General features: G+C 59.0%; 99 protein-coding genes, 1 tRNA gene and 1 other RNA gene. 62 read left to right on the top strand and 39 right to left on the bottom strand.

Features of this window, described 5'->3' with window-relative positions:
• Positions 1–523 precede the first annotated feature (523 nt).
• Positions 524–889, bottom strand: coding sequence for a YijD family membrane protein (locus G5287_RS15190; protein ID WP_139442142.1), 366 nt, complete (start codon positions 887–889; stop codon positions 524–526).
• A gap of 19 nt (positions 890–908) precedes the next feature.
• The gene (gene fabR / locus G5287_RS15185) at positions 909–1,529 is read right to left on the bottom strand and encodes an HTH-type transcriptional repressor FabR (RefSeq protein WP_005339921.1); all 621 of its coding nucleotides are present in this window, start codon (positions 1,527–1,529) and stop codon (positions 909–911) included.
• 147 nt (positions 1,530–1,676) lie between these two features.
• On the opposite strand from fabR, the gene G5287_RS15180 reads away from it, so the two are divergent.
• Positions 1,677–2,795, top strand: a complete 1,119-nt coding sequence (locus G5287_RS15180; protein WP_421231512.1) for a fatty acid desaturase — start codon at positions 1,677–1,679, stop codon at positions 2,793–2,795.
• Between the two features lie 210 nt (positions 2,796–3,005).
• On the opposite strand, the gene G5287_RS15175 is transcribed toward G5287_RS15180, so the two are convergent.
• Entirely contained in the window at positions 3,006–3,161 is a 156-nt protein-coding gene (locus G5287_RS15175) for a hypothetical protein (protein WP_155397466.1), read from the bottom strand.
• Between the two features lie 175 nt (positions 3,162–3,336).
• Here G5287_RS15175 and G5287_RS15170 point away from each other — a divergent pair, with 175 nt between their 5' ends.
• Complete coding sequence (locus G5287_RS15170) at positions 3,337–3,963, top strand: lysoplasmalogenase (protein WP_005348507.1); 627 nt, start codon at positions 3,337–3,339, stop codon at positions 3,961–3,963.
• Positions 3,964–4,041: 78 nt separating this feature from the next.
• Here G5287_RS15170 and G5287_RS15165 read toward each other — a convergent pair whose 3' ends face one another.
• A complete protein-coding gene (locus G5287_RS15165; protein WP_201937527.1) occupies positions 4,042–5,595 on the bottom strand; it encodes a DHA2 family efflux MFS transporter permease subunit in 1,554 nt (517 codons plus the stop codon).
• Positions 5,595–6,647 carry an HlyD family secretion protein gene (locus tag G5287_RS15160; RefSeq protein ID WP_005348510.1) on the bottom strand — a complete coding sequence of 351 codons (1,053 nt, stop codon included), beginning with the start codon at positions 6,645–6,647 and terminating at the stop codon, positions 5,595–5,597. Before G5287_RS15160 ends, G5287_RS15165 begins: the two co-directional genes overlap by 1 nt.
• Positions 6,648–6,743: 96 nt before the next feature.
• On the opposite strand from G5287_RS15160, the gene G5287_RS15155 reads away from it, so the two are divergent.
• Both G5287_RS15155 and G5287_RS15150 read left to right on the top strand, forming a co-directional pair.
• The gene (locus G5287_RS15155) at positions 6,744–7,646 is read left to right on the top strand and encodes a LysR family transcriptional regulator (RefSeq protein WP_047434586.1); all 903 of its coding nucleotides are present in this window, start codon (positions 6,744–6,746) and stop codon (positions 7,644–7,646) included.
• 9 nt (positions 7,647–7,655) lie between these two features.
• Complete coding sequence (locus tag G5287_RS15150; protein WP_005339933.1) at positions 7,656–7,970, top strand: DUF2007 domain-containing protein; 315 nt, start codon at positions 7,656–7,658, stop codon at positions 7,968–7,970.
• A gap of 11 nt (positions 7,971–7,981) precedes the next feature.
• Here G5287_RS15150 and G5287_RS15145 read toward each other — a convergent pair whose 3' ends face one another.
• Positions 7,982–9,265 (bottom strand): dicarboxylate/amino acid:cation symporter, encoded by a 1,284-nt coding sequence (locus G5287_RS15145; RefSeq protein ID WP_203119382.1) that lies wholly within the window; start codon positions 9,263–9,265, stop codon positions 7,982–7,984.
• A 209-nt stretch (positions 9,266–9,474) separates the two neighbouring features.
• Here G5287_RS15145 and G5287_RS15140 point away from each other — a divergent pair, with 209 nt between their 5' ends.
• Together G5287_RS15140 and G5287_RS15135 are read left to right on the top strand one after the other, a co-directional pair.
• Complete coding sequence (locus tag G5287_RS15140) at positions 9,475–9,720, top strand: YecH family metal-binding protein (RefSeq protein WP_005357633.1); 246 nt, start codon at positions 9,475–9,477, stop codon at positions 9,718–9,720.
• A 99-nt stretch (positions 9,721–9,819) separates the two neighbouring features.
• On the top strand, positions 9,820–10,419 hold the full coding sequence (locus G5287_RS15135; RefSeq protein ID WP_013724175.1) for a YhgN family NAAT transporter: 600 nt from the start codon (positions 9,820–9,822) through the stop codon (positions 10,417–10,419).
• Positions 10,420–10,495: 76 nt separating this feature from the next.
• On the opposite strand, the gene G5287_RS15130 is transcribed toward G5287_RS15135, so the two are convergent.
• Entirely contained in the window at positions 10,496–11,464 is a 969-nt protein-coding gene (locus G5287_RS15130) for a LysR family transcriptional regulator (protein WP_005357635.1), read from the bottom strand.
• A gap of 276 nt (positions 11,465–11,740) precedes the next feature.
• On the opposite strand from G5287_RS15130, the gene tatA reads away from it, so the two are divergent.
• The 3 genes from tatA (at position 11,741) to G5287_RS15115 (ending at position 13,871) form a co-directional block, all read left to right on the top strand.
• Positions 11,741–11,902 (top strand): twin-arginine translocase TatA/TatE family subunit, encoded by a 162-nt coding sequence (tatA, locus tag G5287_RS15125; protein ID WP_005339944.1) that lies wholly within the window; start codon positions 11,741–11,743, stop codon positions 11,900–11,902.
• Between the two features lie 16 nt (positions 11,903–11,918).
• Positions 11,919–12,221: a YfcZ/YiiS family protein gene (locus tag G5287_RS15120; protein ID WP_101531245.1), complete on the top strand. Its 303-nt coding sequence runs from the start codon at positions 11,919–11,921 to the stop codon at positions 12,219–12,221.
• 228 nt (positions 12,222–12,449) lie between these two features.
• Positions 12,450–13,871: a transglycosylase SLT domain-containing protein gene (locus G5287_RS15115; RefSeq protein ID WP_227341810.1), complete on the top strand. Its 1,422-nt coding sequence runs from the start codon at positions 12,450–12,452 to the stop codon at positions 13,869–13,871.
• Here the strand turns inward: G5287_RS15115 and G5287_RS15110 are convergent.
• Positions 13,849–14,025 (bottom strand): hypothetical protein, encoded by a 177-nt coding sequence (locus G5287_RS15110; protein ID WP_005339947.1) that lies wholly within the window; start codon positions 14,023–14,025, stop codon positions 13,849–13,851. The genes G5287_RS15115 and G5287_RS15110 overlap by 23 nt on opposite strands.
• Positions 14,026–14,098: 73 nt before the next feature.
• On the opposite strand from G5287_RS15110, the gene G5287_RS15105 reads away from it, so the two are divergent.
• Positions 14,099–15,352: a phospholipase D-like domain-containing protein gene (locus tag G5287_RS15105; protein WP_421231511.1), complete on the top strand. Its 1,254-nt coding sequence runs from the start codon at positions 14,099–14,101 to the stop codon at positions 15,350–15,352.
• 578 nt (positions 15,353–15,930) lie between these two features.
• Here G5287_RS15105 and murA read toward each other — a convergent pair.
• The 7 genes from murA to mlaF are packed head-to-tail and all read right to left on the bottom strand — an operon-like array spanning position 15,931 to position 20,451.
• Positions 15,931–17,187 (bottom strand): UDP-N-acetylglucosamine 1-carboxyvinyltransferase, encoded by a 1,257-nt coding sequence (gene murA, locus G5287_RS15100; protein WP_005336355.1) that lies wholly within the window; start codon positions 17,185–17,187, stop codon positions 15,931–15,933.
• 18 nt (positions 17,188–17,205) lie between these two features.
• Positions 17,206–17,463 (bottom strand): BolA family iron metabolism protein IbaG, encoded by a 258-nt coding sequence (gene ibaG, locus G5287_RS15095; RefSeq protein WP_005306001.1) that lies wholly within the window; start codon positions 17,461–17,463, stop codon positions 17,206–17,208.
• The gene (locus G5287_RS15090; RefSeq protein ID WP_005336352.1) at positions 17,463–17,735 is read right to left on the bottom strand and encodes an STAS domain-containing protein; all 273 of its coding nucleotides are present in this window, start codon (positions 17,733–17,735) and stop codon (positions 17,463–17,465) included. The genes ibaG and G5287_RS15090 overlap by 1 nt, the downstream gene beginning before the upstream one ends.
• Positions 17,732–18,364 (bottom strand): MlaC/ttg2D family ABC transporter substrate-binding protein, encoded by a 633-nt coding sequence (locus G5287_RS15085; protein WP_005336350.1) that lies wholly within the window; start codon positions 18,362–18,364, stop codon positions 17,732–17,734. The genes G5287_RS15090 and G5287_RS15085 overlap by 4 nt, the downstream gene beginning before the upstream one ends.
• Positions 18,365–18,366: 2 nt before the next feature.
• On the bottom strand, positions 18,367–18,864 hold the full coding sequence (gene mlaD, locus G5287_RS15080; protein ID WP_421172519.1) for an outer membrane lipid asymmetry maintenance protein MlaD: 498 nt from the start codon (positions 18,862–18,864) through the stop codon (positions 18,367–18,369).
• A gap of 7 nt (positions 18,865–18,871) precedes the next feature.
• Entirely contained in the window at positions 18,872–19,651 is a 780-nt protein-coding gene (gene mlaE, locus G5287_RS15075) for a lipid asymmetry maintenance ABC transporter permease subunit MlaE (protein ID WP_005336345.1), read from the bottom strand.
• Positions 19,651–20,451 carry a phospholipid ABC transporter ATP-binding protein MlaF gene (gene mlaF, locus G5287_RS15070; protein ID WP_005336343.1) on the bottom strand — a complete coding sequence of 267 codons (801 nt, stop codon included), beginning with the start codon at positions 20,449–20,451 and terminating at the stop codon, positions 19,651–19,653. Before mlaF ends, mlaE begins: the two co-directional genes overlap by 1 nt.
• A 207-nt stretch (positions 20,452–20,658) precedes the next feature.
• On the opposite strand from mlaF, the gene G5287_RS15065 reads away from it, so the two are divergent.
• From G5287_RS15065 to npr, 10 genes are all read left to right on the top strand, one after another.
• Positions 20,659–21,654 (top strand): KpsF/GutQ family sugar-phosphate isomerase, encoded by a 996-nt coding sequence (locus G5287_RS15065; RefSeq protein WP_421231510.1) that lies wholly within the window; start codon positions 20,659–20,661, stop codon positions 21,652–21,654.
• Positions 21,654–22,208: a 3-deoxy-manno-octulosonate-8-phosphatase KdsC gene (gene kdsC / locus G5287_RS15060; RefSeq protein ID WP_047438734.1), complete on the top strand. Its 555-nt coding sequence runs from the start codon at positions 21,654–21,656 to the stop codon at positions 22,206–22,208. Before G5287_RS15065 ends, kdsC begins: the two co-directional genes overlap by 1 nt.
• A complete protein-coding gene (lptC, locus tag G5287_RS15055; protein ID WP_021231837.1) occupies positions 22,205–22,765 on the top strand; it encodes an LPS export ABC transporter periplasmic protein LptC in 561 nt (186 codons plus the stop codon). The genes kdsC and lptC overlap by 4 nt, the downstream gene beginning before the upstream one ends.
• On the top strand, positions 22,752–23,279 hold the full coding sequence (lptA, locus tag G5287_RS15050) for a lipopolysaccharide transport periplasmic protein LptA (protein WP_040068817.1): 528 nt from the start codon (positions 22,752–22,754) through the stop codon (positions 23,277–23,279). The genes lptC and lptA overlap by 14 nt, the downstream gene beginning before the upstream one ends.
• Positions 23,280–23,282: 3 nt before the next feature.
• On the top strand, positions 23,283–24,008 hold the full coding sequence (gene lptB, locus G5287_RS15045; protein ID WP_005336333.1) for an LPS export ABC transporter ATP-binding protein: 726 nt from the start codon (positions 23,283–23,285) through the stop codon (positions 24,006–24,008).
• Positions 24,009–24,073: 65 nt separating this feature from the next.
• The gene (locus tag G5287_RS15040; RefSeq protein WP_005336331.1) at positions 24,074–25,513 is read left to right on the top strand and encodes an RNA polymerase factor sigma-54; all 1,440 of its coding nucleotides are present in this window, start codon (positions 24,074–24,076) and stop codon (positions 25,511–25,513) included.
• 20 nt (positions 25,514–25,533) lie between these two features.
• Entirely contained in the window at positions 25,534–25,821 is a 288-nt protein-coding gene (gene hpf, locus G5287_RS15035; protein WP_005336323.1) for a ribosome hibernation promoting factor, read from the top strand.
• A gap of 2 nt (positions 25,822–25,823) precedes the next feature.
• Positions 25,824–26,270, top strand: coding sequence for a PTS IIA-like nitrogen regulatory protein PtsN (ptsN, locus tag G5287_RS15030; protein ID WP_005336322.1), 447 nt, complete (start codon positions 25,824–25,826; stop codon positions 26,268–26,270).
• 45 nt (positions 26,271–26,315) lie between these two features.
• Entirely contained in the window at positions 26,316–27,182 is an 867-nt protein-coding gene (gene rapZ, locus G5287_RS15025; RefSeq protein ID WP_040068818.1) for an RNase adapter RapZ, read from the top strand.
• A gap of 20 nt (positions 27,183–27,202) precedes the next feature.
• Positions 27,203–27,475: a PTS phosphocarrier protein NPr gene (npr, locus tag G5287_RS15020; RefSeq protein WP_005336318.1), complete on the top strand. Its 273-nt coding sequence runs from the start codon at positions 27,203–27,205 to the stop codon at positions 27,473–27,475.
• Between the two features lie 146 nt (positions 27,476–27,621).
• On the opposite strand, the gene degS is transcribed toward npr, so the two are convergent.
• The 3 genes from degS to G5287_RS15005 all read right to left on the bottom strand — a co-directional run bounded on the left by degS (position 27,622) and on the right by G5287_RS15005 (position 30,679).
• Positions 27,622–28,746, bottom strand: a complete 1,125-nt coding sequence (gene degS, locus G5287_RS15015) for an outer membrane-stress sensor serine endopeptidase DegS (protein WP_266134915.1) — start codon at positions 28,744–28,746, stop codon at positions 27,622–27,624.
• Between the two features lie 109 nt (positions 28,747–28,855).
• Positions 28,856–30,217 carry a Do family serine endopeptidase gene (locus G5287_RS15010; RefSeq protein WP_216952220.1) on the bottom strand — a complete coding sequence of 454 codons (1,362 nt, stop codon included), beginning with the start codon at positions 30,215–30,217 and terminating at the stop codon, positions 28,856–28,858.
• Between the two features lie 81 nt (positions 30,218–30,298).
• Positions 30,299–30,679: a YhcB family protein gene (locus G5287_RS15005; RefSeq protein ID WP_216952219.1), complete on the bottom strand. Its 381-nt coding sequence runs from the start codon at positions 30,677–30,679 to the stop codon at positions 30,299–30,301.
• A 140-nt stretch (positions 30,680–30,819) separates the two neighbouring features.
• Here G5287_RS15005 and zapE point away from each other — a divergent pair, with 140 nt between their 5' ends.
• The 8 genes from zapE (at position 30,820) to G5287_RS14965 (ending at position 36,993) form a co-directional block, all read left to right on the top strand.
• Positions 30,820–31,914, top strand: a complete 1,095-nt coding sequence (gene zapE / locus G5287_RS15000; protein ID WP_421209466.1) for a cell division protein ZapE — start codon at positions 30,820–30,822, stop codon at positions 31,912–31,914.
• Between the two features lie 266 nt (positions 31,915–32,180).
• Positions 32,181–32,609 carry a 50S ribosomal protein L13 gene (gene rplM / locus G5287_RS14995; protein ID WP_005341737.1) on the top strand — a complete coding sequence of 143 codons (429 nt, stop codon included), beginning with the start codon at positions 32,181–32,183 and terminating at the stop codon, positions 32,607–32,609.
• Positions 32,610–32,624: 15 nt separating this feature from the next.
• Positions 32,625–33,017, top strand: a complete 393-nt coding sequence (gene rpsI, locus G5287_RS14990; protein WP_005336286.1) for a 30S ribosomal protein S9 — start codon at positions 32,625–32,627, stop codon at positions 33,015–33,017.
• Positions 33,018–33,312: 295 nt separating this feature from the next.
• The gene (gene petA / locus G5287_RS14985; RefSeq protein WP_216952217.1) at positions 33,313–33,903 is read left to right on the top strand and encodes a ubiquinol-cytochrome c reductase iron-sulfur subunit; all 591 of its coding nucleotides are present in this window, start codon (positions 33,313–33,315) and stop codon (positions 33,901–33,903) included.
• A 2-nt stretch (positions 33,904–33,905) separates the two neighbouring features.
• Entirely contained in the window at positions 33,906–35,123 is a 1,218-nt protein-coding gene (locus G5287_RS14980; RefSeq protein ID WP_421231509.1) for a cytochrome b, read from the top strand.
• A complete protein-coding gene (locus tag G5287_RS14975) occupies positions 35,120–35,854 on the top strand; it encodes a cytochrome c1 (RefSeq protein ID WP_201938939.1) in 735 nt (244 codons plus the stop codon). The genes G5287_RS14980 and G5287_RS14975 overlap by 4 nt, the downstream gene beginning before the upstream one ends.
• A gap of 87 nt (positions 35,855–35,941) precedes the next feature.
• Entirely contained in the window at positions 35,942–36,571 is a 630-nt protein-coding gene (gene sspA, locus G5287_RS14970; protein WP_005336279.1) for a stringent starvation protein SspA, read from the top strand.
• Positions 36,568–36,993, top strand: coding sequence for a ClpXP protease specificity-enhancing factor (locus G5287_RS14965; protein ID WP_041234002.1), 426 nt, complete (start codon positions 36,568–36,570; stop codon positions 36,991–36,993). Before sspA ends, G5287_RS14965 begins: the two co-directional genes overlap by 4 nt.
• Before the next feature lie 42 nt (positions 36,994–37,035).
• Here G5287_RS14965 and dolP read toward each other — a convergent pair whose 3' ends face one another.
• From dolP to G5287_RS14945, 4 genes are read right to left on the bottom strand one after another with little or no spacing between them, the layout of a single operon-like run.
• Positions 37,036–37,614: a division/outer membrane stress-associated lipid-binding lipoprotein gene (gene dolP, locus G5287_RS14960; RefSeq protein WP_227341815.1), complete on the bottom strand. Its 579-nt coding sequence runs from the start codon at positions 37,612–37,614 to the stop codon at positions 37,036–37,038.
• 4 nt (positions 37,615–37,618) lie between these two features.
• On the bottom strand, positions 37,619–38,209 hold the full coding sequence (locus G5287_RS14955; protein ID WP_005341724.1) for a D-sedoheptulose-7-phosphate isomerase: 591 nt from the start codon (positions 38,207–38,209) through the stop codon (positions 37,619–37,621).
• A 9-nt stretch (positions 38,210–38,218) separates the two neighbouring features.
• Complete coding sequence (locus tag G5287_RS14950) at positions 38,219–38,590, bottom strand: YraN family protein (RefSeq protein ID WP_322112865.1); 372 nt, start codon at positions 38,588–38,590, stop codon at positions 38,219–38,221.
• On the bottom strand, positions 38,532–40,319 hold the full coding sequence (locus G5287_RS14945; protein ID WP_421231508.1) for a penicillin-binding protein activator: 1,788 nt from the start codon (positions 40,317–40,319) through the stop codon (positions 38,532–38,534). The genes G5287_RS14950 and G5287_RS14945 overlap by 59 nt, the downstream gene beginning before the upstream one ends.
• A gap of 199 nt (positions 40,320–40,518) precedes the next feature.
• Here G5287_RS14945 and rsmI point away from each other — a divergent pair, with 199 nt between their 5' ends.
• From rsmI to mutT, 20 genes are all read left to right on the top strand, one after another.
• A complete protein-coding gene (gene rsmI, locus G5287_RS14940; protein ID WP_047438714.1) occupies positions 40,519–41,352 on the top strand; it encodes a 16S rRNA (cytidine(1402)-2'-O)-methyltransferase in 834 nt (277 codons plus the stop codon).
• Positions 41,353–41,507: 155 nt separating this feature from the next.
• Positions 41,508–41,894, top strand: an RNA gene (gene rnpB / locus G5287_RS14935) — RNase P RNA component class A.
• A 442-nt stretch (positions 41,895–42,336) separates the two neighbouring features.
• The gene (mraZ, locus tag G5287_RS14930; RefSeq protein ID WP_013723406.1) at positions 42,337–42,795 is read left to right on the top strand and encodes a division/cell wall cluster transcriptional repressor MraZ; all 459 of its coding nucleotides are present in this window, start codon (positions 42,337–42,339) and stop codon (positions 42,793–42,795) included.
• On the top strand, positions 42,796–43,734 hold the full coding sequence (gene rsmH, locus G5287_RS14925) for a 16S rRNA (cytosine(1402)-N(4))-methyltransferase RsmH (RefSeq protein WP_421223119.1): 939 nt from the start codon (positions 42,796–42,798) through the stop codon (positions 43,732–43,734).
• Between the two features lie 3 nt (positions 43,735–43,737).
• Positions 43,738–44,052: a cell division protein FtsL gene (gene ftsL / locus G5287_RS14920; RefSeq protein WP_216952213.1), complete on the top strand. Its 315-nt coding sequence runs from the start codon at positions 43,738–43,740 to the stop codon at positions 44,050–44,052.
• Positions 44,049–45,803, top strand: coding sequence for a penicillin-binding transpeptidase domain-containing protein (locus G5287_RS14915; protein WP_216952212.1), 1,755 nt, complete (start codon positions 44,049–44,051; stop codon positions 45,801–45,803). The genes ftsL and G5287_RS14915 overlap by 4 nt, the downstream gene beginning before the upstream one ends.
• The gene (gene murE / locus G5287_RS14910; protein ID WP_421231507.1) at positions 45,736–47,268 is read left to right on the top strand and encodes a UDP-N-acetylmuramoyl-L-alanyl-D-glutamate--2,6-diaminopimelate ligase; all 1,533 of its coding nucleotides are present in this window, start codon (positions 45,736–45,738) and stop codon (positions 47,266–47,268) included. The genes G5287_RS14915 and murE overlap by 68 nt, the downstream gene beginning before the upstream one ends.
• Positions 47,265–48,620, top strand: a complete 1,356-nt coding sequence (locus G5287_RS14905) for a UDP-N-acetylmuramoyl-tripeptide--D-alanyl-D-alanine ligase (RefSeq protein ID WP_421172511.1) — start codon at positions 47,265–47,267, stop codon at positions 48,618–48,620. The genes murE and G5287_RS14905 overlap by 4 nt, the downstream gene beginning before the upstream one ends.
• Entirely contained in the window at positions 48,614–49,696 is a 1,083-nt protein-coding gene (gene mraY, locus G5287_RS14900; RefSeq protein WP_005341701.1) for a phospho-N-acetylmuramoyl-pentapeptide-transferase, read from the top strand. The genes G5287_RS14905 and mraY overlap by 7 nt, the downstream gene beginning before the upstream one ends.
• Positions 49,697–49,700: 4 nt before the next feature.
• Positions 49,701–50,984: a UDP-N-acetylmuramoyl-L-alanine--D-glutamate ligase gene (murD, locus tag G5287_RS14895; protein WP_421172510.1), complete on the top strand. Its 1,284-nt coding sequence runs from the start codon at positions 49,701–49,703 to the stop codon at positions 50,982–50,984.
• Entirely contained in the window at positions 50,981–52,162 is a 1,182-nt protein-coding gene (ftsW, locus tag G5287_RS14890) for a cell division protein FtsW (protein ID WP_421172509.1), read from the top strand. Before murD ends, ftsW begins: the two co-directional genes overlap by 4 nt.
• A complete protein-coding gene (gene murG / locus G5287_RS14885; RefSeq protein ID WP_421172508.1) occupies positions 52,162–53,244 on the top strand; it encodes an undecaprenyldiphospho-muramoylpentapeptide beta-N-acetylglucosaminyltransferase in 1,083 nt (360 codons plus the stop codon). The genes ftsW and murG overlap by 1 nt, the downstream gene beginning before the upstream one ends.
• A 111-nt stretch (positions 53,245–53,355) precedes the next feature.
• Positions 53,356–54,810, top strand: coding sequence for a UDP-N-acetylmuramate--L-alanine ligase (gene murC, locus G5287_RS14880; RefSeq protein ID WP_005336150.1), 1,455 nt, complete (start codon positions 53,356–53,358; stop codon positions 54,808–54,810).
• A 97-nt stretch (positions 54,811–54,907) separates the two neighbouring features.
• Entirely contained in the window at positions 54,908–55,660 is a 753-nt protein-coding gene (locus G5287_RS14875) for a cell division protein FtsQ/DivIB (protein WP_421172507.1), read from the top strand.
• Positions 55,641–56,900, top strand: a complete 1,260-nt coding sequence (gene ftsA, locus G5287_RS14870) for a cell division protein FtsA (protein WP_005336148.1) — start codon at positions 55,641–55,643, stop codon at positions 56,898–56,900. Before G5287_RS14875 ends, ftsA begins: the two co-directional genes overlap by 20 nt.
• 39 nt (positions 56,901–56,939) lie before the next feature.
• Positions 56,940–58,091, top strand: coding sequence for a cell division protein FtsZ (ftsZ, locus tag G5287_RS14865; protein WP_005336147.1), 1,152 nt, complete (start codon positions 56,940–56,942; stop codon positions 58,089–58,091).
• A gap of 99 nt (positions 58,092–58,190) precedes the next feature.
• The gene (gene lpxC / locus G5287_RS14860; protein ID WP_005336146.1) at positions 58,191–59,114 is read left to right on the top strand and encodes a UDP-3-O-acyl-N-acetylglucosamine deacetylase; all 924 of its coding nucleotides are present in this window, start codon (positions 58,191–58,193) and stop codon (positions 59,112–59,114) included.
• A 140-nt stretch (positions 59,115–59,254) separates the two neighbouring features.
• Positions 59,255–60,160, top strand: coding sequence for a peptidoglycan DD-metalloendopeptidase family protein (locus tag G5287_RS14855; RefSeq protein WP_421231506.1), 906 nt, complete (start codon positions 59,255–59,257; stop codon positions 60,158–60,160).
• Between the two features lie 59 nt (positions 60,161–60,219).
• Positions 60,220–62,940, top strand: a complete 2,721-nt coding sequence (gene secA / locus G5287_RS14850; RefSeq protein WP_204482309.1) for a preprotein translocase subunit SecA — start codon at positions 60,220–60,222, stop codon at positions 62,938–62,940.
• Positions 62,941–63,014: 74 nt separating this feature from the next.
• Positions 63,015–63,419, top strand: a complete 405-nt coding sequence (gene mutT / locus G5287_RS14845; RefSeq protein ID WP_227341823.1) for an 8-oxo-dGTP diphosphatase MutT — start codon at positions 63,015–63,017, stop codon at positions 63,417–63,419.
• Between the two features lie 75 nt (positions 63,420–63,494).
• On the opposite strand, the gene yacG is transcribed toward mutT, so the two are convergent.
• The 9 genes from yacG to G5287_RS14800 form a co-directional block, all read right to left on the bottom strand.
• Positions 63,495–63,689: a DNA gyrase inhibitor YacG gene (gene yacG, locus G5287_RS14840; protein ID WP_216952204.1), complete on the bottom strand. Its 195-nt coding sequence runs from the start codon at positions 63,687–63,689 to the stop codon at positions 63,495–63,497.
• Positions 63,690–63,698: 9 nt separating this feature from the next.
• Entirely contained in the window at positions 63,699–64,421 is a 723-nt protein-coding gene (zapD, locus tag G5287_RS14835; protein ID WP_227341824.1) for a cell division protein ZapD, read from the bottom strand.
• Positions 64,422–64,458: 37 nt separating this feature from the next.
• Positions 64,459–65,073: a dephospho-CoA kinase gene (gene coaE, locus G5287_RS14830; RefSeq protein ID WP_227341825.1), complete on the bottom strand. Its 615-nt coding sequence runs from the start codon at positions 65,071–65,073 to the stop codon at positions 64,459–64,461.
• A gap of 14 nt (positions 65,074–65,087) precedes the next feature.
• Positions 65,088–65,960 carry a prepilin peptidase gene (locus G5287_RS14825; protein WP_227341826.1) on the bottom strand — a complete coding sequence of 291 codons (873 nt, stop codon included), beginning with the start codon at positions 65,958–65,960 and terminating at the stop codon, positions 65,088–65,090.
• A 60-nt stretch (positions 65,961–66,020) separates the two neighbouring features.
• Positions 66,021–67,262, bottom strand: a complete 1,242-nt coding sequence (locus G5287_RS14820; protein WP_227341827.1) for a type II secretion system F family protein — start codon at positions 67,260–67,262, stop codon at positions 66,021–66,023.
• Between the two features lie 129 nt (positions 67,263–67,391).
• Positions 67,392–69,098, bottom strand: a complete 1,707-nt coding sequence (gene tapB, locus G5287_RS14815; RefSeq protein WP_216952199.1) for a PilB family type IVa pilus assembly ATPase TapB — start codon at positions 69,096–69,098, stop codon at positions 67,392–67,394.
• A gap of 3 nt (positions 69,099–69,101) precedes the next feature.
• Complete coding sequence (locus G5287_RS14810; RefSeq protein WP_288728883.1) at positions 69,102–69,542, bottom strand: pilin; 441 nt, start codon at positions 69,540–69,542, stop codon at positions 69,102–69,104.
• 326 nt (positions 69,543–69,868) lie between these two features.
• A complete protein-coding gene (nadC, locus tag G5287_RS14805) occupies positions 69,869–70,744 on the bottom strand; it encodes a carboxylating nicotinate-nucleotide diphosphorylase (protein WP_421231505.1) in 876 nt (291 codons plus the stop codon).
• A 3-nt stretch (positions 70,745–70,747) separates the two neighbouring features.
• Positions 70,748–71,218: a retropepsin-like aspartic protease family protein gene (locus G5287_RS14800; RefSeq protein ID WP_421231504.1), complete on the bottom strand. Its 471-nt coding sequence runs from the start codon at positions 71,216–71,218 to the stop codon at positions 70,748–70,750.
• A gap of 130 nt (positions 71,219–71,348) precedes the next feature.
• Between G5287_RS14800 and ampD the strand changes: the two genes are divergently transcribed.
• From ampD to lpdA, 5 genes are all read left to right on the top strand, one after another.
• Entirely contained in the window at positions 71,349–71,924 is a 576-nt protein-coding gene (ampD, locus tag G5287_RS14795; RefSeq protein ID WP_421231503.1) for a 1,6-anhydro-N-acetylmuramyl-L-alanine amidase AmpD, read from the top strand.
• Between the two features lie 278 nt (positions 71,925–72,202).
• On the top strand, positions 72,203–72,967 hold the full coding sequence (pdhR, locus tag G5287_RS14790; RefSeq protein WP_005336127.1) for a pyruvate dehydrogenase complex transcriptional repressor PdhR: 765 nt from the start codon (positions 72,203–72,205) through the stop codon (positions 72,965–72,967).
• Positions 72,968–73,046: 79 nt separating this feature from the next.
• Entirely contained in the window at positions 73,047–75,707 is a 2,661-nt protein-coding gene (gene aceE / locus G5287_RS14785; RefSeq protein ID WP_335843623.1) for a pyruvate dehydrogenase (acetyl-transferring), homodimeric type, read from the top strand.
• 119 nt (positions 75,708–75,826) lie between these two features.
• Complete coding sequence (gene aceF / locus G5287_RS14780; RefSeq protein ID WP_216952196.1) at positions 75,827–77,716, top strand: pyruvate dehydrogenase complex dihydrolipoyllysine-residue acetyltransferase; 1,890 nt, start codon at positions 75,827–75,829, stop codon at positions 77,714–77,716.
• 148 nt (positions 77,717–77,864) lie between these two features.
• A complete protein-coding gene (lpdA, locus tag G5287_RS14775) occupies positions 77,865–79,292 on the top strand; it encodes a dihydrolipoyl dehydrogenase (RefSeq protein WP_005341659.1) in 1,428 nt (475 codons plus the stop codon).
• Positions 79,293–79,361: 69 nt separating this feature from the next.
• Here the strand turns inward: lpdA and G5287_RS14770 are convergent, their stop codons facing one another.
• Both G5287_RS14770 and G5287_RS14765 read right to left on the bottom strand, forming a co-directional pair.
• Positions 79,362–79,544 (bottom strand): hypothetical protein, encoded by a 183-nt coding sequence (locus tag G5287_RS14770; protein WP_216952195.1) that lies wholly within the window; start codon positions 79,542–79,544, stop codon positions 79,362–79,364.
• 143 nt (positions 79,545–79,687) lie between these two features.
• The gene (locus G5287_RS14765) at positions 79,688–81,598 is read right to left on the bottom strand and encodes a methyl-accepting chemotaxis protein (RefSeq protein WP_227341831.1); all 1,911 of its coding nucleotides are present in this window, start codon (positions 81,596–81,598) and stop codon (positions 79,688–79,690) included.
• 234 nt (positions 81,599–81,832) lie between these two features.
• On the opposite strand from G5287_RS14765, the gene G5287_RS14760 reads away from it, so the two are divergent.
• Complete coding sequence (locus G5287_RS14760; protein WP_227342969.1) at positions 81,833–84,088, top strand: patatin-like phospholipase family protein; 2,256 nt, start codon at positions 81,833–81,835, stop codon at positions 84,086–84,088.
• Positions 84,089–84,317: 229 nt separating this feature from the next.
• The gene (gene acnB / locus G5287_RS14755) at positions 84,318–86,915 is read left to right on the top strand and encodes a bifunctional aconitate hydratase 2/2-methylisocitrate dehydratase (RefSeq protein WP_005355080.1); all 2,598 of its coding nucleotides are present in this window, start codon (positions 84,318–84,320) and stop codon (positions 86,913–86,915) included.
• Between the two features lie 107 nt (positions 86,916–87,022).
• On the opposite strand, the gene G5287_RS14750 is transcribed toward acnB, so the two are convergent.
• Entirely contained in the window at positions 87,023–89,440 is a 2,418-nt protein-coding gene (locus tag G5287_RS14750; protein ID WP_216954456.1) for a GH92 family glycosyl hydrolase, read from the bottom strand.
• A gap of 577 nt (positions 89,441–90,017) precedes the next feature.
• Between G5287_RS14750 and G5287_RS14745 the strand changes: the two genes are divergently transcribed.
• From G5287_RS14745 to G5287_RS14735, 3 genes are all read left to right on the top strand, one after another.
• Entirely contained in the window at positions 90,018–91,604 is a 1,587-nt protein-coding gene (locus G5287_RS14745; RefSeq protein WP_005355079.1) for an EAL domain-containing protein, read from the top strand.
• A 162-nt stretch (positions 91,605–91,766) separates the two neighbouring features.
• Positions 91,767–93,173, top strand: coding sequence for a D-arabinono-1,4-lactone oxidase (locus G5287_RS14740; RefSeq protein WP_421231502.1), 1,407 nt, complete (start codon positions 91,767–91,769; stop codon positions 93,171–93,173).
• 9 nt (positions 93,174–93,182) lie between these two features.
• Positions 93,183–94,310 (top strand): CobW family GTP-binding protein, encoded by a 1,128-nt coding sequence (locus G5287_RS14735; RefSeq protein WP_180342834.1) that lies wholly within the window; start codon positions 93,183–93,185, stop codon positions 94,308–94,310.
• On the opposite strand, the gene G5287_RS14730 is transcribed toward G5287_RS14735, so the two are convergent.
• Positions 94,295–97,402: an efflux RND transporter permease subunit gene (locus G5287_RS14730; RefSeq protein ID WP_139405172.1), complete on the bottom strand. Its 3,108-nt coding sequence runs from the start codon at positions 97,400–97,402 to the stop codon at positions 94,295–94,297. The two genes, G5287_RS14735 and G5287_RS14730, sit on opposite strands and share 16 nt — an antisense overlap.
• Positions 97,399–98,499: an efflux RND transporter periplasmic adaptor subunit gene (locus G5287_RS14725; protein WP_103252349.1), complete on the bottom strand. Its 1,101-nt coding sequence runs from the start codon at positions 98,497–98,499 to the stop codon at positions 97,399–97,401. Before G5287_RS14725 ends, G5287_RS14730 begins: the two co-directional genes overlap by 4 nt.
• Positions 98,500–98,589: 90 nt before the next feature.
• On the opposite strand from G5287_RS14725, the gene G5287_RS14720 reads away from it, so the two are divergent.
• Positions 98,590–99,198: a TetR/AcrR family transcriptional regulator gene (locus G5287_RS14720; RefSeq protein WP_042053556.1), complete on the top strand. Its 609-nt coding sequence runs from the start codon at positions 98,590–98,592 to the stop codon at positions 99,196–99,198.
• An 11-nt stretch (positions 99,199–99,209) separates the two neighbouring features.
• A complete protein-coding gene (gene mdtD / locus G5287_RS14715; RefSeq protein ID WP_139740549.1) occupies positions 99,210–100,625 on the top strand; it encodes a multidrug transporter subunit MdtD in 1,416 nt (471 codons plus the stop codon).
• On the opposite strand, the gene G5287_RS14710 is transcribed toward mdtD, so the two are convergent.
• The 3 genes from G5287_RS14710 to folB all read right to left on the bottom strand — a co-directional run bounded on the left by G5287_RS14710 (position 100,597) and on the right by folB (position 102,092).
• On the bottom strand, positions 100,597–101,085 hold the full coding sequence (locus G5287_RS14710) for a YbaK/EbsC family protein (RefSeq protein ID WP_021231262.1): 489 nt from the start codon (positions 101,083–101,085) through the stop codon (positions 100,597–100,599). The two genes, mdtD and G5287_RS14710, sit on opposite strands and share 29 nt — an antisense overlap.
• Before the next feature lie 126 nt (positions 101,086–101,211).
• Positions 101,212–101,721, bottom strand: a complete 510-nt coding sequence (folK, locus tag G5287_RS14705; RefSeq protein ID WP_107684303.1) for a 2-amino-4-hydroxy-6-hydroxymethyldihydropteridine diphosphokinase — start codon at positions 101,719–101,721, stop codon at positions 101,212–101,214.
• On the bottom strand, positions 101,721–102,092 hold the full coding sequence (folB, locus tag G5287_RS14700; protein ID WP_042053564.1) for a dihydroneopterin aldolase: 372 nt from the start codon (positions 102,090–102,092) through the stop codon (positions 101,721–101,723). The genes folK and folB overlap by 1 nt, the downstream gene beginning before the upstream one ends.
• 157 nt (positions 102,093–102,249) lie before the next feature.
• On the opposite strand from folB, the gene plsY reads away from it, so the two are divergent.
• On the top strand, positions 102,250–102,912 hold the full coding sequence (gene plsY, locus G5287_RS14695; protein ID WP_421172493.1) for a glycerol-3-phosphate 1-O-acyltransferase PlsY: 663 nt from the start codon (positions 102,250–102,252) through the stop codon (positions 102,910–102,912).
• A 47-nt stretch (positions 102,913–102,959) separates the two neighbouring features.
• A tRNA-Phe gene (locus tag G5287_RS14690) sits at positions 102,960–103,035 on the top strand.
• Position 103,036 lies beyond the last annotated feature (1 nt).

Genomic DNA, 103,036 nt, shown 5'->3' with positions numbered 1-103,036 from the left:
TTAGAATACCGGCCTGTCACGCCGGGGGTCGCGGGTTCGAGTCCCGTCCGCTCCGCCACTAATTTGAAGGCCTTCCCTGATGGGAAGGCCTTTTTGCTATGGGCGATTTTGTCCATAAGACCCACAGATTTGCACACCAGAATCAACACAAAGCCCGGCTTCACGACCGGGCCTTGGTGTTTTTAGCGTGTTAAACAGCCAACGTTTGGTTTTTACCTGCCAAGAGAGGGCCAGATAGCCGGTTATTCCCGCCATTTTCGGGCTATATCCGGGCCTTATCAGCCATTTGAACGAGTCTACAAGGGGTCAAATCAGGCTTCTGCCGCTTGCTGACTAAAGGGCAGTCCCATATTTACCACCTCCGCTTCCATCTGCACATCGATCTTGAAGCCAAGCCGTTTGGCTAGGTTGGGAATACCGAGATTGCCGGATTCATCAGGTACAGTTCAAGCAAAGAGACCTTCCCGACGGGAAGGCCTCTTTGCTTTATCTATCAACTGATTACCATCACTCGGTTGATTTATCAGGGCTTCTCTTTGTTGCCAATGCTCAGGCCGAGCTTGATGGAGAGGGCCGCCAGTAACAGCAGCATCATGATCAGGGAAAAGAAGTTGCTGCCAAGCTCCGGGTATTGCACCTTGAGCAGCGCGGAGTGACCGAAGACACCGATAAAGAAGCAGAGCAGGGTACAGATGGGGGTGTTGCCCACCATGGGTTCATGGCGATAGTGCTGGAACAGCTGATAGGCCGCCAGCCAGAGGGCAATCAGCGGGAAGAAGGAGAAAGGCACGACCGAGTTGGTCAGCACGGCCAGAGAGGCATCGCCACAGATACCAATCAGCATGGCCATGGCAAGCGGTTTTTTCGGGATCATAAGCTGTTCAGGCATGTCGTTCTCCATCCTGTGGTCATGGGTGAGGTTCACGGCGCTTCTGGTTTTGTACCTCGGCGCCCATGGCGATCATCCGCAGTTGGCGAATTGTTCGGTCGGAGAGTGCACGGCACTCTTCGCTGGTCATGTCGAGTGCATCGGCACCGGCACTGAAGACGATGGTGACCATGGCTTCTGCCTGGATGTAGGCATCTTCCCGTGGTGCTTCTGTGGTGGCTTCCAGATAATCGGTCAGCTCTGCGATAAAGTGCTGGATTTCGCGAGCTACCGCCTGGCGAAAGGCGGCCGAGGTGCCGGAGCGTTCCCGCAGCAGCAGCCGAAAGATGTTGGGGTTGTTCTCGACAAACTCCATAAAGGTCTGCACCGAGGTGCTGATGACACTGCCACCACCGGCAATGCGCTGGCGTGCCTGGCGCATCAGTTGGCGCAGGGTGAGACCTCCTTCGTCAACCAAGGTCAGGCCCAGTTCCTCCATATCGCGAAAGTGGCGATAGAAAGAGGTGGGCGCGATACCCGCTTCGCGAGCGACTTCCCGCAGGCTGAGATTGGAGAAACTTCGGTTGGCGCACAGTTGGCTGAATGCAGCATCAATCAATGTACGCCGGGTTTTTTCTTTTTGTTGAGCGCGAATACCCACGAAATCAGTCACCTTCAGCTTATTGAGGCCAAATGATAACCCGAAGGCGCCTCAGGATCAGGTTTGTATCCTACTTTTTTACCATTGACCGTGAGGAAATCACCATAGAAAATGGCTAACAGCTGTTCGCTGAAAGGATGCAATGAGATGGCCAGACCCCCCATTATTTTCACCAATACCCTGCTGTTCTCCCTCTCCGGGATAGTGGCGTTGATTGTCGTACCCTGGTACGGCATGAGCCACGGTTACGATTTCTGGCAGTGGGCCAGTTTCCTGTTGTTGTTCTGCCTGAGTGGTCTCTCCATCACCGCGGGTTATCACCGGCTCTGGTCGCACAAGGCTTACAAGGCGCACCCCGTTTTGCAGTGGTTATTTGCCATCGGCGGTGCGTTGGCGCTGCAGAATTCTGCCCTGCACTGGTCGGCCGATCACCGCCGTCACCATCGTCATGTGGATGACAACGATAAAGACCCCTACAGCGCGGGGCGCGGCTTCTGGTATTCCCACATCGGCTGGATGCTGCGGGAACATCAGGGGGATCGCTATGGTGATTACAGCAATGTGCGTGATCTGCAGAACAACCCGGTGGTCGCGTTTCAGCACCGTCACTATCTGACACTGGTGCTGGCGACCAATCTGGGCCTGCCGCTGCTGTTTGGTCTGATCCACGGAGATCTGCTCGGCATGTTGTTGCTGGCAGGTGTCTTGCGGATGGTGATGACGCACCACACCACTTTTTTTATCAACTCGCTGGCCCACATCTGGGGCAGTCAGCCCTATACCGACCGCAATACCGCTCGCGATAACGGCATCCTGGCTTTTTTCACCTTTGGCGAGGGGTACCACAACTTTCACCACCTGTTCGAGAATGACTACCGCAACGGCATTCACTGGTGGCAGTTCGATCCGACCAAGTGGTTGATTCGGCTCGCCTCCTGGTGCGGTCTGGCGGGGGATCTCAGATCCTCGCCGGAGGAGCGTATCGAACAAGCCCGGCTGCAGATGCAGCTGAAACGGGCACAAGCCAAGTTGCGCAAGCAGGAAGATCGCGAACTGTGGCAGGCGCTGCTGCAGGAGGAGTACGACAAGCTGAGCCAGCAGTTGCAACACTATTACGCCAGTCGCAAGCGGCTGCTGGAGCTGCGCAAGCGCAAGGCGCTGGCGCGCTATGACCGCCTCAAGCTGCAACTGGAGTACCGGGCCCTGCGTGACGGCTTCATCGCTGGTAAACGCAACTGGAGTCGTTTGCTGGCTGGTATTGCATGATGCCGTCCGGTTATCACAGAGACTAAAAGAGAAGACCGCCTGCTGGCGGTCTTCTCTTTTATGATTCAACTCAAGCTAGTTGGCTTGGCTCTGCTGTTGCTGCAACTGATCCAGTGCCTGTTGTTCCTGCTGGCTGAGACCCAGTTGTTCGCAGGCCAGCTCAAAGCTGATCCCCAGATGGCGCATCATGATATCCAATAACGGGAGGGCTTAGTTGGCTTGGCTCTGCTGTTGCTGCAGCAGATCCAGTGCCTGTTGCTCCTGCTGGCTAAGACCCAGTTGTTCACAGGCCTGCTCAAAGCTGATCCCCAGATGGCACATCATGATATCGATGGCGGGCAGATAGTTCTTCATAGCTTCTTCCATGGTGATCCTCCAGACCCGTCACTTATGCCCTGAACCACTCGGGGCGGCAATTAGACTTTAGGCTTAGTCCGTCCATTTGATAAGCACCCCTGCCACTGGGGGAGGGAATTTGTTACCCTGCACCATGATAAAAACGGTTGCCGTATGACTGCGAGCAACAGGTGAGGAGCAGGGCATGTTATTGAGTTTCTTGATCATCGCTTCAGGTTGGTGGCATATTCGTGCTGCCTACGGTTCAGACAGCCGCCAGTTCTATATCAGCAAGCCGCTGACCATGCTACTTATCATCGCGTTGGCGTTCGGCTACCAGAGTTATGACCACGATGGTTCACACGCCTGGATCCTGCTCGGCCTTTGTCTCTCGCTGGCGGGCGATGTGCTGCTGATGCTGCCAAGTGATCGCTTCATTCAGGGGTTGGCGGCATTTCTTGTCGCGCATCTCTGCTATATCGTCGGTTTTGCCCAAGGACCATTGCTGCTCAATCTGGTGGATGGTTTGCTGCTGTTGCTGATCGCCGGCATGGTATTCGGCCTGCTGTGGGGCAAGCTGGGGGAGATGCGGATCCCGGTCTTCTGCTACATGCTGGTGATCATCGGCATGGCCTGGGTGGCCGCCGGTGCCTGGCACGCTTCTCTCACTGCCGGTTCTGCCGCCGCTCTGGTGGGGGCACTGATGTTCCTCTTCTCCGACAGCATGCTGGCGCTCGATCGCTTCCGCCGCCCCTTTCCTCATGCCCGCGCCTGGGTCATGAGCAGCTACTTTGCGGCGCAATTCCTGATCGCGGGGTCGCTGGCGGGATAACACCATGCGGTTGAGTACAGGCAACAGATAACGAAAAACGGGCGCTTGCCCGTTTTTCGTTTTATGCCTGGCGGTTTTTCACGCCTCTAGCGGTTCGGCATCCGCTGCCCGTGGGGTGGGGGATTTGAGCAACAGCATCAGGCCGCTGGCGATCAGCAGGAAGATCCCCATGATGTAGAACACCTGATTGTAGGCCATGATGGCCGCTTCCCGGTTGATGGTATTGGCCAGCATGGCGTGGGCTTGCTGCTGGGCAATCTCGGGACCTGAACCCTGCGCCATCATGCTCTGGGCCAGCTGCAGCAGATAGTTTTGCCCCTCGATACTGCTGGCGGCCAGAGTGCTGCCAATCTGCAGCACATGGGTGCGGGTATCGTTGTCGAGCAGGGTCGCGATGATGGCGATACCGAAGGCGCCGCCGAGGTTGCGCAGCACGTTGAGCAGGGTCGAGGAGGAGGGGATCTCGTCGTGGCTCAGGCTGGCGGTGGCGACCAGGGAGAGCGGCACCATGATGAAGGGCTGCCCCAGCGCTCGCACGATGAGTGACTGGATCAGCTGCGGCCCGGCGTAGTTGGCACTCATGTTGACGTTCATAAAGCAGCTGACGGCGAAGATCAGGAAGCCGAAGCTCACCAGATAGCGCGGGTCTATCTTGTGGGTCAGTTTGGGCACCAGCGGTAGCACCAGCAGTTGCGGCAGCCCCATCCACATCAGGACTTCGCCGATCTCCAGCGCGTTGTAGTTGTGGATCTGGGTCATGTAGAGCGGCAGCACATAGATGGAGCCCATCAACGCCATGCCGAGGATCAGATAGGCGAAGCAGGCCAGCGCGAAGCGCGGGTTGTGCAGCAGCCGCAGATTGACCAGCGGGTGACGGCGGATCAGCTGGCTGATGACGAAGAACACCAGCGCCACCGCCGAAATGACTGCCAGTCGCACGATGAAGCTTGAGCCGAACCAGTCTTCCCGGTTGCCCTCTTCCAGTACCACCTCCAGCAGGCCGAGGCCAAGCGCCATGGTGACAATCCCGATGAGGTCTACCCGCTTGATCACCTCCCAGTCCACCGGTTTTTTATCAAGCCCGTGGGCCAGCATGGCCATCACCAGCAGTCCCGGCGGCACGTTGAGATAGAAGATGTAGTGCCACGACATCTGCTCGGTGAGCCAGCCACCGAGGGTTGGGCCGATGGCGGGGGCGAAGGTGGCGCAGAGGCCAAAAAGCGCCATGCCGGTGGCCCGCTTCTGTAACGGCAACAGGGTGACGATGAGGGAAAAGGCCATCGGGATCAGCGCCCCGCCAGTGAAGCCTTGCAGCGCCCGGAAGACGATCATGCTGGTGAGGTTCCAGCTGAACGAGCAGAGCACGGAGGCAGCGATAAAGGCGCCGGTGGTCCAGAGCAGGTAGCGGCGCACACTCAGCCCCCGGCTTAACCAGCCGCTCAGGGGGATGGCGATCATCTCCGCCACCAGATAGGAGGTGGAGATCCAGGAGCTTTCGCTCAGGGTGGCCGACAGGGCCCCCTGAATATCCTTCAGAGAGGCATTGGTGATCTGGATATCGAGGATGGCCATAAAGGCGCCGATAAGGCCCCCCATGACCGCGATCCAGTTGCGACGTGGAATGGGTTCCATCAGTTGGCAGCCACCACGGGATCAGGAGTGCGGGTATCCACGATCACTTCGGTGGAGAGACCCGGCAGCAGCTTGCCTGCCAGCGGGCCCGGCTCGGGGATGCGGATCTTCACCGGTACCCGCTGCACGATTTTGGTGAAGTTGCCGGTGGCATTCTCCGGTGGCAGCAGGGCGAACTTGGCGCCGGTCGCCGGGGCCAGGCTGTCGATGATCCCCTCGACCGGTTGATCCGGGTAGGCATCGAGTACCACTTCGACCTTCTGGCCCGGCTGCATATGGGCGAGCTGGGTCTCCTTGAAGTTGGCCTCGACCCATACCTGTTGCAGCGGCACCAAGCTGGCGACCTGCATACCGGACTGGACGTAGAGCCCTTCCCGCAGGCTGCGCTTGCCGATGATGCCGTCGGCCGGTGCCCGCAGTTCGGTGTAGCCGAGCTCCAGCTTGGCCTGCTCCAGTTGCGCTTCACTCAATGCCAGCTTGGCCAGATTCTGTTTGCGTTCGGCATCCAGTACCAGCAGTCGCTCACGGGCCGCCTGCAGGGCGGCTTGGGCCTCCCGGGCTTGTGCCTGATTGACCTGCAGGCCGGCACGTACCTCGTCCAGACTGTCTTGCGAGCTGTAGTGGCGCTGGTTGAGCTGACTGATCCGGTTGACTTGCTGGCTGGCGCGCAGCTGTTCGGCATTGGCGGAGGCGACCTTGGCCTCGGCCTGCTGGATCAGGCTCAGTTGTTGGGTGCGGGTGGCGGCCAGATTTTCGGCCGTCGCCTGATTGAGGCGCAGGTCGGCTTCGGCCTCCGCGACCCTGGTTTTGTATTCGCGATCATCGAGACGAGCGATCAGTTGGCCCGCTTTGACCGGCTGGTTGTCGGTGACCAGCACTTCGCGGATATAACCGGGCAGCTTGGAGCTGATCCCGGTCACTTCACTCTGCAGGTAGGCGTTGTCGGTGCTTTCAAAATAGCGGCCGTGAAGATACCAGTAACCGGCGAACAGCAGACCGAGCAGCGCCAATATCATGGCTGCCAGCAGGGGAATTTTTTTGTGTTGACTCATTTTTGTGATTCCTGAACTTAAGGGGCGCAGGCTAACACTGGTCAACTGTTTCGATTAGTATTGGTTCACGAGATATACAGTTTCACTGGTGCAACAATGGATCTCAATGCCGCGTTAATTCTGGTGCGTATCGTCGACAAGGGCTCGTTTACGGGGGCTGCCCGCGAGCTGGGGATGACCAAGGCGATGGTCAGCCGCCGCATCGCCGAACTGGAACAGCGGCTCGGAGTGCGTCTGCTCTATCGCTCCACTCGTCAGCTCACGTTGACCGAGGAGGGGGAGAAGTACTACCTGCACTGCAGCAAGGCGGTCGATGCCCTGACCGAAGCCGAGCTGATGCTGAGCGCCAGCCAGCAGGAGGTGACCGGCACCCTCAAACTGGCGGTGCCTATCGAGACGGGGCAACTGGTGGTCGGGCGCTTGGTCGCCAAGTTTTTGCAGGCCTATCCCGCCCTGCAGGTGGAGCTGGAGCTGACCAACCGGGTGGTGGACCCCATCAGTGAAGGGTTGGATGCGGTGGTGCGGATTGGCGACATGAGCGACTCCAATCTGGCTGCACGCCGACTCTGGAGCACCGGGCGGTTGCTCTGTGCCAGCCCGGACTATCTGGCCCGCAGCCCGGTCATCGAGCGGCCGGAGGATCTGGCCAACCACGAGCGGGTGACGGTGAGCAGCGGGTTTCTCGCCTCTCACTGGTGCTTCGAGCTGGATGGCAAAGAGGTGCTGGTTGACCCCCCATCCCGTTTTCGGGTGAATAATATTACCTGTGCCCGGGAGGCTGCGAAGGCGGGGCTGGGGTTGGCCTCGTTACCCGCTATGCTCTGTCAGGATGAGCTGGCCAGCGGCGAATTGGTGATCCTGCTGCCAGAGTGGCAGCAACCCAGGGTGCCGATTTATTTGCTGTTTCCGGAGCGGCAACTGATGCCGCGCAAGTTGCGGGCATTCATCGATTTCATGATTGAGAACGGCGCCGAGTTTGGCATCGACAAGTTGTTGTAAGGGGGAGCTATGGATAACTGGATCAATCTCTATCGCGCCTCACACACCCTGGAGGCACACGCGTTGAAAGGGGCGCTGGAGGCGGAAGGGGTGCTGGTGCGCCTCAATGGCGAGGGGCTGTCTGGCGCCCTTGGCGAACTGCCGGTCGACATGTTGCAGGTGACTCTGATGGTGCGGGCCGAGGATCGCAGCAAGGCAGGAAGGGTCATCGAGCGTTACCAGCAGCGCCAAGGTAACGGCTGGCTGTGCGGCCAGTGCGGGGAGGAGAACGGCGCCAACTTCGACGTCTGCTGGCGCTGTCACCACGATCCCCACGACAGCTGATCTCTCTTCCGCTAGCGCGGCGGGAACTCGATATCTTCCCCTGCGCTGGCATCGTGATAGGTCGCCAGATCCAGCTCGTTTTCGCTGCGGGCGATCAGCACCGACACCAGAATATCCCCCGATACGTTGACCGTGGTGCGCGCCATGTCGAGGATCCGGTCAATGCCTGCAATCAGTGCCACCCCTTCCAGCGGCAAGCCCACCGCCGTCAGGGTCAGGGTCAGCAGCATCAACCCGGTACCCGGGGTACCTGCCGTACCGATACTGGCCAGGGTGGCGATGCTGATGATGGTCAGATAATCGACCATGTGCAGATCCACACCGAATGCTTGAGCCACGAACAGCGCAGTCACTCCCTGATAGAGGGCGGTGCCATCCATGTTGATGGTGGCGCCGATGGGCAGCACCTTGGCGGTGATGGCGGGAGAGACTCCCAGGCGCTTCTCGGCGCAGGCCAGACTGATGGGCAGGGTGGAGTTGCTGGAGCTGCTGGTAAACGCAACCGCCTGGGCATCAACGATGCTCTTGAAGTAGTGCAGCGGATTGAGCCGTGCCAGCAGGAGCAGCAGGGTGCTGTAGACCCCGAGCACGTGCAGCAGGCAGCCGAGGTAGACGGCGCCGATCACCTTGAGCAGGGGCAGCAGCAGGTCGAGACCGTACTTGCCGGTCATCCAGGCCATCAGGGCGCAGACACCGTAAGGCGCGAGCGCCATCACCATCTGGGTCAGCTTGAACATCCCCTCTGCCAGCGAGGTGAAGAAGAGAATGGCGGGACGGCCACGGCGACCGCTGGCATTGAGGGCGACCGCCAGCGCCACCGCAAAGACGATCACTTGCAGGATCTTGCCATCCACCATCGCCTGTACCGGGTTGCTCGGCACCAGATGGCTCAGCACGCTGGCCAGGGTGGGTGGTTCCGACATACCGACCCGCTCATAGGGGCCCATGTCGGCACCCATGCCGGGCTCCAGCAGCCAGCCCATCATCAGGCCGATGCAGATGGCGATGGCGGTCGAACAGAAGTAGAGGCAGATCGCCTTGCTGCCGATGCGATCGAGGGCTTTGCCCTTGAGCAGCGAGGTGAGACCGGCGATGACCGAGCAGAAAATGAGGGGCACCATCAGCATCTGGATGGTGTTGACGAACAGGACGCCAAGGGGCTTGAGCAGCAGGGCTTGCTCTTCAAAGCTGACGCCCAGACCCACCCCTGTCAGCATGCCGATCAGGGTCTTGAGCCAGAGTGGTCGGCGGGTCCAGATCTGCCAGGGCTTGAGAGCCTCTCCATGGAACAGCATGACGCCAATATCCTTATACATTGTCTGCGATGGCCAAAAAGGGGCGCCAGTGTAGCGATCCCTGACGCGGGTTGCCACATTATCGACAAAGCGGTGGCGGTGACCACTCCCCTGACCAGGTAATGCGCAATTTATTGGCCTATATCAAGATCCCTCCGGGCGGGGAGATATTTAATTGGCATTAAATATGTTCATTATTGAGGTGAGAGATGTCGCAATCGGTTCATGGTCATGAGGTGATGGAAATGATGTTGGCGCAAGGGGGGCAATTTACCCGTGCCAGCCTGAAACAGGCGATGGCCGAGCGGTTCGGTGCCGAGGCACGTTTTCATACCTGTAGCGCCAGCGAGATGGATGCGGAAGCGCTGATCGACTTTCTGGCCGCCCGCGGCAAATTCATCGACTCGGCTGAGGGTTTCCAGACCCGCGCCGACAAGATCTGCAACCACGGTTAATCCCGCTGCGAGCGCATCATGGCGCTCGCTCAATTCTTCACCCTTTGCTATATTTCGCCCCCTCTCTTTTCCCTATTCAGGGCGTAGCCCGGGCGTTGTATGGATACTTTTTCTGCCGCAGTCATGCTGTTTCTGATCATGGACCCGCTGGGCAACCTGCCGGTCTTCCTCTCTATCCTGCGTCATATCGATCCCAAGCGACGTCGCAAGGTGATGGTGCGCGAGCTGCTCTTCTCGCTGGCCATCATGATGCTGTTCCTGTTCGTCGGTCAGCAGATCCTCGGTTTCCTCAACCTGCGGCAGGAGGCGGTCAGCATTGCGGGGGGCATTATCCTGTTCCTGATCGCCATCAAGATGATCTTCCCGAGTGAGGGGGGCGTGACCGGGCTGGCGGCGGGCGAGGAGCCCTTCCTGGTGCCGATGGCGATCCCGATGATCGCCGGTCCCTCGATCCTCGCCTCTTTGATGCTGCTGGCCAATCAGGAGCCGACCCGGATGGTGGACTGGTCGCTGGCACTCTTTCTGGCCTGGGCTGCCAGTGCGGTGATCCTGATGTTCTACGAGGTATTCAACAAGCTGCTGGGTGAGCGGGGACTCACTGCGGTGGAGCGGCTGATGGGTATGCTGCTGGTGATGATCTCGGTCCAGATGTTGCTGGACGGGGTTCATCACTATCTGGCGGTGACCGGTCAGGGCTGAGCGGTTTACATGTTGAAGTGAATAAAACGGGGCTACGCAGAGCCCCGTTCTTTTTTGCTGTCGAGAGGGCGTGCCGTCACCCGTGAGTGGTCGCAGCGGGTTCCAGTTTGCTCATGATGAGGGAGAGTAGCAGCTCCCGCAGCCAGCGGTGGCCCGGATCCTCGCTGTGACGCTGATGCCAGATGAGCAGATGGGAGATGCTGTCCAACCCGATGGGCAGCGGCAGCTGCAACAGCGGATAGACCTGGGTAGCGTGGCGAGCGTAGAGCCTGGAGAGGGTCACTATCATGTCGGAGTGCATCCCCATCCGCAACGCCGCCTCGAAGGAGGGCACGGTTGCCTCGATACGCCGGTAGAGATCCTGCTCCGCCAGCTTGTGATCCAGCATCCAGCGGTCCCGCCCCTCGCAGTAAGTCTGTACATGGGGATAGCTGAGGTAGTGCTCCAGATTCCAGTTGGGCTCCCGCAGCGCGGGGTGGTGCTGCTGCACCAGACAGGTGAGATCATCGACCGCCAGCACTCGCTGACAGATGCTGTCGGGCAGGGTATCGAGCCGATAATCGGAGCTGATGCAGTTCTCTCGCACCGCGAAGGCGATGTCCACCTGTCCCTGACTCATCTCGGTCAGACTGTTCTCGGTCCACTCCTCGTAACGCAAGCGGATCCTTGGTGCCTGCCGCTTCAGCTCGCTCAGGTAGAGCGGGGCAAACAGGGTAAAGGCGCTGTCCATGCTGGCGATGACGAACTCTCGCTCCGAGCTGGCGGGGTCGAACTCGGGCGGCTGGATCAGGTTATCCAGCGACAGCAGGATGGGTTGCAACTGCTGCTGCAGTGCAAGGGCACGGCCGGTGGGTTCCAGCCCGTAGGCAGATCGGATGAAGAGGGGATCATTGAAGGTATCGCGCAGACGGCCGAGGGCTTTACTGACCGCGGACTGGCTCAGATGAAGGCGGCGTGCCGCCTTGCTGCCGTTGCGCTCTTCCAGCAATACCTGCAGGATAATCAGCAAATTGAGGTCGATGCGACCCAGTTGTTCCAGCAGCATGATATGAATCCTCTTCAATTCTAAGATGAATTTATACCATTTGTTTTCATATCTTGGCGATCTTATCCTCGAATGGTCTCAGGTTCGCATGAACCACTGGTACAGGATGTAGCGGTTGAGGGGACATGTAGCACAATCAATATGGCGACCTCAGGGTCGCCCTATTTTTTGGCTATGATTTATTTGCTCACTTGCACCTGCCTTGATTTTGCCCAACAATCCCTGCGCTCTATTTTGATACAAGTAACAGATATCTCTTTGTGAGGGAGTATCCCTATGGGACTCGGTGGAATTCATATCTGGCATATGCTGATCCTCTTGCTGGTCGTTGTGCTGGTCTTCGGCAGCAAGCGTCTTGCCAGTGCAGGTGAGGATCTGGGGACCGCCATCAAAGATTTTCGCAAGGCGATGCGTGACGACGCAAATCATCCGAAATAAGCAGTAGGAGTAGAAAATGTCTGTAGACGAGAAAGTTGAACTGAACGAAACCTGTGACAGCTGCGGCTGTTTTGCCGAGATCGGCACCATCATCGGCGAAGGCGACGATGTGATGGAGCTGGTTATTGAAGCCGCGGCCGAGGCGGATGCCCGCGCCAAGCTGGCTGCCTATGAAGCACTTGCCAAACAGGTCACCGCCGAAGCTCAAGTGAGCAGCGAACTGACCCAGGGCGCCAACGGCGTGATCCTGAAAGCCCGCCTGCAATTCACCTGCACCGCCGAAAAACTGATTTTCGAAATGCGGGCCCGCTCTATCTGAGTTGTCTGATAACGCGGCAGGTTTGCCTGCCGTGTTGACCCTTCTGCTGTGGGTCGGCGTTCTATAGTTACTCTATCCCACAGACGTTTTGCCCGGCGCGAGTCGGCCAACAGAAGGCGTAAATATCATGACGCAGCGATGGATCTCTGCCCCCAATCCCACCCTCTATCGTGATCCGTGCTGCCAACAGGCAGCAGGCGTGACCTCAGCACAGGGGCAGCCATCGTGATGCGACGCTGGATTTGGGCTCTGCTGGCCCTCTGCTGTTTTTCCCTGCTGGCGGCTGAGCTCAAGCCGGTGCGTTTGCCCCAACCCGGGGACCTCGAAAGCATTCTGCAAAAGCGCGAACTCAGGGCTCTGGTGGTCTATGAGCGCGGTTTCTATTTTCTCGATCGCGGCACCCAGTACGGCATTCTGGTCAATCAGCTGCAAGGATTCGAGCGCTGGCTGAACAACACCTATCTCGCTAAAGAGAAGGTCAAACTCAAGGTGGTCTACATCCCGGTGCGGCAGGACAAGCTGCTGGACTATCTGACCGAGGGGCGTGGGGATCTGGTGGCGGCGACCATGACGGTGACCCCGACCCGGCGTGAACAGGTGGCCTTCTCCCGGCCGCTCATCTCTTCCATCGAGGAGTGGGTGGTTAGCCAGAACAGCCTGCCCGCCTTCAGCCGCATTACCCAGCTCTCCGGCAGGCGGGTCTGGGTACGGGCCAGCTCCAGCTACTACGAGAGCTTGCGCCAGCTCAACTGGTTGTTTCGCGAGTTGGGGCTGCCCCCCGTCTATATCGAGACGGTGCCCGAATATCTACAGGATGGCGATCTGCTGGAGATGGTGGCCGCCGGCATTATTCCCCTGACGGTGACCGACAGCTACAAGGGGCGGATCTGGCTGAGTGGCATGATCTCCGGTCTCAAGGCTCACAAGTTGATCCCCCTGCGCAGCAACGGCACCAGTGGCTGGGCGCTGCGCAAGAACAGCCCCGAGCTGCTGAAAGCGGTCAATGGCTATCTGGCGAGCGTCAGCCGCAACAGCCTCTACAGCGACATGACCCTGCGCCGCTTGCTGGTTCGCAGCGATCAGATGAGCAATATCCTGGCGCCGGATCCTATGGGGCGCCTCGCGACCATTCGCAAGGTGCTGGAGAAGTACGCCAATCAATACGATCTCGACTGGCTGATGCTGGCGGCGCTTGGCTACAAGGAGTCCGGCCTCAATCCCAAGGCGCGCTCGCCCAAGGGGGCCGTGGGCCTCATGCAGTTGCTGCCCAGTACGGGGCGGGAAGTCGGCATCAACGGCGCCAGACTCACCACGCTGGAGGGAAATGTGGAGGCCGCCTGCCGCTACATGCGGTTGATCCTCGATACCTACTTCAATGATCCCAAGCTGGATCGGCTCAACCGCCACCTGTTTGCCCTCGCCGCCTACAACGCTGGGCCGAACCGGGTGCAGGCGCTGCGAGGCAAGGCGGAGAAACTGGGACTCGATCCCAACGTCTGGTTCGGTAACGTGGATCAGCTGGTGGCCAACGAAGTCGGACAGGGGCCGATCAACTATGTCGGCACCATCTACAAGTACTACGTGGCCTATCGTTTCAGCCTGCCCCAGATCGAGGGCAAGGCTGCCGCTATCGAAGCGGCTCAGCCCTGAGCCGGTTGACCGGCAGGGTCGCCTGCACGGTCGGCAATTGCCAGCCACCGTCCCTGTGTTGCAAAAACCAGTGAGCAGGGCCGGTGGCCGGGATGAGATCTGGCTGGCTGAGCTGGCCCAGATAGCGCAACATCGGGGTATCATGCAGTTCCATCAGCAACTCCTTTTGAATATGTGAAGAGGCTCGCCAGCGTTATGACACCCGGCCATGACAGCAGGATGACACCATGATCCCCGGATCCTTTGCCCTGATCGACGATCCCCAGCTGGCGCTCAAGGTGCGTTGTCACTGGATCCGCCATGCCCGCGAGCGGATCCAGGCGCAGTACTACAGCTGGGAGGAGGACAGCAGCGGCAAGCTGCTGCTGAGCGAGCTGCTTCACGCCGCCCGGCGTGGCGTCAAGGTACAGCTGCTGGTGGATGATCTCTATGCCGGTGACAACCGCTTTCTGGAGATGGTGGCTCACTACCCCGGGATCGAAGTGCGGCTGTTCAACCCCTTCTGGCTGCGGGGCTGGCGCCCGCTGGCACTGCTGCTGGAGGGGCTGCTCAGCTTTCGCCGCATCAACCACCGGATGCACAACAAGCTGCTGCTGGTGGATGGCAAGCTGGCGCTGATCGGCGGGCGCAACATCGGTGATCGCTACTTCGGTCTGGATCCGCAAGCCCCCTTCGTGGATCTCGATCTCGCCTGTCAGGGGGGGCTGTGCCAGCAGATGGCGCAGGGGTTCGAGCAGTTCTGGCACAGCCGCTGGAGTCACCCCATCCGCCATCTGCTGCGCCGCGAGCTGCTGCCCGCCGAAATAGAGGTGGTCAACGACTTCCTGTTCACCATGACGGATCCGGCGGTGGCGACGGTCTATGATCTGCCCGCGGCGCTGTTTGACGAGAGCGATGTGCCGCTGCAATGGCATGAGGGGCGGGCCGAGGTGTGGTTCGACCGTCCCGGCAAGGGGCTCATCTCCCGTCCCACCACCGCCCGTCAGCTCTGGCGCCAGCTGGCTGACAATCCCGGCTCGCTGGGGTTGGTGACCCCTTACCTCATCCTTACTCGCGGGTTTCGGCACCGTCTGGCGCGGCTACGCCAGCAGGGGGTCGCCATCGACATTCTCACCAACTCGCTGGCCAGCACCGATGTGCCGCTGGTCTATGGCGCCTATCAGCGCTATCTCGGCTGGTTGCTGCGCCGCGGGATCCGGGTCGCCGAGTTTGATCATGGTCACGGCAGCCTGCACGCCAAGCTGATCCTGCTGGGGAAGGAGCGGGCGCTGTTTGGCAGCCTTAATCTCGATCCCCGCTCGCTGTTTCTCAATACCGAACTGATGCTGCATCTGCACTGCCTGCCGATCTGCGAGGCGCTGCGAACGTGGCTGGCTCGCTGGCAGGAGCAGGCCGGTGGATTGCCGCGCAAACCCGAGGGGTGGCCAAGGCGACTGATAGCTCGCCTGAGTGACTGGTTGCCCCTGCGCCGTTGGCTGTAAGGCAGCCATTTTTTGTGCGAGATCTCGCAAAGCCTTGTAAGCCATTGCTGATGCCCTTTGCGGGTGAATAACCATGCATGAATCTATCTTTCTGTTTTATAACAATTTAGTGGTGATGATAAGGCTGTTTTTTGTACTCTGATGTGAATGGAATTAGCATAAAAACGTTTTTTATTTTGTTTTTATGCGTAATATTTCAGTTGCAAGGACAAACACGGCGGCTTGTCTGCCGTGTGGACGAAGGTTGTAACGGGTAGCTGGCCGGTTGCATTGCTGCAATTGGCGCGCACTTAAGATGGGTCGCGAACTATCGGAAAGTGAAACAGAGACCTGGCGTGGCCGGACTCCAATATGGAACATGCTATTTGCGAGGGGGTGACATGGACATGTCACCCCACTTTTTTGGTTCTTTGGCGAGTCTCGAGCCAATGAACGTTGGCCGCCAGGGGGCTGGTAAATAGCCTGACACGATATGGACCACTCTCGACCGCATTGAATCTCGGCAGCCCAGATGAATGTAAAAAGGCCCCCTTGCATTAGCGAGGGGGCCTTTTTATCGGCCTGCGATCAGTGGGCTATCAGCCCTTGATGCGCTCGATGCGGCCGCCCAGACCCTGCAGCTTCTGCTCGATGTCTTCGTAGCCACGGTCGATGTGATAGATACGGTCGACGATGGTGGAGCCTTCGGCCACGAAGCCGGCCAGCACCAGACTGGCGGAGGCGCGCAGATCGGTCGCCATCACCTGGGCACCCTTGAGCTGCTCGGTGTCACGGCAGATCGCCACATTGCCCTGCAGTTCGATGTCTGCACCCATCCGTACCAGTTCGGGAACGTGCATGAAGCGGTTCTCGAAGATGGTCTCGGTGACCATGCCGGTGCCTTTGGCAACGGCGTTCAGCACGGTGAACTGTGCCTGCATGTCGGTCGGGAAGGCCGGGTAGGGGGCAGTCTTGATGGTGACCGGCTTGAGGGTGCGGCCAGTCATGTCGAGGGTGATCCAGTCTTCACCCTTCTCAATCAGTGCACCAGCCTCTTCCAGCTTGACCAGTACCGCTTCCAGCAGGGTCGGATCGGTCTTGCGGCAGGTGATCTTGCCGCCGGTGACCGCTGCGCCCACCAGGAAGGTACCGGTTTCGATGCGGTCAGGCTGCACGCTGTAGTTGCCGCCGTGCAGACGCTCGACACCGTCGATGGTCAGGGTGTCGGTGCCCGCACCCTGAATCTTGGCACCCAGGGTATTGAGGAAGTTAGCCAGATCGACCACTTCCGGCTCGCGCGCGGCGTTTTCAATCACGGTGCGGCCATCTGCCAGGGTCGCAGCCATCATCAGGTTTTCGGTACCGGTCACGGAGACCATGTCCATCAGGATGTGGGCGCCTTTCAGGCGACCATCGACACGGGCCTTGATGTAACCATCTTCGATGGTGATCTTGGCACCCATCAGCTCCAGGCCGTGGACGTGCAGGTTGACCGGACGGGCACCGATAGCGCAACCGCCTGGCAGGGAGACGTCAGCTGCGCCGAAACGGGCAGCCAGCGGGCCCAGCGCCAGAATGGAGGCGCGCATGGTCTTCACCAGCTCGTAGGGGGCGACATGGTTGTTCACCGCACCGGTCAGCACGGTGACGTTGCCGTTGACCTTGGTGGTCGCGCCCAGCATCTCCAGCAGCTTGATGGTGGTGCCCACATCTTTCAGGCGCGGCACGTTGGAGAGGTGAACCTCTTCATCACAGAGCAGGGTCGCGAACAGGATCGGCAGCGCGGCGTTTTTGGCGCCGGAGATGGTCACTTCGCCGTTGAGAGTACAACGACCATCGATTTTGAATTTGTCCATTTTTACTTCGTTACCAAATCAGGAGGGCAATAGGAATTTACGTTCGCGTTTCCACTCGGCGTCGGTGAACGCCTTGATGGAGAGGGCGTGAATGGCGTTGCTGGCGATCTTGTCCATCAGCGGGGCATAGATGGCCTGCTGCTTCTTGACCCGGCTCATGCCGTCAAACATGTCACCGACGGCGATCACTTGGTAGTGACTACCGTCCCCTTTGACATGGACTTCGGACAATGGCAGAGCCTCAAGGAGTATCGCTTCAATTTCAGAGACTTGCATTATGCGTCCTCAGTTGTGAGCGGGGTTGACTGAAACAGCCCGGCCACCCCGTAGAGGTTGGCCAGGGTATAGAAATCACTGGAGGCGCCCACCAGTTGCGGTGTGGCGCCTCGCGCTAATACGGCTTTGGCCCATTTGACCAGCAGGGCCAGTCCGGCAGAGTCGAGGGTGGTGACGCCGCCGAGCTCAAGCTGGTCGTCCTGCCACCATTCAGCGCGGCGTTGCCACAGGTCATTGACCTGTGGCGCCTGCAGCTCACCGCTGAGGGTCATGGTTTGAGTACCAGCGGCTTGGCGTTGTGCTCGCGCAACTGGGCGATCACCGCATCGATGCCGTTCTGGCGGATCAAACCGCCCAGCTCGCTCTGCTTGGCGGAGAGCAGGCTGATCCCCTCTGCCACCATGTCGAAGGCTTTCCACTCGCCGGTCTTGTTGTTCTTGCGCAGCTTGAACTCGAGGAAGATGTCCGGCTTGCCGGCCTCTTTCACGCTGACGTTGACGGCGGTGATATTGCCGCTGGGGGCTTTGCCCGGCTCGACCTTGACGGTCTGCTTGTCAAAATGGGCCAGCGCATCGGCGTAGGAGCTCACCATGTACTCGGTGAACACCTCGACGAAGGCATTGCGCTGCGCTTCGGTGGTCTCTTTAATCTGGTTGCCAAGCACCTTGTAGGCGGCGAAGCGGTTGTCCACATAGGGCAGCAGCTCTTCGCGGATGATCACCCGCAGGTGATCCGGATTGCTTTTCACCTGGGCCTGATCGGCCTTCAGGCGGGCAAAGGTCTGCTTGGCAGCCTGATCCACCAGTGCGTTGGGGTCGGTGGCATCGACTGCGGCCTGGGCAGACAGGGAAAAGAGCATGCTGGTCATCAGACCCAGCAGCAGAGCGATTTTCTTGAACATGGTTACTCCTTCTTGCTGTCTGATTTGCTGTCGGAGGATTGGCTGTAGAGGAACTTGCCAATCAGATCTTCCAGCACGATGGCGGATTTGGTGTCTTCAATCAGGTCGCCATCCTTGAGCATCTCGGTGCCCATCTCCTCGTCGGTAAAGCCGGGGGCCAGACCGATGTACTGCTCGCCGAGCAGACCGGAGGTGAGGATGGAGAGGGAGCTGGTATCGGCAAACTCGCCAGCGCTCTTTTGCATCATCAGGGTGACTTCGGGCACCTGGGTTTTCGGGTCCAGTACGATGTCGCTGACCCGACCAACCACCACGCCGCCGACCTTGACCGGCGACCGGACTTTCAGGCCGCCGATATTATCGAAATGCGCGCGCAGGGTATAGGTTTCTCCTTCCGGTTTGAAGCTCAAACCGGCCACTTGCAGGGCCAGTGCCAGAATGGCACCGATGCCAGCCAGCATGAAGGTGCCGACCAGGAATTCTACTTTGCTGAACTTCATCTTTACCTTATCCAAACATGACTGCAGTGAGTATAAAATCCAGGCCGAGCACGGCGAGGGATGAGTGGACCACGGTTCGGGTCGTGGCCTGACTGATCCCGGCCGAGGTCGGCTTGGCATCATAGCCGTTAAAGAGCGCAATCCAGGTGACCACCAGGGCGAAAATCAGGCTCTTGATGGCGCCCTGCATGATGTCTTCATGCCAGTCGACGGAGGCCTGCATGGCAGACCAGAAGCCCCCTTCGTCCACGCCGAGCCAGTCCACACCAACCAGCTTGCCGCCGAAGATGCCGATCAGGCTGAACATAAAGGCCAGCAGCGGCATGCTGATGACGCCAGCCCAGAAGCGGGGGGCAACCACCCGGCGCAGCGGGTCGACCGCCATCATCTCGAGGCTTGAAAGCTGCTCGGTGGCCTTCATCAGGCCGATTTCAGCGGTCAGGGCCGAACCGGCACGGCCGGCAAACAGTAGCGCCGTGACTACAGGACCCAGCTCCCGCAGCAGGGAGAGGGAGACCAGCGGTCCCAGACTCTGCTCGGCGCCGAAATCCTTCAATACGTTGTAACCCTGCAGCGAGAGCACCATGCCGATGAACAGGCCGGAGACCAGAATGATGGCCACCGACTGCACACCCACCACATAGAGCTGCTGGACAAGCAGCGGGAAGTGCTTGCGCGGCTCGGGTTTGCCCGCCAGCGCATGGAACAACATGATGGTGGCGCGACCGACGGAGCTGATAAACCGCACTCCGACCCGCCCCAGCTTGCTTATTTGACTTATCAACATCACAGATCCTGTAGCAGATCGCCTGCCGGAAAATGAAACGGAACAGGACCATCGGGCAATCCTTTGAGGAATTGCTCGACTTCGGGATTGTGCTCCTCGCGCAGTTGGTCCGGCGTGCCGTGTGCCACCACCTTGCGATTGGCAATGATGTAGGCGTAATCGGCGATGCTCAGCACCTCTTTCACGTCGTGGGTGACGATGACGGAGGTGATACCGAGGGCATCGTTCAGCTCCTTGATCAGCTTGACCAGCACCGCCATGGTGATGGGGTCCTGCCCGACGAATGGCTCGTCATACATGATGAGGTCAGGATCGAGCGCAATTGCCCGTGCCAGCGCCGCCCGGCGCGCCATGCCGCCGGAGAGCTCGGAGGGCATCAGTTTCGCCGCGCCGCGCAAGCCCACCGCCTGCAGCTTCATCATGACGATGGTGTGGATCAGCTCCTCCGGCAGGCCGGAGTGCTCTCGCAGCGGGAAGGCCACGTTGTCGTAGACCGTCATGCCGGTAAACAGGGCGCCGCTCTGGAACAGCATGCTCATCCGCTTGCGCACTTCATAGAGGCGCGAACGGGAGAGGGTGGGGATGTCTTCCCCGTCAAACAGAATGTGACCGGACTCCGGCTTGAGCTGGCCACCGATCAGCCGCAGCAGGGTGGTTTTACCGATGCCGCTCGGGCCCATGACGGCGGTCACCTTGCCACGAGGAATGGTCAGGTTGATCCCGTCATACAACAGCCGATCTCCGTGACTGAAGGTCAGGTCGGAGATGGTGATCAGGTCATTGTTCAAACAATTGTCCATCCGGTGTAAATGAGGTGCGAATTTTATGGGGTAGTCTAGGTCTAAGCAACAGCAAGGAACAACTATTGAACAGGCTGCAAGCCCATTTGCACGACAGTTTTCTGTAACAAAGTGCGTCATCGAGAGCGGGACTTGCCATCCGATTCGCTTATCCGGGCAGACTTTTTTATAATCCCGCAGCTAATTTCGGCCCGGAGCTGTGTCTTTATGTCTGTAAAGCCTGAGAAAGTGTCTGAACTGTTCGATTTTCGTCGCAGTGCCCGCGCGGTGCTGGACACAGAAAAGCAAGCCATTGATGGACTCTATCAGTATCTGAACGACGCCTTCGACAAGGCGTGCGAAATGGTGCTGCGCTGCGGTGGCAAGATAGTGGTCACCGGCATGGGCAAATCGGGCCATATCGGCAGCAAGATCGCCGCCACCCTCGCCAGCACCGGCACACCGGCCTTCTTCCTTCATCCGGGAGAAGCGAGTCACGGCGATCTGGGGATGATCTCCAGTGGCGACCTTATCATCGCTATCTCCAACTCCGGCGAGAGCGACGAAATCCTGGCTCTGCTGCCTGTGCTCAAGCGCCGCGGCATTCCGCTCATCTGTATGACCGGTAATCCCGCCTCTACCATGGCCAAAGAGGCCAATGTGCACCTGTGCATCAAGGTGGAGAAAGAGGCCTGCCCGCTGGGTCTGGCGCCCACCTCCAGCACCACGGCAACCCTGGTGATGGGCGATGCCCTGGCGGTCGCCCTGCTGGAAGCGCGCGGTTTTACCGCCGATGACTTCGCGCTTTCGCACCCGGGCGGTTCCCTTGGCAAGCGTCTGTTGCTGCGGGTTGGCGACCTGATGCACAGCGGTGAGCTGTTGCCCCGGGTAGGGATAGATGCCACCATCAGCCAGGCGCTGCTGGAAGTGAGCCGCAAGGGGCTCGGTATGACGGCGGTGGTCGATGGCAATGGCCTGCTGGCCGGGCTCTTTACCGATGGCGACCTGCGCCGCATTCTTGACCAGCAGATCGATATCCATCACACCCCCATCAGCCGTGTGATGACGGCCAACTGTGTTACCGTAGGTTCAGATATGATGGCTGCAGAAGCCGTCAAGCTGATGGAAACGAGAAAAATCAACGGATTACTGGTCGTGGATGAAGAGAAACGCCTGCTCGGCGCCTTCAACATGCACGACCTGCTGAAAGCCGGAGTAATTTGATGCAAAACGTACCGACCCTCTATGGTCCGGTGACGCGCAGCCAGTTCGACAAGGCGGCGCAAATCCGCCTGCTGGTGTGCGATGTGGACGGGGTGCTCTCCAACGGCCTCATCTACATGGGAAACAACGGCGAAGAGCTGAAAACCTTCTGTACCCGCGATGGTGCGGGCATGCGAGCGTTGCTCAATGCCGGGATCGAGATCGCCATCATCACAGGGCGCAACTCCCGTATCGTTAGCGATCGGATGAAAAGCCTGGGGGTGGCTCATGTGGTGCAGGGGGCTGATAAAAAGCTGCCTCACTTCGAAGCGCTGCTGGCCAAGCTGGGGCTGACTGCTGAACAGGCCGCCTATATGGGCGATGACACCATCGATCTGCCGGTGATGGCCGCTTGCGGCCTGGGTATCGCGGTGGCCGATGCCCATCCGCTGGTGCTGAGTCGTGCCGATATGGTGACCCGGCTTGGCGGTGGCATGGGCGCGGTGCGCGAGGTGTGTGACCTCATTTTGCAGGCGCAGGGCCACGACGATTATCAGCCCGAGGCCTCGGTATGAGCAGACAGACCCTGTTGTTTGCCCTGCTGTTTCTGGTCGCGCTGGTTGCCTGGCAGTTGGGCAAGGTTGAGCTGGTGCCTGAGAGCGCCGTCAAAATCGAAAACTATCAGCCGGATTTTGTCGCCAAAGATCTGGTGACCACCCGTTTTGATATCAATGGCAAGCGCACCGAGCGGTTGGAGTCGACCTACGCCGAGTATTATCAAATCCTCGAGCAGGCCACCTTCGACAAGCCGGTGGTCTACATGTATGACAATCAGGGTGCCGCCGAGTGGAAGGTGACCGCCGAAACCGGCGTGCTCAACACCGGCGACAACGTCATCCTGCGGGACAAGGTGCATCTGGATGGTCTGCTGCCCACCTCTTTCATTTCCACACTGGATACTCCCTATCTGGAGCTGGATCTGGTGACACAGGATGTGCGCAGCAACCGGGAAGTGAACATTCTGGGTCGGGATTTCCAGACCCAAGGGGTTGGCCTCAAGGGCCATCTGGACCGCAAATATTTTGAGTTACTGGATCAAGGCCATGCCATCTATTTCAATGAAAAACGCTAATCTGGCCCTCGCAGCCCTGTTGTTGTGTGGTGCGGTGACCGCCAAAGAGTCCGACTTTGCCGAGAAGGTTTACGTCGATGCCGTCAAACAGGTGGCCGAGATGCAAGACAACCGCATCACCTTCGAAGAGGATGTGACCATCAATCAGGGCACCATCCGGATCAAGGCTGACAAGGTGGTAGTGACCCGTTCCGGCGAGAAAGGGGCCGAGGTGATGACTGCCTACGGCAAGCCCGCCACCTTCTTCCAGATCCTGGATAACGGCAAGCCGGTCAATGCCCACGGCAATACCATCCGCTACGAGCTGAAGAACCGTCTGGTGACCATCACCGGCAACGGTCAGCTCAAGCAGGAAGATAGCCAGGTCAATGGCGATCTGATCCGCTACGACATCGTCAAACAGAAGATGATTGCCGAGAGCAAGAGCCCGAGCCAGCGGGTCAAAACCGTGTTCCTGCCGGATCAGGTAGAGAATTTCGACAAGCCCGCCGACCAGAAGAAGCAGGGAAAATAAGCCATGGCAGTGTTAAAAGCAGTGGGCCTGCAGAAGAGCTACAAGCGCCGCATGGTGGTGAGTGATGTCAGTCTTGAAGTGGGCACCGGCCAGATTGTCGGCCTGCTCGGCCCCAACGGGGCGGGCAAGACCACCTCCTTCTACATGATCGTGGGGTTGGTACAGCGCGATGCCGGTCTCATCACCATCGACGATCAGGACATCAGCTTGCAGCCCATGCATGTGCGAGCGCGTAATGGCATCGGTTACCTGCCGCAGGAGGCCTCCATCTTCCGTCGCCTGTCGGTGTTCGACAACCTGATGGGCGTGATGCAGACCCGCAAGGGGTTGAGCCGTGAAGAGCGTGAAGACAAGGTTCAGCAACTGCTGGAAGAGTTCAATATCACCCACATTCGCGACAACCTGGGGCAGAGCCTCTCCGGCGGTGAGCGCCGTCGGGTCGAGATCGCCCGTGCGCTGGCGGCCGAGCCGCGTTTTATTCTGCTGGATGAACCCTTTGCAGGGGTTGACCCGATTTCTGTGATAGACATCAAGAAGATCATTCAGCATCTGAAAGATAGAGGCCTTGGCGTCTTGATTACCGACCACAACGTCAGAGAGACTCTGGACGTATGTGAGAAGGCCTATATCGTCAGCCACGGCAAGATGATTGCCGAAGGTGCACCGGCTGACATCCTTGCCGATGAGCAGGTCAAGCGCGTCTATTTGGGCGATCAATTCAGTCTATAGTAAGGGGGCATGCCTTCATTTCCTTTGACGAGTGCCTCGCTGAACATAAGGATATCCCGACGTAGATGAAGCCGACATTACAGTTGCGTCTCGGTCAGTCCCTGACCATGACGCCGCAATTACAACAAGCGATTCGTCTGCTCCAGCTCTCCACTCTGGAACTTCAGCAGGAAATTCAGCAAGCGCTCGAAAACAACCCTCTGCTGGAGCAGGAAGAGAGCGAGGCGCAAGAGACCAGTCCGGAAGCGCCGGTCGATGCCAGCCAGCTGGATTCCAGCGATGCCATGGCTCAGGAGCAGATGCCGGATGAGTTGCCGGTGGATACCACCTGGGACGAGGTTTACTCTGCCGGCACCGCCCAGAGCGCGGGCCCCATCCACGATGGGGAAGATAGCGTCTATCAGGGTGAAACCACCGAAAACCTGCAGGATTATCTGCTGTGGCAGATGCGACTCACACCGTTTAGCGATGTGGATGCCGCCATCGCGCTCGCCATCATCGATGCCATCGACGAATCAGGTTATCTGACCGTTGCGCTGGAGGATATCCAGGCTGCCGTCACCAGCGATGACGTAGAGGTGGAGCTCGATGAGGTCGAGGCGGTACTCAAGCGGGTGCAGCACTTCGATCCGGTCGGTATTGCTGCCCGTTCTGTGCAGGAGTGTTTGCTGATCCAGCTGGATCAGTATGACCCGCAGACCCCCTGGCTCAACGAGGCCAAGGAGGTGATCCTCGAGCACATGGAGCTGCTCGGCAACCGGGATTACCGCACCCTCGCCCGCAAGACAAAACTCAAGGAGAGCGACCTCAAGGAGGTGCTGGATTTGATCCAGCTGCTGGAGCCGCGCCCCGGCAATGGCATCATCCAGAGCGACTCCCAGTACGTGATCCCCGACGTCTCCGTGGTCAAGAAGGGCAGCAAGTGGGTGGTCGAGCTCAATCCCGACTCTGCCCCCCGCATCCGGGTCAACGAGACCTATGCCGCCATGGCCCGCAACGCCCGCAGCAGCACCGACACCCAGTTTATCCGCTCCCATTTGCAGGAAGCCAAGTGGTTCATCAAGAGCCTGGAAAGTCGCAATGACACCCTGCTGAAAGTGGCCAGTTGCATTGTCGAGCAGCAACAGGGCTTTTTCGAGTATGGTGAAGAGGCGATGAAGCCGATGGTGCTCAATGACATCGCCGAAGCGGTAGAGATGCATGAGTCGACCATCTCCCGGGTGACGACCCAGAAGTACATGCATACCCCCCGTGGTATCTTCGAATTGAAGTTTTTTTTCTCCAGCCATGTGAACACCGAAGGAGGAGGAGAGTGCTCATCGACCGCAATTCGCGCGCTCATCAAGAAGCTGGTCACGGCAGAGAATCCTGCCAAGCCGTTAAGTGATAGCAAGATCGCGGATTTGCTGGCCGAACAGGGTATTATGGTGGCGAGACGCACGATCGCTAAGTATCGCGAATCCTTGTTTATCCCACCTTCCAATCAGCGCAAACGCCTGGTTTAGGCAAACAAAAGGATGATGTTATGCAAATTAACCTGACCGGACACCATGTCGAGATCACCGAAGCTCTGCGTGATTATGTGAATAACAAATTTGCCAAACTCGAGCGTCACTTCGACCACATCAACAATGTTCATGTGGTGCTTAGCGTGGAAAAACTGAACCAGATAGCGGAAGCCAAATTGCACGTCAGCGGTGGCGAAGTGTTTGCCAACTCTGAACATGCCGATATGTATGCTGCGATAGACACCTTGCTCGACAAGCTGGACAGGCAGATCATCAAGCACAAAGATAAGTTAAACAAAAAATAACCATGCAACTTGAACACATACTGAGTCGGGACTGCACCAAGAGTGCAGTCCCTTGTACCAGCAAGAAACGCGCCCTCGAAATCATCAGCGAGCTGGCCGCCGAACGCCTTGGCACCTCCCGTCAGGCGCTGTTTGAATGCTTGCTGGCCCGCGAAAAAATGGGTAGTACCGGGATCGGTGCCGGTATTGCGATCCCCCACGGTCGCATTGACGATGAGTTCCCGCCAACCGCGATCCTGATGACCTTTGCCGACCCTATTCCTTTCGACTCCATCGACAATCAACCGGTTGACCTGCTGTTTGCCTTGCTGGTGCCGGAAAGCGAGTGCAAACAGCATCTCAAGACCCTTTCTCTGATGGCTTCCAAGCTGGGTGACAAGGCGGTTTGCCGCCAGTTGCGTCAGGCAACCAGCGACGAAGAGCTCTATCAGATCATGACCTCGGCCTGACAGCAGGCCAAGGATGAGACACCCGTTTTGGCGTGAGGGAACAAGATGCAGTTAATCGTGGTAAGTGGACGTTCGGGCTCCGGTAAAACGGTAGCCCTGCGAGTGCTGGAAGATCTGGGTTACTACTGTGTGGATAACCTGCCGGTCAATTTGCTGCCCCAGCTGATTGTCTCGGTGGAGAGCCAGTACGACAAGCTGGCGGTCAGTATCGATGTGCGCAACCTGCCGAGCGATCCGGAGAAACTGGAAAATCTGCTGGCTCAGGTGCGCAATGAGGGGCGGGTTGAGTTCTCCAGCTTCTTCTTCGACGCCGACAACGGCACCCTGCTCAAGCGCTATGGCGAGAGCCGCCGTTTGCACCCCCTCTCACGCAACAAGCTGTCGCTGGATGAGGCGATTCGGGAGGAGACCCACCTGCTGGCGCCACTCTCCTCGACCGCTGACCTGCGCATCGACACCACCACCCTCAGCATTCATGACCTGAGCGAGCTCATCAAGACCCGGGTACTCGGCAAGAAAGAGAACGAGCTGGTGCTGGTGTTCGAGTCGTTCGGCTTCAAGTACGGCATTCCCAAGGATGCTGACTTCGTGTTCGATGCCCGCTTCCTGCCCAATCCGCACTGGATCCCCGAGCTCAAGCCGTTCACTGGTAAGGATGAGCCGGTCGCCAACTACCTCTCGGCGCAGGCTGACGTAATGCTGTTTACCCAGCAGATCGAGAACATGCTGGTGACCTGGTTGCCCCATCTGGAGCGCAACAATCGCAGCTACCTCACGGTCGGCATCGGTTGCACCGGCGGTCAGCACCGCTCGGTCTTTATTGCAGAACGGCTGGCCAGTGCATTCCGTTTGCTTGGCAAGAACGTGCAGATCCGCCACCGCACTCTTGACAAGAGTGCCCCCCAATCCTGACGGACCAATAGGACGACCCGATGACTGTTTCCGCCTCGGTTGAAGTGAAAAACAAGCTGGGTATTCATGCCAGACCTGCCATGATGCTGTTCGAGTTGGTGCAGGGTTTCGATGCTCACGTGCTGCTGCGCAATGAAGATGGTGTGGAGGCCGATGCTGACAGCATCATCGGCCTGCTGATGCTGGATTCCGCGCAAGGGCGGCAGGTGGAAGTACAGGTTGAGGGCCCCGAAGAGGTCGAGGCCCTGGCCGCCGTGGTGGAGCTGTTCACCTCTGGCTTTAATGAGGAGTAGTCACTCCTCGTTCTTCTTCTATTCCTTTCACTTGTATTCGGTCGCGCTATTGCGGCATGACATGGCTGACTATGTAGTTCCATGGAGAAATGAGAGTTAGGCGCAGCCTAACAGGCTGCAGGCTGATGCAATAGACCTTTGCCGCGTTAGCTGGCCGATGAGACATTGCTGACTCCAGCCCGGTTCTGATAGCGCACATCCTCTTCAATGGTGACCACCACTTCCAGCGGCTTGCCGGAGCGTAACACCGATATGGTCAGCTTGGTGCCGGGGCGGCTCTCGGCGATCTTGTCCAAGGCGGCTCTGGGACCGCTGATGGCTTCGCCGTTGATCTTGAGCAGCACATCCCCTCGTTGCAGACCGCCTTTGGCTGCTGGACCGTAGGGATCCAGACTCTTCACTACCAGACCACGCAGATCGCCGAGATTCATCATCCGCGCGATTATCGGGTTGATCTCGACGCTGGATATCCCAAGGTAGCCGCGAATGACCCTGCCATTGGTGATCAGCTCATCCATGATCCGCTTCGCCAGCCGGTAGGGGATGGCAAAGCTGATGCCGTAGCTCTCCTGATTGCCGTTGAGGTGATAAGTGGCGGTGTTGATGCCCACCAGATCGCCACGGCCGTTGACCAGCGCGCCACCCGAGTTGCCCTCGTTGATGGCGGCATCGGTCTGCAGCAGATCCTGCCGGCCATTGCTGTCCGGCCCCATGCTGGAGAGACCGGTGCGGCCAGTCGCGCTGATGATGCCCTGGGTGATGGTCTGGCCGACGTTGTAGGGATTGCCGATGGCGAGTACTACATCGCCCACTTCTGGCAACCGCTCCGGATCTTGCGGGATTACCGGCAGGTTATCTGACTCGATATAGAGCACGGCAAGGTCGGTAAGCGGGTCTGTGCCGACCAGCTCGGCACTGAAAACCCGGCCATCCTGCAGGGCTACGATGATCTGGTCGGCGTCAGCGATGACGTGGTAGTTGGTCAGCACGTAGCCGCGCTGGGTCATGATGACGCCGGAGCCCAGTCCTTGTGGACGCAGTTCCCCCTGATTGCCCTGGTTGGGAGCAAAGCTGCGGGTGTAGATGTTGACGACGGCGGGGCCGGCCCGATGAGCGGCATAGGAGAAACTCAGTTCTCGGGCATTGGTGATGAGCCCCGGGAGTTGGGCGCCACCGCGAAAATTGGGAAACAGCAGCAACAGCAGCACCGCGACGGTCAAACCGAAACCGACAGACTTGCCCAAGTAACTGACTAAAGGGGAAATTTTCATGTCATTCTCATCCGTACAGGCTGCGGGCAGAGAATAACACTATCGATGGATAAAAATCACCCGCGGCGAAGGCCGCGGGTGATAGAGAGGTTGTTGAACCATCAGGGGGTTAGCGGATCACCAGATAGAGCGAGGAGTCGCCGCGCTGGATATTGAGCGCCAGTACGTCAGGCTTGTTCTTGAGCGCCTTGCTCAGCTCGCCCAAGGTGTTGATGCGCAGACGGTTGACCCCGATGATGATGTCCCCCTTCTGCAGGCCGGAAGCGGCTGCCGGAGAACGGGGATCAATGTCGGCCACGGCGACGCCGGAGACCGGATCGGTAGTGGTGCTCAGCTTGGCCCCTTCCAGTGCCGGATGCAGCGCGCTGGCGCGCACTTCGCTGTCATCGGCCTGCTTCAGGGTCACTTTGGCCGTTTGTGACTTGCCATCGCGGATCAGTCCCAGCTCGACCTGCTTGCCAGCGCCCATGGTGGCGATCTTGGCACGTAGCTCGCCGAAGGAGCGAACCGGCTTGCCATCGATGCTGACGATGATATCGCCCGCCTTGATGCCCGCCTTGTCTGCGGCGGAGTCAGGCATGACCTGGTTGACGAAGGCGCCATCCTTCTTGTTGTAGCCGAAGGTCTTGGCGATGTCTGAGGTGAGTTCGGTACCGGTAATGCCCAGCTGACCGCGACGCACTTCACCGTACTTGACGATCTGCTCGGTCAGATCCCGCACCATGTTGGAGGGGATGGCAAAGCCGATGCCGATGTTGCCGCCGTTCGGGCCCAGAATCGCGGTGTTGATACCGATCAGCTCGCCACGCAGATTGAGCAGGGCACCGCCCGAGTTACCTGAGTTGATGGCCGCATCGGTCTGGATGAAGTTTTCCAGATTCTCGATGTTGAGGCCGCTGCGACCGAGCGCGCTGACGATACCTGAGGTAACGGTCTGACCCAGACCAAACGGGTTGCCGATTGCCAACGCATAGTCACCCACCCGCAGCTCGTCGGAGTCGGCGAACTTGATCTGCACCAGATCCTCGGCCTTGATTTGCAGCAGGGCGATGTCGGACTGCTTATCTTCACCGATCTTCTTGGCCGCATATTCACGACCATCCTTCAGAGTGACCTTGATCTCGTCCGCCTCGTGAACCACGTGGGCGTTGGTGATCACGTAACCCTTCTTGGCATCGACGATGACACCGGAGCCGAGTGCCTGGAACGGCTGCTCGCTCACCTGTTCATCGGGCATATTGGGACCGAAGAAGAAACGGAATTGTTCCGGCAGACGCTGGCGGGTGATCTTCTTGCCGGAGACAGAGATATTAACTACGGCAGGAGTGACCTGTTCGAGAACGGGGGCCAGACTTGGCATCTCCTGATTAGAGCCTAACAGGGAAGGCAGTGCGGCCTGAGCAGGGGCCGCAGACATGGCGATACCGACGCTGAGGGCTAGCACACTGAGCATGGAAAGAGGTTTACGCATATGAAAAACAGCTCCCAGAAAAAGTTGCATTGCAATCGTCAAGGTCAGACCACAGGGCTGGCCAATTAGTTCCGCGAGGAACTAATTTGGTTGTTTGAGCAGTCCGGAAGAGGCGCCGGCATAGTCGCGAGGCGGTACGCCCGGCTCATCTGCTTCTTTGGTTGGGGCTTCTTCTACCAATGATTCACGGAACAGCGGTTCCTGTGCCTTGGCCAGGAATTTGCTCTGCTCGGCCATGTGGCGATAGAGGGTCTGATACTGCTCGGCCAGTTGCTCCATCAGCGCGGCGCTGTCGGCGAAGTGGGTATTGATTTGGCCCTGATAGCTTTCAAGCTCCTTGTGGGCCTTTTTCAGTTCCTGTTCCAGACGGCCGGCATCGCGGCTGCGTACCGAAAAACGGCCGAGAACGATACCGATAATCAAGGCCGCGACAGCCAGCAGGATCCCAGTTAACAGACTCATAGATGCTCCTTGTTACAGCTAAAACAGAGTGGGTTTATGCGGTCGTCATAACCGCCATGCCTTGATGGCACTATACCGTGCGTCCTGAGGCCGTGATACCATTTTGTCCTCGATTCAGGGACTTGGAGAGGCGCTCAAGGATGACACCGCAGCAAAAATACCAGCAGGATCTGCTGCGCCCCGGCTTTGTGGCCGACCCCGCGCAGGGGATGGCCATTAGCAGGCTGGAGCGACTGTATCAGGATTTGCTACGGCGCCCGACTCCGACCAGATCTCGAGGGTTGCTGGGTTGGCTGCAAAAGCCCAAGCAGCCGGAGCCCGTCCTCGGTATCTATATGTGGGGCGGAGTGGGCCGAGGCAAGACCTGGCTGATGGATACCTTTTTTGACAGCCTGCCGGGGACGCGCAAGATGCGCAGCCATTTCCACCGTTTCATGCACCGCATTCACGATGAATTGCAGGGGTTGAGCGGGCAGTCCGATCCCCTCAAACTGGTGGCCAGCAAGCTTGCCAGCGAGACAGACATCATCTGTTTCGACGAATTTTTTGTCTCCGACATCACCGATGCCATGTTGCTGGGCACGCTGTTTCAGGAGCTGTTTGGTCACGGTGTTGTGCTGGTCGCCACTTCAAATATTCCGCCGCAGGATCTTTATCGCAACGGGCTGCAGCGAGCCCGTTTTCTGCCAGCTATCGAGCTGATCGAGCGTCATTGCGAGGTACTTAACGTAGATGGCGGTATCGACTATCGCCTGCGTACGCTGGAACAAGCGGAGATTTATCACTGCCCGCTGGACTTGCAGGCAAAAGCCAATCTTGACCGCTATTTTCAGCAATTAACCGGTGGGCACACGGCTTGCGAGGGGACGTTCGAGGTCAATCATCGTCAGCTGACGTCGCTCGGAATGGGGGAAGGGGTGCTCTATATGGAATTTGAGCAACTTTGCTGTACTCCCCGCTCCCAGAACGACTATATCGAGCTGGCCAGACTGTTCCATACTGTTCTGCTGGCCAATGTGCAGCCAATGGGCACAGGCACGGATGACGCGGCTCGCCGCTTCATTGCCATGGTCGATGAGTTTTATGAACGGCACGTCAAGCTCATCATGTCGGCGGCGGTTCCCATGGCAGAACTCTACGGTGAAGGGCTGCTGAATTTCGAATTCCAACGCTGTCTTTCACGGCTTCAGGAAATGCAATCGCACGAATACCTTGCCAGAGTGCACCTTCCTTAGTCACAATACCGCGCCTGCCAGTCGGATGGGCATCTGCGGCAGGTAGGGCCGGGCGACATTTGCTGGTTTCATGGCAGTGAAATTAGCAGGTGATATTTAAGGCAACTTCACTTATAATCGCCCGGCCCACGTTACAGCTGTCGATAAGACAGCAACACTTTAAGCTTTACTTGTATTCGAAGGGGTACAGGTAGGCCATCGTTTGTTGTTTGTGGGAGAGCCCCCATAAACAATTGGGTCTGTAACAGGTAATTGGGTTTAACTTAATGAAAACTTTCGTTGCCAAGCCAGAAACCGTAAAACGTGACTGGTACATTGTGGACGCAGAAGGTAAAACTCTGGGTCGTATCGCAACCGAGATCGCTGCTCGTCTGCGTGGTAAGCACAAAGCTGAATACACTCCGCACGTTGACACCGGTGATTACATCATCGTTGTAAACGCTGAGAAGGTACGTGTTACCGGTAAGAAAACTACCGACAAAATGTACCACGCTCACTCCGGTTTCCCGGGTGGTATCAAGTCAATCAGCTTCGACAAGCTGATTCAGCGTAAACCGGAAATGGTAATCGAAGCTGCTGTTAAAGGCATGCTGCCGAAAGGTCCTCTGGGCCGTGCCATGTTCCGTAAACTGAAAGTTTACGCAGGCGCCGAGCACGCTCACGCTGCTCAGCAACCTCAAGTACTGGATATCTAATCGGGAACTGGCAACATGGCAGAAAATCAATACTACGGTACCGGCCGTCGCAAAAGCTCCACTGCTCGCGTATTTATCAAAGCGGGTAGCGGTAAGATCGTAATCAACCAGCGCTCCCTGGAGCAGTACTTCGGTCGTCCGACTGCCCGCATGGTAGTTCGTCAGCCGCTGGAACTGGTTGAGATGACCGAGAAACTGGATCTGTACATCACCGTTAACGGTGGTGGCATCTCCGGTCAAGCTGGTGCGATCCGCCACGGTATCACTCGTGCTCTGATGCAGTACGATGAAACCCTGCGTTCCGAACTGCGTAAAGCAGGCTTTGTTACTCGCGATGCCCGTAAGGTTGAGCGTAAGAAAGTCGGTCTGCACAAAGCTCGTAAGCGTCCGCAGTACTCCAAGCGTTAATTCGCTTTCGGTGCTCACTCTTTCGAGTGTCAAAAAAGCCTGGCAACCGCCAGGCTTTTTTTATTAGTAATATTACCGACATCAATGCTAACCACGCGTCACAAAAGACAAAAAATTGTTTCTTTATTGTTTTTATTGCTCACCGCTCTTTCTTGTCAAGTTGTTATCTTTTCTTTAAAATTTCCCCTGTTTTCTGTGGCAATTGTAAATCCAGCTTCCGCCGCTGTTGTCACGGGAAAAATGGGGAACAGGGACACTATAAGAATGTGCGGAGTCCACATGGGAGAGTTTTTGGATGAGCAATGCGCCAGTTGATACCGGTCGCCGCAGATTTCTTACCTGGTCAACGGTTGCCGTTGGTGGGGTAGGAGCTGCGTTTACCGCAGTGCCGTTTATAAAGTCATGGAATCCGAGTGCCAAGGCCAAAGCAGCCGGTGCACCGGTTGAAGTCGATATCAGCAAGTTGGAACCGGGTCAGCTCATCCGTGTCGAGTGGCGTGGCAAACCCGTCTGGGTGGTGAAACGCACCAAGCAGACGCTGGATGCCCTGGCAGCACATGATGACAAGTTGCGGGATCCCTCATCAGAAGAGCCGCAGCAGCCTGACTATGCCCATAACGGGTACAGATCGATCAAGCCCGAAATTTTTGTCGCGGTCGGTATCTGCACCCATCTCGGGTGTTCACCTTCTTATCTGCCTGACAGTTTTGGTGAGCAGGTGCAGGGGGTTGCGTCCGGCTTCTTCTGCCCGTGTCATGGCTCCAAGTTCGATATGGCTGGCCGTGTGTTCCAGGGGGTGCCTGCACCACTGAACCTGGTTATTCCGCCGTATCAATTCATTAACGACACCACCATTCTGGTCGGTGCCGATGGCAAGGAGGCCTGATCATGTTGAGCAAACTGATGGGCTGGATTGACGATCGCTTTCCGCTTACGGCAATGTACAACGACCACATGGCCAAGTATCCGGCTCCGAAGAACCTGAACTTCTGGTATTTCTTCGGTTCGCTGGCCATGTTGGTGCTGGTTAACCAGATCATCACCGGCATCTGGCTGACCATGAACTACAACCCCTCTGCGGAAGGTGCGTTTGCCTCCGTCGAGTACATCATGCGGGATGTGGAGTATGGCTGGCTGCTACGTTACATGCACTCTACCGGTGCCTCTGCCTTCTTCGTGGTGGTCTACCTGCACATGTTCCGAGGTATGATTTACGGCTCTTACCAGAAGCCGCGCGAGCTGCTGTGGATTTTCGGCATGCTGATCTTCCTGGTGCTGATGGCGGAAGCCTTTATGGGCTACTTGCTGCCCTGGGGACAGATGTCATTCTGGGGGGCCCAGGTCATCATCTCGCTGTTTGGTGCCATTCCGGTCATCGGTGACGATCTTACCCTGTGGATCCGTGGTGACTACGTTATCTCTGGTGCGACCCTGAACCGCTTCTTCGCGCTGCACGTCATCGCGTTGCCGCTGGTTTTGGTGATGCTGGTTGCCATGCATATCCTGGCGCTGCACGAAGTCGGCTCCAACAACCCGGATGGCATCGATATCAAGAAGCACAAGGACGAGAACGGCTGGCCGCTGGATGCGGTGGCGTTCCACCCTTACTTCACCGTCAAGGATATGATCGGTGTGGCCGGCTTCCTGTTCTTCTTCTGCGCCATCATCTTCTTCAAGCCGGATATGTGGGGTTACTTCCTCGAGAAGCCGAACTTTGAAGTGGCCAACGGCCTGAAGACTCCGGCTCACATCGCGCCTGTGTGGTACTTCACCCCCTTCTACGCGATTCTGCGTGCGGTACCTGACAAGCTGCTTGGCGTCATCATGATGGGCCTCTCTATTGTGGTGTTGTTCCTGCTGCCCTGGCTGGATCGCTGCAAGGTGCGTTCAATACGCTATCGCAGCAAGCTGCACAAGCTGAACATCGCCCAGTTTGTGGTCTGCTTCATCATTCTGGGGGTGCTGGGTGTACTGCCGTCGACGCCGACTCTGACGCTGGTTGCCCAGATCTGTACCTTGGGTTATTTCGGTTTCTTCGTGCTGTTGTTCTTCTACAGCAAAAACGAACGCACCAAGCCGCTGCCGGAGAGGGTGACATTTAAATGAAAAAAATAATATTTGCAGTGCTGACCCTGCTGCCCTCTCTGGTGTTTGCCGCTGGAGGTGCGGTTGCACTGGACAAGGCCAATTACGATCTGAGTGACAAGGCATCCCTGCAACGCGGAGCGGCCACCTTCATGAATTATTGTGCCGGCTGCCACTCTACCCAGTACCAACGTTACAACCGGGTTGCTGCCGATCTGGAGATCCCTGAGGATCTGATGAAGGAGAACCTCATTTTCACCGACGCCAAAGTGGGTGATCTGATGAAGAGTGCCATGTCCGAGAAGGATGCCGCTAAGTGGTTTGGTGCGCCGCCTCCCGACCTGACTCTGGTAGCCCGAGTACGTGGTGCGGACTGGATTTACACTTATCTGCGTTCTTTTTACGTGGATCCGACCCGTCCGTTTGGTGTGAATAACGTGGTGTTCCCGTCAGTGGGCATGCCCCATGTGCTGGAGCCGCTGCAGGGGACTCCCCGTGCCGAGTTCGCGACTCACATGGTCGATGGCGTCGAGACCCAGCAGGTTGTCAGCATCAAATCTGACGGCAACGGTGAAATGGATGACGAAGAGTATGATAAGACGGTACTGGATCTGGTAAACTTCTTGGTCTACTCGGCTGAACCGGTACAACAGGAGCGTGAACGCATGGGCTTCTGGGTGCTTGGTTTCATCGTGATCTTCTTCATCTTCACTGTGCTGTTGAAGAAGGAATTCTGGCGCGACGTTCACTAAGCGACCAGATCCGGGTAATATAATGCACGGCAATGAAGACCAAGATGCTTCATTGCCGTTTCTGCTTTTTTATGACGGGAGGGTTCAATGGCTGTAGCTGCCAATAAGCGTTCGGTAATGACGCTGTTTTCCGGTGCCAACGATATGTTCAGCCATCAGGTGCGTATTGTCCTGGCGGAGAAGGGTGTTAGTGTGGATATCTGTCAGGTTGACCCAGCCAATCTGCCGGATGAGCTGGCCGAGCTGAACCCGTACAACTCTGTACCGACCCTGGTTGATCGTGAGCTGGCACTCTACACCTCACGCATCATCATGGAGTATCTGGACGAACGCTTCCCGCATCCACCCCTGATGCCTGTTTATCCGGTTGCGCGTGGTAACAGCCGCCTGATGATGCACCGCATCGAGCTGGACTGGTATTCCCTGGCTGACAAGATCATGGCCGGTACCGATGCAGAAGCAGCACGCAACGAACTGCGTGACAACTTGCTCGCCATTGCACCGATCTTCGGTGAAATGCCCTATTTCATGAGCGAAGAGTTTGGTCTGGTAGATTGCTATATGGCTCCGTTGTTGTGGCGTCTGCCGAGCCTGGGTATCGACTTGACCGGTCGTGGCGCCAAAGAGCTGAAGGCCTACATGGTTCGTCTGTTCGAGCGTGAGTCCTTCCAGGCATCCCTGACCGAAGCCGAACGCGAGATCCGTGCTGGCGTATGAGCATGGAACCGACAATGACGCCGAGTCGCCCGTACCTGTTACGGGCGTTCTTTGACTGGTTGCTGGATAACGATCTGACTCCCCATCTGGTGGTCAACGTCAACATTCCCCATGTGATGGTGCCGATGCAGTTTGCTCAGGACGGGCAGATTGTGCTGAATATCGCCCCCCGTGCCGTGATGCAATTTCACATGGATAATGAGGCAATCAGCTTCAGCGCCCGCTTTGGCGGGGTATCCCAACAGGTCTATATCCCGATGGCGGCCGTGCTGGCTATCCATGCTAGGGAGAACGGCGTGGGAACCCTGTTCCCCCCCGAGCCTGGTTACGATATCTGGCTGGAGCAGGCCGAAGCACCGGTGGAGCCAGAGCCGGAACCGCCGCGTCCAAGCGGTCGTCCGACCCTGAAAGTCATCAAATAAAAAAACGCAGCCAATTGGCTGCGTTTTTCATATCCGTAATTATCAGTTCTGGGCGTATTCGAATGCCTTGATGACTCGCTTCACACCGCTAACGTGGCGAGCGATGTTGACCGCCTGCTCTCCCTCCTGACGGGTGACAAGACCAATCAGGAATACTTCGCCGTTTTCGGTGACCACCTTGACCTTGGCGCTATCGAAGTTTTTGGTGCCGAACATGTCGGCTTTCACCTTGGAGGTGAGCCAGGTGTCATTGCTGCGTGTGGTCAGGCTGACTGGCTGACCAAGGCGTAACTCGTTGTAGACGTGGCGGACCCCCTCGATGCGGCCAACAATCTTGCCTGCTTCCAGCTTGTAAACGTCAGAAGGTGTCTGACCGACCAGCAGCACGCGGCCATTGTTGCTGTAGACACTGATCTTGCTGGCTGCGCTGAGCGGTTTGTTGTCGGCCAGCAGATTGGCTGCTTTCAGCTCGATGCTCTGGTCATCCCACTGGGCGCTCATGGTACGGCGGTCGCCAGAAACCTTGGCGGTACCAGCTGCTCCGCCAACCACCACGGCAGCACAGCCCTGCAATAGCAAGGCGCTGGCTAGCAGGCCAAGGATGAGTATCTGCTTGTTCATGGTTTCAATCTTCCTGTTGCGGGAAAAGAGTCTGGTCGATGAGATCACACAGACAGTGCAGGGTCAACAGGTTGACCTCAAGAATACGGGGGCGGCGGGCAGAGGGTACTCGGATCTCCACATCGTTTGGCCCCAGCAAGCCAGCCATTTCGCCACCGTCGCCGCCGCTCAGCACCACTATGGTCATGTCGCGGGAGAGAGCTGCCTCGGCCGCCTTGATCAGGCTTCGGCTGTTGCCCGTGGTGGTGATGACCACCAGAATGTCGCCAGGCTGGCCCAGCGCGCGGATCTGCTTGGCGTAGACCTCTTCAAAACCATGGTCGGTGGCGATGGCGCTGATGGTCGCCATGTCCGGGGTCAGAGCCATGCCGGGAAGAGAGGGGCGCTGGGTCTCGTAGCAGTTGACCAGCTCGGAGATGAACAGTTGCGCCAGTGCGGCAGAAGGACCGTTACCGCATGCCAGCACCTTGTGGCCATTGAGCAGGCAGATGGTGATCATCTGGGCTGCAGTATGGATGGCATCCGGCAGCGCCTCGGCGGCGGCTATTTTGGTCTGGATGCTTTCGGTGTAGTTCTCTTTGATGCGGTCAGTCATAGGGTCCTCTTAAAATGCGTTCTGGATCCAGGCTGGCTGGTCACCCTCGAACGCAATCACATCGAATCGGCAGGCCTGATTGGCCTCGTTGATGGCATGTTGCTTCAAATAGTGGCGCGCTGCCAGCATGATCTTGCGCTGTTTGCTATGGGTGACCGAGCTGGCGGCCCCGCCATGGCTGCCGGTGGCCCGGTAGCGCACCTCAACAAACACCAGGGTCTGGCCCTGGTGCATGATGAGATCTATTTCACCGCCACGACAGCGGTAGTTGCGAGCTACCGGTTGCAGGCCCTGGGCCTGCAACCAGCGTTCAGCGACTTGTTCAAAGTGCTGTCCCTTGCTCGTTGGTGAGGGGAACAGGCTCGGCAACTGCTGGCGCATCCGTTTCCATAGTTCCTTCATTGGAGGGCTCCTCCAGTTGCTGAACGGCGTTCTCGTCGACCAGTTTGCCGTTCTGGTAAGTACCCCAGCTCAGCATCCGCACGATATTGCCCTGGGCATCCACGCTCAGCTGACCACTCATGCCGGCCTGCTGCATGCCACCCACCTTGCGCATCTGCTGCAGGTTCTCAGCCAGGCTGACGGCATCGTAGCCCATGGCAAACAGACGCAGCAGGTCACCCTGGGTCTGCGGCCAGAGCAGGGCGATCTGCTCGCGCTGTTTCTCGTAGCCGCCCAGCAGCAGCGGCATATCGGCGATATGCATGCCGTTGAGCTCGGAGGCGACCTCGGTGGCTGCGCTGTCGTAGCCGCGGGAGCTGGTGTAGATGGGCAGGCTGCCCATCGGATTGACCGAGACATCCACGTAGGGCTTGATCATCCGGGTTTCCAGGCTGTTGGCCACCACATAAACGGCATCGATGCTGCGCGGTGCGGCATCAGAGAGTTGCACTACTTCGCCAGCACGGGCGGTAGAGCGGCCGCTCAGGGCATTCTTGACCATCCCCTGTACTTCGTTGCGGGCACCGAAGGTGGCAACCACCGGCTTATCCTGGCTCAGGGTGGCCCAGCTCTGCTCGAACGCCTTGATACTGCTGTAACCGATCCGCCCCTGAGCGGCGATCAGCAGCGGTTTGCGGTAGCCCTGGGTGTAGAGGTACTGGGCTGCCTGCGCGGCATCTGCGGCGGCAGAGAGGGAGAAGTAGTAGGTGGTGTCGTTGACGATCGGCTTGTCCAGCTCGTTGAGCGCCAGTACCGGCACGGTCGGATTTGCCTTTAGCAGCTCCTCGACCCGGTCTTTCAGCAGCGGGCCGATGATCATGTCTGCCCCTTCCTGAATCGCCTGCTTATAAAGGTCGCCGGTCGACTTGCTCTGGGTGTCGTAGAAGTTCAGGGTGAATTGCCCCTGATTTTCCTTATAAGACATCAGCATACCGTTACGGATGGCGGCGCCCTGCGGCTCCAGATTGCCGGAGAGGGGCAGCAGCACGGCGATCTGTTGCACCGAGGTGCTGGCAGTGGCCGCCAGATCGCCCAATCCTGCCGGCATATCCTTCTGGGCTGGATGGTTGGGGAAGTCGCGCTTCCAGCCTGCCAGCTGGCGGGCCAGCAGGTTCGGTTGGGCGCCAAACTCGTTGACCAGTGCCGCCAGTCGCAACCAGCCGGTGGTCACATCAGGGGCCGGAGCCTCTTCCAGCGCTTGCAGGGTGGAGGGGGTCATGCTTTTGAGCAACGACCAGATTTGCTGATGGTTGGTCGCCTGCTCGCTCTGATTGAGGTAGGGCTCCAGTGCAATCAACGACTTGGCTGCGCCAAACTTGTTGTTGATGTCGAGTTGCAGCACTACGCGCTGGCGATACCAATCCTTTTGGGTATCGGCATCCAGCAGCACCTCGGGTTTGCCTTCCAGCAGGATCAGCGCCTGATTGGCGTGGCCTTGCGCCAGCAACAGATGGGCTTGCAGCAGTTGCAACTGCGCCTTCTGGGCGGGGTCCTTGGCCTGCTTCTGCAATTGCTGGAACAGTGCCGAGGCTGGTTTGGTCTGGCCCAGTGCCAGATAGCTGCGTGCCGCCAGCATTTGCCAGGTAAAGGCTTCGGCCGGCTTGGCGGGGTCCACCTGCTCAAGATACCACTGGGCATTCTTGGTCAGATTGGAAAACGCAGAGGGCATGCCTGACTGCCCTGACGGTTGATTGGGCTCCGACGCACAGGCTGCGAGCAGTACTGCCGCGAGTATGATGCCGAAGAGTCGTGATACACTTAGCTGCTTTGTAACCCGGTTCAAGTTCATTCCCCGACCAGTGTTGAAGTTCCCCATAGTGTAAACGGGCCAATATGGCGACACAATTGTCGGGGCACTCGGAGATCCCATGAGTGACATCCCAACCCTGTATATAGTCCCCACTCCGATCGGCAATCTGGCGGACATCACCCAGCGTGCATTGGATATTTTACGTAGTGTCGATCTGGTGGCAGCCGAAGATACCCGTCATACCGGTATCCTGCTCAGCCACTACCAAATCTCGGTGCCGACCTTCGCCCTGCACGATCACAACGAGCAGCAGAAAGCCGATGTGCTGATCGGCCGGATCAAAGAGGGCAAGAGTGTTGCGCTGGTCTCCGATGCTGGCACCCCGCTCATCAGCGACCCCGGTTATCACTTGGTCACCCGCTGTCGTGAAGCTGGGGTCAAGGTGGTGCCGCTGCCCGGTCCCTGTGCTGCCATCACGGCTCTGAGCGCGGCCGGTCTGCCCACCGATCGCTTTGCCTTTGAGGGCTTCCTGCCCGCCAAGAGCAAGGGGCGTGACGATCGCCTGCAAGCCGTTATTGAAGACACCCGCTCGCTGGTGTTCTACGAATCCCCGCGCCGTGTGCAGGATACAGTGGAAGCGATTGCTCGCATTCTCGGTGAGCGTCAGGTGGTGGTGTGCCGCGAGCTGACCAAGACCTTCGAGTCGATCCACGGTCTGCCAGCCTCTGAAATGCTGACCTGGCTTGGTGAGGATGACAACCGCTGCCGCGGCGAGATCGTGCTGGTCGTGGCTGGCGCCTCCAAAGAAGAAGAGGATCTGCCCGCCGAGGCGATCCGTACTCTGGGTCTGCTGGTGACCGAACTGCCACTGAAAAAAGCGGCCGCCCTGACCGCCGAGATCCACGGCGTGAAGAAGAATGCCCTCTATAAATACGGTCTCGAGCACTATTGAGTCGGTCAATAGGTCATCAGACTGTTTTTTGACCTGCGCAATCCCCTGTATCGACAATCAGTCAGCCTGTAAACGGGGGCCAAGCGCGATAAATGGCTGTAAACGGGAATTGCCGGTTTACCCCGTACGTATCGCAAGGGTATAATCCGCGCCTCGGAGTTGGCTGGGCAATCGCTGCTTCGTCGTTGTGTCCCTCGGGACAGACGGGCGGAGGGGAGGAAAGTCCGGGCTTCACAGGGCAGGGTGCCAGGTAACGCCTGGGGGGCGCGAGCCTACGACCAGTGCAACAGAGAGCAGACCGCCGATGGCCCGCAAGGGATCAGGTAAGGGTGAAAGGGTGCGGTAAGAGCGCACCGCGCGACTGGCAACAGTTCGTGGCACGGTAAACTCCACCCGAAGCAAGACCAAATAGGCCCCTATTGGCGCGGCCCGCGTTGGGGGCGGGTAGGTTGCTTGAGCCAGCGAGCGATTGCTGGCCTAGAGGAATGATTGCTACCCGGGGCAACCCGGTACAGAACCCGGCTTACAGGCCGACTCCGACCTCATTCCGAAGAGCCCCGCGATTTATCGCGGGGCTCTTTTTTATGCATGAGAAAATATGGCTTCGTTGGCAGGATATTTTCGGCCTTGTCATTTTGAATGAAATTATATGTTTTAAATCAATCGAATAGTTTCGTATTTGGCACGATGGCAGCGATAGATGGTGATAGAACCCAGGATGATTGTTCGCACCCGCATATTGTGTGTGTTCTCAGTTCATTCACTTATTTCAATTAATCACCAGAGCCTAAAGCCAAATAACTTGTGGAAAATCAACCCACTCAATCTGCGGTATGCAAATGCTGCGTCAATATGTTCCCTCTGCCCCATCTCCTTGCTTGAAAAGCCCCCTGCACGTCCTTAAACTTCAAGGTGGGGAAAAGTGGATCAAAGTGGTTTTTAGAGGGGCAATCAGCCTCCTCATTCACCTTCAGGGACAGCAATTTGTTGCGTGGCGCTCATGCCATCAGCCTGGACAGTAAAGGGCGGTTGGCGATTCCGACCAAATTCCGTGACTGGCTGCGCGACGAAAGCGACGGCCAGCTGGTCTGCACCATCGATATTGCCCATCCCTGTCTGCTGCTTTATCCCCTGAACGAGTGGGAAGAGGTCGAGCGCAAGCTAAAGACCCTCTCCAGCATGAATCCTCAAGAGCGCCGTTTGCAGCGCCTGCTGCTGGGACATGCAACTGAATGCGAGCTGGATGGCAATGGCCGTCTGCTGCTCAGTCAGCCACTGCGCAACCATGCGGGGCTGGACAAGAAAATTATGCTGGTGGGCCAGCTCAACAAGTTTGAGTTGTGGGATGAAGCCCGCTGGCAACAACAGGTCAATGACGACATCTTGGGTCTGCCCGGGGACGATTGGGCAAGCTCACCACGACTACAGGATTTCTCTTTATAAATGACCCAAGCCGCTGAACACATCACAGTGCTGCTGCACGAAGCCGTTGAAGGTCTGGCCATCAAGCCGGACGGTGTCTACGTCGACGGTACTTTTGGCCGTGGTGGTCATTCTCGTCTGATCCTGCAGCACCTTGGCCCGAATGGCCGCCTGATCGCCATCGACCGCGACCCGCAGGCGATCGCCGAAGCGGCCAAGATCCAGGATCCCCGCTTCGAAATCGTGCACGGCCCCTTCTCCGGTATCACTCGCTATCTGAGCGATCGTGGTTTGCTTGGCAAGGTGGATGGCTTCCTGCTGGATCTGGGGGTCTCTTCACCCCAACTGGATGATGCCGAGCGCGGCTTCAGCTTTATGAAAGATGGTCCGCTCGATATGCGGATGGACCCCACTTCCGGCCAGAGCGCCGCCGAGTGGCTTGCCAAGGCCGATGTGGATGATATCGCCTGGGTGCTGAAGACCTTCGGTGAGGAGCGCTTTGCCAAGAAGATCGCCCGCGCCATCGTCCACGACCGGGTGACCGAGCCTTACGTGCGTACCCGTCAGCTGGCTGAGATGATTGCCCGGGTCAATCCGAGCAAGGAGAAGGGCAAGCATGCGGCAACCCGCAGTTTCCAGGCCATCCGCATCTATATCAACAGCGAGCTGGACGAGATCGAAACCGTGCTCAACGGTGCATTGGACGTGCTGGCACCACATGGCCGTCTGTCTGTGATCAGCTTCCACTCGCTGGAAGACCGGCTGGTGAAACACTTCATTCGCAAGCACGAGAAGGGGCCTGAAGTGCCCTACGGCATTCCCTTGACCGAGGCCCAGCTGGCTGGCGGTCGCAAATTGAAGTCGGTCGGCAAGGCGCTCAAGCCTTCTGATCATGAGGTCTCTGAAAACACCCGTTCGCGCAGCTCGGTGCTGCGGGTCGCCGAGCGGCTGGCGGAGTAAGCGATGAGCGAAGTACGTGTCCACCTAGCCAAGGAGATCGTTGCCGATCTCTGGCGGCACAAGCTGCAGATTTTTCTGTCGGTTGCCGTACTGGTGACCGCGTTTGCCGTGATCCTGGTGACCAACATGACCCGTGGCCTCACCGCCAAACAGAATGACCTAATGGCGGAAGAGGATCGCCTCAATATCGAATGGCGCCACCTCTTGCTGGAGCAGGGCACTCTGGCGGAACACTCCCGGGTCGCCACGCTGGCCATGGACAAGTTGCAAATGGGTCGCCCTCTGGTGACCACCGAGAAGGTAATTACTCTGCCATGAAACGGAAGGCTACAGCCAAAACCGCTAAAGCGAACGTTAAAGCGCCATCTATCTATCCGTGGCGCTTCCGCACGCTGGTCGTATTCATCGGCATCGCCTTTGTCGGGCTGATCCTCCGTCTGGCCTGGATCCAGGTGATCAATCCGGATCGTCTGCGTCAGGAGGGGGACATGCGCTCTCTGCGAACCACCTCCACCCAGGCGGTGCGCGGCATGATCACCGATCGCAATGGTGAACAGCTGGCTGTTTCCGTTCCGGTCGAGGCGGTCTGGGCCGATCCCAAGACTGTGCACGAGTCCGGTGCTATCCACAATGAGCGGGCTTGGATGGCGCTCTCAGCAGTCCTCAAAATCGATATCAATACTCTCAAGCAACGTATCGCCAACCCCAGCAAGCGCTTCGTCTATCTGCAGCGTCAGGTAACGCCCGCTGTCTCTGAATACATCAAGGGGCTCAAGCTGGGTGGTGTCTATCTGCGTCCCGAGTCGCGCCGCTTCTATCCGACTGGCGAAATCAGTGCCCACCTGGTGGGGGTAACCAACATCGATGGCAACGGGATCGAGGGGATCGAGCGCAGCTACAACGAGTGGCTGACGGCGACACCGGGCGAGATGCGGGTGCGCAAGGACCGGCAGGGCAGGGTCATCGAGCGTCTTGGTATCGTCAAAGAGGGCAAGAACGCCAACGATCTGCAGCTCAGCATCGATCAGCGGGTACAGGCTCTGGCCTATCGGGCGCTCAAGCGAGCAACCGACGAGAACAAGGCAACGTCCGGCTCCATGGTGATGCTGGATATCAAGACCGGCGAAGTGCTCGCCATGGTCAATACCCCCTCCTATAACCCGAACAACCGCGGCCAGTATCAGAGTTTCCGGGTACGCAACCGGGTGGTGACCGATACCTACGAGCCGGGCTCCACAGTCAAGCCGCTGATTTTGCTAAGTGCCTTGCAGGCGGGTGTCACCAGCTGGAAGGATTTCATTCCCGGTGGTCCGCTCTTTATCGGTGCCAAGCAGATCAAGGACGTCAGTATTCACAAGGCGACCAACCTTTACGATATCCTGCGCTACTCCTCCAACATCGGCATGTCGCGCATTGCCCTGCGGATGCCGGCCCAAGAGATGATCAACACCCTCAGTATGTTCGGTTTCGGTATGGATACCGGCAGCGGACTGATGGGCGAGAGCGGTGGTATGTTGCCTCAGCGTCGGCGCTGGTCCGATATCGAGCGGGCGACCCTTTCGTTTGGTTATGGTCTGCGGGTTACCCCGCTGCAACTGGCTTCCGCCTACGCCACCCTGGCCAACAAGGGCAAGCGAGTGCCCATCTCCATCGTCAAGGTGACCACGCCGCCCAAGGGTGAGCAGGTGATCGATCACAACAACGCCTCCGCCATGCTGCAGGCGCTGGAGTACGTAGTCGACAACGCTATTCCCAAGGCCAAGATTCCGGGTTATCGGGTCGGTGGCAAGAGTGGTACCGCCAAGGTCGCAGTTGCCGGAGGCTACGGCAAGGATTACATGGCCTGGTTTGCCGGTTTTGCCCCTGCCAGTAATCCCCGTTTCGTCATGGTGGTGGTGATTAACGAGCCAAAAGGTAGTGCCTACTATGGCGGTGCCGTGGCGACCCCGCCGTTTGCAGAGGCCATGGGCGGGGTACTGCAACTCTTCAATATTCGTCCTGATGCGGTGCCCACAGCGGTGCCCGCCAAACTTGCCCGTACGGAGGCTCCTCTTGTCCCGCGCACTTGATGCATTACTGCGCCCCTTCGGTATTCAGGCGCCGGCGCTCACTCTGACCGATATCCAGCTGGATAGTCGGCGGGTCAGGCCCGGCACGCTCTTCGTGGCCATTTGCGGTCATCAGGTGGATGGCAGACGGTTTATCGAGCAGGCGGTGGCTCAGGGAGCGACCGCTGTTGTGTTTGAGGAGGATGGTGAATTTATCCCACCATCGACTCCGGTTCCCTGTATCGGGATGCGGGATCTGCCCGCTCACCTCTCTGCTCTTGCGGGCTATTTCTACGATCAGCCAGCCCAAAAATTGGATCTGGTCGGGGTCACCGGCACCAACGGCAAGAGCACTACGGCACTGCTGGTCGCCAACTGGCGCACCCTGCTGGGTGGCAAGGCGGGTGTGATGGGGACCATCGGCAACGGCCTGTTTGGCAATTTGATCGAAGCGGAAAATACCACCGGCAGCGCCGTGCAGGTGCAAGCCAATCTGGCTGCGCTGCAAGCGCAGGAGGCGGATCTGGTGGCGATGGAGGTCTCCAGCCATGGTCTGGTGCAGCATCGTGTTGCCGCACTGCCTTTTGCCGCTGCCGTTTTCACCAACCTGAGCCGGGATCACCTCGATTATCACGGCACCATGGAAGCCTATGGTGCGGCCAAAGAGCAGTTGCTGCAGCTGGTCGATGAGTCGAATGCGGTGATCAACCGCGATGACGAGTTGGGTGCCAAGTGGCTCGGAAAATACCCGGCAGCGGTGGCGTTTAGCGTTAATGGCCCGATTGAACACCATTCTGGCCGTCAATTAACGGCGCAGCAGCTCGATTTTCACCAGCAAGGTTTTCGCGCGCAGATTAACTCCAGCTGGGGGAATGGTGTATTATCCGCCCCCTTGCTCGGGCGCTTCAACGTCAGCAATGTGCTGGCCGCGATGGGCGTGATGCTGGTGCTCGGTTACGACTTCCACGAGCTGCTGGCAACGGCCCCGAAATTGCAGCCGGTAACCGGTCGCATGGAGTGCTTTGGCGGTGGTGATACGCCGCTGGCGGTGGTCGATTACGCCCACACCCCGGACGCTCTGGAGAAGGCATTGCAGGCCCTGCGGGTGCACTGCACAGGGCAGCTCTGGTGTCTGGTTGGTTGTGGTGGCGACCGCGATCGCGGCAAGCGCCCCATGATGGCCGCCATGGCCGAGCAGTATGCGGATCGCGTGATCCTGACCGACGACAATCCCCGTACCGAGGAGCCGGCCCGGATCATGGCCGACATGGTGGCGGGTCTTCGCGATCCTGCTGCGGTGCAGGTGGAGCACGACCGGGTCAAGGCGATTGCGCTGGCCATCGGTCAGGCGAGCAAACAGGACATCATCCTGGTGGCCGGTAAGGGTCACGAGGATTATCAGATCATTGGAACCGACAAGCGGCACTACAGCGACCGGGAAACCGTTGCGGCCGCCTTGCACACATTATTGGAGTCATTCAAATGATGACCCTCAGGCTTGCCGAGCTGGCTCAGGTACTCGATGCCCGTCTGATTGGTAACGATGGCGAGATCAGCGTCGTCAGTACCGACACCCGTACTCTGGGCGCGGGTGCCCTGTTCGTTGCCCTGCGCGGCGAGCGCTTCGATGCCCACGATTTTTGCGAGCAGGCCGTTCAGGCAGGGGCCTCTGCCCTGCTGGTCGAGCGTGAGCTGCCGCTGGCCATCCCCCAGCTGGTGGTGACCGACAGTCTGAAAGGACTGGGCCGACTCGGCAAGCTGGTACGCGAGCGCATCAACCCGAAAGTGCTGGCCATTACCGGCAGCTGCGGCAAGACCACGGTGAAGGAGATGGCAACCGCCATCCTGCGCAACGAAGGGGAAGTGCTGGCCACCGCTGGCAACTTCAACAACGAGGTGGGCGTGCCGCTCACCCTGCTGCGCCTCGAGCCGCAACACCGGTTTGCAGTGATGGAGCTGGGTGCCAACCATCCGGGCGAGATCGCCTGGACTACCTCGCTGGCCAAACCCGATGCCGCCATCATCAACAACGTGGCGGCGGCCCATCTGGAGGGCTTCGGCTCGCTGGAAGGTGTGTTCCACGCCAAGAGCGAAATTTTTGAGGGGCTGAGCGAGGGCGGCACGGCCATCGTCAACGCCGACAACGAATTCTGGCCGAAGTGGCGGGAACGCGGCATTCAGTGCGCCTTCTCCATCGACGATCAGAGCCAGCCGTTCCACGCGCGCAACCTTGTGCTCAACGAACAAGGCTGCGCCGAGTTCGTGATGGTGACCCCGCAGGGTGAGCTGAGCCTGACTCTGGCGATCCCGGGTCGCCACAACGTGGCCAATGCGCTGGCTGCTGCTGCCGGTACCCTGGCACTCGGTGCTTCTCTGGCCTCGGTCAAAGCCGGTCTGGAGCAGATGGCTCCGGTCAAGGGACGCTTCTGTGTTCAGCACTGGGGCGGTCTGACCCTGGTGGATGATACCTACAACGCCAGCGTGGAGTCCGTGCTGGCGGGCATCGATGCCTTGACCGCCATGAGCGGCTTTAAGGTGCTGGTGTTTGGCGACATGCGGGAACTGGGTGAGGAGTCTGCCGAGCAACATGCCCGGGTTGGCCGTCATGCCCGCGAGTGCGGTCTGGATGCCGTGCTGACAGTAGGGGAACATAGTCGCTATACCGCAGATGCCGCGGCTGGCCGACATTTCGATAACAAGGCGTCGTTGTTTGAAGTGCTTGCGCAAATGATAAATACACATCAGGAAATTTCGATTCTGGTCAAGGGTGCCCGTGGCTCCCGCATGGAAGATATCGTCGAGATGGTCAAAGGCCATCAGGAGTCAGCCACATGCTAGTCTGGCTGGCCGAACTGCTCACCCCGCACTTCACCTTCTTCAACGTCTTCTCCTACCTGACGTTTCGCGCCATCCTGTCGATCATTACCGGTCTGGGAGTTGCGCTCTGGATGGGGCCGCGCCTCATTCGTCGCCTGCAGATCCTGAAGTTCGGTCAGGTGATCCGCAACGATGGTCCCGAGTCCCACCTCAGCAAGCGGGGCACTCCGACCATGGGTGGTCTGATGATCATTGCTGCGATTTTCACGTCTGTGCTGCTCTGGTGCCGCCTCGACAACCCCTATGTCTGGCTGGTGCTGTTTGTGCTGGGTGCCTATGGCGCCATCGGCTTTGCCGACGACTACCTTAAGGTGGTGCGCAAGAATACCGACGGCCTGATCGCCCGCTGGAAGTACTTCTGGCAATCCGCCGTTGCGCTGGGAGTGGCTGTATTCCTCTACGCCACGGCCACCCATGATGGTCAGACCCAGCTGGTGGTGCCCTTCCTCAAGGATGTGATGCCGCAACTTGGCCTGATGTTTATCCTGCTCACCTATTTCGTCATTGTTGGTACCTCCAACGCGGTCAACCTGACCGATGGTCTGGATGGCTTGGCCATCATGCCGACCGTGATGGTGGCGGGCGGCTTTGCGTTTATCGCCTGGGCAACCGGCAACGTCAACTTCGCCAGTTACCTGCATATTCCCTATGTTCCCTATACCTCCGAGCTAGTGATCGTCTGTACTGCCATCGTCGGGGCAGGTCTGGGCTTTCTCTGGTTCAACACCTATCCGGCACAGGTCTTCATGGGGGACGTCGGTTCCCTGGCATTGGGCGGCGCGCTCGGCACCATCGCCGTGCTGGTACGCCAGGAGTTCCTGCTGGTGATCATGGGCGGTGTCTTCGTGATGGAGACTGTCTCGGTGATCCTGCAGGTGGGGTCTTACAAGCTGCGCGGCGTGCGGATCTTCCGCATGGCGCCGATCCATCACCACTACGAGAAGAAGGGCTGGCCGGAGCCGCGCGTTATCGTGCGTTTCTGGATCATCACCCTCGTGCTGGTGCTGCTGGGTCTTGCCACCCTGAAGGTGAGGTAAGGCCATGGTCATCGTTATCGGACTCGGCAAAACCGGACTCTCCTGCGTCGACTACTTCCTCGGCCGTGGTGTCACCCCACTGGTGATGGACACTCGCGCCAACCCGCCCGGCAAGGATCAACTACCTGCCGAGGTGGAACTCATTTACGGGCTGGATGGTGAGCGACTCAAACAGGCGCATATGATCGTCGCGAGCCCGGGCATTGCCCTGGCTACCCCTGAATTGAAAGCGGCTGCCGAATGTGGTGTGCAGATCGTCGGCGATATCGAGTTGTTCGTTCGCGAGACCGAGACACCGGTCATCGCCATCACAGGTTCCAATGGCAAGAGCACTGTCACGACCCTGGTGGGTGAGATGATTGCCGAAGCCGGGCTCAAGGTGGGCGTGGGCGGCAATATCGGTACGCCTGCGCTGGAGCTGCTCAAGCAGCCGATGGATCTCTGCGTACTGGAGCTCTCCAGCTTCCAGCTGGAGACCACTCACAGTTTGCGTGCTGCTGCCTCTGTGGTGCTGAACCTCTCTGAAGATCACATGGATCGCTATCAGGGTATGGCCGACTACCGCGCCGCCAAGATGGAGATCCATCAGCACTCCAAACACATTCTGGTCAATCGCGACGATCCCCAGACTTTGCCCGATGTGGGTCAGGTGTGGCAGAGCTTCGGTCTTGACTGCAATGGCTATGGCCGCTGCCTGCTGGATGGCCGCTACTGGTTGACCCTGCACGGCGAGCCGCTGCTGGCGGTGGACGAGATGAAGATCGTCGGTGCCCACAATCAGGCCAACGCGCTGGCCGCCATGGCGCTGTGCGATGCGGTCGGCATTCCCCGCGCTGCCCAGCTCACCGTGCTGCGCCGCTTTGAAGGCTTGCCCCACCGTGCCCGTTTCGTGCGCGAAGTGAACGGGGTGCGCTGGATCAACGACTCCAAAGCCACCAACGTGGGAGCTACGCTAGCTGCCGTTGCCGGTGTGCGCGAGTCGGTCAAGGGGCGCCTGTTGCTGCTGGCCGGTGGTCAGGGCAAGGGGCAGGATTTTGGCCCGATCCAGGCGCTTCTGGGCAACCAGATCGATCACATGTACTGCTTCGGTCAGGATGCCGAGGTGCTGCTGGCGCTGGGCGAGCAGACCGAACGGGTGGCCGACCTGGCCACTGCGGTTGCCAAGGCGGCTGCCGATGCCAAGCCCGGTGACTGGGTGCTGCTGGCGCCAGCCTGTGCCAGCCTCGATCAGTTCAAGTCGTTCGAGGTGCGTGGCGATCGCTTTACCGAGATGGTGATGGCGCTATGAATGTCCTTCGCGCAGCCGCAGGTCTGTTCCAGCGCTGGCTATTGCCGGCGCGCCCTGCCGGCCTCTATGACCGGCAGTTGGTGTTGCTGGCGCTCTCCCTGATGGCGGTCGGGGTGGTGATCGTGGCATCAGCCTCGATCCCGGAGGGGATCTCCCTGGGGGATGATCCCTTCATGTTTGTGAAGCGTCACGCCATGTTTCTGGTGATGGCGCTCGGTATCTCCTGGTTTGTGTTGCAGGTGCCGATGGCGCGCTGGCAGGAGTACAACGGACCCATGCTGTTGCTGGCCATTCTGCTGCTGGTACTGGTGCTGGTGGTCGGGCGCAATGTCAACGGTGCGGTGCGCTGGCTGCCACTGGGCCCCTTCAACCTGCAGCCGGCCGAGTTTGGCAAGCTGGCCCTATTCGTCTATCTAGCCGGTTATCTGGTGCGGCGTCAGAACGAGGTGCGTGAAGCCTGGCTTGGCTTCCTGAAGCCCTTGGCAGTATTCGGGGTGTTGGCGATCCTGTTGCTGCTGCAACCGGATCTGGGGTCGACCGTGGTGATGTTCGTCACCTCGTTCGGCATGCTGTTTCTGGCTGGCGCCAAACTGTGGCAGTTCATGATCCTTATCGGTGGCGGTCTTGGTGGGGTGATCATGCTGATCATCGTCGAGCCATACCGGATGCGTCGGGTGACCTCTTTTATGGATCCCTGGGCCGATCCGTTTGGCAGTGGCTACCAGTTGACCCAGTCGCTGATGGCGTTTGGCCGTGGCAGCTGGTTTGGCGAAGGGCTCGGCAACTCCATCCAGAAGATGGAGTACCTGCCGGAAGCGCATACCGACTTCGTGTTTGCGATCCTCGGCGAAGAGCTGGGTTACGTCGGGGTACTGGGCGCCCTGTGTCTCATCTTTGCGTTGGCGATCAAGGCGTTGAAGCTGGGGCATCGCGCCCTGCAAGCCGACCGCCTCTATGATGGCTATCTGGCTATCGGTATCGGCATCTGGTTCAGTTTCCAGACTTTCGTCAACGTTGGCGCAGCCAGCGGCATGATGCCGACCAAGGGGTTGACCCTGCCGCTGGTCAGTTACGGTGGCTCGAGTCTCATCATCATGACAGTGGCGGTGAGCATGTTGATTCGAATCGATTTTGAGTTGCGTCAGGCGACTGCCCAGGCGCGCGTGCGGGAGGTTTAGTGAGCAAGACTCTGTTGGTGATGGCAGGTGGTACCGGGGGGCATGTCTTTCCCGGTCTGGCCGTGGCCGATCGCCTGAAGGCCCAGGGCTGGACTGTCCACTGGCTCGGCACTGCCGACCGGATGGAGGCGGAACTGGTGCCAGCCCACGGTTATCCCATCTCCTTCATCGATATTCAGGGGGTGCGTGGCAACGGCATCAAGCGACTGCTGGTGGCGCCCTATCGCATCGTCAAATCGATCCTGCAGGCGCGTCAGGTACTCAAGACCGTTCGTCCTGATGTGGTGCTCGGCATGGGCGGTTTTGCTTCCGGCCCGGGTGGCGTGGCTGCCTGGTTCTCCGGCATCCCGCTGCTGCTCCATGAGCAGAATGCCGCTGCCGGCATGACCAACAAGCTGCTGGCCCGTATCGCCAGGCGGGTGTTGATGGCATTTCCGGGCGCCTTCGCGCCGAGCCGCCGTACCGCCGTGGTAGGCAATCCGGTGCGTCCCGAAGTGGTCGCCCTGCCGGATCCGCAGCTTCGCAGCGAAGCCGAGCCGCTGCATCTGCTGATCGTCGGTGGCAGCCTGGGTGCCCGGGTGCTCAACCAGCAGGTACCCGCTGCGGTGGCGGCGGCTGGTGTGCCTATCGAGGTGCGTCACCAGTGTGGCAAGGGCAATGCCGAGACGGTGTCTGCTGCCTATGCCCAGCACGGCATCAATGCCGAGGTGAGTGAATTTATCAAGGATATGGCCAGCGCCTACGCCTGGGCCGACCTGGTGGTCTGCCGTGCCGGTGCCCTGACCGTTTCCGAAGTGGCTGCCGCCGGTGTGGCCGCCATTTTCGTGCCATTGCCCCATGCGGTGGATGATCACCAGACCCGTAACGCCTTGACCCTGGTCGACGGCGGTGCAGCCGAGTTTCTGCCCCAGTCCGAGCTGAATACCGCATCGCTGGCGGCGCGCCTGACCTGGTTGGCTGGTCGCCGGGAGACCCTGTTTAACATGGCGAAAGCGGCTCGCCGCGTCGCTATCACCGATGCGGCCGAGCGGGTTGCAGATGAGTGCAAACAGCTCGCAACCGGGCAGCGTGGTAAAGATTAATGAGCAAGGTTGCAGTGGTGACACCGTGCAACCTTGTACCTGTATGTATTGATGCCGCTGTGCAGCCGAGCTTTGACGGTACATGGCCTGCGGCAGACTAAAGAGACGATTATGACCAAGGTTGAACTGGCAAAACTGCGTACTGTGATCCCCGAAATGCGCCGCGTGCGTCGCATCCACTTTATCGGCATCGGTGGTGCCGGTATGGGCGGGATCGCCGAAGTGCTTGCCAACGAAGGGTATCAGGTAACGGGTTCGGATCTGGCTCGCAATGCTGTGACTGAACGGTTGGCCGGACTGGGCGCTCACATCTTCGTCGGTCACAGTGCCGAACACGTTGAGGGTGCCAGCGTGGTGGTGGTCTCTACCGCCATCAAGCAGGACAACCCGGAGCTGCTGGCCGCCCGCGAGCTACGTATTCCGGTGGTTCGTCGCGCCGAGATGCTGGCCGAGCTGATGCGTTTCCGCCACGGTATCGCCATCGCCGGTACCCACGGCAAGACCACCACCACCAGTCTGGTGGCGAGTATCTATGCCGAAGCCGACCGCGACCCGACCTTCGTCATCGGTGGCCTGCTCAACAGTGCTGGCACCAATGCCCGCCTGGGCAGCAGCCGCTACCTGATTGCCGAGGCGGACGAGAGCGACGCCTCTTTCCTGCATCTGCAGCCGATGGTCTCTATCGTGACCAACATCGAAGCGGATCACATGGACACCTACGGCGGTGACTTCTCCAAGCTGAAGGCCACCTTCATCGAGTTTCTGCACAATCTGCCCTTCTACGGACTGGCGGTGGTCTGCATCGATGATCCGGTGATCCGTGGCATGTTGCCCGAGATTGCCCGTCCGACCCTGACCTATGGCCTCTCCGACGATGCCGATGTGCAGGTGCTGGATTTTGTCCAGACCACCAACCACAGCTGCTTCCGTGTTCGCCGCAAAGAGGCGGGCGAGCTGCAGGTGACCCTCAATTTGCCGGGTATTCACAACGCATTGAACGCTGCAGCGGCGATAGCTGTCGCGACAGAGGACGGTGTTAGCGACGAGGCCATCATCTCTGCACTGGCCAAATTTGAAGGGGTCGGTCGTCGCTTCCAGCAGTATGGCGAGTTTGAAACCGGTCGCGGCAAGGCGATGCTGGTGGACGATTACGGACACCACCCGAGCGAAGTGAAGGTCACCATCAATGCCGCCCGTGCCGGTTGGCCCGAGAAGCGTCTGGTGATGGTGTTCCAGCCCCACCGTTATACCCGCACCCGCGACCTCTACGAGGACTTCGCCGATGTGCTCTCCAAGGTTGACGTGCTGGTGATGCTGGAGGTTTATGCTGCCGGTGAGGAGCCGATCCCGGGCGCTGATGGACGGGCACTGTGCCGCTCCATTCGCTCGCGTGGCAACCTGGAACCCATCTTCGTCGCTACACCGGATGACGTGCCAGCCGTGCTGGCCGACCTGATCGGCGAGGGGGATTTGGTGCTGACTCAAGGCGCCGGGAACGTCGGGGCACTGGCCCGTCGTCTCGGAGAGATGAAATTGAGCATAGATAGCATGAAATCTGGCGCCTGAGGGCCCAATGAGTATTTTGACCGCCAAGCCGGGGCCTATATAATGGCGAACCGGTCTGTCAAAGGCCGGTTTAGCGCGTTACACGGGGATCGATCGGGTGGAGGCAAGGGCACAGGGGCGCACCAAGGGTGGCTTCATCGCAGGGGTAGCGTTTTTCCTGCTGGTGATATGGGGCTGCTACCGGACGGCGCTGGATGTTAAAGGTTGGCTGACAGATGCCAACCGGTTGCCCATGAGCGAGCTGTTGCTGCAGGGGCAACACCAGTATTTGCAAACTGAAGAGCTGCGGATGGCCGTGCTGGATGGCGCCGAGCTGCGCAACTTCTTCGAATTGGACGTCAATGAATTGCAGGCAAGGCTCAATGCCTTGCCATGGGTGGCCTCGGTATCGGTACGCAAGAAGTGGCCGAACAAGATCAAGGTCTACCTGACGGAACAGGACGTAGCGGCGCGCTGGAACGGCAACCGCTTCGTCAACACCAAGGGCAAGGTGTTCAGCGCCCCGGATCGGGTCAAGACGCCGCTGATGCAGTTGTCGGGGCCGGATGATCAGGCCGCCCGGGTGTTGAAAGAGAGTCGGCAGTACGAGTCGCAACTGGCTGCCAAGGGATACAAGTTGCTGGGGGTGAATCTGACCCCCCGCCATGCCTGGGAACTGACCCTGGATGGCAATATCAAGCTGTTCCTGGGACGCAATGACATTGCGCTCCGGTTGCAGCGGTTTATCGATGCCTTTCCGGTTATCGAACCCCGTGCGCAAGTCGCCTACGTGGATCTTCGATACGACACCGGAATGGCAGTTGGCTGGAAGAAGAGCGAAGAGAAAGTGCATGACCAACACCGCAGATAGGAATTTGATTGTCGGACTGGATATCGGCACAACCAAGGTGGCGGTTCTGGTCGGGGAAGTATTGCCGGACGGTGAACTGAACGTCATCGGTATGGGCAGTCACGCTTCTCGCGGAATGGAGAAGGGCGGGGTCAATGACCTCGACTCCGTGGTCAAGTCACTGCGCCGCGCGGTGGAAGAGGCCGAGATGATGGCAGATTGCCAGATCAGCTCGGTCTATCTGGGGTTGTCCGGCAAGCATATCGACTGCCGCAACGAGACCGGTATGGTGCCCATCTCTGATGAAGAGGTGACGCAGGAGGATGTGGACAACGTGATCCACACCGCCAAGTCAGTTCGCCTCTCCGACGAGCTGCGCGTGCTGCATGTCCTGCCTCAGGAGTTTGCGATCGATTATCAGGAAGGGATCAAGAATCCGGTCGGCCTCTCCGGTGTGCGGATGGCGGCCAAGGTTCACCTGATCACCTGCCACAACGACATGGCTCGCAACATTGAGAAGTGTGTGGAGAAGGTCGGTTTGCGCGTGGATCAACTGATCTTCTCCGCGCTGGCCTCCAGCTATGCCGTGTTGACCGAAGACGAGAAAGAGCTGGGTGTCTGCGTGGTGGACATCGGTGGCGGCACCATGGACATGTCGCTGTTTACCGGCGGTGCCCTGCGCCACACCAAGGTGATCCCGTACGCTGGCAGCACTGTGACCAGCGACATCGCCTATGCCTTCGGCACGCCGCCGCTCGACGCGGAAGCGATCAAGGTGCGCTACGGTTGCGCCCTCGGTCGTCTGGTCAGCAAGGAAGACAATATTGAAGTACCCAGTGTCGGCGGTCGCCCGGCGCGCAGCCTGCAACGGCAGACACTGGCTGAAGTGATTGAGCCCCGTTACACCGAGTTGCTCTCCATGGTGAATGATGAGCTGGTGCGGGTACAAAGCGAGTTGAAAGCGCAGGGGGTCAAGCATCAGCTGGCAGCCGGTGTGGTCTTGACCGGCGGCGCTGCCCAGATTGAAGGCATTGTGGAGTGTGCAGAGCAGATCTTCCAGAGCCAGGTCCGGGTGGGAGAGCCCATGAACATACGTGGTTTGAGTGATTACGTGCAGGCACCGGTGTACTCGACTGCGGTCGGGTTGCTGCAGTACGGCCGCACCCATCAAGCCACAGGTAGCAACAAAGAATATGCCGCCAAGGCAAGCGTCGGTGGCCTGGTCAAACGGGTTAGCAACTGGCTGCGTGGCGAGTTCTAAGAATTTTGCTGAGTCAGGCAAATAAAGCGGAGAGACAACATGTTTGAATTTATGGATAGCCACACTGACGAAGCCGTCATTAAAGTGATCGGTGTAGGTGGCGGCGGCGGTAACGCTGTCGAGCACATGGTTCGTCAAAATATTGAGGGTGTTGAGTTTATTACCGTCAACACCGATGCCCAGGCACTGCGTAACTCCAGCGCCAACACTACCCTGCAGATCGGCGGTGGCATCACCAAGGGTCTGGGTGCCGGAGCCAATCCGGAAGTGGGTCGTGATGCGGCCATGGAAGATCGCGAAGCACTGCGTGAGCTGCTGACCGGTTCCGACATGGTGTTCATCGCCGCCGGTATGGGTGGTGGTACCGGTACCGGTGCTGCGCCGATCGTGGCCGAAGTGGCCCGCGAGATGGGCATCCTGACCGTTGCTGTGGTGACCAAGCCGTTCTCCTTTGAAGGGAAGAAGCGGATGGGCTTCGCTGCGCACGGTATCGAAGAGCTCTCCAAAAATGTTGACTCCCTGATCACCATCCCCAACGACAAGTTGCTGAAGGTGCTGGGTCGCGGTATCTCCCTGCTGGACGCCTTCAAGGCTGCCAACGATGTACTGCTTGGTGCGGTACAGGGCATTGCCGAGCTGATCACCCGTCCGGGCTTGATCAACGTCGACTTCGCGGACGTGCGTACCGTAATGCGCGAAATGGGTACCGCCATGATGGGTACCGGTTCCGCCTCCGGTGATGACCGTGCCGAAGAAGCGGCCGAGAAAGCCATCTCCAGCCCGCTGCTGGAAGACGTGGATCTGGCCGGTGCCCGTGGCATCCTGGTCAACATCACCGCCGGTATGGACATGACCATCGAAGAGTTCGAAACCGTGGGTAACGCGGTCAAGGCCTTCGCTTCCGAGAACGCCACTGTAGTTGTAGGTACCGTAATCGATCCGGAAATGCACGACGAGCTGCGTGTGACCGTGGTTGCTACCGGTATCGGTGCCGAGCGCAAGCCGGACATCACTCTGGTTAAGAGCAGCCAGGTGCAAGAGCGTCCGGTGCGTCAGCCGCTGGTTAGCGACATGATGCAAGGCCGCGTGATGGACGAAGCCCCGGCCAAGGTGGTCAACGCCGAACCGCAAGCCCGTCGTGAACCGGATTACCTGGATATTCCGGCGTTCCTGCGCAAGCAGGCAGACTAAGCCTCTTATGGCTCTTGTTTGTTTGTTGTTCAAGGAATGTGCTAAGATGGCCTGCCAACGACCATCTGGTCCGGATTTTAAGCTGTTTAGGGTACACCCATGATTAGACAAAGAACCTTGAAAACGAGTGTACAGGCGACTGGCGTCGGCCTGCATTCGGGCCGGAAAGTCACCATGACGTTCCGTCCGGCGCCTGTGAACACAGGAATCGTTTACTTGCGTACCGACCTGAATCCTGTGGTGGAGCTGCCAGCCAATGCCGATCAGGTGCGCGATACCGTGCTCTGTACCGCTCTGGTCAACGAAGCCGGTGTCCGTGTCTCTACCATTGAGCACCTCTCCGCCGCGCTGGCCGGGATGGGGATCGACAACCTCTATGTCGAGGTTGACGCGCCCGAGATCCCGGTGATGGACGGCAGTGCGCATCCCTTTATCTACCTGCTGCAGGAAGTCGGGATCCGTGAGCAGAATGCTGCCAAGCAGTTTGTGCGGATCAAGAAGAGCATCCGGGTTGAAGACGGCGACAAGTGGGCGGAATTCCACCCCTATCGCAACGGCTTCAAGATGGATCTCGAGATCGATTTCCAGCATCCGGTCTTTGAAGGTCGCAATCAGCGTTGCGTACTGGATTTCTCCGGTGCCTCCTTCGTGAAAGAGATCAGCCGTGCCCGTACCTTCGGGTTCATGCGTGATATCGAGTACCTGCGTTCCCAGAACCTGGCGCTGGGCGGAAGCCTGGAAAACGCCGTGGTACTGGACGACTATCGGGTGCTGAACGAAGACGGTTTGCGTTATGAGGACGAGTTCGTCAAGCACAAGATGCTGGACGCGATCGGTGACCTCTACATGTGTAACCGCAGCATCATCGGTGAGTTCCGTGCCTACAAGACCGGACATGCCCTGAACAACAAGCTGCTGCGTGCCTTGCTGGCCGAGCAGGAGGCTTGGGAACTGGTGACCTTCGAGGGTGAGGGCGACAAAGCGCCTATCGCTTACTACGATAACGGTCTGGTTCTGGCCTGATAGCTGTGCAACGGAACGTCGGTCCTCTCTCCGCACCGACGTTCCGTCATTTGTTTACTCCATCCTTTAATACCGATTATCTCCCGGTTTTATTTCCCGTGCAGGCTCCTGGCCGCACCTGACCGAGCAGACTGATTTCTATGAGCATTACCCTGATCCTCCACGGCAAGCAGCGACGCAAGTTGCACCTGCCCAAACAACGTCTGGCCTGGGTCGGCGGTATTCTCTTCTCCCTGTTGGCCCTTGGTGGTGGTTGGCTCTGGCAGAGCTGGCACCAGAAAATGGAGGCGCTGGAAGTGGCGCTTGCCGTTGCCGAGCAACAGTCCGTTGACCAGAGTGGTGACGAAGCCCGTGAACAGTTGGCGATGCTGGCTGCTCAGGTGGGCACCATGCAGGGTCAGCTTGGCCGTCTCAATGCCCTCGGTGAACGATTGACCGAGCAGGCCGATCTCGATCCCGACGAGTTCAATTTCAAAGAGCTGCCTCCGATGGGCGGCCCTTCTTATGATGAAGAGTTGGAAGTGAGCCTCAACGAGCTGCAGGCCTCGATGAAACACCTCAGCCAGCAGCTCAGCCGCCGCGAAGAGCAGCTGTCGGTACTTGAATCTTTCATCATGAATCACCATATCACCGATGCCGGTTTTATTTCCGGCACGCCAGTCAAACAGGAACGAGTTTGGGTCTCGTCCGGGTTTGGTGGACGGGTCGATCCGTTCAACGGGCGTGCCAAGATGCACAAAGGGGTCGATTTCCGTGGCAAACCCGGAACCCCGATTCTGGCCACCGGGCCCGGCATTGTCAGCTGGGCGGGCCGTCATCCGGAATTTGGCAATATGGTGGAGATTAATCACGGCAATGGCCTGGTCACCCGCTATGCCCACAACTCCAGGTTGCTGGTCGAGGTGGGCACCCTGGTTGATCAGGGTCAGAAGATTGCCTTGATGGGACGCACCGGTCGCGCGACCGGGGTCCACCTGCATTACGAAGTGTTGAAAGATGGTCGTCAGGTCAACCCCGCACGCTTTCTCAGTGCCAGACGGGGTTAGGTTTTTTTCTTCAGGTTCCAGTGACGGAACGCTTTTATAACCAGAAATAGTTGGTACCCATGATTAGCACACTGCTTACCAAGATTATCGGCAGCCGGAACGACAGAACGCTCAAGGCTTTGCGCAAAATTGTAAAACAGATCAATGCCATGGAGCCGCAGTTCGAGGCTCTTTCCGATGCCGAGTTGCAGGCCAAAACGGCTGAATATCGTCAGCGTATCGAGCAGGGTGAGACCCTGGAGCAGTTGCTGCCGGAAGCGTTCGCGACCGTGCGTGAAGCCTCCAAGCGGGTGTTCGGCATGCGTCACTTCGACGTGCAGCTGATCGGCGGCATGGTGCTGAACTCCAACCGTATCGCGGAAATGAAAACCGGTGAAGGTAAGACTCTTACGGCGACTTTGCCAGCTTATCTGAACGCCCTGAGCGGCCGTGGTGTGCACGTGGTAACGGTAAACGACTATTTGGCCAAGCGTGATGCGGAGGCTAACCGCCCGCTGTTCGCCTTCCTCGGCATGACCGTCGACTGCAACGTGCCCGGTATGGATGCGTCCCAGAAGCGTGACGCCTACGCCGCCGACATCACCTACGGTACCAACAACGAATTCGGTTTCGACTACCTGCGCGACAACATGGCATTCTCGCCGGAGCAGCGCGTACAGCGTCCGCTCAACTACGCGCTGGTGGATGAGGTGGACTCGGTGCTTATCGATGAAGCCCGTACTCCGCTCATCATCTCCGGCCCGGCCGAAGACAGCTCCGAGCTCTATATTCGCGTCAACAAGCTGATCCCGCTGCTGGTCAAGCAAGACAAGGAAGATACCGAAGAGTACACCGGTGACGGTCACTACACGGTGGACGAGAAGAACCGTCAGGCCCTGCTGACCGAAAACGGTCAGATCTTCGTGGAAGAGCTGCTCAAGAAAGAGGGGCTGCTGGACGAGAACGACTCCCTGTTCTCCGCCTCCAACATCAGCCTGCTGCACCACGTCAATGCGGGTCTGCGTGCTCACACCCTGTTCGAGCGCAACGTCGACTACATCGTCCAGAAAGACGAAATCGTCATCGTCGATGAGCACACCGGTCGTACCATGCCGGGTCGTCGCTGGTCTGATGGTCTGCATCAGGCCGTTGAAGCGAAGGAAGGGGTGAAGATCCAGAACGAGAACCAGACGCTGGCATCCATCACCTTCCAGAACTACTTCCGTCTCTACAACAAGCTGGCGGGGATGACCGGTACTGCAGATACCGAAGCCTTTGAATTCCAGCAGATTTATGGCCTGGATACCGTGGTTATCCCGACCAACAAGCCGATGGTGCGCAAAGACATGGGCGATCTGGTCTACCTGACCGCCAATGAGAAGTATGCCGCCATCATCGAAGATATCCGTCAGTGCGTGGCCAAGGGCCAGCCTGTACTGGTTGGTACCGTCTCTATCGAGAACTCCGAGCTGCTCTCCGGCATCCTGACCAAGGAGAAGATCCCGCACAAAGTGCTGAACGCCAAGTTCCACGCCATGGAAGCGGAGATCGTCGCCCAGGCCGGTCAGACTGGCGCGGTCACTATCGCCACCAACATGGCCGGTCGTGGCACCGACATTGTGTTGGGCGGCAACTGGCAGGCAGAGATTGCCAAGCTGGAGAACCCGACCAGCGAGCAGATTGCAGAGCTGAAAGCCGCCTGGCAGGTGCGTCACGATGCGGTGCTGGCCGCCGGTGGTCTGCACATTATCGGCACCGAGCGTCACGAATCCCGTCGTATCGACAACCAGCTGCGCGGCCGTTCCGGTCGTCAGGGCGACCCGGGTTCCTCCCGCTTCTACCTCTCCATGGAAGATACTCTGATGCGGATCTTCGCCTCCGATCGCGTCACCGGCATGATGAAGAAGCTGGGTATGGAAGAGGGCGAAGCCATCGAACACCCCTGGGTCACCAAGGCGATCGAAAATGCCCAGCGCAAGGTGGAAGGTCGCAACTTCGACATCCGCAAGAGCTTGCTGGAGTTTGACGATGTGGCCAACGACCAGCGCAAAGTGGTTTACGAGCAGCGTAACGAGCTGCTGGATACCAACGATATCTCCGAGACCATCCACGTTATCCGTGATGATGTCTACGGCAGCGTGATTGACGAGTACATCCCGCCCCAGTCTCTGGAGGAGATGTGGGATGTGCCGGGTCTGGAAGCACGCCTGAAGGCCGACTTCGCGCTGGATCTGCCGCTGCAGCAGTGGCTGGCGGAAGATGACAAGCTGTATGAAGAGAAGCTGCGCGAGCGCATTCTGGACGAAGCCACCAAGCTCTATGCCCACAAGGAAGAGCTGGTCGGCAAAGAGGTGCTGCGCAACTTCGAGAAAGCGGTGATGTTGCAAACTCTGGATGGCCTCTGGAAAGAGCATCTGGCGGCCATGGATCACCTGCGTCAGGGCATCCATCTGCGCGGCTACGCCCAGAAGAACCCCAAGCAGGAGTACAAGCGCGAATCCTTTGATCTGTTCACCCAGATGCTGGAAACTCTCAAGCGCGACGTGGTCAGCATCCTGAGCCGTGTTCAGGTGCAGGAGCGCGATGTGGAAGCGATGGAAGAGCAGCAGCGCCAGCAGGCGGAAGCCGCTCCCCGCACCTATACCCACGCCGCTGCCGAGAGCCAGCTGGCCGATGAACAGGCTGCGGGCGAAGAGGGTCACACCACCTTCGTACGCGACGAGCAGAAGGTCGGTCGAAACGATCCCTGCCCGTGTGGTTCCGGCAAGAAGTACAAGCACTGCCACGGTCAGTTGACCTGATCGACGCTATGCCATAACAGGCGGGCCAAGAGCCCGCCTTGTTATTGGTGGCAACAAGCGAACAGAGGTAATTGATGGAACAGAAAAAACGGATCTGGGTGGCGGTTGGTGTCATCGAGAATGAACGGGGCGATATCTTCATCGCCAGACGCTCCTCCGATCGCCATCAGGGGGATCGCTGGGAGTTTCCCGGTGGCAAGGTGGAGTCCGGTGAGGATCTGTTGACTGCGCTGGATCGGGAGCTGTGGGAAGAGATCGGCATCCGGGTATTGGATTGTGCCCCCTTTATGGAACTGCAGCACGACTACCCCGAGAAGCAGGTGTTGCTGGATATCTGGAAGGTGACCCGTTTCAGCGGCGAGCCGTTCGGCAAGGAGGGGCAGGAGTGTCTGTGGGTGCCGGTGGCCGAGCTGCACAACTACCACTTTCCCGATGCCAACGGTCCGATTGTCGCGCGGCTTCAAGGCCTGCTGGTTTGAACCGGTTGCAAAAACAAGCATCAAAAAAGGGCCCATCGGCCCTTTTTTATTTTATAGCGGAGAGTGACCAGGGGCTTATAGCCACTGATCGCCCTCTTCCTGCTCTGGCAGCAGATCCGGGTTGATCTCCCCGGGTATCCGTTTCTCTTCATCAGCCCACTCGCCGAGATCGATCAACTGGCAGCGTTTGCTGCAGAAAGGTCGGAACGGACTCTGCGAGCCCCACTCCACTTCGCTCTGACAGGTCGGACACTTTACCTTGGTGACCATAAGCCCTCCTTAGCAGCAGGCGAGCTGGAATGGCACGTCGCCAATCGGCTGTTCTGCGGTGGGCAGAAAGCGCAGGGCGAAGCGGTTCTTGTGGCCGCTCAGGGTTGGGTAGCAGAACAGATTGCCCGGCAGCTTGATGCGGATCAGCTCGGCGCTCTCGGCGGTGTCCTGGAAGAAACCGTTGCTGGCAACCTGCTCGCTGAAGCTGCCCGATTCACGCCACAGACGCAGCAACAGGGTGATGGCGTTCATCAGCAGGGTGATGTCGCTAAGCCAGCCCTGCATCTGCTGGTGACGGGTGATGGCCGGGGTTCCGAGCCAGTGGTGCAGCTGGGGCACGTCGAAGGCACACAGACCACCCGGGATGGAGAAGCGCTGGCGAATGGAACCGAGCAGACGATCCTCTTTCAGGCGGGCTCCCGGGCGTGGCGAGTTGAGCAGGTTGCGGGAGAGCTGGCTGCTCTCTTGCTGCATCTGTTTGATCTGCTCCAGATCGACGTCGGGCAGGCTGGCCCAGTGGCTCAGACGTTGGCCGAGACGCTCCAGATCCTTGATAAGGTCAGCGCGCAAGTCACCACGCTCCAGCAGCTCCTGCAGATCGAACAGCCCTTTGAAGAAGGCGATATGGGCCCAGGATTGCTCGCTCTCCAGATTGTCGCGAATTTGGGAAAACAGGGACTCCAGACGCAGGTAGGTCCGGCTTTTTTCATTGAGGGGAAAATCGTAAATCATGCCTAATCCTGGCCAGCCATAAACCGGCCTAGTGTACTCACTGTTGACGGGGTTGTTGAGAGGCAAATGCCAGATATGTCTCGTGCAGTGCCAAAATCCGCGTTTTTATCGCCATTTCGCTGCCATTGGCGTTCTCGATGACATCATCCGCCGCAGCTAGCCGTTCTTTCCGGCTGGCCTGTGCTGCGATGATGGCTCTGGCCTGCTCGGTGCTGACGCCATCACGACGGCAGGTGCGCTCAATCTGGGTCGCTTCGTCCACATCGATCACCAGCACCCGGTCGGCGAGGCCGGTGAGTTTGTTCTCCACCAGCAGCGGCACCACCAGCAGGCAGTAAGGAGAACTGGCTGCGGCACACTGGCGCAGCATTTCACTGCGAATCAGCGGATGGAGCAGTGCATTGAGCCACTCCTTGGCCTGCGGGTCGCTGAAGACCCGCTCGCGCAGGGTGCGACGGTCGAGTTGACCGCTCGGCTCAATCACATCCGGGCCAAAATGGTCGGCGATGGTGGCAAGGGCCGGGGTGCCCGGCTCTACGACCTCGCGGGCGATCACATCGGCATCCACCACCTCGATACCCAGTTCGGCAAACTGATTGGCGATGGTGGTCTTGCCACTGCCGATACCACCGGTAATAGCAACTACATACATGGGGGGCCTCTTGCTCAAAGCAGGGTAGAGAGATACCAGTTGGTGATGGTATCGCCCCACAGCAGGGCAATCCAGCCCGCGATGGCGAGGTAGGGGCCGAAGGGGATGGGCTTGCCCTGATGGTGTTTGTGCAAGGCGATCAGGCTGATGCCGATCACGGCGCCGACCAGGGATGAGAGCAGCAATATGATCGGCAGCGCCTGCCAGCCGAGCCAGGCACCCAGCGCCGCCAGCAGCTTGAAGTCGCCATAGCCCATCCCCTCCTTGCCGGTGAGCAGCTTGAAGGCCCAGTAGAGGCTCCAGAGCACCAGATAGCCGACCATGGCGCCAATCACGGCATCCGCCAGCGGTACGAAGCCACCTGCCAGATTGAACAGCAGACCGCCCCACAGCAGGGGCAGGGTGAGCTGATCTGGCAGCAACATCTTGTCGAGATCGATAAAGGTGAGGGCCACCAATACCCAAGTCAGCAGCAGGGCGGCCAGTGTGCCCCAGCCCGGCGTTATGACCATGGCAACGGCCACCGAGAGCAGGGCTGTTATCAGCTCTACCAGCGGATAGCGGGCCGAGATGGGCGCCTGACAGTCGCGGCAACGCCCCTTGAGCCAGAGCCAGCTCATCAGCGGAATGTTCTCGATGGCGGTAATGGGGTGACCACAGTGAGGACATGCGGAGCGCGGTACCATCAGGTTGTAGCGCTCTGGTGCGATGGCCTCTTCGTCGGGGGAGAAGTAGCTGCGATACTCGGCCTGCCACTCTCGCTCCAGCATGATGGGCAGGCGGTGGATCACTACGTTAAGGAAGCTGCCGATCATCAGGGAGAAGAGAAAAACCAGCGAAAAAAAGATCCATGGCAAGCCGTGAGCCAGCTCGAGAAGAAGTGTCATAACCAACCGTCAGTTATTGAATGAGTGAAGGGCATGGCTTTGGCTCCATGCCCTGATGAATCAACCCACCACGTCGCCAAGTTTGAAAATGGGCAGGTACATGGCGATAACCATGCCGCCGACCAGCACCCCGAGCACCACCATGATGAGGGGTTCCAGCAGGCTGGTAAGGCCATCGACCAGGTCGTCCACCTCTTGCTCGAAGATGGTGGCAACCTTGGAGAGCATATCATCAATGGCACCGGACTCCTCGCCGATCATCACCATCTGGATCACCATGTCCGGGAAGAGATCGACGGTGCGCATTGCCACGTTGATCTGCATACCGGCCACCACCTCGTTGCGAATGGCCATAACGGCGGTGCGATAGACATAGTTGCCGGAGGCACCGGCCGCCGAGATGAGTGCATCCACCAGCGGGATACCGGCCGAGAAAGTGGTTGAGAGTGTGCGGGCAAAGCGGGCCATGGCCGCCTTGTGCAGGATCATACCGACCACCGGGATGGTGAGCACAAACTTGTCGGTATTGTCCCTTACCTTCTGGGAGGCGCGCCAGGCGCGCACATAGAGGAAGATGGCGAGCGCAGCTCCGCCAAAGAAGACATACCACCAGTTCTGCATAAAGCGTGAGATGCCGATGACAAACTGGGTGAACACCGGCAGCTCGGCGCCAAAGCTCTTGAAGATATCCTCGAACTGGGGGATGACGAATAGCAGCAGGATGGAAGTCACCACTATGGCCACCAGAATAACCATGGTGGGATAGAACATGGCCTTCTTGATCTTCGACTTGAGCGCTTCCGACTTTTCCCGATAGGTGGCGATACGGTCGTAGATGGTCTCCAGCGCACCGGATTGCTCCCCCGCCTCAACCAGATCGCAGTAGAGATCGTCAAAATGGCGGGGATGGCGGCGCAACGCCTCCGACATGGGGGTTCCGGTCTCAACATCGGAGGCGATCTCACCCATCAGCTCGCGCATGGCGGCTTTCTCGTGGCTGCGGGCGATGATCTGCAGGCTTTGCACCAGCGGTACGCCGGCGGAGAGCATGGTGGTGATCTGGCGGGAGATAATCGCGATATCCATCGGCTTGATCTTGGCGCCGCCTTTGGAGAAGAGCCCCTGAGATTTTTTGGCCACCTTGGTGACGTTTACTCCCTGCTTGCGCAGCTCCGCCTTGACGGTATTGATGCTGTCAGCCTGCAGCTCGCCGGAGACCTTCTGCCCCTTGCGATTGACCCCGTGCCAGCGGAAGGCAAAGACTTTTTTCGGGGTGTTGTTCTTTTTCGTTAGGGTTGCCATCTTTGCATCCTGCAATTGGGCGGATGGTCAGGGAGCCCCTGAACCATCTGACCTGATAAATATCCTCAAACGGCTTGGCACCATCTGGTCGCTTGCTGGTAGATCATCTTGCTCGCATCTTGGCGAGGTTTAATTGGTGGTGACCCGGTTGACCTCGGCAAGGCTGGTGACACCAAGCCGTGCCTTCTCCAGTCCCGAAGTGCGCAGGGTGCGCATGCCCTCTTTCTGGGCAATCGCCGCAATTTGCAGGGAGTTGGCCCCCTGCATGATCAATTTTGCGATATTTTCCGACATTAGCATGATTTCGTAGATGCCGACTCGCCCCTTGTAGCCGCCGGAACACTCCTTGCAACCAACCGGTTTGAACAGTCGCAAGCCGGCTGCCAGCTGCTGCGGGGTAAAACCCAGCTCCAGCAGCTCGGCTTCCGGCACCACCTCCGGCGCCTTGCAGTGGTCACACAGCTTGCGGGCCAGCCGTTGGGCCATGATCAGGGTGACCGAAGAGGCGATATTGAAGGCGGGCACCCCCATGTTCATCATCCGGGTCAGGGTTTCGGCAGCCGAGTTGGTATGCAGGGTCGAGAGCACCAGGTGGCCGGTTTGTGCCGCCTTGATGGCGATCTCGGCGGTTTCGAGATCCCGTATTTCCCCCACCATCACCACATCCGGATCTTGCCGCAAGAAGGAGCGCAGAGCGCTGGCAAAGGTCAGCCCCGCCTTGGGGTTGACCTGCACCTGGTTGACGCCCGGCAGGTTGATCTCCACCGGATCTTCAGCGGTAGAGATATTCACCTCGGTGGTGTTGAGAATATTGAGGCCGGTATAGAGCGATACCGTCTTGCCCGAGCCGGTGGGGCCGGTGACCAGTATCATCCCCTGCGGTTTCGAGAGGGCTCGCAGGTACTGTGCCTTCTGGCGGTCGTCGAAGCCAAGCTGCTCGATATTGAGGCGGGCCGCCGAGGAGTCGAGCAGACGGATAACGATCTTCTCCCCCCACATGGTGGGCAGGGTGTTGACCCGCATATCCATCGACTTGTTGCGCGATAGCTTCAATTTGATGCGGCCATCCTGCGGCAGCCGCCGCTCGGCGATATCGAGCCGCGCCATCACCTTGAGGCGGGCAGAGAAGCGGTTGGCCAGATTGACCGGCGGGGTTGCGATTTCGTGCAAAATACCATCGATGCGAAAGCGCACCCGATACTTGAATTCGTAAGGCTCGAAGTGCAGGTCGGAGGCGCCGCGCTTGATGGCATCCATCAGGATCTTGTTGATGTACTTGACGATGGGGGCATCGTCATCGGCGGTATTGACGCTCTCGTCGAGCCGGCTGCTCTCGTCGCTTACCTCGAGGTCGGAGATCTCGGCCTCGTCGATATCCTCCATGCCGAGGGCGTCGTTTTCGCTCTCCAGCAGCTTGCCGATGGCGGCGGTGAGCTTGTTCTCCTCCACCAGCAGCGCTTCGGTATGAAGGCCGAAACTGAAGCCAAAGTCCTCCAGGGCCGAGACATTGGTCGGATCCGACATGGCGATATAGAGGGTGTGGCCCTGGGTATAGATGGGCAGCACGTGATGCTTCTCAATCAGCTTCTGATTGAGGTACTTCTGCGGGATCTCGGCCAAATCGAAGGCGGCAAGATCCAGCAGAGGTACCCCATACTCCAGCTCGCAAAAATCGGCGAGCGCCTTGCTGTCGAGGATGTCGTTTTCTATCAGAAAGGTCACAAAGGGTTTGCGCTGGGCCTTGGCCTGGCTCAGATAGCGCTGGGAATCCTCTTCACTGATCAGTGAAGAGGCGGCCAGGCTTAACGCCAGGCCGCTATTAGGGCTAGATGTCATGCGTTAGCAGAGATTATTAGCAATACAAGTAGAACCGGAAGCTGGTTGCGTCCAAATCACTCTACCGCTAGTTACTGTCCCACCAAAAATTATGTCTGACCCACCAACAGCATCCGTGCCTACGGCTTGAATTTCGAAAGTATCTCCCTCTGCCGGAGTATCGGCATCAGTGATACTACTGCTTACTGTTACGGATGCGACATTTGGTGTTGTTGTCTGTGCTCCTGAGACTGAGCCCTGAGCTTTTGCTATACAGTTATTCGAACTGGACTGTACACAGACTTCAATGGCTGTTTTTGCCGGACCAGCAGCAGAAATTACTTCAGTAAAACGTGCTTTCTGTGTGTAGGTCTGATAAGCCGGTAGTGCAATCGCCGCCAGAATGGCTACGATCGCGACCACGATCATCAGTTCAATAAGGGTAAAACCTGATTGTTTCTTCATTTTGCTGTTCATGGAAAATATCCTTTTATCCTTGGTTCCTGGGAAGTGCCGGTGGAAAATCATCTGCACGTCAGTATCTTATCCGAGCTGTCAGGGGTGGCAACAGAGATTGTCCATTTTGTTAATCACACTTCTTTCATTTAGCAAAAACTTGATGCGTGTCATAAAAGAAGTAGCCTCCTATGACTCTTTCTGTGGCCGAGTTAGGGTCCGTCTGTACACTCCTTTGCCGAGGGATCCTGCATAAAGAAAAGGCGCCTCTGGCGCCTTTTGCAAGTTGTTTATCCGGTTATATCGAGTGTTTGCTCAAGCCTGTGGGGGACGTCTCACGGTTGGATAAAGCGCATGGAGAGATCGAGTGCCCGTACATGCTTGGTGAGCGCCCCGACCGAGATAAAATCGACGCCGGTGGCTGCAAACTCGGCCAGAGTGTCGAGGGTCACATTGCCGGAGACTTCCAGCTTGGCGCGGCCCTGATTGATGGCGACTGCTTCCCGCATCATGGTCACGTCGAAGTTATCGAGCATAACGATATCGGCATTGGCCGCCAGCGCCTGCTCCAGTTCTGCCAGCGATTCGACTTCCACCTCCACCGGTTTGCCCGGATTGAGATGACGAGCCTCATTAATCGCCTCGGCAATGCCGCCACAGGCGAGGATATGGTTCTCTTTGATGAGGTAAGCGTCGTAGAGGCCGATGCGATGATTCTTGCCGCCGCCGCAGGTGACCGCGTACTTCTGGGCGGTGCGAAGCCCGGGGATGGTCTTGCGGGTGTCGAGCAGGCGGCAGTCGGTGCCCTCCAGCTCTGCCACGTAGCGGGCGGTGAGGGTGGCGACGCCTGAGAGGGTCTGGACAAAGTTCAGCGCATTGCGCTCGCCAGTCAGCAGCAGGCGGGCAGGGCCATGGAGGCGGAACAGCTCCTGATTGGGGGAGAGCACTTCCCCATCCTGCACCTTCCACTCCACCTTCACTTCCCCACCGAGCTGGGCCTTCAGTTGCAGGAAGACTTCATCCACCCAGGGCTGGCCGCAGAATACTCCTGCTTCACGGGTGATGACCCGGGCGCTGGCCATCCGATCCGCCGGGATCAGCTGGGCGGTGATATCGGCGCTGGCGTCCGGTTGGTCCAGCGTGGTGAGGGCATCGCCCAGATCTTCGAGTAGTGCGGCGCGCACGGCGCGGCTGACATCCTGTTGAAACATGCCTTATTCCTGCAAGGGTCTGAGCAGCAGTTGCCGCTCCTTTTGAACCAGCTCCAGCCGACCGAGGGCGTTCATGCCAACCAGCACTTCGTCACCGTCTGCCGCCGGATTGATAAAGATGGCCAGATCGTACAAGGTCAATGGCCCCATCGCCAGCGTTTCGATGGTGCCGTTGCCGACCCGGATCTGTCCCGCGGCAGTATTGACCTGGCTGCTGCCATAAGCGGTCAGGCCGAGCCGCTCGGCAACCTGCTGCGGAATGGTGATGCGGGTTGCGCCGGTATCGAGCAGCAGTTGCACCGGCTGGCCGTTGATGGCACCCTCCAGACGATAGTGGCCGCTCTGGTCGGCCCGCAGCAACAGCTCGCCGCTGGCAGTGACACTTGGTTGGTTGCGGGAGTGAAAATAGAGGGTCAGCAGGCCCATCAAAGAGAGCCAGGCCAGTAACCACATCCAGTGAGCCGTGTGCTGCATACTCCATCCATATCGAGCGGAAGATGACTCAGCCTAACATACCACTTCCCATTGATTCAGTGAGTTGGTGCCGGGTTGCCTATCAGGTATCTTCGTTTTCTCGCCATTTATCAGCCAACTCGAGTAGCCGATGACTCAACTCGCTTCGCAACCTTGTTTCTCTATCGATGCCGCAGGCTGGTGCCAGCAGGCGCGCCGGGTGCCTTCTCCCCATTACAACGAACGGGCAGCGCCGGATGATATCTCCCTGCTGGTGGTGCATGGCATCAGCCTGCCGCCGGGGGAGTTTGGTGGCCCCTTTATCGACGATCTCTTTATGGGGCGACTCGACCCTGAGGCTCACCCCTATTTTGCCGGTATCCATCAGCTGCGAGTCTCGGCCCACTGCCTGATCCGCCGTGATGGCGAGCTGGTGCAGTATGTGCCGTTTGGCGCGCGCGCCTGGCATGCGGGAGTATCGAGCTGGCAGGGGAGGGAGGCATGCAATGACTTCTCCATCGGCATCGAGCTGGAAGGGACCGACGAGACCCCCTATACCGAGGCTCAATACCGGGCGCTCGTGGGGCTCACCCGAGCCATCTCGGAGCGCTATCCGGCCATCACCCACGAAAAAATTGTCGGCCATTGCGACATCGCGCCAGGGCGCAAGACGGATCCCGGAGCCAGTTTCCAGTGGGATTACTACCGGCAACTACTAAACAGCTAAAGTAAATATTCAAATTTAGTTTGGATTTTAAAATCAATGGCTTGCCTATCTGGCAGGCCATTTTTGTCTCTGGTTGCGCAAATGTTATTTGTGAGCGAAGTCAAGAATATTGGTCAGACCATTTTCTATGAGCTAAATCATGTTTCCCCTGCTTTACCTCTTAAGTGGCAGGGCTGATTCTTGACTCAGATCATCTTTTGAGTGGACTTTTCAAAAGGCCTCTGCTAATTTTCGCCCCATCCATGAAATTGGTAATACCAATTTAACAAAGTAGCCTCATGCCCTATCGCAAGATTACGCAACCCAAGTTGGCCGACTCCATTGTCGCCGAGCTGGAACAGATGATTCTGGAAGGCAGCCTGCAGCCGGGACAGAAATTGCCTCCCGAGCGGGAACTCGCCATCCAGTTTCAGGTATCGCGCCCCTCCCTGCGCGAAGCCATCCAGCGACTGGAAGCGCGCGGATTGCTTTATCGCCGTCAGGGCGGCGGCACTTATGTGCAGAATGCCCTGAGCAAGGGGATCGCCGATCCTCTGTTCGAACTGCTCAGTACCCACCCGGAAGCCCAGTATGACCTGCTGGAGTTTCGCCACGCGCTGGAAGGCATCTGTGCCTACTACGCGGCCTTGCGGGGAACCGGGTCTGATTTCGAGCGTATTCGTCAGGTGCAAACCACTATCGAAGAGGCGGGCCAGCTGGGCTCGCTGGTGGCCGAATCGGCAGCCGTGACCCAGTTCTATCTGGCGGTGGCCGAGGCGTCCCACAACGTGGTGCTGCTGCACCTGCTGCGGGCCATGAGCCCGATGCTCGAACAGAACATTCTGCAGAATAACGAGATTTTGAATCGCCGCCCGGGAGTGGTAGCCAAGATACGTCGCCATCGCGCGAATCTGATCGAGGCTATTCTTTCGGGGGCTCCGGAGCGGGCCAGAACAGCTTGTCATGAGCATCTGGCCTTTATCGAGGACACCTTGTTGGATATGCAGAGGGAAGACAGCCGGATCCAGCGATCCATGCGTCGGATCCGTCAGCAGGAAAACTAATCCCACAAGGCTTTATTGTCGAATGCTTGCGCCCTTCGCCGTGCAATGCCGTGCAATCACAACAACATAGGAACCAGCCATGTCTGATATCCTGAAGAACGATGTGGACCCGATAGAAACGCTGGAGTGGCTTGCCTCTCTGGAATCCCTGCTGCGTGAAGAGGGTCCGCAACGCGCTCAGTTCATCCTTGAACAGTTGGCCGAGAAAGCCCGCGCAAGCGGTGTGGACGTGGCTGCCAAGGCAAATCGCGATTACATCAACACCATCCCGTCCAGCGATGAGCCGGACTACCCGGGTGACCTGGAGATGGAACGCCGCATTCGCGCCATCATCCGCTGGAACGCCATGATGATCGTGCTGCGCGCCTCCAAGAAAGACCTGGACCTGGGTGGTCACATGTCTTCCTTCGCTTCTTCTGCGACCATCTATGATGTCTGCTTCAACCACTTCTTCCGTGCTCGTAACGAGAAGGATGGTGGCGATCTGGTTTACTTCCAGGGTCACATCTCCCCGGGCATCTATGCTCGCGCCTTCGCTGAAGGTCGTCTGACCGAAGAGCAGCTGGACAACTTCCGTCAGGAAGTGGACGGCAAGGGTATCCCTTCCTATCCGCACCCGAAACTGATGCCGGACTTCTGGCAGTTCCCGACCGTCTCCATGGGTCTGGGCCCTATCGCCGCCATCTATCAGGCTCGTTTCCTGAAGTACCTGACCGACCGTGGCATCAAGGATTGCTCCGAGCAGACCGTTTACGCCTTCCTGGGTGACGGCGAGATGGACGAGCCGGAAGCCAAGGGTGCCCTGACTGTTGCCGTGCGTGAAAAGCTCGACAACCTGGTGTTCGTGGTCAACTGCAACCTGCAGCGTCTGGATGGTCCGGTTGTCGGTAACGGCAAGGTCATCAACGAGCTGGAAGGCCTGTTCGCTGGCGCCGGTTGGGATGTCACCAAGGTGATCTGGGGTCGCAAGTGGGATGAGCTGCTGAAGAAAGACACTTCCGGCAAGCTGATCCAGCTGATGAACGAGACCGTGGACGGTGACTACCAGACCATGAAGTCCCGCGACGGTGGCTACATCCGCGAGCACTTCTTCAACCGTTATCCGGAAACTGCCGCGCTGGTCAAAGACATGACCGACGAGGAGATCTTCGCTCTGAACCGCGGTGGTCACGATCCTCGCAAACTGTTCGCTGCATTCAACAAGGCGACCCAGACCAAGGGCAAGCCGACCGTTATTCTGGCCAAGACCATCAAGGGTTACGGTATGGGTGAAGCGGCCGAAGGCAAGAACATCGCTCACCAGGTCAAGAAGATGGAGCTGGACTCCGTGCGTCACCTGCGTGACCGCTTCAACCTGCCGGTGGCCGACGAGCAGCTGGCCGATCTGCCGTACCTGAAGATCGAAGAGGGCAGTGAAGAGCACAAGTACCTGCATGCTCGTCGTGCAGCCCTGAAAGGCTATCTGCCGACCCGTCTGCGCGAAAGCACCACCAAGCTGGAAATCCCGGCGCTGGATGCCTTCGGCCCGCTGTTGGGCGAGCAAGCGCGCGAAATCTCCACCACCATGGCGTTCGTGCGTTCCCTGAACGTGATGCTGAAAGACAAGTCCATCGGCAAGCGCATCGTTCCGATCCTCGCTGACGAAGCCCGTACCTTCGGTATGGAAGGTCTGTTCCGCCAGATCGGTATCTACAGCCCGCACGGTCAGCAGTACACCCCGCAAGACCGCGACATCGTCTCCTACTACAAGGAAGACAAGCAGGGTCAGGTTCTGCAAGACGGTATCAACGAGCTGGGCGCCATGTCCTCCTGGCTGGCTGCTGCGACCTCTTACAGCACCAACGATTGCCCGATGATCCCGTTCTACATCTACTACTCCATGTTCGGCTTCCAGCGGATCGGCGACATGGCGTGGGCAGCCGGTGACCAGCAAGCCCGTGGCTTCCTGCTGGGTGCAACCTCCGGTCGTACTACCCTGAACGGCGAAGGTCTGCAGCACGAAGATGGTCACAGCCACATCCTGGCGAACACCATTCCGAACTGCATCTCTTACGACCCGTCCTATGCCTATGAAGTGGCGGTGATCGTACAGGACGGCCTGCGCCGCATGTACGGTGAGAACCCGGAGAACGTGTTCTACTACATCACCACCCTGAACGAGAACTACGCCATGCCGGCCATGCCGGAAGGCGCCGAGGAAGGCATCCGCAAGGGTATCTACAAGCTGGAATCCGTCGCCGGTGCCAAGGCGAAAGTTCAGCTGCTGGGTTGTGGTTCCATCCTGGGGCACGTGCGCAAGGCTGCCCAGATCCTGGCCAGCGAGTACGGCATCGGTTCCGATGTGTTCAGCGTCACCTCCTTCAACGAGCTGGCCCGTGACGGTCAGGACGCGGATCGCTGGAACATGCTGCACCCGACCTCTGAAGCGCGTGTTCCCTACATCGCTCAGGTACTGGGTTCCGAAGCCACCATCGCTGCGACCGACTACATGAAGTCCTTCGCCGATCAGGTTCGCGCCTTCGTTCCGACCGAGAACTACCGCGTGCTGGGTACCGACGGCTACGGCCGTTCCGACAGCCGTGCCAACCTGCGTCGTCACTTCGAAGTGAACGAGTTCTACGTGGTGGTTGCTGCTCTGACCGAACTGGCCAAGCGCGGCGAGGTAGACAAGCAGGTTGTGGCCGACGCCATCGCCAAGTACGGCATCGATGCCGACAAGGTCAACCCGCTGTACGCGTAAGTGGATCAAGGGTCGCGCCGTCATGCGGCGTGACCCTGCCAGGATTTAAAACGGTTAACGCGAGATGTGCGTGGCGGCATCAGCCAGTCACGCGGATCGACGCAAGAGGATAAAGCACAATGTCCAAACAGATTATGGTGCCGGATATCGGCGCCGATGAAGTTGAAGTCACCGAGATTATGGTGGCCGTGGGTGACAAGGTCGAGCTGGACCAGTCCATCATCGCGGTAGAAGGCGACAAGGCCTCCATGGAAGTACCGGCCCCGTCTGCCGGTATCGTTAAAGAGATCCTGATCAAGGTAGGCGACAAGGTTGCCACCGGTTCCCAGATCATGATCTTCGAAGCCGAAGGCGCTGCCGCCCCTGCTGAAGTGGCTGCACCGGCTGCCGCTGCTCCGGCCGCCGCACCTGCCGCTGCCGTGCGCAAAGATGTGCACGTACCGGACATCGGTGACGACGAAGTGGACGTGACTGAAATCATGGTTGCCGTGGGCGACATGGTTGAAGCCGACCAGTCCATCATTGCCGTGGAAGGTGACAAGGCCTCCATGGAAGTGCCAGCGCCGTTTGCCGGTCGCGTGGTCGAGATCAAGGTTGCCGCTGGTGCCAAGGTCTCTACCGGTTCTCTGGTGATGGTATTTGAAGTGGCTGGCGCTGCGCCTGCTGCCGTTGCTGCTCCGGCTCAAGCTGCCGCGCCCGTGGCTGCTGCCCCGGTTGCCGCCGCTGCCAAAGAGGTCAACGTACCGGATATCGGTGGCGACGAAGTGGAAGTCACCGAGATCATGGTTGCCGTGGGTGACAAGGTTGAAGCTGACCAGTCCCTGATCGCCGTGGAAGGTGACAAGGCCTCCATGGAAGTGCCTGCGCCGTTCGCCGGTGTGGTCAAAGAGATCAAGGTGAAGGCGGGTGACAAGGTCTCCACCGGTTCCCTGATCATGGTATTCGAAGTGGCTGGCGCAGCTCCTGCTGCCGCGCCGGTTGCTCAAGCTGCCGCTCCGGTCGCCGCTGCCCCTGTTACTGCTGCTTCGGCTCCGGTTGCTCAGGCTGCTGCCGCTGCGACCGATTTCGTTGCCAACGACGCTTATGTACACGCCTCTCCGGCGGTACGCCGTCTGGCGCGCGAGTTCGGCGTCAACCTGGCCAAGGTGAAAGCCTCCGGTCGCAAGGGCCGCATCGTCAAAGAAGACGTGCAAGCCTACGTGAAGGATGCCATCAAGCGTGCCGAGTCCGCTCCTGCCTCTGCCGGCGTAGCCGGTGGCAACGGTCTGGGCGTACTGCCGTGGCCGAAAGTAGACTTCAGCAAGTTCGGTGATGTGGAAGAGGTCGAGCTGACCCGCATCCAGAAGATCTCCGGTCCGAACCTGCACCGCAACTGGGTCATGATCCCTCATGTCACCCAGTTCGACGAAGCCGATACCACCGAGCTGGAAGCGTTCCGCAAAGAGCAGAATGCGATGCTCGAGAAGCAGAAGGCAGACGTGAAGATCACCCCGCTGGTGTTCATCCTGAAAGCCGCCGCCAAGGCGCTGGAAGCCCACCCGCGCTTCTGCAGCTCCCTGTCCGAAGATGGCAGCAAGCTGATCATGAAGAAGTACATCCACATCGGTGTGGCGGTAGATACCCCCAACGGTCTGGTTGTGCCCGTGGTGCGCGATGTTAACAAGAAGGGCATCATGGAGCTGTCTCGCGATCTGGCCGAGATCTCCAAGAAGGCCCGTGCCGGCAAGCTGACCGCTGCCGACATGCAGGGCGGTTGCTTCACCATCTCCAGCCTGGGTGGCATCGGCGGTACCAGCTTTACCCCGATCGTCAACGCGCCGGAAGTGGCCATCCTCGGTGTTTCCAAGTCCGAGATGAAGCCGAAGTGGAACGGCAAAGAGTTCGCGCCGCGCCTGATGCTGCCGCTGGCTCTGAGCTACGACCACCGCGTGATCGATGGTGCCGATGGGGCTCGCTTCATCACCACCATGAACGGCGTGCTGTCCGACATTCGTCGACTGGTCCTGTAAGTGAGAGGGCGGGCCCAGAGCCTGCCCTTTTTACTTCTCATTTCATTAACATGATCGTAAACTTGCCCCGTTTTTTTCACGGCTGCAGCCACCCGTTTCGGTATAAGACTGCGCTGTCCGGGGATATAAGAACGACAAAGAGGTCATGATGAGTAAAGAAATCAAAACCCAGGTCGTAGTACTGGGTGCTGGCCCTGCCGGTTATTCCGCTGCTTTCCGTGCAGCCGATCTGGGTCTGGATACTATTATCGTCGAGCGTTACTCCACCCTGGGTGGCGTCTGCCTGAACGTGGGCTGCATCCCCTCCAAGGCGCTGCTGCACGTTGCCAAAGTGATTGAAGAAGCCAAGGCGCTGGCCGAGCACGGCATTGTCTTCGGTGCCCCGCAGACCGACATCGACAAGATCCGTCTGTGGAAAGAGAAGGTTATCAACCAGCTGACCGGCGGTCTGGCTGGCATGGCCAAGATGCGTAAAGTTCAGGTTGTTAACGGCTTGGGTAAATTTACCGGCCCGAACACGCTCGAAGTGACCGGGGAAGACGGCAAAACCACCGTGACCTTCGACAACGCCATCATCGCGGCCGGTTCCCGTCCGGTGAAGCTGCCGTTCATTCCCCACGATGACCCGCGCGTATGGGACTCTACCGATGCGCTGGAGCTGAAAACCGTTCCTGGCAAACTGCTGGTTATCGGTGGCGGCATCATCGGTCTGGAGATGGGTACCGTTTACTCCTCTCTGGGTTCCGAGATCGACGTGGTGGAATTTGCCGACCAGCTGGTTCCGGCTGCCGACAAAGACATCGTCAAGATCTATACCAAGCGTGTGGCCAAGAAATTCAACATCATGCTGGAGACCAAGGTCACCGCAGTTGAAGCGCGCGAAGACGGCCTGTACGTCTCCTATGAAGGCAAACACGCCCCGGCCGAGCCGGTTCGTTACGACAACGTGCTGGTTGCCGTAGGCCGTGTGCCGAACGGCAAGATGCTGGATGCCGAGAAAGCTGGCGTTGCCGTGACCGAACGCGGTTTCATCGAGGTGGACAAGCAGCTGCGTACCAACGTGGCGCACATCCACGCCATCGGTGACATCGTGGGCCAGCCGATGCTGGCACACAAAGGTGTGCACGAAGGTCACGTTGCCGCTGAAGTTATCGCCGGCAAGAAGCACTACTTCGACCCGAAAGTGATCCCGTCCATCGCCTACACCGAGCCAGAGATGGCATGGGTTGGTCTGACCGAGAAGGAAGCCAAGCAACAGGGCCTGAACTTCGAAGTCGCCACCTTCCCGTGGGCTGCTTCCGGTCGCGCCATTGCGTCCGACTGCTCCGACGGTATGACCAAGCTGATCTTCGACAAGGAGAGCGGCCGCGTCATCGGTGGTGCCATCGTGGGTACCAACGGTGGTGAACTGCTGGGTGAAATCGGTCTGGCCATCGAGATGGGGGCTGACGCCGAAGATATCGCGCTGACCATCCACGCTCACCCGACTCTGCACGAGTCCGTGGGTCTGGCTGCCGAAGTGTTCGAAGGCTCCATCACCGACCTGCCGAACGCCAAGGCCAAGAAGAAAAAGTAATCTTCTGCCATCTTCATGAAAAAGCCGCTCATTTGAGCGGCTTTTTGTTTTCGGGGTTTGGCTAAGAGGTTAGCAGCGCCCCTTCTTGGCCTGACCGGGCGGGCAGAAGGTGCCATAACCGCCACCACTGCCGTCACTGACCCGGATCCGGGTATCGTCTACGCTCACGTCGGCGCCGTGTACCCGCACCGGCCCGTTGCTGCAGGCGCTGAGCACTCCTCCCAGCAACACCATCACTATCAGTTTGCCCATAACTCCTCCTCATATTTCCCTGATTATGAGGCATTTCGAGAGCCGCATAACGGCGGTTGAATGGCCGTGCGTCACCGTTTGCCGTGGCTATGACAGAGGGTGCCGCAGCGCCCTCTGGTGAGTCTTCATAAGTGGGATGCAGACTACAGCCGGAAGTTGCCAACCAGCTTGTCCAGCTGACCGGAGAGCTGCTGCAGGCTGCGGCTCGATTCGGTCAGCTGGTGGGCGATATCGGCGGTCTCCATGGTGAGCTGGTTGATATCTTCCACGTTGCGGTTGATCTCGCCGACCACGCTGGACTGCTCCTCGGTGGCGGTGGCGACCTGGATATTCATGTCGTTGATCTGGGTGATGTGCGCGGTGATCTGTCCGAGGGCTGCGTTGGCCTCATCGGCCTGGCTCACTACCTCCAGACTCTGGTTGCGCCCCTGCGCCATGGCGCTGACCGCGCGGGCACTCTGCTCCTGCAAGCGGTTGATCATCCCCTGGATCTCGGCGGTCGAGGCGGCGGAGCGGTTGGCGAGGTTACGCACTTCATCTGCTACCACGGCGAAACCGCGACCCTGTTCACCGGCGCGAGCGGCCTCGATGGCGGCGTTCAATGCCAGCAGGTTGGTCTGCTCCGAGATGCTGCGGATGGTTTCGAGGATACTGCCGATGGAGTCGGTCTGGCTCGCCAGCGACTCGATAACCCCTGCCACCTGCTCAATCTCGCCGGAGAGGTCGACGATGCCGTGGCGCGCCTGCGCCACCACTACCGCACCCGCATCGGCCTGATCGTTGGCCTGTCTGGCTACTTCGGCTGCCAGCGAAGCGTTACCGGCGATCTCGCTCACCGTGGCCCCCATTTCGTGGATAGCGGTGGCCACCTGCACGGTGCGGTCACGCTGGGCAGTACAGTTGTGCTGGGTCAGCTGCGCCTTGTTGGCCACCTCGTTGGCGGTGGCCGCGAGCTGGCGGGAGTTCTCCGCTACCTGCTCGATGGAGCCGTGGATCTTGGCGACGAAGTTGTTGAAGCCGGTGGCGACCTGACTCAGCTCGTCACGTCCTTCCACCTTGAGGCGCTGGGTAAGATCCCCATCGCCGCTGCCCAGCTCCTTGAACAGGCGGGCCAGCTCGTTGAGCGGGCGGCTGACCGAGCCTGCCAACAGCATCCCCATCAGCCCCATGGCCAGCGCAATCACCAGCGAAATCATCAGGATCTCGTTGCGGGTCTGATCCAGTTCGGCATAGATCTCGGCTTCTGGCACCTGGGCCACCAGATACCAGTCGAGCAGCGGGATATAGCTGCTGGCCAGTACCATGGGCTCGCCATTTACCTCGGCGTTGATGACGGCAAAGGGGCGTTTGGCCAGCAGGCTGCCTGTATCACCGCTGGCAATGTTGCTAAGGGTATCACGCTCGATACGGTTGGCCTCGGGGTGCAGCTTCACCTTGCCGCTGCCATCGACCATAAAGACGATGCCGCTCTCTTCCAGCCGGAAGTTGGAAACCATGGTCACCATGGTATCGAGGGATTTGGCAAAGCCGGCCAGCCCGCGCCCGTTGAGCTGCTGGAAGTTGACGAACAGCTTCACCTCGCCGTTGCTCTCGCGGAAGATGCTGAGGGTCATCTCCTTCTGGCTCTTGGTGTAGTCATAGAACCAGGCGTCCTGCGCTGGGGTCAGGTTGCGCAGAAAGCCATCCTGGTTGTAGTAGGCTGCGGTCTGGCGATCGGCGAAGGAGGCGGTCACCAGACCATACTGGTTGGCCACATCCTTGAGCTGGTTGATGAGGATCGGCTCCTGCTCTTTGGGCATGCCCCGATCCACCCAGTCGAGAATGAAGCGGTCGGTGGCCAGTTGGCGGGCGGCCTGGGCGATGCCGTGGAGATCCTGTTCAATCTCCTTGCTGATCCGCTGGGTCAGGTTGGGGAGCTCCTGCTCGAACATCCGGTTTTCGATCAGTTGCTGGGCCGAGCGTTGACTGAAGTAGCCTACCAGCAGGCAGGAGACGACCACGGCCAGGGTGACCGTGGCCAGTATTTTCTGTTTAAGAGTGAGGGTTGCCAGCATAAAGGTGCTCAAAAGGTTGAGATTGACGACGCTCATATTAGCGGCAGCGCGGCGCTACCCATGAGGCTTGCAGCCCTTTATTTGCGGATTACGTTTGCGCTCACAGGGGCGGCGACTCGCCCCTTCGCCATGCAGCACAGGCGGGAGGCGGATTGACGGTTGCGCTAACTGCCGGGCCCCTTATAGTAGAGGCCATCCTTGGTGACTGACCCTCTGAATAATATGGAAAATATGATGCGCAGCTTAGGTGCGGGATGGACCCGTCTGCTTTTGGTGATGCTGGCGGCCTGCCCGCTGCTGGCTGTGGCGGCACAGGGGGAGCGCCCGAAAATTGCGGTGGTGCTCAGCGGCGGCGGTGCCAAGGGATCGGCCCATATCGGCATCCTCAAGGTGCTGGAGCAGAAACGGATTCCGGTCGACATCATAGTCGGCACCAGCATGGGCTCTTATGTGGCGGGGATGTACGCCATGGGGCTCAGTGCCGAGGAGGTGGAGCGCACTACCCTGGCCATCGACTGGAACAAGGGCTATCAGGACAAGGTGGGCCGCGACGAGCTGTCGTTGCGTAAAAAGCAGCAGAACGAGCAGTATCAGCTGCGCACCGATATCGGGGTGAATGGCGACACCACCCAGCTGCCGGACGGTTTTTTCCAGGGCCAATCCATGGCCAGCCTGCTGCGGGGGGCCACCTCCAACCTGCCGGTACAGGAGAGCTTCGACGATCTCCCCATTCCCTACCGCGCCATGGCGACCGACATGGAGACGGTCACCCCCTTTGTGCTGGATCACGGCAGCCTGGCCAAGGCAATGCAGGCCTCCATGTCCATTCCCGGTGCCCTCAAGCCGGTGGAGTGGGAGGGGCACATCCTGGCGGACGGCGGTAGCGTCAACAACATGCCGGTGGATGTCGCCAAGGCAATGGGGGCCGACGTGGTGATCGCGGTGGATATCGGTGCCAAGCTGCGTACCCGTGAATCACTCAAGTCAGGGTTGGCGATGATCGACCAGCTCACCACCTACATGACCCAGGTGGGTACCGACAAGCAGAAGGCGCTGATGGGGCCGAAAGACATACTGATCGCTCCCGAGTTTGGCGATATGGGGATCGCCGACTTTGCCCGCATGCCGGAGGGGATCAAAATGGGTGAGGCGGCGGCGTACAAGGCGTCGCTGCAACTCGATAAGCTGTCGCTCACCAAGGCGCAGTACAACGCCTATCGCAACCAGAAGCTGAGCCGCCGTGCCGAGCGAAGTGGTCAACCCGCCTACTTCATCGACAAGGTGGAGATCATCAACAAGTCGCGCCTCTCCGACGAGACGGTGCACGCCATGCTGAAGGTTCGGCCGGACAAGATCCAGACCAACGAGAGTCTGGAGGCTGGCATTCGCCGCCTCTATGCGCTGGAGTCGTTTGACCGCATCACCTATGAAGTGGAGGAGCGCGATGGGGAGAACGTGCTGGTAGTGGATGCCAGCGAGAAGAACTGGGGGCCTGGTTACCTCAACTTCCAGTTCGGTTTCACCGATGACTTCGAGAATACCTCCAACTACAACGTCGGCATGTCCTACACCCTCACCAACGTCAACGAGTGGGGGGCCGAGTGGTTGACCGAGGCATCACTGGGCACGGCCAAACATATCAAGACCGACTTCTATACACCGCTGGAGCCCTCCCAGACCTTCTATGGCGAGGCGAGCCTGGCCTATGACCAGACCCAGAGAAGCCTCTTTAATCCGGATCCGGACGAACCGATATTTACCTATCTCGATACCGAGTACTCCTTCTTCAGCGCCGATCTGGCGGTCGGCTGGAATCGTCAGCCCTGGAGCCGCCTGTCTATGGGGCTGGAAGGGCAGACGGGCAGTATCGAGATCAAAAACTTCAAAGAGCTGCAAGGGGATGCCACGGCGTGGGGCCCCTATGTCCGCTTTGAACACGACAATCTGGATAGCCGCTATTTCCCCTATCAGGGGGTGAAGTGGGATATGAAACTGGGCCACTCCCACGTCAGTGTGGATGGACTCGAGTCGGCAGATGGCCGCAGTGAAGGCTGGAATTATCAACTCTCCATGATCAAGCCCTGGTCATGGGACAGGCACAGCCTCAACCTGATCCTCGAAGGGGGTGGCTCGGGCAGTGAAGAGGTGGTGCCACTGCATATTCAGGATCTGGGCGGGCTGTTCCGCCTCTCAGGTTTCCAGCGCTACCAGCTGAGCGGTCGCTACAGCCTGTTTGGTGGCCTGCGTTACATCTATCGGGTGGCAGACAATGACTTCGGTGCCCTCAAGATGCCGCTCTATCTGGGCGGATCTCTGGAGCAGGGCGGGGTCTGGAACAAGGGGGAGGATATCAGTCTGGAGAGCTCGTTTACCGCCGGGTCGGTTTATGTCGGGGTGGAGAGCTTCCTCGGCCCTGTGTTCCTCGGCTACGGCATGGCGGAGGGGGGCAATGACGTCTTCTATCTGCAATTGGGCAGTACGTTCGAATAATGCCGAAATGATGCAAATTTGTTAACTCTGGTTGAGGGCGTTCAATTAATTTTCAAAAAACACCAGTCTGTTTAATTGGTTACGATTTTGTGGTGAATAAGCAAACAGGGTTTGGATTTTAATTAGTCGTTAAAACTTATATAGTGGGGAGCACCCTACGGGGTGTCCCGCAAGGACGATCGCCGCGAGCCTGGGCGAACCCCAAAAAAAGACCAAAGAGGAATTAGTCGTGCTTGAAACATATCGTAAACACGTCGCAGAACGTGCCGCCGAGGGCGTGGTTGCCAAACCTCTGGATGCAGAGCAGGTCGCCGCCCTGGTTGAGCTGCTCAAGAACCCGCCCGCTGGCGAAGAAGACTTTCTGAAAGAGCTGTTGTCCTCCCGTATTCCCCCCGGTGTTGATGAAGCGGCCTATGTCAAAGCCGGTTTCCTCACCGCCGTCGCCAAGGGCGAAGCCCACTCTCCCATCCTGACTGCCGCCGAAGCCGTTGAACTGCTGGGCACCATGCAGGGTGGTTACAACATTCAACCGCTGATCGACCTGCTGGATCACGCCACCCTGGCGCCGCTTGCCGCCAAGGGGCTCTCCCACACCCTGCTGATGTTTGACTCCTTCCACGACGTGGAAGAGAAGGCCAAGGCGGGCAATGTCCACGCCAAACAGGTGATGCAGTCCTGGGCTGATGCCGAATGGTTCCTCTCCCGCCCGGAGCTGGCCGAGAAGATCACCGTCACCGTGTTCAAGGTGACTGGCGAAACCAACACCGACGACCTCTCTCCGGCACCGGACGCCTGGTCCCGCCCGGACATTCCGCTGCACGCGCTGGCGATGCTGAAAAACGCCCGTCCCGGCATTACCCCGGACAAGGATGGCGCCGTCGGCCCCATCAAGACCATCGATGCCCTGAAAGAGAAAGGCTTCCCGCTGGCCTATGTGGGTGACGTGGTCGGTACCGGTTCTTCCCGTAAATCCGCCACCAACTCGGTGCTCTGGTTTATGGGTGACGACATTCCGTTCGTGCCGAACAAGCGCGCTGGCGGTGTCTGTCTGGGTGGCAAGATTGCCCCGATCTTCTTCAACACCATGGAAGATGCCGGCGCACTCCCTATCGAAGTGGACGTCTCCAAGCTGGAAATGGGCGATGTGATCGACATCTACCCCTATGCCGGCAAGATCTGCAAACACGGCACCGAACAGGTGCTGGCGCAGTTTGAACTGAAAACCGACGTGCTGATCGACGAAGTGCGCGCCGGTGGCCGTATCCCGCTGATCATCGGCCGCGGCCTGACCGACAAGGCCCGCGAAGCGCTGGGGCTGCCGTTCTCTACCGTATTCCGTCGCCCGCAGCCGGTGGCCGATACCGGTAAAGGCTTCACCCTGGCCCAGAAGATGGTGGGCAAGGCGTGCGGCGTGAAGGGCATTCGCCCGGGCACTTACTGCGAGCCCAAGATGACTACGGTCGGCTCCCAGGACACCACGGGCCCGATGACCCGCGACGAGCTCAAAGATCTGGCCTGCCTCGGCTTCTCCGCCGATCTGACCATGCAGTCCTTCTGCCACACAGCGGCCTATCCCAAGCCCATCGACGTACAGACCCACCACACCCTCCCGGACTTCATCATGAACCGCGGCGGTGTGAGCTTGCGTCCGGGTGATGGCGTCATCCACTCCTGGCTGAACCGCATGCTGCTGCCGGATACCGTGGGTACCGGTGGTGACTCCCACACCCGTTTCCCCATCGGCATCTCCTTCCCGGCGGGCTCCGGTCTGGTGGCTTTCGCCGCCGCTACCGGCGTGATGCCGCTGGACATGCCGGAATCCGTGCTGGTGCGCTTCAAGGGCGAGCTGCAGCCGGGCATCACCCTGCGTGATCTGGTCCATGCCATCCCCTACGCCGCCATCCAGAAAGGGCTGCTGACCGTCGAGAAAGCGGGCAAGAAGAACATCTTCTCCGGTCGCATCCTCGAGATCGAAGGTCTGCCGACCCTGAAAGTGGAACAGGCATTCGAACTGGCGGACGCCAGCGCCGAGCGCTCCGCTGCCGGTTGCACCATCAAGCTGGATAAAGAGCCGATTATCGAGTATCTGAAGTCCAACATCGTGATGCTGAAATGGATGCTCTCCGAAGGCTACGGTGACGTGCGCACCATCACCCGTCGCATCAAGGGGATGGAAGAGTGGCTGGCCAACCCGACCCTGATGGAAGCGGACAAGGATGCCGAGTACGCCGAAATCATCGAGATCGATCTGGCCACCATCAAGGAGCCGATCCTGTGTGCGCCGAACGATCCGGACGATGCCCGTCTGCTGAGCGACGTGGCTGGCGACAAGATCGACGAGGTGTTCATCGGTTCCTGTATGACCAACATCGGTCACTTCCGTGCCGCCGGCAAACTGCTCGAGAAGTATCAGGGCGAGCTGCCGACCCGTATGTGGATCGCACCGCCCACCAAGATGGACAAGGATCAGCTGACCGAAGAGGGCTACTACGGCATCTTTGGTCGCGTCGGTGCCCGCATCGAGATCCCGGGCTGCTCCCTCTGCATGGGCAACCAGGCGCGGGTAGCGGAAGGGGCCTCCGTGGTTTCTACCTCCACCCGTAACTTCCCGAACCGTCTGGGTAAAGGTGCCAACGTCTATCTGGCCTCAGCAGAGCTGGCCGCCGTTGCCGCCATCCTCGGCAAGATCCCGACCGTGGCGGAGTACCTGCAGTACGCCAAGGCGCTCGATGCCACTGCGGCAGATACTTACCGCTACCTCAACTTCAACGAGATCGCCTCCTACACCAAGAAGGCCGATGCGGTGATCCTGCAACAAGCTGTCTGAGTGAATGGCAGAGAGAGCCCTTTCAGGGGCTCTGTGTAGGCCAATAAAAATGCCGCGTAGCTACGCGGCATTTTTCATTTATGGGGATCTTGCATTCATACGGACGGTTAGAGTCGGGTCATCGCCTCTCTCTTGTCACCAGTCATAACGAAGTGAAGTTCCCCTCCGGCCCTGATCTCGCTGTGCTCGAAGGTCAGATCCCCCGATAGCGGCTTGTCGTTGATGGTGACAGACTTCACGTACTTGTTGTGAGGGCTGTTGTTGTCGGCGGTGATCCTGAAGGTCCCGTCCTTCACCGCGATCGTCACCTCATCGAACAGTGGGCGGCCGATGCTGTAGTGCAGGGAGGCAGGGGTCACCTGATAGAACCCCATGGCCGACATGATGTACCAGGCTGACATCTGCCCCACGTCTTCGTTGCCGATCAGGCCCGTTGGCTTGGTGGTATAGAACTCGTTCATGATCCGATCGAGATACTCCTGAGTTTTCCACGGTTCATCGGTCATGTTGTAGAGGTAGGGGATATGGTGGGATGGTTCATTGCCATGCATGTACTGGCCGATATAGCCAGTCAGATCAGGCAAGACCTCCCCGGTGTTTGATGAGCGGGCATTGAATAGTTCATCGAGATCCTCGCGCAGACCCTTTTCTCCACCCACTTCCTGTTTGAGCCACTGGAAGGCATGCAGTGGCTGGAATTTCCATTGCCAGCTGTTGCCCTCGGTGTAGGCGAACTCGTCCACATAGTAGGGATCAAACGGCAATAGCGGACAGACGCGCATCTCTACGCTGGTACCATCCGGCTTGTTGACCATTTCCAGCTTGCAGTCAGGTGATTTTTCATCGACTGGCTGATTGAATTGACTTGCCGGGCGGTGCGGGTTCCAGCTGTCAGGGTGGTTTTTGGGGCGGAAGAAACCAGTCTTGGCATCCCAGTGGTACAGGTAGTTGTCCGAGCGTTTGAGAAACTCCTGCTGAACCTTGTTGTTGCCCGCCATACGAGCGATTTCCGAGAGAGCCCAGTCACCATAGGCAAACTCCAGAGTGTAGGAGGCGGAGTTCCAATATCCCCAGTGTACATAGCCGTTCTGCTCATAAACCTCGAGCTGGGCAATGCTGGCTGCGCCGATGTTTTGGTCTTCGGTCCAGTCGGGGAACTCCTCCTTTTTGTGATAGCGAGCGGTAAATTCGGCAGCCTCCAACGCCTCCTGGGGATCCACATTCAGGCCCTTGGCCATGGCATCCGCGATGATGGAGATAGCAGGAAAGCCTATCATGGTGCCTGTGTAGTGACCGTGCAGCTCCCACTTGGGCAGAATGCCGCCATCTTTGTACTTGCGGATCAGGTCGTTGACATACTCCTCTGCTTTGCGGGGATTGATGATGGTCTGCAGCGGATGCTGGGCCCGGAAGGTGTCCCACATGGAGTAGACGGAGTAGTTGGGGATGGCCCCGGCATCCTTGATCTCCTGAGTGCGCATGGCGCGGTACTTGCCATCCACATCCTGGAAGATCATCGGTGCAATTTGAGAGTGATACATGGCGGTGTAGAAGATCTCTTTTTGAGTCTGAGTGCCCCCCCTCACTTTCACTTTTTCCAGCTCGCCATGCCAAGCCTGCTGGTTGCTGGCTACCTGCTCCTCGAAACCCCAACCCGGCACCTCGGTTTCCAGATTTTTCTGTGCCCCTTCAACCCCGGTGGGGGAGATCCCGACCTTCAGCTCGAGTGGTTGTTCACTGGGGCTGAAAGTCAGATATGCGATGGTTTTAGTTCCCCTGAATGCATCCTGTGTCAAGGTCGTTTCGGTTGTTACGCCATCGACAACGATGCTGGCTTTGACCACTGGCTGGCTGAATTTTGCGTAGAAATAGATGTGCTGGTTATTGGCCCAGCCATCCGAACTGCGCTTGCCGCGAATGGTGTATTCATCGACAAACTCGATATCACCAATAGTGGTACGATTACCCCAGCTCTTATTCAGGGTATGATCAAGGTCGATTTTAATTGCAGGGGTGCTGCCTTTGGTGAAGGTATATTTGTGATATCCAACCCGGGCTGACGTTGTTAACTCTGCCTTGATTTTTCCATTGTTAAGAATGACGGAGTAGTAGCCCGCCTCTGCTTGTTCATTGGATTTGTCAAATGTGTTGTAAGTAGTGTCGTTTTTATCGGTAAACGGCAAAACTAGAATATCACCAAGATCAGTAATGCCAGTGCCTGACAAATGGGTGTGAGAGAAGCCATAAACTGGAATATCTGATCGCTTGCCATGGTCAAAATAACCTGCCGCAGAGCCCCACCCCTCCATCTCTGTATCAGGGGAGAGCTGCACCAGCCCACCCGGGTAGACGGCTCCTGGAAAGGTATGGCCATCTGCACCGGTGCCGATCAATGGGTTTATATACCGGATGAGCGATTTATCAGGTGTCGGACGAACGTTGTCAGAAATGGTGGTCGAATCACTATCACAGCCAGATAGTGCTATGGTGAGAGCTATGACCAGTGGCGTTAGTTTACTTTTCATGACCTGACTCCTTGGCAAGGTTATATCATTTATGATTGTGCAATATCTTTCTTCGCCAATATTTGGCAACGGTTGATGTGGTTATGGATAGGATTCCAATATCTACAGGTGAGTTTAATGGTTGGCAAATATCATCATTTGATGTTCTTTGTTTTGGTGAGTTGATATTAAGAGTATGTTGATTGAACGAGTAGATTAATTATGTTGCATTTACTGGATTATTATGACGGTTATTCAGTAGTGTGAATTAGATCACCAATGCTATTCAGGAAGGTTTTTCTAGGTTATTTCCAACTGGCAGAGTGAACCTTTCCGGCAAGTAGTTAACCTTTGCTGCGGGACGGTTGGGAAATGGATTGCAAGAGCAGAAGATGCGTCAGATGAGTTTGAACCGTTCGGGGCCTTTTGCTGCAGCGTTCATTCCTGAGTAAACCTTATAGTTCGTTTTATACACGCTTTACGTTATGTTGTCTGGTTATGACCGGTCGCGAAAATAGTGCTTTGCTATCGGTGTGAGTTAACTTCTTTTTTCTTTGGCTTGTGCGGGCTGGCCCGACGAATTGCGGCGTGGTTCTTTATGTTTCTGTTCAGGATCGATCTCTCCCGAACCGGGTTACGCTTCGGCGGTGCCTTGCTGGTCTTTACCCTGCCGCTGCTGGTGGGAGCTTGGCTCATCCACAGCAATTATGTGCAGGAGCTGAAAGCGGAATCCAGCGCCTCGGCCCACAAGGCCAGAACCCTGATGGAGTCGATGCTGGATCATGCGGAGCAGGCCAATCGCTCCGTGCTGCCCTTGGTGAATGCTCCCTGTCGCGACAACCTGCTGGTGCTGCGCAAGAAGGTCGCCATCGAGCCTTTCCTGCGTTCGGTCAATCTGGTGCGAAACGGCATCATCAATTGCACTTCGCTGTTTGGTGAGGCCAATGATGCCGATGACGGCTCCATTTACACTGGCCGCAAGCTGCTGCTGATGAGTGGCAACCGGGTGCGGCAAAATCACCCGCTGCTGGTGGTGCGCACCGAACAGGGGAAGGATGCCGCCTTGAGCGCCATCGACAGTACCCAGCTCAGCTTCATGCTCTCCATGAGCGGAAAATCCAGTGCGCTCTATCTGCAGGTGGGATCGGCCTGGCTCAATGAGTCTGGCCGCTATCTGAGCGAGGCGCCCACCCTCCATCGCGGGATCAGCCAGGCCCTCACATCATCCCATTATCCTTTCACCATCCATGCCGGTTATGCCATGCCGGTCTACTGGAAGTCGCTGTGGGCCGCGCGGCATGTGGCGCTGTCGTGGCTGGCGGTTTCCTCGCTTTTGCTGGCCTGGCTGGTGTGGTGGGTGCTGGGGCGGCCCGGCTCGCCAACAGATGAGTTGCGACGTGCCCTGCGGGCCAGGGAGTTTGTTCCCTATCTGCAGCCGCTGATTGCCAGCCACGACGGCAAGATGATGGGCGCCGAGGTGCTGATGCGCTGGGAACATGTCAATGAAGGGGTGATCCGGCCCGATCTCTTTATTCCCCAAGCGGAGGAGTCGGGACTGATCGTTCCCATGACCACCCATATCATGAAACAGGTGGCGACAAGGTTGAACCGCTCTCAGGAGCAGTTGCCCGACGGGTTTCATATCAGCTTCAACATCAGCGCCGCCCATTGTCACGATTTTGCCCTGCTGGCCGAGTGCCGCGCCTTTCTCGGTCACTTCCTCCCCGGCAAGGTGGTACTGGTGCTGGAGCTGACCGAGCGGGAGCTGTTGATGTCAGATCCCCAGACCCTCTCCCTGTTCCGCCAGCTGGACGAGATGGGGGTCAAACTCGCCATCGACGACTTTGGTACCGGCCACTCCAGCCTGGCTTACCTGCAGCAGTTCCATGTGGATTACCTCAAGATCGACAAATCCTTTATCGCCCGCATCGGTACCGAGTCGCTCTCGGAACATATCGTGGATAACGTGATCGATCTGGCGACCCGGCTCGGTCTGGCGCTGGTGGCGGAAGGGGTGGAGAGCGAGCGTCAGGCTGACTACCTCAGGGCCAAAGGGGTCGACTATCTGCAGGGATACCTGTTTGCCCGCCCCATGCCGCTGCGCCAGTTTTGCGAGGAGCTGCTGCCGGAAGAGGCACAAACCCGCCAGCCAGATGGGGTGCGAGGCATCCCGAACGCGACCTGATCTATCGGTGACAGACGGGCGGCCACGCCCCCCTCTGGCAGGGTAGGGGAGTGCTCTCTCCCTATCCCCCCTCGACTGCAGGGGCTTGTTTTTCATGCCTTGCGGCTCGCTTTTCGGTAGAATCAGCGCTCATTTTGACGTCAGTAAAAGATGAGGCGCGGTATGACGGTTCAGTTCCAGGCATTTCACAGCATCAAGGCGATCGGTAATCGGGAGGTGCTGTTCAACTGGTCGAGAACCAATCCCCTCGGGGCGCTGGATCAGCTGTGGCGCCCGAAAACCCGCGACGAGTTGCAAATGTTGCTGCGGGAACACCCCGAGCGCAAGCTGCGCCTTATCGGCTCCGGCCTCTCCTTCGAACCCATCCACAGCGTCTATGCCGAGGGCAGTCAGGCACTGCTGGTGGACTTGCACCACCTGCGCGGCCAGCTGGCGAAAACGGCCGATACCGTGACCTATCAGGCGGGTACGCCGCTCGATACCGTCTATGCCGAGCTGATCGCCATGGAGCGGATGCTGCCCGCATCCCCGGGCGTTATCGGCATCCAGACCCTGGGCGGCGCCCTCAGCACCGGCACCCACGGTCAGGGGCTGCACCAGTCTGCCCTCTGCGATGCGGTGGAGGCCCTGACCGTGATGCTGGCCAATGGCGACATCATCCGGGTGGATCGCACCGATCCGCGCTTCGGCGCCTTCGTGATGGGGATGGGGATGCTCGGCATCCTGCTAGACGTCACCCTGCGTACCGTGCCCAACCGCATCATGCGCTGCACCAAGTTCACCACCGATTACCCCTTCCTCCTGGAGCACAACGAGCGGCTCAACCGCGAGCACGGCTTTGTGAAGAGCTGGTGGTTTGCCTGGACCGGTGAGAGCCACATCTGGCTGGTGGATCCCGCCTCTGATGAGGAGGTTGCCCGCTATCGCGCCGGTGGCAGCGAGCCGCTGCTGCTGGATGGCGATATCGACGCCCGCATGAACGCTGCTCTTAATGCCACTATCGACGCCACCATGCAGAAGATGGCCAAAGACACCAAGGATGAGGCGCTGGCTGGCGAGCACTTCGAGACGGTGCGTCGTTTCAAGGATGCCTCCGATCTGGTGGGCAACGTCTACCAGATCCTCTGCAAGGGGATCCCGGCCCCCCAGATCAACTGCGAGGTGGCGGTACCGCTGCATCGGATGAACGAGGCGCTGGAGACCCTGCAGGCGTGGCAGGAGGCCAATCCGGGCGTGCTGCACTATCCCTTTATCCTGCGTTGTACCGGCCCTTCCGAGGCTTGGCTCAGCGCCGCTTACGGCCAGCCGGTCTGCTGGATCGGTTTTCTGGTCTATCTGGCGGCGGACGGCACCTTCGTCAACGGCTCCATGGAGCAGATGCGCGAGCTGCAGCAACTTCTGGCGCCCCTTGGCGGCATCCCCCACTTCGGCAAGCATCTGGCGATGGATCTCTACGACTTCCCGGCCCTGCTGCCGCGTTGGAACGACTTCGTGGCGTTGAAAGCCGAGCTCGACCCCCACGGCCGCTTTGAAAACCGCTGGCTCAGCGACCTGTTTGCCAACCGGTAAGGATCTGATATGACCGATATGCAAGATACCCGTATCCCAGTGACCCTGCTGACCGGCTTTCTCGGTAGCGGCAAGACCACCTTGCTCAACCACTGGGTCAAGCAGCCGGAGCTCGGTGAGTGCGCCGTGCTGATCAACGAGTTCGGCTCGGTGGGGCTGGATCACCATCTGGTGCAACAGGTGGATGAGCAGGTGATGCTGCTCGACTCCGGCTGCATCTGCTGCTCGGTGCAGGGCTCTTTGGTGGAGGCGTTGCAGGGGCTCTTTATGAAGGCCATCCAGCGCAAGATCAAACCGTTCAAGCGGCTGATTATCGAGACCACTGGTCTGGCAGATCCGGCCCCCGTGCTATTTACCCTGCGCGAAGAGGGCTTTATCGCCCAGCGCTACCGCTTCGATGGCACCGTCACCGTGGTGGATGCCGGCCATATCGAGCAGCAGTTGGCGGCTCAATATGAAGCGGTGAAACAGGTGGCGCTGGCGGATCTGCTGGTGGTGAGCAAGGGGGATCTGGTGGATGGCGAACAGCTGGCACGGGTCGAAGCCCAGCTGGCGGCCCTCAATCCGGCGGCCCCGATCGAGCGGGTGACCAATGGCGAGCTGTCGCCCAAGGTGCTGGAGAAGCTCGGCGCCTACAACGAAGCGGCGGGGCGCGATGTACGCCAGCTGCTGGCCTGGCTGCGCACCGAATCCCCCAGGCAGGGGCTGGCGTCACCCATGCAGCCGAAGATGCAACCGTTCGCCGCCAAGGTGGGCACAGCTGCGTCCACCCACTTCGAGCACGGCAACATCGAGAGTTTCTCCCTGCGCATCGGCGAGCCGCTCAAACCCTCTCGTTTGCTGGCCGCAATCGATGCGGTGCAGGCCCAATACGGCGATGCCCTGCTGCGCCTCAAGGGGATCTTGCAGCTGGAAGGGGAGAGCCAGCCGGTGGTGATCCACGGCGTCCACGGCCAGCTCTATCCGCTGCAGGCGCTGGGCGACTGGCCGGAGGGCAAGGCCCAGTCCCGACTGGTGTTTATCGTGAAAAGTCAGGACAAGGCCGGTATCGAGCAGCTCTTTATGGCGACCCTCAAGGCCCCCGAGCCCACCCTGGAAGAGCGTCTCAAAGCCATGCTGGGTCAGCCCGACAACTGATCTTGCGCGTTGCAGCTCTCCTGTACCGGGTCAGGACGGCGGCGGTTGAACAGCACAAACGCCACCGGCACAAAGTAGAACGAGAGCAGGGTCGCCAGCGCTGTGCCACCGGCGATGGCGATGGCAAAGGGGGGCCAGAAGCCGCCGCCCCCCAGCAATAGCGGGATGAAGCCGCCCACCGTGGTGATGGTGGTCGAGACGATGTGGCGGCTGCAACCGGCCACCAGATCGCGGATCTGCGGCAGATTGCCCTGTTGTGCCAGCGGGTCTGCCTTCAGCTCGGCCAGAATGACGATGGCGGCGTTGATGGCCAGCCCCATCAGTCCCAGCAGGGCGATGATCACCGTAAACCCGAAGGGGTACCCCAGTAGCCAGACCCACAGCAGCCCGAGCCCAGCCGACTGGATCGCCACCAGGGTGACGATGCCTGCCAGCCGGAACGAGTTGAAGCTGAGCACCAGCACGGCCACCAGCAGCACGGCGACCAGGCTGACGTGCGCCATCAGATTGCCCACCGATTCATCCCGCTTGGCGGCTTCCCCACCAAACTCCAGTCGATAACCCTGCGGCAACGCCAGCGCCTTGGCGGCCAGCCTCTCTTTGACCTGCTCCAGCACGGTTTGCGGCAGTACGCCGACCGCCAGATAGGCCTCCAGCACATTGACCCGCTCACCATCCCGACGGCTGATCTCCCCCCAGCTTGGCAGCAGCTCGGGAGTGGCAAGTGCCCGCAAGGTGAGATTGGCAGCCCCTTGCTGGCCGGTGCCGGTGAGCGATAGCGGCACATTGAGCAGCGCATCCGGATCCTGACGCAAGGGCTCGGCCAGTCGCACCCGAACCGGAATTGACTCGGTGCCTTCCAGCACAGTGCCGCCCAACCTGCCATCCAGTGCTCCAGCCAGCCGGGAGGCCACATCGGTCAGGCTCATGCCTGCCAGTCGGGCGGCCTCCTCATCGACCTGCAACCAGAGTTTGGGGGCCCCTGCCTGCAAGGTGGCGCGGGTCTGCACCACTGCCGGGGTATTGGCGAGCAGACTGCGCAGCTCCTCTCCCAGACGGTGTAGTTGTTCAAGGTCGGGGCCAAACAGCCGCAGCTCGACCGGGGCATTGAAAGGCGGCCCCTGCTCCAGCTTGCGCACCAGGATCTGCGCTTCGGGAAATGTTGCATCGAGCCGCTGCTGCAGTTGTGGAATGAGCCGCTCGGCGGCATCGGCATCCTGCAGGGTGATCATCCCCTGAGCGTAATCGGCCCGCCCCTGTTTTCTGGGCACCAGGTTGTAGTAGAAGCTGGGGGCGTTGTCGCCCACCACCCAATCCTGACGAACCAGCTCGGGGAGGCTGGCCAGCTCGGCGGAGATCCCCAGTGCCAGCTCGCGGGTGCGCGTCAGGCTCGCCTGTGGGGAGAGGCTGGCCTCGATGTGGATCATGTCCCGGTCGGCAGGGGGAAAGAACTGTTCGGTGAGGCGGCCCGCCACCCAGAAACCGAGCAGGGGCAGCAGACTGACCAACAGCAGGGTTCGCCAGGGGTGAGCCAGCGCCATGGCGATGCTCTGCTGGAAACGGGCACTCACCCGGGGCAGGTGCAAGCCATCCTGATACCAGCGTCCCCCCTGGTCACTGCCAATCCAGCGGGCTGCGAGGCCAGCCACCAGGGTGTGGGCGATGAGGTAGGATCCCAGCAGCGAACAGATCACCGCCCAGGCGATGCCGCCGACAAACTCGCCCGCCGGGCCCGGCATCAGAATGATCGGCATAAAGGCGAGCATGGTGGTGAGGGTGGAGCCCAGCAGTGGCAGCCAGAGGTGGCCGATGGCTTCCAGTGCGGCGGCACTCATGGCCATGCCGTGGCGGCGCTGATACTGCACCCGATCCGCCATGACGATGGCGTTGTCCACCATGATCCCGAGCGCCACCACCAGCCCAGTGACCGACATCTGGTGAATGGGCAGATTGATCAGGTTCATGCAGGCGAATGAGAACGCCACGGTAAGCGGCAGCGACAGGGCCACGATAATGGCAGCCTTGACCCCCAAGGTCACCAGCAGCACGGCCACTATGATGAGGAAGCCCTGCACAATGTTGATGAGCAGGGTGTCGAGCCGCTGATCGGTATAACGCTGCTGATCGAAGCTGGTGACGAGGCCGATATTATCCGGCAAGTCCTGTTGCAGCTGGGCCAGCATGGTATCGACCCTGGCCGACCAGAGGTCGATGCGGTGATCCTGTGCCATCCGTAGGCCGACCACCACGGCCCGCTCACCATTGGCAAAGGCCAGCTGGCTCTCCGGCTGGTGCAGGGTTCGTCTTACCTCGGCCAGATCGCCAAGGCGCAGGGTCTGGCCCTGCTCGCCAGTACGCAGCGGGATCTGGCGGATCCGCTCCAGGGTATCGAGGGCACCGCGGATCTCTACCTGAAAGCGATTGTGGCTGCCCTGCAACTCCCCGGCGGCCACTTTGGCATCGGCACCACTCAGCGTCTGGGCAAGCTGTTCGCCACTCATGCCGCTGGCACTGAGGGCGAGGGGATCGAACCGTACCTCGATCTCCTCCTGCGGTGCCCCGACCCGCTCGACGTATTCGGTACCCGGCAGCTGGCGAGCCCGGCGTTCCAGCTCGGCGCTGTAGCGGGCGAGGCGATCCAGCTGCGGCTGGCCCGGCCCGCGCCAGACCACATTGACCAGCCGGGTGAAGGGGTAGCCCTTCTCGTCATCCAGCTTGGGGGCACTGGCGCCGGCTGGCAGTCCGGCGGCGAGATCTGCCAGCCGGTCACGGACTCTGGACCAGACAGGCTCGACATCGCTGACCTCATCCTTGAGCTCCAGATTGATGATGGAGAGACCGGGGCGAGAGCTCGACTCGATCAGCTTGATCTCGCTCTGGGCCCGCAGCCGGTTCTCGATGGGCTCGCTCACCAGCGCCTCCACCCGCTCGGCGCTGGCCCCGGGGAAGTGGGTAACCACGCTGGCAAAACGGCTGGTGAGCTGGGGATCTTCGGTTCTGGGCAGAGTCTGCAATGCCGCAAGGGCGGCCGTCAGCAGCAGCGCGACCGTCAACAGCAGCAGGCGGCCATTCTCGATAAACGGGCGGATCATGACTGTGGCTCCGGATGGCCTGCCTGATGCTCCACGCTGGTTGTCCGGGTGACCTGCTGGCCCGGTACCAGTTTATGCAGGCCATCGGTCACCAGCTGTTCCTGTCCGTTCAGGGCACCACTGATCCAGGCCCGCTCGCCATCTTGCTGCAGCAGAGTGACGTCCCGACTGACCACCCGGGGTGGCGTTTCGTCGTTGAGCAGATAGAGGGTCCAGCTGCCGCGCAATCCCTGGGTCAGTGCGGTGAGCGGCACCTCGTAAGCGCGGGTGGGCTCGCGGGTCTGATGCAACAGGGTGATCAGTTGCCCTTCTGCCAGTTGTTCGCCGCCCCGGGTCAGCTGGAAGCGGGCGGTGCGGGTGTGGGTCTGCCCGTCCACTTGTACCCCCAGATTAAGCAGGCGCCCCTCCAGTGATTGCGCACCGCTTTGCAGGGGGTAGTTTTGGCCGACGATCAGGGACTCGGCCTGTTTCACCGGCACGCCGATATCGGCCTCCCACTGGCCGCTGCGGGTCAGGGAGAAGAGAGGCTGGCCTGCGGCCACCACGGCCCCCAATGCCTGCTCGCGGCTGACTACGATCCCGTTGAAGGGGGCGCGCAGCTGTGATTTCTCCTGTTTGACCCGGTTGGCTTCGAGGGCGGCGGCCAGCTGGTTGGCACTTGCCTCCAGCATGCGGACTTTGCCTTGCTGTTCATCCAGCGCCTGACGGGAGCTGAACTGCTGCTGGCGCAGGGCGGTGAGCCGGTCGAGCGTCTGTCGGGCAAGGGTCAGCTCGGCCTCGTTCTGGGCGGCCCGGGCAGCCAGCTCTTTGGCTTCCACTGCCAGCAGCCGGGTATCCAGTGTGGCCAGCAGTTCGCCAGCCGCGACCGGCTCTCCGCGTCCCTTGTGCAGGGTAGCGATCCGCCCTGCCAGCTCGAAACCTATCTGGCTGTGCTCGGGAGCGATCACCCGGCCATTGAAGCGGTGCAGCACCGGGTAGTGATCGCTGGCTTGCAGCGGCTGGGCGATCACCCGGGTCAGGGCGGGTGTTTCTTCTGACTCTGTGACCGGGCTGCAGCCACTCAGTAACAGCGCCAGCAGGATTAAGCAAAGTGTCATGACATCATCCTCTGGTTGACATAACATCAAATCACACCGGTGAGTCTAGTTTTTCGAAACTAGACTGTCCAGTTTGATTGTGGAGGAAAAATGAACATTTCACCCCGTAGTCAGCAGAAGCGGGCTGCGATCCTTGATGCTGCCGGGCGGCTCTTCTGTCAGCACGGTCTGCATCTGGTCAGCATGGACATGGTGGCCAGTGAAGCGGGCGTCTCCAAGCAGACGGTCTACAGCCATTTTGCCAACAAGGAGTCGTTGTTTGCCGAAGCGGTGGGCAGCAAGTGCGTCAGCAGCGAGCTGATGCCGGAGGTGTTGCTGCGTGGCAACAATGTGCGGGAGAGCCTGATTGCCTTTGGTCGCAGCTTTCGCAAGTTGATCCTGAGCGATGATGCCATCAATATCTTTCGCACCTGCATCAGCTGCAACGATGCCCAGCTGGCCACCCTTTTTTTCGAGGCGGGCCCGCTCTATGTGACCAATATGCTGTCCAACTGGCTGGAGCAGCAAAAGCAGCAAGGCCTGCTGTGCCATCAAGACAGCGAACAGGCTGCCTTGCAGCTGTTGCTGATGTGGCAGGGCAAGGAGCGCATGCTCCGTGAGCTGGGTCTGCCGTTGACCCAGAGCGCTGCCGAGCAGGATGCCTGGACCCTGAGTTGTGTCGATCTCTTCCTGACCGCCGCCGCTCCCCCGCAAAAATAATGGAGGTGGCAATGAGCCACACAGTGACAGATGCCCAGCGCAAGTGGCTGCCCCTGCTGGCGGCGGTCGGTTTCTTTATGCAGGCGCTGGATGGCACCATTCTCAACACCGCCCTGCCCAGCATGGCCGAGACCTTGGGAGAGAGCCCGCTGCAGATGCAGTCGGTGATCATCGCCTACATGTTGACGGTGGCGCTGCTGATCCCGGCCTCCGGCTGGCTGGCTGACAGATTCGGCACCCGCCGTATCTATCTGGCCGCCATCTCGCTCTTTACCCTCGGCTCGCTCGCCTGCGCCGCCTCCAATTCGCTCTCCATGCTGGTGGCCGCCCGGGTACTTCAGGGGATTGGCGGTGCGCTGCTGATGCCGGTGGGACGGTTGGCGGTGCTGCGGGTCTATGACAAGCACGAGCTGCTGCGGGTGATGTCGTTTGTCACCATCCCGGGGCTGCTCGGCCCGCTGATGGGGCCGGCGCTCGGTGGCTGGCTGGTGGAAGTGGCGAGCTGGCACTGGGTGTTTCTCATCAACCTGCCGGTGGGGTTGCTCGGCTTTATCGCCAGCTGGCACTTTATGCCGGAGCTGCGGCAGCAGACCGCCCGGTTCGATTGGCAGGGCTTTGTGATGTTCAGCGTCGGCATGGTGCTGGTGTCGGTCGGCTTGCAGGGGCTGGGGGAGCACAGCATCTCCACCGGTTGGGCGCTGTTTGCACTGATCTTCGGCTTGGCGGCGATGGCGAGCTACTGGCTCTATGCCGCCAATGCACCGCAGCCGCTCTTTAGCCTGAGCCTGTTCAAGACCGCCACCTTTGCCATCGGCATCTGGGGCAACCTGTTTGCCCGCCTCGGCAGCGGCGCCATGCCTTTCCTCACCCCGCTGTTTCTGCAGCTGGGGCTCGGCTTCTCCCCGAGCAAGGCGGGGATGACCATGATCCCCACCGTGATTGGCGCCATGCTGACCAAGACGCTGGTTAACAAGCTGATTCCGAAGGTGGGCTATCGCCGCATCCTGATCGGCAACACCCTGTTGCTGGGGGCGATGATCGCCAGCTTCTACTTTATCGACAACCAGCTCCCCTACGGGGTCTTGCTGGGCTGGCTGGCGATCTTCGGCGCCATCAACTCGCTGCAGTTCTCCGCCATGAATACTCTCACGCTGCAAGATCTCAGCCCGACCCTGGCCAGCAGTGGCAACGGTCTGCTCTCGGTGGTGATGCAGCTCTCCATGAGCTTGGGGGTGGCGATTGCCGCCAGCCTGCTCGGGCTCTTCTCGGCGGGTACCTCAGCGGGCACCTTAGTGGCCGAGGGCCAGTGGCTGGCCGGGTTCCATCTTACCTACCTCTGTGTCGGGTTGCTCTCCATGCTGGCGGCGCTGATCTTTGCCCAGCTGGCGCGCGATGGGGCTACGCCGTCGGGGCGGGCAGATAGCTGACTTGGCAGGGGAGCTGCGCCAGCACTTCGGCCAGATGCTCGGTCGCCAGCAGAAAGGTCTGCTCCGGGTGGCCCGGAGTCCAGGTGAAGGCGGTGTGGTTGAGTAGTTGCGGATCCACCAGTAGCGGAATATCGGCGCGGGGCAGGAAGGGGCAGACCGCTCCCGGCAGGCAGCCAATCTCCGCCTGCATCTCTTCGGCGGTGCAGATGGAGGGCTTGGCACCGAGTGCGGCCTTGACCGCCTTGTTGTCGAGCCGTCCGTCCCTGTGGGTCAGCAGCAGGGCGAAGCGGCCATCCTTGAACTTGAGAAACAGGGTCTTGCTGAACTCAGCCTGCCAGCCGAGGCGGGCCTTGACCTTTTCATCGGTGGCGTAGTCGAGAATAGGTTCATGCTCATAGCGCTGGTGGGGCAGTTCGGCCAGCAGCTGGCAGTTAAAGTGGTGAATGGTATCGAGTGGCATGGGGTTCTCCTGTAGTGGGCGCTATCCTGCCAGCCTCGCAGGGTCAGGCCCAATGACACTTTCTTATCCGTGATAAGCAACCCTGTCTGTGCAAACAACAAGGGCGCCGTGAGGCGCCCTTGCGGATCAGTGATGCTGCAATTCGCACGCTTCCCAGTGAAAGGGAATAGGGCACAGCTGCTGGGAGGCCTTGTCATAGGCTTGCCACAGCTCGCCCATGGTGCGGCCATCGACGGGGTGGCGCAGTTTGGGGGCCAGCTCGGCCAGTGGCCAGAGCACGAAGGCGTTGGTGAGCACTTCACCGCGCGGCAGCACCAGCGGGGTGTCGCAGACCAGATCGCCATAGAGCAGCAGATCGAGATCCAGGGTGCGCGGGGCGAACTTCTTGGCATCCGGCTCGCGGCCGTGGGCGAACTCCATGGCCCGCAGTCGCTGGCAGACGGTGGTCAGCGGCAGATCGGTCTCGGCAGCCGCCACCAGGTTGTAGAAGGGGCGGCCGTTGAAGCCGACCGCCTCGCTCTCGAATACCCGGGAGACCCGCAGCTCGCCAAACTCGGCGTGCAGGGCATCGAGCCCGGCGCGAATATGGCGCTCTCGCTCGATGTTGGAGCCGAGGCTGATATAGATGGTGGTCATCAGTTGCTGCTCGCAGTTGGTGTGCGATGGCGCAGGATCTCGACGCCGACCCCGGCGGCATTGGGCACGGCGCCCGGCTTGGTGAGGGTCACCTTGACCCACTGTACCCGCTCGTCGGCGAGCACCAGCATGGCAACCTGCTCGGCCATGGTCTCGACCAGCTCAACGACTTTGCCGGTGACATGCTCGCAAATCTTGTTGGAGAGGTCGGCATAATCCAGTGCCAGATTGATGTCGTCGGTTGCTGCCGCGGGGCGGTTGTCGAACCCCATCTCGAGGTCAAAACGGAGCTTTTGGCGAATGCCCTTCTCCCACTCATATACACCTATGGTGGTCAAAACTTCGAGTCCGCGAATAAACACCTTGTCCATGACTGTACTTCTTCTTTACTCTTGATGGGCTGTGATGACAGCGCAGGGATGCTGGCCGGGCAACAGGCTTGCCGAGGCGCTCTGGGTGGGCATGGGCCCATGCCAGCGTATGTGGCCCGCATCATACCCCATTCATATCGTGGTAAAAACGACCAAGATGACGGCCCTGACGATTTTGATGATTATTCTGGCCTACCTGGGTGGTTCTCTATCCAGTGCAGTGCTGGTTTCCCGCATCACGGGTCTGCCGGATCCCCGTGACCACGGCTCCCACAATCCGGGGGCTACCAATGTGCTGCGCCTCGGCGGCCGGATGGCGGCACTGGTGGTGTTGCTGCTCGATGTGCTCAAAGGGACGGTTCCCGTCTATCTCGCCTGGTATCTGCAGATCAAACCCGTCTACCTCGGCTTTATCGGGGTCGCCGCCTGTCTCGGCCATATGTACCCCCTCTTCTTTCATTTTCGTGGCGGCAAGGGGGTGGCGACGGCGCTCGGTACCATGCTGCCCATCGGCTTTACCATGGGGGGCGCCGTGATTGGCACCTGGCTGCTGGTGCTGCTGGTGAGCGGCTACTCCTCGCTGGCCTCCATCATTACCGTGCTGCTGACGCCGCTCTTTACCTACCTGCTCAAACCCGAATATACCCTGCCAGTCTCGCTGCTCTCCTGCCTTATCCTGCTCCGCCATCACGAGAACATCTCCCGCCTGCTCAAGGGGGAAGAACCCAGAGTCTGGGGGCGAAAACGTGCGGCCTGTGCCGAGGAAGTGGCAGAAATGGACGATGCTGCGCAAAAAAGAGACGAACGAGACAAAAAGTGAAATTTCCCGTTGACCATCCGCCTTAAAATCCGTTTAATAGCGCCCACGCCCAGATAGCTCAGTCGGTAGAGCAGGGGATTGAAAATCCCCGTGTCGGCGGTTCGATTCCGTCTCTGGGCACCAA

Source organism: Aeromonas sp. 603079 (assembly GCF_049172135.1).
GTDB classification, from domain to species: domain Bacteria; phylum Pseudomonadota; class Gammaproteobacteria; order Enterobacterales; family Aeromonadaceae; genus Aeromonas; species Aeromonas veronii.
Note: the sequence above shows the minus strand (reverse complement) of the source record. Positions and strands in the feature narration are given on the sequence as shown.

Coding starts and splice junctions, on each gene's coding strand:
- murC (WP_005336150.1), top strand. CDS start 53,356: ATGACCAAGGTTGAACTGGCAAAACTGCGTACTGTGATCCCCGAAATG.
- G5287_RS15160 (WP_005348510.1), bottom strand. CDS start 6,647: ATGAGTCAACACAAAAAAATTCCCCTGCTGGCAGCCATGATATTGGCG.
- G5287_RS14825 (WP_227341826.1), bottom strand. CDS start 65,960: ATGACACTTCTTCTCGAGCTGGCTCACGGCTTGCCATGGATCTTTTTT.
- mutT (WP_227341823.1), top strand. CDS start 63,015: ATGGAACAGAAAAAACGGATCTGGGTGGCGGTTGGTGTCATCGAGAAT.
- G5287_RS14955 (WP_005341724.1), bottom strand. CDS start 38,209: ATGACTGACCGCATCAAAGAGAACTACACCGAAAGCATCCAGACCAAA.
- pdhR (WP_005336127.1), top strand. CDS start 72,203: ATGCCCTATCGCAAGATTACGCAACCCAAGTTGGCCGACTCCATTGTC.
- G5287_RS15065 (WP_421231510.1), top strand. CDS start 20,659: ATGTCTGTAAAGCCTGAGAAAGTGTCTGAACTGTTCGATTTTCGTCGC.
- ftsW (WP_421172509.1), top strand. CDS start 50,981: ATGAATGTCCTTCGCGCAGCCGCAGGTCTGTTCCAGCGCTGGCTATTG.
- G5287_RS15170 (WP_005348507.1), top strand. CDS start 3,337: ATGTTATTGAGTTTCTTGATCATCGCTTCAGGTTGGTGGCATATTCGT.
- folB (WP_042053564.1), bottom strand. CDS start 102,092: ATGGACAAGGTGTTTATTCGCGGACTCGAAGTTTTGACCACCATAGGT.
- rpsI (WP_005336286.1), top strand. CDS start 32,625: ATGGCAGAAAATCAATACTACGGTACCGGCCGTCGCAAAAGCTCCACT.
- lptA (WP_040068817.1), top strand. CDS start 22,752: ATGAAAAACGCTAATCTGGCCCTCGCAGCCCTGTTGTTGTGTGGTGCG.
- G5287_RS14820 (WP_227341827.1), bottom strand. CDS start 67,262: ATGGCAACCCTAACGAAAAAGAACAACACCCCGAAAAAAGTCTTTGCC.
- G5287_RS15180 (WP_421231512.1), top strand. CDS start 1,677: ATGGCCAGACCCCCCATTATTTTCACCAATACCCTGCTGTTCTCCCTC.
- G5287_RS14735 (WP_180342834.1), top strand. CDS start 93,183: ATGACCGATATGCAAGATACCCGTATCCCAGTGACCCTGCTGACCGGC.
- ptsN (WP_005336322.1), top strand. CDS start 25,824: ATGCAACTTGAACACATACTGAGTCGGGACTGCACCAAGAGTGCAGTC.
- G5287_RS15090 (WP_005336352.1), bottom strand. CDS start 17,735: ATGACCCTCAGCGGTGAGCTGCAGGCGCCACAGGTCAATGACCTGTGG.
- G5287_RS14950 (WP_322112865.1), bottom strand. CDS start 38,590: ATGCGCCAGCAGTTGCCGAGCCTGTTCCCCTCACCAACGAGCAAGGGA.
- mlaF (WP_005336343.1), bottom strand. CDS start 20,451: ATGGACAATTGTTTGAACAATGACCTGATCACCATCTCCGACCTGACC.
- G5287_RS14905 (WP_421172511.1), top strand. CDS start 47,265: ATGATGACCCTCAGGCTTGCCGAGCTGGCTCAGGTACTCGATGCCCGT.
- G5287_RS15105 (WP_421231511.1), top strand. CDS start 14,099: ATGATCCCCGGATCCTTTGCCCTGATCGACGATCCCCAGCTGGCGCTC.
- G5287_RS14800 (WP_421231504.1), bottom strand. CDS start 71,218: ATGCAGCACACGGCTCACTGGATGTGGTTACTGGCCTGGCTCTCTTTG.
- ampD (WP_421231503.1), top strand. CDS start 71,349: ATGACTCAACTCGCTTCGCAACCTTGTTTCTCTATCGATGCCGCAGGC.
- ftsA (WP_005336148.1), top strand. CDS start 55,641: ATGACCAACACCGCAGATAGGAATTTGATTGTCGGACTGGATATCGGC.
- G5287_RS14710 (WP_021231262.1), bottom strand. CDS start 101,085: ATGCCACTCGATACCATTCACCACTTTAACTGCCAGCTGCTGGCCGAA.
- dolP (WP_227341815.1), bottom strand. CDS start 37,614: ATGAACAAGCAGATACTCATCCTTGGCCTGCTAGCCAGCGCCTTGCTA.
- G5287_RS15155 (WP_047434586.1), top strand. CDS start 6,744: ATGGATCTCAATGCCGCGTTAATTCTGGTGCGTATCGTCGACAAGGGC.
- G5287_RS14760 (WP_227342969.1), top strand. CDS start 81,833: ATGCGCAGCTTAGGTGCGGGATGGACCCGTCTGCTTTTGGTGATGCTG.
- sspA (WP_005336279.1), top strand. CDS start 35,942: ATGGCTGTAGCTGCCAATAAGCGTTCGGTAATGACGCTGTTTTCCGGT.
- G5287_RS14720 (WP_042053556.1), top strand. CDS start 98,590: ATGAACATTTCACCCCGTAGTCAGCAGAAGCGGGCTGCGATCCTTGAT.
- ftsL (WP_216952213.1), top strand. CDS start 43,738: ATGAGCGAAGTACGTGTCCACCTAGCCAAGGAGATCGTTGCCGATCTC.
- murA (WP_005336355.1), bottom strand. CDS start 17,187: ATGGACAAATTCAAAATCGATGGTCGTTGTACTCTCAACGGCGAAGTG.
- degS (WP_266134915.1), bottom strand. CDS start 28,746: ATGAAAATTTCCCCTTTAGTCAGTTACTTGGGCAAGTCTGTCGGTTTC.
- G5287_RS15145 (WP_203119382.1), bottom strand. CDS start 9,265: ATGCTGTTCCATGGAGAGGCTCTCAAGCCCTGGCAGATCTGGACCCGC.
- npr (WP_005336318.1), top strand. CDS start 27,203: ATGACTGTTTCCGCCTCGGTTGAAGTGAAAAACAAGCTGGGTATTCAT.
- lptB (WP_005336333.1), top strand. CDS start 23,283: ATGGCAGTGTTAAAAGCAGTGGGCCTGCAGAAGAGCTACAAGCGCCGC.
- nadC (WP_421231505.1), bottom strand. CDS start 70,744: ATGTTTCAACAGGATGTCAGCCGCGCCGTGCGCGCCGCACTACTCGAA.
- mlaD (WP_421172519.1), bottom strand. CDS start 18,864: ATGAAGTTCAGCAAAGTAGAATTCCTGGTCGGCACCTTCATGCTGGCT.
- G5287_RS14750 (WP_216954456.1), bottom strand. CDS start 89,440: ATGAAAAGTAAACTAACGCCACTGGTCATAGCTCTCACCATAGCACTA.
- yacG (WP_216952204.1), bottom strand. CDS start 63,689: ATGGTCACCAAGGTAAAGTGTCCGACCTGTCAGAGCGAAGTGGAGTGG.
- G5287_RS15165 (WP_201937527.1), bottom strand. CDS start 5,595: ATGGAACCCATTCCACGTCGCAACTGGATCGCGGTCATGGGGGGCCTT.
- rplM (WP_005341737.1), top strand. CDS start 32,181: ATGAAAACTTTCGTTGCCAAGCCAGAAACCGTAAAACGTGACTGGTAC.
- G5287_RS14855 (WP_421231506.1), top strand. CDS start 59,255: ATGAGCATTACCCTGATCCTCCACGGCAAGCAGCGACGCAAGTTGCAC.
- G5287_RS14770 (WP_216952195.1), bottom strand. CDS start 79,544: ATGGGCAAACTGATAGTGATGGTGTTGCTGGGAGGAGTGCTCAGCGCC.
- ftsZ (WP_005336147.1), top strand. CDS start 56,940: ATGTTTGAATTTATGGATAGCCACACTGACGAAGCCGTCATTAAAGTG.
- G5287_RS15120 (WP_101531245.1), top strand. CDS start 11,919: ATGTCTGTAGACGAGAAAGTTGAACTGAACGAAACCTGTGACAGCTGC.
- murE (WP_421231507.1), top strand. CDS start 45,736: ATGCGGTGCCCACAGCGGTGCCCGCCAAACTTGCCCGTACGGAGGCTC.
- G5287_RS15140 (WP_005357633.1), top strand. CDS start 9,475: ATGTCGCAATCGGTTCATGGTCATGAGGTGATGGAAATGATGTTGGCG.
- rsmH (WP_421223119.1), top strand. CDS start 42,796: ATGACCCAAGCCGCTGAACACATCACAGTGCTGCTGCACGAAGCCGTT.
- G5287_RS14765 (WP_227341831.1), bottom strand. CDS start 81,598: ATGCTGGCAACCCTCACTCTTAAACAGAAAATACTGGCCACGGTCACC.
- aceF (WP_216952196.1), top strand. CDS start 75,827: ATGTCCAAACAGATTATGGTGCCGGATATCGGCGCCGATGAAGTTGAA.
- G5287_RS14745 (WP_005355079.1), top strand. CDS start 90,018: ATGTTTCTGTTCAGGATCGATCTCTCCCGAACCGGGTTACGCTTCGGC.
- lpxC (WP_005336146.1), top strand. CDS start 58,191: ATGATTAGACAAAGAACCTTGAAAACGAGTGTACAGGCGACTGGCGTC.
- mdtD (WP_139740549.1), top strand. CDS start 99,210: ATGAGCCACACAGTGACAGATGCCCAGCGCAAGTGGCTGCCCCTGCTG.
- G5287_RS15010 (WP_216952220.1), bottom strand. CDS start 30,217: ATGCGTAAACCTCTTTCCATGCTCAGTGTGCTAGCCCTCAGCGTCGGT.
- G5287_RS15190 (WP_139442142.1), bottom strand. CDS start 889: ATGCCTGAACAGCTTATGATCCCGAAAAAACCGCTTGCCATGGCCATG.
- rapZ (WP_040068818.1), top strand. CDS start 26,316: ATGCAGTTAATCGTGGTAAGTGGACGTTCGGGCTCCGGTAAAACGGTA.
- G5287_RS14810 (WP_288728883.1), bottom strand. CDS start 69,542: ATGAAGAAACAATCAGGTTTTACCCTTATTGAACTGATGATCGTGGTC.
- G5287_RS15135 (WP_013724175.1), top strand. CDS start 9,820: ATGGATACTTTTTCTGCCGCAGTCATGCTGTTTCTGATCATGGACCCG.
- aceE (WP_335843623.1), top strand. CDS start 73,047: ATGTCTGATATCCTGAAGAACGATGTGGACCCGATAGAAACGCTGGAG.
- tatA (WP_005339944.1), top strand. CDS start 11,741: ATGGGACTCGGTGGAATTCATATCTGGCATATGCTGATCCTCTTGCTG.
- G5287_RS14965 (WP_041234002.1), top strand. CDS start 36,568: ATGAGCATGGAACCGACAATGACGCCGAGTCGCCCGTACCTGTTACGG.
- mlaE (WP_005336345.1), bottom strand. CDS start 19,651: ATGTTGATAAGTCAAATAAGCAAGCTGGGGCGGGTCGGAGTGCGGTTT.
- G5287_RS15150 (WP_005339933.1), top strand. CDS start 7,656: ATGGATAACTGGATCAATCTCTATCGCGCCTCACACACCCTGGAGGCA.
- zapD (WP_227341824.1), bottom strand. CDS start 64,421: ATGATTTACGATTTTCCCCTCAATGAAAAAAGCCGGACCTACCTGCGT.
- G5287_RS14740 (WP_421231502.1), top strand. CDS start 91,767: ATGACGGTTCAGTTCCAGGCATTTCACAGCATCAAGGCGATCGGTAAT.
- G5287_RS14725 (WP_103252349.1), bottom strand. CDS start 98,499: ATGACACTTTGCTTAATCCTGCTGGCGCTGTTACTGAGTGGCTGCAGC.
- G5287_RS14730 (WP_139405172.1), bottom strand. CDS start 97,402: ATGATCCGCCCGTTTATCGAGAATGGCCGCCTGCTGCTGTTGACGGTC.
- zapE (WP_421209466.1), top strand. CDS start 30,820: ATGACACCGCAGCAAAAATACCAGCAGGATCTGCTGCGCCCCGGCTTT.
- G5287_RS15115 (WP_227341810.1), top strand. CDS start 12,450: ATGCGACGCTGGATTTGGGCTCTGCTGGCCCTCTGCTGTTTTTCCCTG.
- secA (WP_204482309.1), top strand. CDS start 60,220: ATGATTAGCACACTGCTTACCAAGATTATCGGCAGCCGGAACGACAGA.
- folK (WP_107684303.1), bottom strand. CDS start 101,721: ATGACCACCATCTATATCAGCCTCGGCTCCAACATCGAGCGAGAGCGC.
- petA (WP_216952217.1), top strand. CDS start 33,313: ATGAGCAATGCGCCAGTTGATACCGGTCGCCGCAGATTTCTTACCTGG.
- lptC (WP_021231837.1), top strand. CDS start 22,205: ATGAGCAGACAGACCCTGTTGTTTGCCCTGCTGTTTCTGGTCGCGCTG.
- rsmI (WP_047438714.1), top strand. CDS start 40,519: ATGAGTGACATCCCAACCCTGTATATAGTCCCCACTCCGATCGGCAAT.
- G5287_RS15130 (WP_005357635.1), bottom strand. CDS start 11,464: ATGCTGCTGGAACAACTGGGTCGCATCGACCTCAATTTGCTGATTATC.
- ibaG (WP_005306001.1), bottom strand. CDS start 17,463: ATGCAAGTCTCTGAAATTGAAGCGATACTCCTTGAGGCTCTGCCATTG.
- G5287_RS15040 (WP_005336331.1), top strand. CDS start 24,074: ATGAAGCCGACATTACAGTTGCGTCTCGGTCAGTCCCTGACCATGACG.
- G5287_RS14915 (WP_216952212.1), top strand. CDS start 44,049: ATGAAACGGAAGGCTACAGCCAAAACCGCTAAAGCGAACGTTAAAGCG.
- G5287_RS15005 (WP_216952219.1), bottom strand. CDS start 30,679: ATGAGTCTGTTAACTGGGATCCTGCTGGCTGTCGCGGCCTTGATTATC.
- coaE (WP_227341825.1), bottom strand. CDS start 65,073: ATGTATGTAGTTGCTATTACCGGTGGTATCGGCAGTGGCAAGACCACC.
- lpdA (WP_005341659.1), top strand. CDS start 77,865: ATGAGTAAAGAAATCAAAACCCAGGTCGTAGTACTGGGTGCTGGCCCT.
- tapB (WP_216952199.1), bottom strand. CDS start 69,098: ATGACATCTAGCCCTAATAGCGGCCTGGCGTTAAGCCTGGCCGCCTCT.
- G5287_RS14975 (WP_201938939.1), top strand. CDS start 35,120: ATGAAAAAAATAATATTTGCAGTGCTGACCCTGCTGCCCTCTCTGGTG.
- G5287_RS15175 (WP_155397466.1), bottom strand. CDS start 3,161: ATGGAAGAAGCTATGAAGAACTATCTGCCCGCCATCGATATCATGATG.
- G5287_RS15085 (WP_005336350.1), bottom strand. CDS start 18,364: ATGTTCAAGAAAATCGCTCTGCTGCTGGGTCTGATGACCAGCATGCTC.
- G5287_RS14980 (WP_421231509.1), top strand. CDS start 33,906: ATGTTGAGCAAACTGATGGGCTGGATTGACGATCGCTTTCCGCTTACG.
- mraY (WP_005341701.1), top strand. CDS start 48,614: ATGCTAGTCTGGCTGGCCGAACTGCTCACCCCGCACTTCACCTTCTTC.
- G5287_RS15110 (WP_005339947.1), bottom strand. CDS start 14,025: ATGGAACTGCATGATACCCCGATGTTGCGCTATCTGGGCCAGCTCAGC.
- G5287_RS14945 (WP_421231508.1), bottom strand. CDS start 40,319: ATGCCCTCTGCGTTTTCCAATCTGACCAAGAATGCCCAGTGGTATCTT.
- kdsC (WP_047438734.1), top strand. CDS start 21,654: ATGCAAAACGTACCGACCCTCTATGGTCCGGTGACGCGCAGCCAGTTC.
- hpf (WP_005336323.1), top strand. CDS start 25,534: ATGCAAATTAACCTGACCGGACACCATGTCGAGATCACCGAAGCTCTG.
- plsY (WP_421172493.1), top strand. CDS start 102,250: ATGACGGCCCTGACGATTTTGATGATTATTCTGGCCTACCTGGGTGGT.
- murD (WP_421172510.1), top strand. CDS start 49,701: ATGGTCATCGTTATCGGACTCGGCAAAACCGGACTCTCCTGCGTCGAC.